Consider the following 115,343-nt stretch of genomic DNA (forward strand, 5'->3'; position numbering starts at 1 on the left):
TCTCTTTCAATTTGACCGGCGCTTGCGCGGCGGTTCTTTTCTCATACCCTTTTTTCGCCTTCTCCTGTGCCTGCAAATTTTTCTCATTTTCCTATTGATTTTTTATTTGCAGACTTTTCAAACACTTGATGGGTGTTCAGGCTTGCTTTATGCTTGTGACAATCAGCTTGACCCCTTCGATCCGCAGGACCCGCACAGGGGTACCTTCGGGGATGGGCTCTTCCGAATCGGAACGTGCGGTCCATATGGCGCCGCTCACCGTGACCTGACCTTTGGCGGCCCGGTTATCGATGGCCTGGGTGACCACACCTTCGGCGCCCACCGCCCGGTCGGCGTTGGTGGCCACCTGCTTGGGGGTCACATAGCGCTGGGCCAGGGGACGGATCACCAATAGGGTGACCAGAGAGACCACCAGGAATACCGCAAATTGAATCCAAATGTTATCCACAAAAAAGGACGTGATCAGTGCGGCCAGTGCGCCCAGCGCGAACCACAGGGAGACCAGGGTCACAGTCACTCCCTCCAGAACGGCCAGAACCACCAGCGCCACCAGCCAGCAAATACTGGGTATTGGCATAGACGGACCTCCTTTCTTACGCTTATCCTAGCATAGTTCCATAAAAAAGGGAAGTGACATTCCGTTACAGTTTGCCAAGCGGAGCGAAATAGGGTATACTGGACCAAACGATTGCTGTGACAAGGAGCCTGACATGAAAGAACTGGAATTGCTGATCCCCACATTGTTTGGTCTGGAGGGCCTGTGTGCCGAGGAGCTGCGCCGGCTGGGTCTGCCGGAGGTGAAGGCAGAGAACGGCCGGGTGGGCTGCAAGGCCCGGCCGGCGGACATCCCCCGGGTGAATCTGAACCTGCGTACCGGCGAGCGGGTGCTGCTGGTGGTGGGGCGGTATCATGCTGCCGACTTTGAGGCCCTGTTTGAAGGGGCAAAAGCCCTGCCTTGGGAGGAGTTTATCCCCCGGGAGGGAGCCTTCCCTGTAAAGGGATATTCCCTCAACTCCCAGCTCCATGCCCTGCCTGCCATCCAGTCTGTGCTGAAAAAGGCTCTGGCCGCCCGGCTGGGGCAGAAGTACGGCATGGATACCCTGCCGGAGACCGGCGCCCTCTATCAGGTCCAGTTCTCTCTGATGCACGATGAGGTCACCCTGATGCTGGATACCACCGGGGCTGGGCTCCACAAGCGGGGCTACCGTGCGGTGGGCGTGGTGGCGCCTCTGCGGGAGACCCTGGCCGCCGCCATGGTGCTCCTCTCCCGCTACCGGGGGAAAGATCCCTTCTGCGATCCCTTCTGCGGCTCGGGCACCATCGCCATTGAGGCCGCTCTCATCGCCAAGAACCGGGCCCCCGGACTGAACCGGGCCTTCTCCGCCCAGCGTTGGAAGTGGCTGGACAGCGGGCTGTGGCTCCAGGCCGCCGACGAGGCCATGGACAAGGAGTTCCACGGCGGTTACGACATCTGGGGCGGGGACATCGATCCCAAGGCGGTAGCCATTGCCCGGGACAACGCGGTAAAGGCAGATGTGGAAGATGTGGTCCGCTTTGAGGTGGCCGACGCGGTAAAATTCCACCGGGACGCCCCCGTGGGCCGGGTGGTCACCAATCCCCCCTACGGCGAGCGCATTCTGGAGAAGCGGGAGGCGGAGGACCTGTACCGGGCCTTCGGTAAGGCAGTGCGCACCCTGCCGGAGGGGTGGAAGGTGAGCGTACTCTCCTCCCATACCGAGTTTGAGCGGACCTTTGGCCGGACGGCGGACAAGAAGCGGAAGCTGTATAACGGTATGCTGAAATGCGACCTGTTCCAGTATGGCCTTGACAGACGGAGGTAGGATATGAAAAAGAAGAGGACGCTGCGATTGCCCTGTTTGCTGCTGGCCCTCTGCCTTCTGCTGGGGGGGCAGGCTTTGGCCGCACCCGAGGGAGCTACAGTGTGGGGCTACAGCGAGGGACTGGCCCAGTGTGAGTATAACGGCAAGTGGGGCTTTGTGGACGCTCAGAAGCGGGTAGTCATCCCCCTGAAATACAACAGTGTGGTATCCTTCTCCATGGGCCTGGCCGCCGTCAATCTGGATGGAAAGCTGGGTGTGATCCGGCCGGACGGCACCTACCTGATCCAGCCGGAGTACGGCACGTTGCTGCCCCTGGACTGCGGCCTCTATGTGGTGCAGAAGGGCACCCGCTGGGGTGTGGCCAGTATTCTGCCTTTCTCCGACGGACAGGGGGGAACCACCAATCTGCTGTACGACCTGATCTATGACAGTGCCACCATCACGGAGCAGGGAGGGACCCGGGTCCTTACCTTGACCAAGGATGGAGAGGTCACCAAGATCCCGGTGTTTGAGCTGCCCCGCATCCTGGTGGAGAAGGGAGTGCCCTCCGCCCGGTTTTCTCTGACCCGGGGCAAGCTGCCCGATTTCAGTGATGTGTCTCCCAGGGACTGGTTTGCGGTATGGGTGGATATCGCCTACAATGTGGGGCTGACCTCCGGTGTGGGCGGCAACCGGTATGCGCCGGAGCAGACCTTGACGGTGGCTGAGGTGCTCAAGCTGGCCGCCACCATGGAAAGCCGCTATAAAGATGACAGCTTCCATACCAGCAGTTCCACCGGACCCTACTGGTACTCCGGCGCGGTGAACTACTGTCTGGCCAGCGGCATCATTCAGAGCGGCACCTTCAGCCAAAAGGACTACCTGCGCCCGGCTACCCGGCGGGAGATCGCCCAGATCTTTGCGGCTACCAGCCAGGCCAAGCACATGAAGAACATCAACGATCTGTCCAGGATCAAGGTCTCCGTGCCCGACGTCAAGCCGGGCGATCCTGGCGCGGACGCCATTTACAGCCTGTATGCCAAGGGCGTACTCACCGGTGTGGACAGCAAGCTGACCTTCAACCCCAAAGGAACGGTGACCCGGGCGGAGGCGGCGGCCATTGTGGCCCGTATGGCAAGGGCGGAGCAGCGGCTGACCCTCTGGAGGACATTTAATCCCAATATCCTTGCCGCATGAGTTGGAGCAGATTGAAAGAGAGAGAGAGGAGGGTGCCTGTGCGGCACCTGTTCGTGATGAACCCCCATGCGGGGAAGTTTGACCGCAGCCAGGAGATGCTGGAGAAGATACGCCACATTATGGCTGGCCGCCGGTCGGAGTGGTCGGCGGTGCGGACGGAGGGAAGCGGCCACGCCACCCGTTTGGTGCAGGAGGCCGCCCAACAGGGAGACCCGCTGCGGGTATATGCCTGCGGCGGAGATGGTACCCTCAATGAGGTGGTCAACGGAGCCGCGGGACAGGCCCATGTGGCGGTGACCCACTGCCCCATGGGTTCGGGCAATGACTTTCTGCGCATATTCGGCCAGGATGCCGCCCGGTTCTGGCAGCTGGAGCAGCTGCTGGATGGGCCGCAGACCGCCATGGACCTGATTGAATGCAACGGGCGATACTCCCTGAATGTGTGTTCGGTGGGCTTTGACGCCCGCATCGGTTTTGGAGCGGCTGACTTCAAGAAGCTGCCTCTGGTCAGCGGCACGGCGGCCTATCAGATGTCCGCCCTGCGTACCATTATCCGGGGTATCCACCTGCCCTATCGGGTGGAGATCGACGGCGAGTTTATGCCCGGCGACCGGTTCACCCTGTTGTGTGCCTGCAATGGCCGGTACTACGGCGGCGGTTTCAATCCAAGTCCCACGGCTATGCCCGACGACGGGATGCTGGACTTCATCGTGATCCCGGCAGTGTCCCGTTTTACGGTCCTGGCACTGATCAAAAAATTTGCCCGGGGGGAGATCGGGGACATCCCGCAGGCCATTCTGCGCCGGGGCCGGGCCATGAATGTGCGGTGCGACCGGCTCACCGCGGTCAATGTGGACGGCGAACTGGTGGAGGGAACCGACCTGTCCATCCGCCTGTCCGATCAGAAGGTGCAGTTTTTCTATCCCGCCGGGGCCACATGGCAGGGGGCGCGAGCTTGTAAAGAGAAAGCGTGTATGGTAAAATAGAGATGTACAAATATAGGCCTATCCGTTCAAAAGGAGGATATTATGTACAGAATCGTCAAGTGGACCATGATTATTTTGAGCGCCCTCTATCTTCCCTGCGTCCTTCTGGTCCCATTTTTGACTGCCCTGCGTACGAGTCTGCTGGCGTGGCTGCTCTATGCGGTTTTTGTGGCGGTCACTGTCTTTGTGTGCGCCATCAACAGCAAAGCCTGCCGCACGGTGGGTCAGGGCATGGACCTGGACGAAAAGAATAAGGAGATCAGGATTACCCAGGAATTGGAGCGTTCCAAGCATTACTGGAGCCAGATGTGAGAGCATGGATTAGCACTCCTGCTGTGAGTTTGTGAACAAAACTTGAATTTTTCCAAAACTGACCCCCTTTTTTCAAAAAAGGGGGTTGATTTTTTGTGCGGAGAGAGGTATTATCATACACGTGGTTAGCACTCCGGTAAAATGAGTGCTAACAGATTGGATTGGTTAATAAGAAAATGAATCATATAAGGAGGAACCCATTATGAAACTCAAGCCTCTCGCCGACCGTGTGGTCATCAAGCTGGTTGAGGCCGAAGAAAAGACCAAGAGCGGCATCATCCTGACTGGTTCTGCCAAGGAGAAGCCCGAAGTGGCTCAGGTCATCGAGGTGGGCCCCGGCGGCCTGGTGGACGGCAAGGAAGTCACCATGACCGTGAAGGTGGGCGACAAGGTCATCACCAGCAAGTATGCCGGTACTGAGGTGAAGATCGACGGCGAGGAGTACACCATCGTTCGTCAGTCCGATATCCTGGCTATCGTCGAGTAAAGAACGTCCAAGGGGATTGCGTCCCCCTGGATACGAAACCGCCGCGCCGCAGGCGGCACAGCGGTTCCGGTACCCCCCTCGCCTTTGTACACAAAGGCGGTTGCCCGCCGGTGGCGGAGCAAGCATAGGTGTCCTGCGCAGGCGCGTGTCCTGCTCCGGACAAATTTTGATTTTAATTCCGCTCAGGCGGAATTTGCATGGAGGTAATTCATTATGGCTAAGATCATTTGCTACGGTGAGGAAGCCCGTCACGCTCTGGAGCGCGGCGTCAATCAGCTGGCCGATACCGTTAAGATCACCATGGGCCCCAAGGGCCGCAACGTGGTGCTGGACAAGAAGTTCGGTGCTCCCCTGATCACCAACGACGGCGTGACCATCGCTAAGGAGATCGAGCTGGACGATCCTTTTGAGAACATGGGCGCTCAGCTGGTGAAGGAAGTTTCCACCAAGACCAACGACGTGGCTGGCGACGGTACCACCACCGCCACCCTGCTGGCCCAGGCCATCATCCGCGAGGGCCTGAAGAACTTGGCTGCCGGCGCGAACCCCATGGTCATGAAGAAGGGCATTGCCAAGGCTACCGCCACCGCCGTGGAGGCCATCAAGGCCAACTCCAAGAAGGTCAACGGCTCCGACGATATCGCCCGCGTGGGCACCGTGTCCTCCGGCGACGAGACCGTGGGCAAGCTGATTGCTGAGGCCATGGAGAAGGTTTCCAACGACGGCGTTATCACCGTTGAGGAGTCCAAGACCGCTGAGACCTACAGCGAGGTCGTGGAAGGTATGCAGTTCGACCGCGGCTATATCACCCCCTATATGGTCACCGACACCGAGAAGATGGAGGCCGTTCTGGACGACGCCCTCATCCTCATCACCGATAAGAAGATCTCCAACATCCAGGAGCTGCTGCCTATCCTGGAGCAGGTGGTGCAGTCCGGCAAGAAGCTGCTGGTTATCGCCGAGGACGTGGAGGGCGAGGCTCTGTCCACCCTCATCGTCAACAAGCTGCGCGGCACCCTGAACGTGGTGTGCGTCAAGGCCCCCGGCTTCGGTGACCGCCGCAAGGAGATGCTGGAGGATATCGCCGTTCTGACTGGCGGTACCGTCATCACTGCCGACATGGGCTATGAGCTGAAGGAAGCCACCATGGATATGCTGGGCAAGGCCCGCCAGGTGAAGGTCTCCAAGGAGAACACCATCATCGTGGACGGCGCCGGCAGCTCCGAGGCCATCAAGAACCGTACCAACCAGATCCGCAGCCAGATCGAGACCACCACTTCCGACTATGACCGCGAGAAGCTCCAGGAGCGTCTGGCCAAGATGGCCGGCGGCGTGGCCATCATCCGCGTGGGCGCTGCCACCGAGGTGGAGATGAAGGAGAAGAAGCTCCGCATCGAGGACGCTCTGAACGCCACCCGCGCCGCTGTTGAGGAAGGCATTGTGGCCGGCGGCGGCACCGCCTATGTGAACGCTGTCTCCGCTGTGGAGAAGCTGCTGGACGAGACCGAGGGCGACGAGAAGACCGGTGTCCGCATCATCGCCAAGGCTCTGACCGAGCCCATGCGCCAGATTGCCACCAACGCCGGCATCGACGGCTCCGTGGTGCTGGAGAACGTGAAGAAGGCCGACAAGACCGGCTATGGCTTCGATGCCTACAACGAGACCTATGTGGACATGATCTCCGCCGGTATTGTGGATCCCACCAAGGTGACCCGTTCCGCTCTGGAGAACGCCGCTTCTATCGCTGCCACTCTGCTGACCACTGAGTCTCTGGTGGCCGACAAGAAGGAGCCCGCTCCCGCTGCTCCCGCTGCCCCCGACATGGGCGGTATGTACTAATCCAACGCCAAACATTGGGGCCCCCGGAACATTGTTCCGGGGGCCTTTTCTTGTCGGATTTGCAGGGAACAGCATCAGTCGGACTGATCCGGCCCTCCACTGGTGATGGCCGCCCAGGTTCTGCCGCCGTCGCCGGTGACAAAGACACAGGACAGCGTGTCCTCCTGACCGCCATCATAATACATACTGACTGTAAGTAGAGTCCCTACGTCCAGAGCAGCACCACTGGGTATGGCAGCCTGTTGTGCAAGGTCTGCCGCAGCAGGTGGGAGAGTGGTCTGTGCCTGGGACAGCTGAGGTACTTGGGCTGATCCCTGCCCAAGTACGGTTGCCATCCCTTGCTCCGCCGAGGCAGGAACGAAGTTTTGCAGGGAAAAGGCGCTCTCCACGCTGCCTGGAATCAGCAGCCGGGCGGCAGGCAGCAGCCACAGGGCGTAGAGGATCACAGGGGAGATGCGCCTGCGAAAGAGTGTGCGCAGGAGCAGCAGCACGGCGATGAGTAAAGTCCCCTGTACGGTCATTTGCAGCAGCTGTGTCATGAGCTTTCCCTGCCTTTCCGCAAAAGCGTGATCAGCTCTTCTACCTCTGCGCTGTCCAGCGCCTCCGAGCTCACCAGGGACTGGGCCAGCAGGGCCACGTCCCCACCGTATACCCGGTCCAAAATCTGCCGGGTCTCCTCCTGTACCGCTGCTTCCTTCTGAATCAGTGGCCGGTAGAGCTTTACCGGCTTGGCCTCTTCACAGGAGATGGCCTCCTTCTTCTCCATACGCTTCAGGAAGGCGGCTACCGCCGGCTTGCTCCAGTTCTGGGCCGCAACACCGTCACAGATCTCCCGAAAGGTAGCAGTCCCTCGTTTCCAGATTTCCTGCATGATGAGCCACTCGCTGTGAGAAAGAGATACACTGCGTTCCATACCACACCTCCATTAACTATTTGTCTAATAAGACTATAGCGCATCTCGAACGGGAAGTCAAGAAGATATTAACTAAATAGTTAATGGAGCCAGCGGCTGGGGAAAGCAGGGGGAGGTGCCCTTTCCTTCACGAGCTGAAAATTCTTTCAGGTGCCCCTTGCATTTTGGACCAGAATATGATAGGTTGATAGTAATAGAAAATACTTTTATAAAAGAAGGGGTGGCGTATGCAAAAAGCGTTAACGTCTGCGGCCCTGAAACAAACCAATCGGCGAAGAATCTATCAATATATTTATCAAAACGGGGAGCCGGTGACCAAGCAGGAGATTGCCGGGGCCCTGGGGCTAAGTTTGCCTACGGTATCCGGTAATCTGAACGATTTTCTGGAGGAGGGCCTGTTGTCCTATTCCGGTACCCAGGCCTCCACAGGCGGGCGGAAGCCCAGGACCATCTCCCTGGTGGCGGACGCGCGGTTTTCTGTGGGCATCTCCATTATGGATGACGCGGTGCGGCTGGTGGCCATCAACATCCGGGCTCAGGAATTGGGATACCAAAAAGTGTGTAAGAAGTTCAGCCACAGCCCCCATTATTATCAGGAAGTGGCCCAGTTGTTGGAGCACTTCCTGGACGCGCTGGGGCTGGATCGAAAAAGGCTGCTGGGCGTGGGGATCACCGTTCCGGGCATTGTGGATGCGGAGCGGGAGCGGCTGGTGTTTGCCCCCACGCTGGAACTGCGGGATATCCCTCTGGCTGAAATCACAGGGGCCTTTTCCTACGCAGTTCGCGTAGAAAACGACGCCAATGCCAGTGGATATGCGGAGAGCTGGGCAAGAAGCGAGAGCAGAAATTTGATTTATCTCTCTCTGGAGCGCGGCGTGGGCGGCGCCATCCTGATGGGGAACAAGCCCTATGTCGGGGACAACGGCCGCAGCGGCGAATTCGGCCATATCTGCATTGTACCAGACGGCAGACCCTGCCGGTGCGGCAAGCGGGGCTGCCTGGAAGCCTACTGCTCAACCTCCCGGCTCAGCGATGATCTGGGCATTACCCTGGAGGAGTTTTTCTCCATGCTGAAGTGCGGCAACTACCAGATTGCCCTGACCTGGGAGCAATATCGCCATCACCTGACCGACGGCCTAGCCATCATTCGGATGGGCATGGACTGTGATATTGTGTTGGGCGGAATGCTGGCGGCCTATCTGGAGGACCAGCTGGATCTGATCCGGCAGGAGGTATGCCAAAAGACCCTCTTTGACGAGGATGGCGCATTTCTGACTTTGGACCGGTTCAAATCTCACAGCGCCTGTGTGGGCACGGCCCTGCACGATGTGAACCGCTTCTTGGATTCCTTTTAATGAAATAAGAAAAAGGGGACGCCCGGCAGCAGTGCTGCCGGGCGTCCCTTTTTGGCAAATGGCACATAGCACTTTATACAATCTTTTCGGCAATTGGGAGAAATGTCAAAAAGGGGATTGACTTTTCATATTTGAGAGTGTAATCTAATGGCAAGAACTTTAGTAAATCTATTTTATAAAATTGATTTACGATAGCGCAACGGTGATAAGGAAAAGGAGGAACCAGCTATGGGCAAGCGACCTGTTACTCTGTGTACCTGTCAGTGGGCGGACCTGCCTCTGGACGAATTGTGTGCGCTGGCGGAGAAGATGGGCTATGATGGCCTGGAGATCGCCTGCTGGGGCAGCAATCTGGATCTGGACCGGGCCCTGGAAGACGAGAGCTACATCCCCTGGGTGCAGGAGATCCTGAAGAAGCACAACCTGATCTGCAAGGCCCTGGCTACCCACATCATCGGCCAGTGCGTGGGCGATGCGCCCGATCCCCGGCTGAATAACTTTGCGCCCGCCGCTCTGGCCGATCAGCCCGACGCCATCCGCCAGTGGGGCGTCGATACCATGAAGAAGGCCGCCGTGGTGGCCAACAAGATGGGCGTCAAGATCATCACCGGCTTTACCGGCTCCCCCATCTGGCGCTACCACGGCTCTGAACACTGAGGAGATCGAACATCTCTTCGGCATCGTGCGCCGGCTGAAGGGGGAGGGGAAGTCCTTTATCTTTATCTCCCACAAGATGCCGGAAATTTTTGAGATCGCCGACCGCTATACCATCCTGCGCAATGGCTCTTTCATCTCCTCAGGCCGCATCGCCGACATCACGCCGGAGGAAGTGACCCGGCAGATGGTGGGTGAGGGCTATGTGAACCAGGAGGTTTATGAGGCCCGCAAGCTGGGTGAACCCATCCTGGAGCTGGAGGGACTGACCGGCAAGGGCTTCCACGATGTGACCCTGTCCGTCCACAAAGGCGAAGTGCTTGGCTTTACCGGCCTGAAAGGCGCCGGCAGCAGCGAATTGATGCAGGCCGTCTTTGGGGCCATTCCCTTTACCGCCGGCAGACTGAAGATATGGGGCAAGCCGGTAGCCTCCGGTACCATCCATAAGGCCATGAAGGACAAGGTGGCCATGCTGGCCGCCAATCGGAAGGAAAACTCCGTCATTCCTGATATGACGCTTCTAGAGAATACATATTGCGCTGAGCACACCCTCAGCGGCCGCCATCCCCATATCCATGTGAAGCGGGAGGCGGCCAAGTACAACAAGCTCAAGCAGATGCTCAACATCAAGGCGGAGAGCCATGAGGACCTGATCGTCAGCCTCTCCGGCGGCAATCAGCAGAAGGTGATCCTGGCCCGGTGGCTCAACACCGAGGCGGAGATCCTGCTGCTGGACAATCCTACCCAGGGCATCGATGTGGGCGCCAAGACCGAGATCTACAAGCTGATCCAGGAGCTGGCCAAGGCGGGCAAAACCGTCATCGTCAATACCCTGGAGATCCCGGAGATCCAAAAGGTGGCCGACCGCTGCGTGGTGTTCTACCACGGCGGTGTCCAGGCCGTGCTGGAGCGCAGCGAGATCACCGAGGAGCGGGTCATGCTCCTGGCTACCAACGCATCCGCCATCCGCGCGGAGCAGGGACAAGAGGTGTGAGACCATGAAAGAGAAGAACAACGCGGCCGCTCTGGTCAAAAGTATCTGGCACAAATATAACTTTATCCTGATCTTCCTGGCCATCCTGGTGGTGTTCCTCATCATCAACCACGGCGCCACCACCATGACCACCCTGATGAACATTCCACGTCACTCCACCGTCATCGGCATCATTGCCCTGGGTATGGGCCTGATCATCCTGACCGGCGACATCGATCTGTCGGTGGGCTCCCAGCTGGCGCTGGTGGGCGGTCTCACCGTCATGGTGTTCAACAACACCAACAACATCGCCCTTTCCTTCCTGTTTGCCGTCTTCATGGGTGTGATTCTGGGCCTTATCAACGGTGTGCTCATCGGCCTGGTGAAAATGCCGGCCTTCATTGTTACGCTGGCCACCATGCTGATGTACCGCTCCATCGCTCAGACCGTGATGAACAGCAACAACTGGACCATCTATCAGCTGGACGCCGGCCTGTCCCAGTGGCAGCCTCTGTGGGTCATCGGCAACCAGTCGGTGATCCAGATCCCCATTCTGGTGCTCATCCTGGTGGTGGTAGTGGCCATTATGACCTACCTGTCCACCAGTACCAAGTTCGGCAAGCGGGTGTATGCTCTGGGCAGCAACGAGCGGGCCGCTCAGCTCTCCGGTATCAATGTAAGCATGACCCGGGTGTTGGTCTTTGTCATCGCCGGCGTGCTGATGGGCATCGCATCCTTCCTCTATGTGGCTAACGTGGGCTCCGTGGACCCGGCCACCAGCGGCAAGAACTATGAGCTGTACTCCATTGCCGGCGTGGTCATCGGTGGCATCAGTATGTCGGGCGGTAAGGGCCGCATCCTGGGTGTGGTGTTCGGTTCCATGTCCTTTACCATTATCGACAAGATCATCACCGCTCTGGGTCTCAACCCGCTGATCAACGACACCATTAAAGGCGCCATCCTGCTGCTGGCTATCGCCGTGCAGATGCTGCCTGCCATCACTCAGAAACTGCGCAAGGCGCGTACAGCATAATTCTGAAATGCAAAAGGGAGGGTATCGCTATGAAAACCTATGAGGAAATCGACAAAATTGTCTATGAGGGGCCGAACAGCAACGAGCCCTTCGCCTTCAAATACTACAACCCCGATGAGGTGTTGGCGGGCAAGCCTATGCGGGAGCACCTGAAGTTCGCCATGAGTTACTGGCATACCATCTGTGCCGAGGGTGTGGATATGTTCGGCAGCGGCACCATGGACAAGAGCTTCGGCCAGAGCGATCCTATGGCCAAGTTCCGGGCCAAAGCAGACTTTGCCTTCGGTCTGATGGATAAGCTGGACCTGGATTACTACTGCTTCCACGATGTGGACATTGCCCCCGAGGGCGCCACTGTGAAGGAGAGCATTGAGAACTTCAAGGTCATGGTGGGCTACCTGAAAGAGCTCCAGGAGAAGCACAACAAGAAGTGCCTGTGGGTCACCGCCAACAACTTCGGTGACAAGAAGTTCATGGCTGGCGCCGCCACTTCCTGCAGCGCCGACGTGTATGCCGTAGCCGCCGCCAAGGTGAAGGCCTGCATGGATGCCGCCATTGAGCTGGGGGCCACCGGCTATGTGTTCTGGGGCGGCCGTGAAGGCTATGAGACCCTGTTGAACACCGACATGGGGCTGGAGCTGGACAATCTGGCCCGCTTCCTCACCATGGCCCGTGACTATGGCCGTGCCCACGGCTTCAAGGGTGACTTCTACATTGAGCCCAAGCCCAAGGAGCCCACCAAGCATCAGTATGACTTTGACGTGGCCACCTGCATGAACTTCCTGCGGAAGTACGGCCTCACCGGCGACTTCAAGATGAACATTGAAGCCAACCACGCCACCCTGGCGGGCCACACCTTCCAGCATGAGCTGCGCACCGCCATTGTCAACGATTCCTTTGGCTCCATCGACGCAAACCAGGGCGACCTGTTCCTGGGCTGGGATACCGATCAGTTCCCCACCGACGTGTACAACACCACCTACTGCATGATGGAGGTGCTGAAGGCGGGTGGCTTTACCAACGGCGGCCTGAACTTCGACGCCAAGACCCGCCGTCCCTCCAACACCCTGGAGGACATCCTGCTGGCCTACATCGCCGGTATGGACTCCTTCGCCCTGGGCCTGCGGAAGGCTCTGGCCCTCCAGGCCGACGGCCGGCTGGACCAGTTCGTGGAGGACCGGTATGCCAGCTACCGCAGCGGCGTGGGCAAGACCATCGTGGACGGCACCGCCACTCTGGAGTCCCTGTCCGATTACGCCATGGGCCTGGAGAAGATCGACGTGCCCAGCGGCCGGCAGGAGTACCTGGAAACCATCGTCAACAACGTCATGTTCCGCTGAGCGCTTGTGCGCGGAGGGGCGCGCCGGACCCGGCGCGCCCCTTTTACATTGGAAAGGAGAAGGGCTATGGCATATCTGATGGGTGTGGATCTGGGCACCTCCGGTACTAAGACCGCCCTGTTTGACGAGACAGGCCGCACCGTGGCCTCCTGCACCGCCACCTATCCGCTGGACCAGCCACACAACGGCTGGGCGGAGCAGGACCCGGAAGCCTGGTGGAAGGCGGCCTGTGAGACCATCCGGGGTGTGCTGGACCAGAGCGGCGTCTCACCCGGTGAGGTGAAGGGCGTGGGCCTGTCCGGCCAGATGCACGGTCTGGTCATGCTGGACGGGGAGGGACGGGTGCTCCGCCCCTCCATCCTGTGGTGCGACGGCCGCACCGGGCGGGAGTGCCAGGAGATTACGGAACTGGTAGGGAAGGAGCGGCTTATTCAGCTCACCGCTAACCCGGCCCTCACCGGCTTTACCGCCGGTAAGATCCTGTGGGTGCGCCGCCATGAGCCAGAGTTGTATGCGAAATGCCGCCATATTCTGCTGCCCAAGGACTACCTGCGCTATAAGCTGACGGGAGAGTTTGCCACCGAGGTATCCGACGCCTCCGGCATGAACCTGCTGGACGTGGCCCACCGCTGCTGGAGCCGGGAGGTGCTGGACAAGCTGGACATTGACCCGGCCTTGCTGGGTAAGCTGTATGAATCTGTTGATCTGACCGGCACGGTGACGGCGGCTGCCTCTGCTGCTACCGGCCTGGCCCCCGGCACATCGGTGGCGGGCGGCGCGGGAGACAACGCCGCGGCCGCGGTGGGCACCGGCGTGGTGCGGTCGGGGCGCGCCTTTGTCACGCTGGGCACCTCCGGCGTGGTATTTGCCCACGCCGATCAGGTGAGTATCGATTCCGGCGGACGGGTCCATACCTTCTGCGCCGCCGTGCCCGGAGCGTGGACAGTGATGAGCTGTACCCTGGCCGCCGGTCTGTCCCTCCAGTGGTTCCGCAACCAGTTCTGCGCCGAAGAGCGGCAGCAGGCGGCGGAGGAGGGGGTGGACCCTTACGATATCATGACCCGGGAGGCAGCACAGTCTCCCATCGGGGCCAACCGGCTGCTCTACCTGCCCTACCTGATGGGCGAGCGGTCCCCATTGCTGGACGAGAAGGCCAGAGGCGCTTTTATCGGCCTGTCCGCCATGCACGGCCGGGGAGATTTGATCCGGGCGGTGATGGAGGGCGTGTCCTACTCCCAGCGCCAGTGTCTGGACATTTTAAGGGAGATGGGAGTGGCCCCCGACCACATCATGGCCTGTGGCGGCGGCGGACGGTCTCCCTTCTGGCGGCAGATGCTTGCCGATGTGCTGGGCTGCACCGTCCAGACCGCCAAGGCGGCTCAGGAGGGGCCCGCCCTGGGCGCTGCCATCCTGGCGGGCGTGTGCGCCGGGGTGTATCCCGACGTGCCCGCTGCCTGCGACGCCATTGTCCATCCCGATCAGTCCTGTGCCCCCAACAGCGGGGACAGCGCCCGGTATGAGCCCTTCTACCGGCTGTATACGGAACTCTATCCCGCCCTCAGAGACAGCTTCTCACAGCTGTACGACCTGTAACAAACGCGGCGCTGCCCACCGGCAGCGCCGCGTTTTTGCGGTGCAGCTTGAGAAACACGGCCAGAAGAACACCGGCCAAGAGGATGGGGTTTGTCATGGGAAATACAACTAGATAAAGAAAAATATCCCAGCAACAAAGGGGCTGTTACATAGATTACACAAAAATTTTTCAGAAATAATACAGTATAAAGTCTGATATTACTTAAAAAAGCTTGTGCGCAAAGGAATGTTTTGTTAAAATAACACTGTATCAAACGGAGCGGTTCAGCCGCTGCGGACCGGGGAGAGATGGTGCTGCCCGGAAGAAAGGAAGGAAAGGGCCAGGAAACAGAAGGGAAAGCCGGACGGACCGTCCGGCTTTGTTGGCCAAATCTGCGGTGTGGAGGTGAGAGCATCCGGTATATTGGAAGGAAGAAATGGCCGCGCAGGCGGCCTCAGCGAGGAAGGATGGATGATCGTAGTATGAGACATAAGCTGAAACCCCTGCTATCCACGTTATTAACCATCGCTATGATCCTGTCCCTGCTGCCCACCGCGGCCTTCGCCGCCGGGGAGACGGGGACCTTTACCAAGATCACCACACAGGATGAATTGACGGACGGAAAATACGTTATCGTAGTCGATTCCGGATATGCCATGGGTGCGCTGGACGGCACATGGCTTACTGCCACACAGGTTACAGAGGAAGGCGGCAGCCTCACCGATCCCGACGCCAGCCTGGTGTGGGAGATCGCCGTAACCGACAGCGGCGTTACCCTCACTGACGCCAACGGCACCCAAGTGGCGCCCAAGGGCGGCAACAACAACGGCATTCAGGCCGGCGACTACACCTGGGCCACCTCCTTTGAAAACGGAGCCTTCCGTTTTCTGGGTACCGGGGAGGATACTGTGACCCTGGCCAGCAACAAGAATTCGGAAAACAAATTCCGGGCCTATAAAAACGCGACCATCAACGCCGGTTACCCCTGTGATTTTACACTCTATCAGTATGTGGAGGGTACCGGCACACCTGATCCTGGACCGGGTCCCGATGAGCCGACCGTTATCTCCATCTCCGATGCCCTGGCCGCTGCCGACGGCACCGAAAAGCTGACGGTCAAGGGCGTGGTCACCCTCCTGGATGGGCAGAATGTCTACCTCCAGGACGGCACCGGCGGTATTTGCGCCCGCATGAGCGGCCAGTTTGATGATATCGCCCTGGGTGATACCGTCATTGCCACCGGCAAGCGGGATACTTATAACGGTCTGCCCCAGCTGGGCAGTGCGACCTATGAAAAATCCTCCGGTGTGACCCTGACCCCCGCGGTCAAGACCATCGGGGAGCTGACCGACGCCGATATCTGCACCTATGTGACCATCGAAGATGTAACGGTCACGGAGATTTTCGACAATAACGGTCAGTATGCCAATCCCAACATCACGGTAAAGGACGCCGCAGGCAACACCATCCAGCTCTACAAAGCCGTGGTGGACAAGACCGCCGTGGCCGTTGACGATGTGATCACCATCACCGCTGCGGTGAGCGTATTCAACGGTACCTTCCAGCTGCGCAACACCAGCGCCGATGAGATCCAGACTGCCGGCGCCTCCACCGGTCCCATCTATGACGGGGAACAGGTGGTCATCTACAACCCCGCCTATGGCAAGGCTCTGTCCGGCACCTATAACGGCTTCTACAACAACGGTACCGATGTGGCCCTGGAGGATGGCACCCTGTCCGGCTTCACCGCTGCCGATGTGTGGACCGTGGCCGACAACGGCGACGGCACCTGGTCCTTCTCCTACGATGGCCAGAACATCGGTATGGGTGATTCTTTCTCCAGTATGCCCCTGGGCGAGAAGAACGACAAGTGGGTGCTGGAGGACGCGGGCAACGGCCTCTACTACATCAAGAACACCGTCCGCGGCGCCTATATGGAGTGGTACGCCGAGAAAAACAACTGGAGTTCCTACGGCAAGATTTCCGCCGGCAGCGAGGGTATGTTTGCCCTGACCTTCTATGAGGTCACCGATCTCCCCGAGCCCCCCAGCGGCGATCTGCCTGAGGCCGGCGCGCAGGTGGTACTCTACAACGAGGGCGCCAAGGGCGTTCTGGCCGGTTCTGACGGCAATGAGACCAGCCCCTCCGTCAACAACGCCGAGGCCACCGTGGCCGACGGCGTGGCCACCCCTGCCAACGGCGCACGGGTGTTCACCGTGGAGAAAAACGGCGAGTATTTCCGCTTCAAGACAGAACATGACGGCTACCTCTGCTCCAACGGTACCGGCAACAACGCTTTTTATGCTGCCGAGGCTACCGAGGACGCCGACTGGAAGCTGACCCCCTTCAACGGCGGCTTTAACCTGGAGAGCCGTACCGCCAAATTCAACGGCAAGTACTCCCAGTACCTGGAATACTATGCCGGTTCCTACAAGACCTACAGCCTGTACAATGACAGCGATAAGGACATCTACACCTTTAACTTCTACCCTGTGGCTGAGGACGTTACCGTCACCGATGGCGTGGTCAATATGCCCGCTGTCACCTTTGGGCTCCTGCCCGACGCTTATGTGGGTCAGGAGTACTCCGTCAGCTTCACCGTGGATTCCGTCTTTGGCGTGAAGGACATTTCCGCTAAGTACGGCGACACCGCTGCCCAGCTGACCAATGATAACGGCACCTATACCTTCACCATTCCCAGCTCTGCCATGGGTGCCGGTGATCTGGTGATCACCATTGAGGGAACGGACAACAAGGACGTGGCCTTTACCGGCACCACCACCCTTGCTGTCAAGGATGAGCCCTATATCCTCGAGGTGTTCCCCGCCGCCAATGCCCAGACCGGCGACGAGAAGCAGCCCGAAATCGGCTTCACCTTCGGCAACGCCGGGGAGAATCCCACCGTCACCCTGAAGGTGAACGACCAGGATGTTATTCCCACCGTGGAGAACGGCAAGGCCTCTTACACCCCCGCCGAGGCCATGGCCGACGGCAAGGTCTCCGTCACCGCCACCGTCACCCGGGCGGATGAAAAGACCGTCTCCCGCACCTGGACCTTTACCATCGGCACGGCCCAGTATCAGCTCTACTTTGGACAGCTCCACTCCCACACCGCCGAATACTCCGACGGTGCGGGCACCCTCCAGGAGGGCCTGAACTATGTGGCCAACCTGCCCGAGAGCGCCAACGTGGACTTTGTGGCCTTCACTGACCACTCCAACTACTTTGACACCTCCGGCGCTGCCAACCCCGAGGCTGCGCTCTATGATGCCAGCCAGATGACAGAGGCCAGCGCGGAGAAGTGGAACACCTATACCGGCACCATCGAAAGATTCAATACCGAACACGCCGGCAAGCTGGTGGCCCTGGCGGGCTTCGAGATGACCTGGTCCGGCGGACCCGGCCACATCAACACTTTTAACACCCCCGGCATCGTCTCCCGCAACAACACCACGCTGAACAACAAGACTGCTGACGCGGGCATGAAGGCCTACTATGCCCTGCTGAGCAACAAGAACCTGGTTAATTCCATCAGTCAGTTCAACCACCCCGGCACCACCTTCGGCAACTTCAGCGACTTCGGTTACTATGACCCCATTATTGACACCCGGATACAGCTGGTAGAGGTGGGCAACGGCGAGGGCGCCATCGGCGCCGGCGGCTACTACCCCAGCTATGAGCAGTACATCATGGCCCTGGACAAGGGCTGGCACGTGGCTCCCACCAACAATCAGGACAACCACAAGGGCAAGTGGGGCAACGCCAACGACGCCCGCGACGTTATCCTGACCGATGACTTCTCCCAGGAGGGCATCTACCAGGCCATCCGCGACCGGCGGGTCTACGCCACCGAGGACAAGAACCTGGAGATCAACTACACCCTCAACGGCCAGCTGCTGGGCTCCATTATCTCCGAGGTCCCCGAGAATGTCAGCATCAACGTCAGCGTGTATGACCCCGACGCCTCCGACTCCATCTCCAAGGTGGAAGTGGTGGTCAACTCCGGCGCCGTGGCCTACACCTGGGATGACCCCACTGAGCTGGCCGCCGGCGAGCTGGAGTGCGCCATCCCCGCCGACTACAGCTACTACTTTATCCGCGTCACCCAGGGCGACGGCGACCTGGCCGTCACCGCTCCCGTTTGGGTGGGCGAAGTGGTGAAGCTGGGCGTCTCCTCCGTGGAGTGCGGCACCGCCACCCCCGTTACCGGCGAGGCCCTCACCCTCACCACCACCCTCTTCAACAGCGAGTCTGAGCCCGCCACCGTCAAGTCCATCACCTACTCCAGCGGCGGCGAGGTCCTGGGCGCCGACACCAAGGGCTATGAGCTCCCCGCCTCCGGCACGATGACCGTGGACTGGAGCTATATCCCCGATATGGCCCGGGTGATGACTGTCACCGTCACCGCGGTTCTGGAGCAGGGCGACATCGAGTACACCTACTCCAAGGACGTGACCCTGGATATCCTGGACGCCAGCCAGCTGGTTTACATCGGTATCGACGCCTCCCACTACAATGAGTATGTGAACGGCAACTACAAGGACTCCATGGGCAACTTCGGCAATCTGGCTGCCGGCTACTCGGTGCGCACGGTTCAGCTGAACACCAGCGACGACCTGATCGCCGCCTGTGAGAACAAGGACAACAAGTATAAGGCCATCATCCTCACCGCGCCCTCCCGCCGGGATGGTACCGCACTGAGAGATCCCTACGCCTGCTACTCCGATGCGGAGATCGAGGCCCTGAAGGCCTTCAACGCCGACGGCGGCACCCTGGTCGTGGCTGGCTGGTCGGACTACTACGAAAGCTATGCCGCCTTTGATGCTGCCGACCATATGGCTGCCCAGCAGAACAAGGTTCTGGAGGCTCTGGGCTCTTCCCTGCGTATTGGTGACGACGCCACCAACGATGACAAGCTCAACGGCGGACAGACCCAGCGTCTCTATCTCTCCACCTATAATTGGGACCATTTCCTGATGAACGGCGTGGAGTTTGATCCCGAGAATCCCAACAACAACCTGTACTCTCAGCTCTTCAGTCAGTACGGCGGCGCTTCCATCTATGTGGTGGACGATGCGGGCAACCCCACCACCGAGATACCTGCCACCGTCTCTCCCGTGGTCTACGGCCACGCCACCACCTACTCTGCGGACAGCGATAACGACGGCCTGGGCGGCGATTCCATGCCCAAGTACGCTGTGGCCGAGGGCGATAAACGCCTGATGGTGCTGGCCACCGAGGACCTGGGCGACAACAAGGGCCTCATCATTGTCTCCGGCGCAGCCTTCATGTCCAACTTTGAGGTGCAGGCCGAGGTAGGCGACTCCGGTGCTGAGAAGAACTATTCCAACTACAACATCTGCGAGAATCTGGTTAACTATTTGAACCCCGTGACTGTTACTCCCATCGAACAGGTGCAGGCTCAGGAACTGGAAGGTGTGAAGTACACCATCGAAGGTGTGGTTACCTCCAATGCCTCCGGCTACGACAAGGATACCGCCTTCTTCGACTGCATCTATGTCCAGGACGACACCGCCGGTATCAACGCCTTCCCCGTGGCCGGCAATTACAAGACCGGCGACAAGGTGCGTATCACCGGCACTACCTCTTCCTATCAGGGCGAGCGTCAGATCGCCGTGACCTCCATTGAAAAGATCGGCGAGACGGAGGCTCCTGCCCCCATGGAGATCACCGCTGACCAGCTGAACAACGGTTCCGTCCTGGGCAGCCTGGTCACCCTGAAGGGCACCGTTGTCTCCTTCCAGGAAGAGAATGGCTCCATTCAGACCATTATGGTCCGTGACAGCGAAGGTAATATCGGCCGCGTGTTTATCGACGGTTATATCACCAGCGACAAGAAGATCGACGGTCTGGAGGTGGGCTGCGACATCACCGCCACCGGTCTTGCCTCCTACGACAATACCTTCAACGCCCCCGACGGCCCCTTCCCCCGCATCCGAGTTCGTGACAGAGCGGATATCGTATGTACTGTAGCCTCCACCAGCGGCTCCACCACCTACGCCATCACTGTGGAGGGCAGCGACAACGGTACCGTGACTGCCAGCCGCACCCGCGCCTCCAAGGGCCTGACCATCACCCTGACTGTGAAGGCTGACGAAGGCTACGAGCTGAATGTACTGACCGTTACCGACAAGAACGGCAACGAGATCAAGCTCACCGACAAGGGGGACGGCAAGTACACCTTTGCCATGCCCGCCTCCGCTGTCACTGTGGAAGCCTCCTTTGCCGCCAAGAGTGTGGAGAACGAACTGCCCTTCACGGATGTGGATGTGGACGACTGGTTCTACAGTGCCGTAAAATATGTCTATGACAACGACCTCATGAACGGCACCTCTGCCACCCAGTTCTCCCCCTTCATGACCACCAGCCGGGCCATGATCCTTACCATCCTGGCCCGCTACAATGGCGTGGATACCTCCACCGGCGCTACCTGGTATGAGGCCGGTGTGGCCTGGGCGGTGGAGAACGGCGTGTCCGACGGTACCAATCTGGAGGCTGCCGTGTCCCGTGAGCAGCTGGTCACCATGCTGTGGCGTCTTGTGGGCAGCCCCGTCATTGAGTGCGACCTGACCGCCTATCCTGACAGCGGTTCTGTCAGCGACTGGGCCGCCCAGGCTATGGCTTGGGCTGTGGATACCGGTATCATTATCGGTACTGGCGCCGGCACCCTTAATCCTCAGGGGAACGCGACCCGTGCGGAAGTGGCTGCCGTGCTGGCCCGCTTTGCAGAAAACGACTGATTCCATACTTGCGTATGCGGGGCGCCGCCTGCCTCGGTGGGCGGCGCCCCGCCTTATATCTTGAGAGGAGAGCGCCATGGGACAAAAGAAACAAAAGCAGCCTGTTCTGCTGGAAAAGCAGCCCCTATGGCCTCCCAGCAAGGGCCGGATTGCAGGGCTGATTGTGGGGCTGTGCCTGCTGCTCATTCTGGTGGTGGGGGGTGTGCTGCTCCAACCGGAGAATGGGGAGCTGACTGCGGCCCAGAAGAGAAACTTTGCTTCTGCCCGCGTTACCGATATCCTGGCCGATGATGCCCAGCCGGATGAATGGACCGAGGGCCTGCGGGTGGGCAGCCAGTATTTGGAACTTGAGATTCTCAGCGGTCCCTACAAGGGGGCCGTTCTGGAGGCCATCAATTACCTCACCGCCTATGCCAATGTGGACTGTTCCCTGGGTACCCGGGTCATTGTGCGGCTGGATGTGGATGACAATGGGGACCCATATGTGGTCTCCATTCCCAACTACGACCGGGGTATTGTTCTGGTGGGGATGCTGGTGGTTTTTGCTCTACTGCTGATCCTCATTGGCGGCAAAAAGGGAGTCATGGCTCTGCTGGGATTGGCCTACACCCTGGCCGGTATCTGGTTTTTGCTCATTCCCATGGTACTGAAGGGAGCGCCATCCATTCCGTCGGCTATCTTTATTGCGGCGCTGACGGCGGCGGCGTCCCTGCTGATGCTGACCGGTTTTTCCCGCAAAACCCTGTGCGCCGGACTGGGCTGCGTATGCGGTGTAGCGGCGGCAGGCCTGTTTGCCTGGATCGTGGGGATCATCACCCCGATTGGCGGGTTCAATATGTCGGAGGCGGAGGAACTGGTGCTGCGGGCCTATGACAGCCCCCTGGAGATCCGGGGCCTGCTGGTCAGCGGCATCCTCATCGCCGCCCTGGGGGCGGTGATGGATGTGGCCATGTCCATCTCCTCTGCCTGCCACGAACTGCGGACGGTGGACCCGGAGATTACCTCCGGCCGCCTGTTCCGCTCGGGGATGAACATTGGCCGGGACGCCATGGGCACCATGGCCAATACGCTGATCCTGGCCTTTGCGGGCGCCTCCTTCAATATGCTGCTGCTCTTCCAGGTCTATCATTACCCTCTGATTCAGATCATCAACAGCGATACCATGGCCATTGAGCTGATCCAGAGTGTGGCCGGCTCGGTGGGCATTATCTTGACCGTGCCGCTGGTTTCCCTGTTTGCCTCCCTGCTGCTGGGGAAGAAAAAGAAGCGGGCTGGATAAGCGGACAAATCAAAAAAGAAAAAAGCCACTGGAAATTCTAGCGAATTTCCAGTGGCTTTTTTCTATGCAGAAGATGATTGGAACCTTAAGGAGTGAGCGGAGCAAAGGACTCTTTTGCCAGTTTGATAAATGCCTTTCCGATGGGGGAGATATTATCCCAGGCGGTGTAAGCGATGCCGATATCCCGGTAGGGGGCCTCTGTAAGATCCCGGACTTCAAATTGAAAGTTCAGGTAGTCCCGATAGGACATCTCCGGCAGGATGGTCACACCAAGTCCCCGGGAAACCATGGAGATGGTGATGTCATCGTCACTGATGCAATATTTAACGTTCAGGTTGAGGTTGTAGTTCTTAATCAGTTCACCTACCTGATGCCGCGGTCCTTCTCCCGGCATGATAAAAGACTCCGGTTCCAGATCTTTCAGGGAAAGACGTTCCTTTTCTGCCAAAGGGTGGCCTGGGGGCAGGATAACAGCCAGCTTTTCCCGATAGAGGGTCACAAAGGGAAACGGGGTTTGGGAGGAGACAGAGAGAAAACCAAACTCCACGGTGCCGCTGGCCAAAAGACGTTCCACGTCGCTGTAGTTGCCATGGAGCAGTTGAATTTGAATATTGGGGTAGCGGTCATTGAAGCGCTTGACCATATCCGGAAAGGTATGGATGGCCAGGCTGGGGATGGAGGCAATGCAGAGCTTACCGGCGCCTACACCCAGGTAGAAGGAGGCCCATTGATCCAGCGTGGTCTGACTGTTTACGATCTTGACGATAAACGGCATAGCTTCCTGGCCTGCGCTGGTCAATCTGGTTTTTCGTCCTTCCCGAGTCAGCAGGCGAAAGCCCAGGGCCTGCTCCAGACTATAGATACAGTGGGAGACAGCAGACTGGGTATAGCCCAGTTCTGCAGCGGCACGGGAGAAACTTTCGCACTCAACGACCTTTAAAAATACTTTGTATTTGTCGGTTTCCACAGCTTGCGCCTCCTGACGTGCTCATACGGTAAAGTATGAAAATCTTTGATGGGAACCATCGGAAATGTTCGCTAGATTTTGGGCAAACTCTGTGCTAATATTTGTGACAAAGAAACAAAGGTTTTATAACTTGATTGTTAAGGTGATTGTTAATAAGCCTGTCTATTTAATAATAAGACAAAAAGAAAAACGTGTCAATATTTATTGAAGATTTGAGAAAAAAGAAATATTTGGCGGTTTCAAATACGGAAAAAATAACAGCGTAAAATGACTTTTTTGAGGCGAGGCAAATAAGAGCGAAAAGGGGGGCTGCGCATGGAAACCGGAAGGATTTTTAACATTCAGAAGTGCTCCATTCGTGATGGACGGGGGATGCGTACATCGGTCTTTTTCAAGGGCTGCGGCCTGCACTGCCTCTGGTGTGCCAACCCGGAAGGAATTTCCTTTGAACCGGAAATCACGCTGAATCCTCAGAACTGCATCGCCTGCAACGGGTGTATGCGAAATTGCCCCACGGGTGCTTCCCGGCTGGATGAGAATGGGGTGCCGGTGTACCAGCGGGACCAGTGCACCAGCTGCGGACGGTGCGCGGACCTGTGCCCCACCGAAGCCAGAAAGCTGAACGGACAAGACTATACGGTGGAGCAGCTGTTCAAACAGATCTATCAGGATCGGTTTTACTTTCAGCATTCCGGCGGCGGCGTGACCTTTACCGGCGGAGAGGCGCTGATGCAGCCGGAGTTCCTGTTGGCGATCAGCAAAAAGTGCAGGGAATATGGCGTCAACGTGGCCATTGAGACCTGTGGCTGCGGCGACTATGAGAAATTTGCCCCCTGCCTGGATTACATCGATTTTATCTACTTTGATCTGAAGCATATGGACAGTGAGCAGCACCAGAAATGGACGGGGCAGCGCAACGAGCGTATTCTGGAAAATCTCCGCCGGATCAGCCAACACGGCAATGAGATCATCGTCCGCACGCCGGTGATTCCGGGTATCAACGATTCAGAAGAGAATATCCGGGAGACCGCCCGGTTCATCCTGCCCCTGGCGTCGGTCCAGAAGTACGAGCTGCTGGCTTACCATAAACTGGGCGTCAACAAATACAAATTGCTGGGCAAGCCCTATCTGCTGGAGGAGATTCAGGAGCCGACGGCAGAGCATATGTTCCATCTGGTGGACGTGGCCAACGAGGTGCTGGCTCCGGCAGGGAAGAAATGCTTTTATAACCTGAACAACGACTACGATGAGTAAGTCTGGCAATGGGATAGCTGGATCGCTCCGGTGATCCTTCAAGATAAAACTGCTTTTCAAGGAGGAATCTGTTATGGCATCTGAACGAGTGGAATTTTTAAAGGCGCGTCTGCGCAACACAAATCCGTCCATTTCGGTGGAACGGGCCAGACTTGTGACCCAGTTCTACCGCATTCCCTCCATCGAATCTCCCATTACCAGAAAGGCCCGTATGCTGGAGTACCTGCTCCAGAATATGACCATCTTCATCAATCCCCAGTCCATTTTTGTAGGTGACCATGGCGAGCGCTACCGCTCGGTTCCGGCTTATCCGGAGTGGGGCTCCAACTGGATTCTGGAGGACATCGATACCTTTGACACCCGCAGCACCGATACCCTTTACTGGGACAAGCCGGAGGACAAGCAGGAGCTGATCGACATTTGCACCGAGTGGAGGAGCAGAGGCTTCCGGGAAGTGATCGACAGCCACCTCAGCGAGGAGCAGAAGCAGGCCTCCCTGGACGGCCTGATCACCATTGGCTCCCGCATCGTGTCCACCGCCAGCCATATGCCGGAGTACGGTGTGATCTTTGAGAAGGGCTTTGCCAAAATGATCGATGAGATCCAGGCGAAGCTGGACGGCATCGAGCACTATGATTACATCACCCAGGAGCAGAAGGATACCTGGGAGGGCATGATCATCACCCTGAAGGCTGCCATCCAGTTTGCCCACCGGTATGTGAAGCTGGCCCGGGAGATGGCGGAGACCGAGGAAGATCCCAAGCGCAAGGCCGATCTGCTGCGGATCGCGGAGACCTGCGAGCGGGTGCCCGAGCTGCCTCCCAGAACCTTCTACGAGGCCATGCAGTTCTTCTGGTTCATCCATCTGATCTATCAGATCGAAAACGCCGGTCACAACCACTCCATCGGCCGGTTTGACCAGTTTATGTATCCCTATTTCATCCATGATATCGAAAACGGTGTGGCCACCGAAGATGATATCGTGGAAATGATCCAGTGTATGCTCATCAAGTGGACGGAGATCTTTGAGCTGCGGGATCACATCGAGGCGGAAGCTTATGCCGGTTTCCCCATGTGGACCAACGTGACCATCGGCGGCATTGACTCCAACGGCCATGACGCCTGCAACCGGCTGACCTATCTGTTCCTGGAGGCTGCCGACGGCGCGGAGACCACCCAGCCCGCCATCTCCTTCCGCTTCAACAAGAAGATCGACGAGACCATCTTCCGCCGGGCCCTCAAGCTGACCCAGAAGGGCCTGGGACAGCCTGCCTTCTTCAACGATGAGATCAACATCCCCCGGGTGCTGGCCAACGGCTGCAACGACATCCGGGAGGCCCGGGACTACGCCATTGAGGGCTGCGTGGAGGCCCAGGTGCCCGGCAAGACCGACTTCCGCCCGGTGGCCGGCTTCATCAACATCCTAAAGGTGCTGGAACTGGCCATGCATGACGGTGTAGACCCCAAGACCGGCCGTCAGTTTGGTCCCAATACGGGCACCATGGAGGAAATGGACTCCATGGAGAAGTTCATGAAGGCCTACGAGGCACAGCTGGCCTATATCATCGACTACCACCTCCAGGCCTACGGCATCTGCTCCGCCCTCCATTCCCAGATCTGCCCCACCGTCTTTGCCTCCTGCATGGTGGACGGCTGCATCGAGAAGGGCCGCATCCTCCAGAAGGACGGCGCCCGCTACAGCTCCACCGGTACCTTCATCAGCGGTGTGGCCAATGCCGCCGACTCCCTGGCCGCCATCGATCAGGTGGTGTTCCAGAAGAAGCTGATGACCCTGGCTGAGCTGACCCAGATCCTGGACAGCAACTACGTCGGCCGGGAGGACGTACATCAGATGCTGCTGAACAAGGTGGTACACTTCGGCAACGACGAGGACCTGGTGGATGAATACTGCCGCCGTGTGGTGACCTTCTGCGCCCTGGAGAACCAGGCCCATAAGGATTCCCGCTTCGGCCAGTACGAGCTCATCCTGCTCAACCAGACCTACAACATCTGGCAGGGCCGTTGCGTGGGCGCCACCCCCGACGGACGTATGGACGGTGAGCCGCTGGCCAACAACGCATCTCCCTCCAATGGTATGGACCGCAACGGTCCCACCGCCGTGGGCAACTCCATTGGAAAGATGGATACCCTGATGGTGCCCAAGGGTGTGCTGGTCAACCATAAGTTTGATCCCGCCGTGGCCAAGGGTGAAAAGGGCCTGGAGATGCTGGAGACCTTTGTCAGAGGCTATTGCGAGGCCGGCGGTCAGCACGTGCAGATCAACGTGGTGGATACCGCCACTCTGCGGGACGCCCAGAAGCACCCGGAGAACTACAAGCACCTGATGGTGCGCGTAGCGGGCTACTCCGCCTTCTTCGTGGAACTGGATCCTCGTGTCCAGGAGAACATCATCGGCCGCACCGAACACGGCAGCTGCTGCGGATGACGGGTATCTCCGGGGACGCAGGGGCTGCGTCCCCGGAGCAAAAATAAAAACAGAAAGGGAGCGAGATTTATGGGGACTAAGAAAATGTCAGTCGGTCAAGTGATTCTGCTCAGCGGCGCGCTGCTTGCCTACCTGGTGGGTTCAGGTTGGGCCAGCGGTCAGGAGACGGTACAGTACTTCACTTCCAGCGGTATGTGGTGTTTTGTTCCGGGCATTTTGAACATCATCATGCTGTACTTCGGCTATGTGGCCTACGGCTATGCCGGCCGCACCCGCGGCATCGACAGCCTGGCTGGTGTGTTTGAATTCTATGTGGGCAAGTACATCGGCAAGCTCTTCGTCCTGTTTGCATGGCTGTTCACCTTCTGTGCCTATGTGTTCATGATCGCCGGCTTCGGCGCTACGCTGGAGCAGCAGGTTGGCATCCCAACCGCAGTGGGATCCGCGCTGGGTTCCGTCCTGGCGATTGTTACCGCCCTGTTCGGCCTGAACGGTATCGTAAATGTCATCGGTAAAATCGGCCCGTTTATCGTTGCCATCATCACCTTCATCGGTGTTGTCTCCATTTTCATGTTCGCCCCCTATATCACCCAGGGTGCGGCCCTGCTGGCCAGCGGTGAGATCACCGTGCCTGTGGCCGGCGGCGGCCATCCCCTGACGGCCGGTCTGTCCTTCGGCGGCTGCTCCCTGCTGCTCTGCTCCGCCTATGTGGCCCGTCAGGCCCACGATCTGCGGGAATACAAGTGGAGCAACTTCAAGCTGATCGTGCTCATCGGCGCGGTGGTGGACTCCGTGGTTCCCATCATGATCGGCTATGCCCACCTGGGCAACATCCAGAACTCTGCCAATGCGGAGATCCCCAACCTGATCCTGGCCAACCACATCTTCCCCGGCCTGGGTATCATCCTCTCCATCGTAATCCTGCTGGCCATCTACAGCACCATCTGCCCCCTGATGTGGTCCACCATCAGCACCTTCTTCAAGGATGAAAAGTCCGCCAAATACAAGATCGCCTGCTGTGTCTTTGCGGTGGCGGTGTATATCGTGACGCTGTTCGTCCCCTACTCCACGCTGCTCAACTACATCATGACCTACTGCGGCTATTCCGGTGCCATCGTCTTTGCTGCCTGCGTGATTCGTTACTTTATGATCCGCAGCGCCGACAAGAAGAGCGGCAAGGTGACCGAGGCTGTGGTTGCCATTGAGGAGTCGTAAGCATACCTGATTCAGGTACCCTAAAAGGCCAGCCCCGGAAGTCCCATGAACCGGGCTTCCGGGGCTGGCCTCTCTTTGTGTCAAACTTTATTCTATCAGGGAGGGAAAACCATGTTTCGACCTGTTGCGCAGATCCCGCTGGACTACAGCGTGTTTAAAGACAAGAACTCTGTGTTTGCCTGGGCGCCATCCGGCGCCATTCTGTTCGGCAACGGCTGTGTGGCCCGCACCGGCCAGGAACTGAAACGCCTGGGCGTGAGCCGCGTGGTGGTGGTAAGCGATCAGGGCCTGGTCAAAGCCGGTATCGTTCAGAAGGTGCTGGACGCGCTGGAACAGGCGGGCGTGACATACCAGCTGTACGATCAGTGCGAAGCCGACCCCAGTGTGGAGACGGTAGAGGCCATTGCCGCGCTGGCCAAGGACGCCGACCTTCTGGTTGGTGTGGGCGGCGGCAGCTCCATTGATCCCGCCAAAGCAGCCGCCATTCTGGTCACCAACGGCGGCAGCATCCGGGATTATCAGGGCTGCGACAAGTTTTCCAAGGCGCCCCTGCCCCTTGTGGCCATCCCCACCGCCGCCGGAACCGGAACGGAGACCACCCCCTTTGCCGTTATCACGGACCGGCAGAGGGCGTGGAAAATGCCCATCGGCGGAACCGGGATCATGCCGGCTCTGGTCATAGCCGATCCGGAGCTGACCTACTCCCTGCCGCCCCATATCACTGCCGCCACCGGCATGGATGCCCTGACCCACGCCATTGAGGCCTATACTTCCCGCTGCACCGAGCCCATTTCCGACGCCCTGGCCATCCAGGCCATCAAGCTGCTGGCCAAAGCCATCCGGCCCGCTGTTTTCCGGGGCGATATCGACCGGGATGCCCGCTACGATATGATGATGGGCAGTATGCTGGCTGGCTATGCCTTTACTTCGGCCAGCCTGGGTATTTCCCACTGTATGGCTCACCCTCTGGGTGCTATGTATCATGTGCCCCACGGCGTGGGCAACGCCATCTGCCTGCCGGTAGTGATGGAGTTCAATATGGGCGCCTGGCCTGAGCGCTACGCGGACATTGCCCCCTTCTTCGGTGAGGATGTGTCTGGCCTGTCCGTGCTGGACGGGGCCCGCAAAGGCGTGGAGTGTGTCTACCGCTTGGTGGAGGACCTGCCCATTCAGCCCCTGGAGCATTGGGGGGTCACTCTCCAGTCGCTTGATCAGCTGGCCGATGAGGCCATGAAGGGCGGCGACCGGCCCAATAACGCCCGTATGACCACCAAAGAGGACTTTATCCGCCTGTATACCAAGGCCCTTACTCTGAAGAAGCAGGGGTGAGAACCATGGCCAACAAGTTTCGCAAACTGGTGGCGGTGGAACCCATCCGGTTTGACCGGCAGGCGGTGCAGAAGCTTTCTCAGGTGGCAGATGAGGTGATCTGTTACCAGGACAGCCCGGCCAGTCAGGAGGAAATGCTTCGCCGGATCGGCGATGCGGATGGGGTGCTGGTCTTTTACACCAGCACCATCGGGGCCTGGGTGATGGAACGCTGCCCCAACCTGCGCTACATCGGAATGTGCTGCAGTTTGTACACACCGGAGAGCGCCAATGTGGATATTCAGGCGGCCCATGCCAGAGACATCACGGTTACAGGGATCCGTCGCTATGGGGATCAGGGCGTACCGGAATTTATCATCAGCGAGCTGGTTCGCCTGTTCCACGGATTTGGCGGCGTGCAGTTCCGGCCGGAGCCCATGGAGCTTGCCGGGGCGCGGGTAGGCGTGATCGGCATGGGCGATGTGGGAAGCCTGGTAGCGGATGCCCTGCGCTTCTTCCACGCAGATGTCTGCTACTTCAGCCGTACCCGAAAACCGGAGGCAGAGGCCAGAGGAATCTGCTATCTTCCGCTGCCTGACTTGCTGGAACGCTGTGACGTGGTGACCACCCACCTGCATAAGCACACGGTGCTGATGGATGAGCAGGCACTGGCCAGACTGGGCAACGGCAAGGTGCTGATCAATACCACCTTTACACCGCCCTATCCGCTGGAGGCGTTGGAGCATTGGCTAAAGCAGCCGGGGAACTTCTACATCGGAGATACCGCCGGCGCCATAGGCGGAGTGGACGGCCCCATTTTCTCCCTGCCAAATGTGATCTGCCCCGACCGGATCGCCGGCGAGTCGGTGCAGTCCGGGCAGCTGCTGCGGGAAAAAGTACTTGATAACCTGAGACGCTATCTGGAAGAAACTTGACGGTCCAGATTCAAACCAGCTCGATTGAGATTGAAAGGTGTATCTGACCCATGAAATATAATTTTGATGAGATCATTGACCGGCGGAATACCAACGCCATGAATCTGGAAGGGTTCCGGGAGTATATTTTCCACGCCGATCAAAGCCTGAAGTTCCCCTTCCCGGACGACCAGTTTATCCGGATGTGGATCGCCGATATGGAGTTTGCCACCCCCCAGGTCATTATTGACGCCGTCAAAGATCGCCTGGACAAGCGGATCTTCGGCTACACCAAGGTGTTTGACCCGGAATATTATGAGGCCTTTGCGGGTTGGACCCAAAAGATGTACGGCTGGTCCTGCAAAAAGGAGCATCTGTTTACCGCCGCCGGTGTGGTCCCGGCTCTGTATGAGCTGGCGGAGTATGTCTGCAAGCCGGGGGAGAAGATTCTCACCCTCACCCCGGCCTACAGCTATTTCAAGCACGCGGCGGACTATCACGGCATTGAACTGGTGTGCAGCAACCTGATCAATCGGGATAACTACTACACCATAGATTTTGAGGATCTGGAGGCCAAGGCGGCAGACCCTGCGGTGAAGCTCCTTTTCTTCTGTAACCCCCACAATCCCTCCGGCCGTATCTGGACGGAGGAGGAGCTGAGACGGGTGGCGGAGATCTGCTTTGACCACGGCGTGCTCATCGTCTCCGATGAGATCCACTGCGATCTGATCCGCACAGGGCTGAAGCACACGCCGCTGGCCAAGCTGTATCCCGACAGTGATCAGATTATCACCTGTATGGCCCCCAGCAAGACCTTCAATATGGCGGGCTTTATGCTGGCCAACATCGTTATTCCCAATCTGAAGGTGATGAAAGTCTGGAAGGAGCGGCACTACGACTGGCAGAATCCTCTGAGTGTGGAGGCGGTCAAGGCAGCTTATCAGTACGGCGAGGACTGGCTGACCCAGCTGAAGCTCTATCTGGATGAGAACTTCCGGTTTGTGGGCCAATACCTAGCCCAGAATCTGCCGCTAGCCAAGTACCGGATCTCCGAGGCCACCTATCTGGGCTGGGTGGATGTGTCCGCCTATGTGTCGCCTGAGGATGACCTGCCCATGTTGTTTGCCCGGGAGGCAGGTGTGCTGCTGGAAGGCGGCGATATGTTTGTGACCAATTCCGACGGCTTTATTCGCCTGAATCTGGCCTGTCCCAAATCTGTACTGGAGGAAGGACTGCGCCGGATCTGTAAACTGCTGGCTGAGCGGGCCGCGGCATAAAAAACCATCCGGGCCGGTGGGGGTATCCCACCGGCCCGGATGGTTTTTCAGGGCAGAAATACATAGTGTGCCAGTCGGTCGAAGGCCTCCTGAACGCGGGAGAAGGGAAGGGCCAGATTCATACGGATATGACAGGGACCATGGAACATCCGGCCATCCTGAAGCGCCACCCCCACATCCCAACAGGCGTGGAGCACATCGTCAAGGGTTTTTCCATGGGCCTCACACCACTGGGAGCAATCGATGAAAAGCATATGGGTGCCCTCCGGCATGGTAATGTCCAGACCGGGGAATCGATTGTGAATAAAGGACACCGCGTAATGCATATTTTGTGAGAGTACCTGGCACAGCTCATCCACCCAGACGTAGCCCTCGGGCTGATAGGCCCCGATCAATCCGTGCATGGACAGTACGTTCATCTCGTTATAGTGGGAGAGGGAGGACTCTTTCAGAACGCGGTCATGGAGCCAGGGATCGTAGATGATGTGGTAGCCTCCCACCAGACCGGCCAGATTGAAGGTTTTGGAGGGGGCGTAAAAGGCGGCGGTGTGGAGCCGGGCATAGTCGTTGACGGACTGGGTGGGGATATGTCTGTGTCCGTCCAGCAGCAGGTCGGACCAGATTTCGTCGGCAATGACATAGACATGATGCTTTTCAAAGATGGCCATGGCACGTTCCAGCTCCCAGCGCTCCCACACCCGGCCGCAGGGGTTGTGGGGACTGCACAGGATCATGGCGTGAATTTGGTTCTCTATAATTTTGCGCTCCATATCCTGAAAGTCCATGCGCCATACCCTGTTTTCATCTTTCACCAGGTGAGAGTGGACAATATGGTAGCCGTTGTTCTCCAGGCACATGGTAAAGCCAATGTAGGTGGGGGCGTGGACCAGAACATGATCCCCTTTGGAGCACAGTACGTTCAGAGCACTGATGACCCCGCCCAGTACACCGTTTTCGTAGCCGATGTGCTCTGCCTTCAGCCCGGAAACCCCATTGCGGCGCTGGTGCCACTGGATGATCTCATCAAAGTAGGCCTGTCTGGGTACAAAGTAGCCGAAGGCGGGGTGTTTGACCCGCTCCATCAGGGCATTTACAATGGAGGGACAGGCGGGAAAATTCATGTCCGCGATCCACATGGGAATGGCGTCGAAGCCTTCCTTGGGCAGCGAAGGCTCCATGCCGTAGTAATCATCCCCGATGCAGTCCACCGCGCTTGCGTCCAGGTTATGCCGGTCCATAATGGATGTAAAGTCATATGTCATAGAGAGACACCTTCCCTATATATTATAAAGCTGCTTAATGTTTAAGTCCATTATAAACCAATGCTGGTAATATTCAATGGGGCATCCATATTTTTATGACATAATAAAACAGGACCGGATCATTATTTGATCCGGTCCTGCCCTATTGCAGCTATAAAGTCCCGGCTTGCCGTGCAGCAAGGAGTATTTAGAATATGGCGATTAAAGAAAGAGGTCAATCCTCCTCTTTCCGGTAGACAAAGAAATTTTCCCGACTGCGCTGGATATCACCCTGGTATGCCTCATTCAGTTTCTTCTGGACGGCAATGTGGTGTTCCAGTTCCTCTTCTGTAAAATCAGACAGCAGGTCAAAGGTGATCTTCTGGCTGGTGCGGTTGAACTTCTGATGGGCTTTGCTGAGCTCCTCTCCCTCGGCGGTGAGGAACAGGTTGTAAAGCCGCTTGTTGGCGGAATTGCGCCGCTGTTCCACCAGACCCTTATCGCACAGCTTGCGTACGCTCTGGGAGCAGGCGCTGGTGGTCTTTTTCAGAATATTGGAAAGATCTGTGACCGTAATGCCGGGATAGGCGGCAATTAGACTGATGATGTCGCCCTCCGCCTGAAAAAGGATGTAGTTGCCGTAGTGGTGGGGAAGGGAATCATATTCCTCCATCAAGGCATAGGCCTTGTCCTGCTCTGCCCAGAGCTGCTTCAGCAATCTTTGCCTTCTTTTTTCCATAAAATACAGCCTCTCTCTCTATCTTGATATGGAGCGGCATCGCGCAAGCAATCTGAAGTAACAATATGGGATAAAATGATTTGATACGAAGGATTTCTTCTATAGTCCCATTTTATATAAAGTTTACCCAATGTGCAATATGCAAGATTGTTAAAAAAGAATAGAACAGGGAAAAGAGATGACAAAAATCCTGTAACCTTATGGGTTACAGGATTTTTGTCAAAGCAAAATAGAGAGGGATATCTCAGCGTCTGGTTTTTAGGCGGGCCATGGCCCGGGCCAGGGCGGCTTTGGAATGGTAATACTCGTGGACGCTCTGCTTCTGGCGTAGGCGCTCCTCGGCACGCAGCTTGGCGGCCTCGGCCCGCTTCCGGTCGATCTCCTCGGGATGTTCGGCGAAACCCACCAGCAGGATCACATAGTCCGGCTTGATCTCGGCAAAGCCGGCTCCCACAGCGGCGGGTTCCCACTTGTTCTCCACCTTGTAGCGCAGCTCCCCCGGCTCCACGGCGGTGACCACCGGTTCGTGGCCGGGGTAGATGCCCATCTGGCCGTCCACAGTGGGAAGAACCAGGGCTTCGGCGGGGCCGATGTAGAACTGGCGCTCGGGGGTAATGATCTCCAGGGTAAAGGTACCGGTTTGGGCCATTTATACCGCCCCCATCTTCTTGGCCTTGGCAATGACCTCGTCCACGTTGCCCACGTTGCTGAAGGCGGCTTCGGGGTATTTGTCCAGCTCGCCGCCCAGGATGGTCTCAAAGGAGCGGAGGGTATCCTCCAGCTTTACATAACGGCCCTCCAGGCCGGTGAACTGCTCGGCCACAGAGAAGGGCTGGGAGAAGAACTGCTGGATGCGGCGGGCCCGCTCCACGGTGCGCCGGTCGTCCTCGCTCAGCTCCTCCATGCCCAGGATGGCGATGATGTCCTGAAGCTCCCGGTAGCGCTGGAGCAGCTCCTGGGTGCCGCGGGCGATCTTATAGTGCCGCTGGCCCACCACGTCGGGCTCCAGAATACGGGAGGTGGACTCCAGGGGGTCCACCGCGGGATAGATGCCCTGCTCCACGATCTTACGGGAGAGAACGGTGGTGGCGTCCAGGTGGGCAAAGGTGGTGGCAGGGGCGGGGTCGGTCAGGTCGTCGGCGGGGACGTAGACGGCCTGCACCGAGGTGATGGAACCGTCCTTGGTGGAGGTGATGCGCTCCTGGAGAGCGCCCATCTCGTTGGCCAGGGTGGGCTGGTAGCCCACGGCGGAGGGCATCCGGCCCATCAGGGCGGACACCTCGGAGCCAGCCTGAACGTAACGGAAAATGTTGTCGATGAAGAGCAGCACGTTCTGCTTCTCCTGATCCCGGAAGTACTCGGCCATGGTCAGGCCGGTAAGGGCCACCCGCATACGGGCTCCGGGGGGCTCGTTCATCTGGCCGAAGACCAGGGCAGTCTTTTCAATGACGCCGGACTCAGTCATCTCCCGCCACAGGTCGTTGCCCTCGCGGGTACGCTCGCCCACGCCGGTAAAGATGGAGTAGCCGCCGTGCTCGGTGGCGATGTTGTGGATCAGCTCCTGAATGAGCACGGTCTTACCCACGCCGGCGCCGCCGAACAGGCCGATCTTGCCGCCCTTGGCGTAGGGGGCCAGCAGATCGATGACTTTGATGCCCGTCTCAAAAATGTCCACCACCGGGCGCTGGTTTTCAAAGGCGGGGGGCTGGCGATGGATGGACCATTTTTCCTTGGCATTCACCGGCCCCTTCTCATCAATGGCGTCACCCAGGACGTTGAACATCCGGCCCAGCACGCCTTCGCCCACGGGGATGGAGATGGGAGCGCCGGTAGCGATGACCTCCATGCCGCGGCCCAGGCCCTCGCTGGGGGAGAGCATGATGCAGCGGACGGTGTCGCCCCCCATATGCTGCGCCACTTCCATGACCTGGCGCTGACCGTTCAGTTGGACCTCCAGGGCCTCCTTGATCTCGGGCAGGCTGCCCTGGTCAAAGGCAACGTCCACAACAGGTCCCATGACCTGTACAATGGTTCCCTTGTTTTCCTTCATATCGTAATCTCCCTTGGACTTTTTACAGTGCGGCCTGGGCGCCGCCCACCACCTCGGTGATCTCCTGAGTGATGGCGGCCTGACGGGCCCGGTTATAAGACAGATTCAAATTTTGCAGCATAGCCCGGGCGTTGTCGCTGGAGGATTTCATGGCGGTCATGCGGGCGTTCTGCTCCGAGCAGTAGGATTCCACCAGAGCGCCGAAGATGTCGCCCTTCACATAGCCGGGCACAAGGCGGTCCATAACCGCCTTGACAGAGGGGACGTATACCACGTCCCGATTGTAGGTGTCCCGGTTTTTCTCATAGTCGGGAAAGACGTCCGGGTCCAGAGGCAGCAGCTTGTGGACGGTGGGCTCCATGCGGAAGGTATTCACCATGCGGGTGAAGAGGATATAGACCTCGTCCAGCTGTTCCTCCAGATAGAGGTCGATCATCAGCTCGGCCATATCCCGGGCCCGGCCCATGTTGGGGTCCTGGGCGGTATAGAGAAACTCCACATCGATGGGGATGCCGTGTTCCTGGAAATAGGAGCGGCCCACCTGACCCACCACGAAGAGACTGGTATGGGGATGCTGGCTCATCTTCTGCTCGACCAGCTTCAGAATGTTGTGGTTGTAGGCGCCTGCCAGGCCCTTGTCGCCGGTGATGACGATATAGCCGATCTTGCGGTCCTCCGGCTGAACGCTGGGACGCTTGTCAAAGAAAATGTGACTGATCTCCGGAGAGTGGTGGAGAATGTCGGAGATGGTGGTCTCGATCTTCTGAAAGTAGGGCTCCACATCGGTGAGCTGTTTCCGGGCCTTCTGAAGATTGGAGGAGGAGATGAGATACATGGCGTTGGTGATCTTCAGGGTCTGCTCCACGCTTTTGATGTGGGTGCGGATCTCTTTTATGCTTGCCATGTGGCGCTCACCCGTTTCTTGGCGTTGTCCAGCACCGAGCGGATGGTCTCAATGGCCGGGCCGCTCAGGTTGCCGGTGGACTGGATCTCGTCCACCACGCCGGCGTGTTCCTGCTCCATCTCCTGGGCAAAGTCCAGCACGAAGGAGCGTACCTTGTCCAGAGGCACGTCGTCCAGCAGTCCGTTGGTGGCGGTATAGAGGATAATGGCCTGACGGCTTACCGACATGGGGTTGTACAGAGGCTGCTTCAGCAGCTCCAGCAGGCGGCGGCCGTGGTCCAGAGCCTGCTGGGTGGCGGGGTCCAGATCGGAGGCAAACTGAGTAAAGACCTCCAGCTCACGGAACCGGGCCAGGTCGATACGCAGGGTACCGGCGGTCTTTTTGATGGCCCGGGTCTGGGCGGAGCCGCCTACACGGGATACCGACAGGCCTACGTTGACGGCGGGCCGCTGGCCGGCAAAGAACAGGTCGCTCTCCAGATAGATCTGGCCGTCGGTGATGGAAATGACATTGGTGGGGATATAGGCCGACACATCACCGGCCTGGGTCTCGATGATAGGCAGGGCAGTCATAGAGCCGCCGCCGTATTCCTTGGTAAGGCGGCAGGCCCGCTCCAGCAGACGGGAGTGGAGGTAGAACACGTCGCCGGGATAGGCCTCACGGCCGGGGGACCGCTTGAGCAGCAGGGAGAGGGTACGGTAGGCCACCGCGTGCTTGCTCAGATCGTCGTAGACGATGAGCACGTCCTTGCCTTTGCTCATGAAGTACTCGCCCATGGCCGCGCCGGAATAGGGGGCGATGTACTGGAGGGGGGCGGACTCACTGGCGGTGGAGGAGACGATGATGGAGTAGTCCATGGCGCCGTGCTTCTTCAGGGTATCCTGAATACGGGCCACGGTGGAGGCCTTCTGGCCGATGGCCACATAGATGCAGATCACATCCTGACCCTTCTGGTTCAGAATGGTGTCTACGGCGATGGCGGTCTTGCCGGTCTGCCGGTCGCCGATGATGAGCTCACGCTGGCCCCGGCCGATGGGTACCATGGCGTCGATGGCCAGGATACCGGTCTGAAGGGGAACGTTCACCGGCTCACGGCTGACCACGCCGCTGGCCTCATGCTCAATGGGGCGGGTTTCGGTGGCCTCAATGGGGCCCAGACCGTCGATGGGCTGGCCCAGCACGTCCACGACGCGGCCGATCAGGCCGTCGCCCACGGGCACGTCGGCAGGGTGGCCGGTGCGGCGTACCACGGTGCCCTCCCGGACACCGGCGTCGCTGCCCAGCAGCACCACGCCCACGCTGTCCCGGGCCAGGTTCATGACCATGCCCTTTACGCCGGTGTCCAGCTCTACCAGTTCGCCGTATACCGCCTTGTCCAGGCCGTAGACGGTGGCAATGCCGTCGCCTACTTCCAGCACGGTGCCGGTCTCATCCCGCCGTACGCGGGTATCATACCCTTGAATCTCCTCCCGCAGGATGGAGACGATTTCTTCGGGATTGGTTTTCATGCCATTCGCCTCTCTTCCAGTTGCCGGCTCAGACCGGCCAGCGCGCCCCGGACGCTCTTGTCATAGGTTACGCCCTCCAGCTCCAGCGTGAATCCGCCCAGCAGAGACGGATCCATGCGGATCTCAAAGACCACATCAGCCTTGTGGTGGAGCCGGCACAGGGCCTGTTTCAGCTTTTCCTGCTCCGCTTCATCGGGGACACGGACGCAGGTCAGGCGGCAGCGGACCGCCCCCCGCTGAGCTAGGGCCTTGTCATGGAAGGCTTCCAGAATGTCGGGCAGCAGAGTCATACGGCCCTTTTCCGCCAGCAGGCGGTAAAAACGCATCAGCAGACCGTGGCCGTCCAGAATGGGCAGCCGGTCCAGAACACGCTCCTTTTCCCAGGCCTGGACGGCGGGGGAGCACAGGGCCTCCCACAGAGGGGCGTCCGCCATCATGGCCTGAGCGGTGGCTTGCAGGGTCTCCTCATCGGGGGAGACGGCATAGAGTGCCTCTGCATAGCGGCGGGCCAACTCATTCATGCCTGCTCACCCACTTCCGACAGGAATGTATCCACAAAGGCCTTGTCGTCGTCGCCGTCCATAGACCGCTGGGCCACTTTGGCAGCGGCCAGCAGGGCCAGGGAGGCCACCTCGTTCCGGGCGCCCCGCAGCATGGCGTCCCGCTGCTCGGCGATCTGGGCCTCAGCCTCGCTGCGCAGACGCTTGGCGTCGGTCTCCGCTTCGGCCATCTTGCCCTCATAGACCCGCTGGGCCCGGTTCTGGGCGTCGGCCACGATCTTGGCGGCCTCATGCCGGGCATCGGTCAGCTTGCCCTCGTACTGGGCCTTCAGCGCTTCGGCCTGACGGTTATTTTCCTCCGCGGAGGAGATCTCGCCCTTCACCAGAGCGGCCCGCTGTTCCAGCACGGCGTTGACCCGGCCGAAGAGGAACTTCTTCAGCAGGAAGAAGAGCACCAGCAGGTTGATAATGGTGAAGAGAATGGTGGAAAGATGGAACTCCAGCATTGGGGGCGCCCCCTTTAACCGACGAAGATGATGAGCAGAGCGGTGATGAAGCCGAAGATGGCGGTACCTTCTGCCAGGGCGCAGCCCAGCAGCAGAGCGCTGTTGATCTTGCCGGAGGCCTCGGGCTGACGGGCAATGGCCTCGCTGGCCTTGCCGGTGGCGAAGCCGATGCCGATACCGGCGCCGATGCCGGTGAAGACTGCGATTGCGGCAGCAATGATAGCCATAGACATGATAATTTCCTCCTGTAAATCAAATGTTTCTTGGATGAATGTGCCTTACTCTTCCTCTTTGATGCCCTCGCCGGTGAACAGTGTGGTCAGGAACACAAAGACGACCATTTGGATCAACCCGTCAAACAGGTCGAAGTAGATGCTGAATACCGCCGGCAGAAATACCGGGACCACAAATTTGAGCATCTCCATGATGATGAATGCGCCCAATACGTTGCCGAACAGACGCATACACAGCGCCAGGGGCCGGATGATGACCTCCATCAGATTGATGGGGAGCAGCAGCGGCATGGGCGCGGCGAACTTCTTCAGTCCGCCCAGCAGACCGTTGTACCGGAACTGGGAGCCATAGATGAGCAGCATACTCATCAGGGCCAGGGCGGTGGTCACGCTGATGTCCTTCGTAGGCGGCGTCAGACCAAAGATGCCAATGATATTGGCAAAACCGATATACAGCGCCACCGTGCCCAGATAGGGGGCAAAAGGCCGCCAGTGACTGCCGATGTTGGTCTTGACGAAGCCGTTGAGGAACTGCACCGCGCTCTCCAGGGCGATCTGGACCTTGCCGGGATTGCGTACGCTCAGGTTCCGGGTCAGCAGCAGCGCCGCGATCACCAGCACAGCCATGACGATCCAGGTCACCACCACCGACTCCGCCACCGGAATGCCTCCGAACAGCGGGATGGTGAAAGCGGTGTGGTTTCCCAACTCCTCCACCAGGGATTCCTTGAATGCATCCAAACACATCACCTCGTTTTCGCAGGCCTTATCTTACTACCTGGTCCAAATTTCCGTAACCCTTTTGAAAGTAAAAAAAGTAATGAAAATACACGGAAAATAAGCTTTTAACGAGAGTTACCAAAAGGAAAGTGCGAAAGAATGGAAAAAGATGCTATGGTTCCACAGAAGGCGCTGTCAGGGCTTATCCGCATCATTTGCGCTTTGGCGCAAAAGTATGCCTGGGACGGCTGCCGGCTTTTGTTTGACAGGCTTCGCGGTTTTTCCTATACTGGTAACAAAGGAGGCGGGTGTCTATGTCCACACAGGCCAGATCCTCCATCCGTGCCCGGTTGATGCGGATGAACCTGGTGATTGTCATCGTATCCATTGCTCTTTCCATAGGCGGTACCCTCTATTTTACCCTGCGCAGTGAACAGACGGCTCTTGACAACAATCTGCTCAATTCCGCGTCCATTCTGTCCCGGGTACCTATGATCCAGGAGGCCCTGCAGGGGGAGCGTACTATAGAGGAGCTGTCCGATTATCTGGACGAAACCACCAGCCGTACTTCCGATATTGACTTGATCCTGGTGGGGGACACCCAGTCCAAATTGCTCTATGTGCCGGACAGCACCCTGATCGGCACCTCCTATGTGGGGACGGCCCAGCAGGCGGCGCTGGCCGGTGAGGCCCCCTACACCTCCAATGAGACCGGGCCCATGGGCTCGGACCACTCCGCCTATGCCCCTGTGCGGGACGAGGCGGGGGAAGTGATCGGCTTCGTCATTGTAGGAGTCTACTTCCGCAGCATGGCTCTGGTGGGTCTGCACACGGTGCTTCGCCTGCTGGCGGTGGGTGTGGTGGCCGCAGTGCTGGGTTCTCTGCTGGCCATGCGCCTGTCCCGCAGCATCAAGCAGTCCCTGATGGGTTATGAGCCGGACGCCTTTGCCCGCCGGTTCCACCAGCGGGAGGATATTCTGGACGCGCTTGAGGAGGGCATCCTGGCCATCGATGCAGAGCAGAAGGTGATTTTTCTCAACAAGGCGGCGGCGGAGATGCTCTCCATTGACCGGCAGACTGCCGTAGGCCGGTCCCTCCATGAGGTCTATCCCCGTTCCACGCTGGACCGCATCCTCCGCACCGGCCAGTCGGAGTACAACGTGAGTATGAGCTCCCTGAAGGAGATCCGGGTGCTGGCTGACCGGATGCCGCTGTATGAGAATGGAACGCTAGCCGGTGCGGTGAGCATCTTCCGCAACCGCACCGAGCTGACCCGTATGGCGGATGATCTGACGGGCGTGCAGCATATGGTGGAGGCTATGCGGGCCTATACCCATGAATTTATGAATAAGCTCCATGTGATCCTAGGCCTGCTCCAGATCGGAGAGCCGGAAAAGGCCCAGGAGTACATTATGGATACCACCCGGACCCAGCGGGTGGCGGTGAGCCGCATTATGAACCAGATCCGCCAGCCCTCGGTGGGGGCGCTGCTGGTAGGTAAGACCAGCCGGGCCAACGAACTGGGTATCCATCTGCGGTTGGACCGGGAGAGCACCCTCAGTGAGGAGAGCCTCTGGCTGCCGCCGGAGGCCTATGTGACCATTCTGGGCAATCTGATCGAAAACGCCATCGAGGTGCTCAACCAGTCCCGCCGCGCCATCAAAGAGGTGTCGGTGAGCATCCGGGAGAGCGAGGACAGCCTGCTGCTGTGCGTGGAGGATACCGGGCCCGGCATCTCCCCGGCCCTGCGTCAGACCATGTTTCAGCGGGGGGTATCCACCAAGGGCCGCAGCCGGGGCACCGGCCTGGCATTGGTCCAGGAGGTGGTGGAGGCCTATCACGGGCAGATCCGGGTGGAATCGGAGCCGGGAGTGGGCACATCGTTTTTTGTGAGCTTTTGCCGGGAGGAGGTCCCGGAGGACGGAGAGTGAGTTTGGATGTATCGCGTTGTGATTGTGGAAGATGATCCCATGGTTTCGCTGCTGGACCGGACCTTTACAGAGAAAGACCCACGGTTTCGGGTGATCCAGACCTTTCAGGACGGACGGGCCGCCCTGGAGTGGTTGGCTCAGAATCCGGCGGATCTGGTGGTGCTGGATGTCTATATGCCGCTGTTTACCGGGGTGGAGCTCCTTCACGCCCTCCGGGAGAGGGCCATCCCTGTAGACGCTATCATGGTCACTGCCGCCAACGATGCCGCCACCGTGGACCAGCTGCTTAAAATGGGAGTGGTGGACTATCTGGTCAAGCCCTTTACATACGAGAGATTCCAGCAGGCGCTGGATACCTTTTGCCGCCACCGGGAGGCGGTCATGGGGGAGGAAGTGACCCAGGGAGAGCTGGATAAACTGTTTGCCCCGCCGGAGTCCGGGGAGCACAGCGCCCCCAAGGGCCTCCAGGAGAGCACCCTGCAGCTCATCCGATCCTGTCTCCGGGCCGCGCCGCCCCAGGGCCTGCCCAGCGAGGCCCTCTCCAAACAGACCAATTTGTCGGTGGTGACGGTGCGCCGTTATGCCAACTACCTGGTGGAGCGTGGAGAGGCCTTTAGCACCATCAATTACGATACAGGCGGCCGCCCCTGCCGCCTGTATTGGGCAAAAGAGTGAGGGGCACGGTTACCACGTAACGCGGCGATCCCCCCAGCGCGGCTGTTTGCAGACGCGCTGGGGGGATCGTTTTGGAGAGAAGGGCTGGATATGGATTATGAAGGCTGTTGGGAATGAGATTCCTGCCAGAGCGCATCGGCTACCGGTTTCCACCGTTGGGCATAAGGAATCGTCTTTTCGCACAGATGCTCCGGGCTTTCCGGACTTTGGTAGCCTTGCGGAAGGCATCCCGCTGAGGCCGGTACCAGTCGGACGGGGTATATTTGTCAAACAGCTCCATGAGCTTGGGGATGTTTTCCTCCGGATTGCCGTCCAGATAACGAAGGACCTGATTGATGGCAAACCGCTGCATGGCGTCTTTTACGGGATTGCTCATATAATTCATCCTTTCCGTACTGCATCACAGTTTTCTGCCATTATAACGGGAACCGGCAGAGACTGTCATGAGACAAAATCGGGATATGTCAAAAATTTTGACATATCCCGATTTTGTTGCAGTTTCTCTATAAACATTACAAGTCAAAAGATTCGGCGGGAAATGAGGAACGCTGTTCCGCGAAGCGAATCACGGCGCCCAGCTGCTTTACGTTCCGGGTGAATTCTTCGGGTAGCATAGTTTCTACAGCGGTGCAAGAATGGGGAACGGCACAGGAGGGGCAACCTTTAGGATTGTTAAGACGGCCTTCAGAAAACCTTTCTGTATCCCTGCCTGCCATCTGATATACTGCTTACATCAGAATTGCAGGATGGAGGAGGGCTGTTATGGAGTTTGTATGCAGCACCCGATATTCCCAAAAGACCCTGACCGCCATGGCCAGAGCACTGCGAAAAACCGTCCGGGCCAGGACCAATCTGTGGCTCAAGGTGGTCTGTGCCGTCCTGATTGGTATTTGCCTGCTGTCCATCTATGCGTCCTGGGACGATCCCTGGTATGTGGGTACCAACGGAGTGGTGATCGTTTTTCTGCTGGCAGTACAGTGGAAGCAGGATTGGCTGAACGGCTATATTGCCCGGCGGCGGGCGCTGCCCGGCACGGAGTTCAGCAGTACCACGTTTCATCAGGATTGCTTTGAGACCAAAATCGCCGGAGCTGTGACACAGTGGAAGTATGATAAGGTCACTGTGCTGGCAGAGAGCGGAGCATACATCTTTTTTATTATGGGGAAAAACCATGCCAGTGCCTTTGAAAAAGAGGGGCTGGAGGGTGGAAGTGTGGCGGAGTTCCGCCGGTTTTTGGAGGAACGGACCGGAAAGCAGATTAAATTCGTTGGGGGATAAATACGACGATGAATAAGCTGAAAACAGCGGCAGGACTTGGCATTTTGGGCGCCTGCGTGGCAGGCGCGGTTTGTCGCCGGCGGAGGAGACGCATTCCGCTGGAAGAATATACCCGATACGCGCTCTATATGGCGGTGATGGACGACGAGATCTGCCGCAATGAGTTGGAGGGCAACTGGATCAATGGTGAAGAGATCCGGTTTCCGCCCAAGATGGAATCCCTTCAGCAGCGCTACCATATGTTCCTGCGCTGGAACCGCAGAAAAAGCCGGGAGGACATCCAGGCGGAAGTAGCCAGGATGGAGGAGCGGCTGGAGGAATCCAGACAGTACTTGGAGCAGCCCAAAGAGGAACTGACGGTCTCTTTTCAGGGGGCGGACTGAGCCCCTTGGACGGAGATCCAAAAACGTATAAGTGAGAACGAGGCCCTGCCCGGTATTTCGCCGGGCAGGGCCTCGTTTCTCTTTTTGAGTTTGTCCGCCTCTGGGATGGATAGTGGTCAAAGTGGTCGCCTGCAGTTGTGTCAGGTCGCTTTGAAAACTGATCTGCTATGCGTTTTCAGGTTCCGGCAGGTGCAGGGTATCCTCCAGCAGATGAAGGAAGGTGCGAAGGGCCTGATTCCGACCACCGCTGGGCCAGACGGCTCCGTAGGACAGGGGAGAAAACTCCTTCAGAGGGAGGTAGCGCAGCCCGGGGCGCCGCAGTTGGGGAAAGACAGCCATGACCGCAAAAGCATAGCCGGTTTCCACCATGGTAAGAAGGGTCTCCTGGGTATCGCAGAAGATGACCTGGTCCGGATCGTTGGCGGTGACAATCTGTCCCTGGATGGCGAACAGGGAGGAGGGGCAGGCGGGAGGGTGAATGGCAGCGATCCGTCCGGCCTGTTTCAGATGCTCCAGGGTGAGCTCCTCCTGCTGGGCCAGCGGGTGATCTTCCCGACATACACATACCACCGGACAGCGCACCAGTTCCCGGTAGACGCTGTTTTTGGGGGCGTTTTCCTGAAAGGCAAACAGCAGCTGAATTTCGCCATCCGCCATCAGGTTATCCAGCGCGCTGAAGGGGTAGAGGCGAAGCAGGGGAAGGATGTCCGGGGCCTCCTGCCGCAGGCGATCCAGAGCGGGACGTATCAGCTGGAGATCGGCGGCGCTGCGGCAGCCGATCTCCAGCCGTGTGGGCTGGGCAGCCTGGCAGCGTTTGACCTGGACCTGAGAGATCCGGGCCAGCTTGAGCATTTGGCCTGCATACTGCAAAAACATATGTCCTGCCTGGGTCAGCCGAACGGATTTGCTGGTGCGGCTGAAGAGCTGGACCCCAAGTTCGTCCTCCAGTGTTTTGACCTGGTGACTGACTGCGGGCTGGGTGATTCGCAGATGTTCCGCCGCCCGGGAGAAGTTCAAAAAGTCCGCCACCGCCATGAAACATTCTAATTGTGTTGTATTCAACCAAATCACCCCGTACCTTAATTCTGTCTCTGTACAATGCGCAAAAACGATAAAACTTTTTTATTGATAATAACAGATTTGTATTTCACATTCAAGAGTTGTGGTGCTATAAATAGTAAGGTATCTAACAATTAGCCTGAGATATAAAAGGAGGGATACAGCTATGGCAGTGGATCGGAGCCGGTTGGCCCGGGACAACAGACAAATCTGCATTCAGATGGAGCGAATGGCAAATTATTATTTGGCTGCGTCTGATGTGACCGGCGTACAGGCCCAGATGCTGCTGTATATTTTGCGGCATTCGAAGACTGGAGTGTCGGTGACAGATCTGCATCAGATCAGCGGTTATTCCAAGGCCACCATATCCAATCTGGTCAAGCGGCTGCGGGAGAAAGGATATATAAGGGTGGAAGCCTGTGAGGAGGATGACCGGCGCAGGCTGCTGTTCAGCACGGAGAAAGGACGGCGCATACAAGCGCTTTTGGCTGCATCCATCCGGGAGGTGGAGAATTCCCTCTATCGGGGATTGTCCGCGGAAGAACTGTCCACCCTGGATCAGCTGCAGAAACGTATGCTGCAGAATTTAATGATGTTCCAGACACAAAGCCACAAGGAGGCATCGGCAACGTGAAAAAAGTATTGCAGCAGCTGGGGAGGTACCGCAAAGATACCATCCTGTGCATTATCATGGCGGCGCTGGAGATCCTGCTGGAGATCCTGATGCCCTTTATCACAGCTCTGATCATCGGTCAGGGACTGGAGGCCGCCAATCTGAACCTGGTGTACCGCTACGGCATACTGATGGTGGTCATGGCACTGCTCAGCTTGGTGTTTGGCTCCCTGGCGGGAAAATGCGCCGCCAGCGCTTCCGCCGGGCTGTCGGCCAATCTGTGCCAGGCCATTTACAACAACATTCAGACCTTTTCCTTTTCCAACATCGATAAGTTCAGTGTCCCCGGTCTGGTGACCCGGATGACCACCGATATCACCAACGTACAAAACGCCTTTATGATGGTGATCCGTATTGCGGTGCGGGCTCCCCTAATGCTGATATTCAGCTACATCATGTGTCTGATCATCAGTCCCAGAATGAGCCTGATGTTCCTGATTGCGGTGGCATTCCTCATTGTGGTGCTGGGGGCCATTATGGTGGTCACCCTGAAGATCTTTGGTCAGGTGTTCCGCAAGTACGACGATCTAAACGCCAGTGTCCAGGAGAATGTATCTGCCATCCGGGCGGTAAAGGCCTTCGTGCGGGAGGACTATGAGAACCGGAAGTTCTCCAAAGCCTCCGCCAATCTGTACAAGCTGTTTGTCAAGGCTGAGGGACTACTGGCCTTCAACAACCCGGCCATGATGCTGGCGTTTTACTTCTGCATCATCTCCGCCTCCTGGCTGGGCGCCCAGTTTATCGTGGACGGCACCCTGTCCACCGGCGATCTGACGAGCCTCTTTAGTTACATCATGTCTCTGCTGATGAGCCTGATGATGCTCTCTATGATGGTGGTCATGATCTCCATGTCCATGGCCAGCGTCCGCCGGATCAGCGAAGTCCTCAGCGAGACCCCCGACCTGAAGGAGCCGGCCGACCCTGTCACCCAAGTGGCCGACGGCTCCATTGACTTCGATCATGTCAGCTTTTCCTACAAGCACGGCAGCGGAAAGAACGCCCTCTCTGACATCGACCTGCACATCGCCTCCGGCGAGACCATCGGAGTCATCGGGGGTACCGGTTCAGGCAAGAGCAGTCTGGTAAATCTGATCTGCCGCCTGTACGACGTCAGCGAGGGGAGCGTCAAAGTGGGCGGTCTGGACGTGCGGCAGTACGATATGGAGGCCCTGCGGAATCAGGTGTCGGTGGTGCTCCAGAAGAACACCCTGTTTTCCGGCACCATTTTGGACAACCTGCGCTGGGGCAATCCGGATGCCACTGAGGAGGAGTGTATCCAGGCCTGTCGAGCGGCCTGCGCCGATGAGTTTATTGAGCGCTTCCCAGATAGCTATCAGACCCGCATCGAACGGGGCGGGGCCAATGTGTCCGGCGGTCAGAAACAGCGGCTGTGTATTGCCCGGGCATTGCTCAAGCATCCCAAGGTGCTTATCCTGGACGACTCCACCAGCGCGGTGGATACCGCTACCGACGCCAAGATCCGGGCGGCTTTCGCCCGCCAGATTCCCGGCACCACCAAGATCATCATTGCCCAGCGGGTATCCAGTGTGGAGCACGCCGACCGCATCCTGGTGCTGGACGAGGGCCGTATCAATGGCTTTGACACCCACGAAAATCTGCTCAAGAACAACGCCATTTACCGGGAGATTTATGAATCCCAGGTCAATGGCGGCGGCGACTTTGACCAGCCGGCGTAAAGGAGGCCTGCTTTCATGAATCAAACCAAAACCAAAACCGGCAAGGTGCTGGGCCGGGTGCTCCGCTATATGCTCCGCTCCTACGGCCCCCTGTTCCTGCTGGTCTTAGTGTGCATCCTGATCTCCGCAGTGGCCACTGTAGTGGCCGCCACCTTCCCCCAGACTCTGGTGGACGACTACATCGTACCTATGCTGAACAGCGGCTCCCGGGATTTCAGCGGCCTGGCCGCCGATATTGTGCAGCTGGCCTGCCTGATGGGTGCGGGCGTTGTGGCAGCCTTTGCCTACAACCGGATTATGGTCAACATCAGCCAGGGTACCATGCGGCGGCTGCGCAATGATCTGTTCCGCAACATGGAATCCCTGCCCATTCAGTATTTCGATACCCACGCTCACGGGGATATTATGTCGGTATATACCAACGACATCGACACCCTGCGGCAGCTGCTCAGCCAGAGTATTCCCCAGATCATCAACTCGGTGATCACCATGGCGGCTACGCTGGTGACCATGCTGTTGATCAACCCCACCCTTACCATCATCTCGGTGATTACGGCGCTCATCATGCTGGTGATCACCAGGAGTTTCTCCCACCTGTCCGGCAAATACTATATCCAGCAGCAGAGGGATCTGGGCGCTGTGGACGGCTTTATCGAAGAGATGCTGGACGGCCAGAAGGTGGTCAAGGTATTCTGCCATGAGGAGGCCGCCAAGGCGGATTTTGCCAGGGTCAACGAGGCCCTGCATCAGAGCGCTGACAAGGCCAACCGGTACGCCAACCTGCTGATGCCCATCAATAACAACATCGGCTGGCTGAGCTATGTGGTGGTGGCCATTGTGGGTGCGGTGCTGGGTATCAACGGCCTGGCGGGAGTGACTCTGGGTACGGTAGTTACCTTCGTGGGCCTGAACAAAAGCTTTACCCAGCCCATTACCCAGGTCAGCCAGCAGGTCAACTTTGTGGTTACCGCCGCTGCCGGTGCCCAGCGAGTCTTTGAACTGATGGACCAGCAGCCTGAGTCCGACGAGGGCTATGTGGAGCTGGTCAATGCCCGGGAGAGGGCGAACGGCCAGCTCACCGAGGCCCGGGAGCGGACCAACGTATGGGCCTGGCGGCATCCCCACAAGGCGGACGGAACGGTGACCTATACAAAGCTGGAAGGCGGCGTGGTGCTGGATCATGTGGACTTCGGCTATGAACCCCATAAGCTGGTCCTCCATGATATCAGTCTGTACGCCCATCCGGGCCAGAAGATCGCCTTTGTAGGGGCCACCGGCGCGGGCAAAACCACCATCACCAACCTGATCAATCGGTTTTACGACATCGCCGACGGCAAGATCCGCTATGGCGGCATCAACATCAACAAGATCAGGAAAGCGGATCTCCGCCGTTCCCTGGGTATCGTGCTTCAGGATACCCACCTGTTTACCGGCACCGTTATGGATAATATCCGCTACGGCAATCTGGAGGCCACCGACGAGGCCTGTATGGCTGCCGCCCGGCTGGCCAACGCCGACGGCTTCATCCGCCGCCTGCCCAACGGGTATGATACCATGCTCACCGGTGACGGCGCCAACCTGAGCCAGGGACAGCGGCAGCTGCTGGCCATTGCCCGGGCGGCGGTGGCCGATCCCCCTGCCCTGATCCTGGATGAGGCCACCTCCTCCATTGATACCCGGACCGAAAAGCTGGTGCAGGACGGCATGGACGCCCTGATGACCGGTCGGACCACCTTTGTGATCGCCCACCGGCTGTCCACGGTGCGCAACGCCGACTGCATTATGGTTATGGATCAGGGCCGCATCATCGAGCGGGGAACCCATGATGAGCTCATCGAAAAGAAAGGAAAATACTATCAGCTTTATACCGGAAATCTGGCTGAAGAAGCGAGTTAACCGGATTTGGACAAAAAAGGCGGTGAATGTCGAGCGACATTCACCGCCTCTGTTTATTGAGCCAGGGAGGGCAGCTTTTTCTACAGGCTCCAGGATCGGTCACTGATACAGCGCGCCGTTGATCTCCACCGCCGTGACGCTGTGGGTGTCCACAATGCGGTTAAAGGTATAGGTGATCAGCGTCCCGTCACTCAGGGCATAGGTGTGGTTGGACACAAAGGAATCTTCGTCCTCCACCACATACTCGGAGCCGTCGGCGTAGCGGAGTACGATCCGGTCCGGGTCGTTGTCGGTGGGTAGCCCAAGGGTTTCCCGGTCCAGTTGGATGCTAATGGGAGAGACCGTCACGGCCCCGCCGGCCAGAGTCAGATCGGCCAGGCTGCTGGTGGGCAGGTCAAGGGTGATGTCGTTGACCTGGATGCGATCCGCGCCGGGGCCAATGCCAATATTGACGCTGTCCGCAGTGTCGCCGGTAATGAAGTAGCTGCACAGATAGAGTTTGGTCTGGGTGGTCATGGCGGTGTCGATGTAGCAGCAGTCGGGACCCTGGAGCCGGGTAAATACCGGGGACTGGGCCGGCCACCACAGCGCTCCGTCCACAAAGACCTCATAGCCATCCACCCCGTTGGGGTTCTCCACCGTGTAATAGATCAGACCCGCGCCGGTCCCGGCGTCATAGAGGACGGCCTCCACACACAGGGTATAGTCCTCCCAGACGGCGGTCTCGTTCACCTCAAAGATGTAGGGGGCGATGAGTTTCTCCGCCAGGGTTTCGTCCACAGGTACCCGCTCCCAGGCGGGCAGGTTGGTGATGAGGCGGCCTTGCTCGTCATATTCCACCACACCCTGGCCGGAGCTGACATTCTCACCGAAGAAGGCGCGGATCATGGCGGTGGGATCCTGGTAGCGCACCAGGCCGTAGGCGGCGGCCGCAGCCATACAGAACAGCACGGTCAGGGCCGCGGCCAGGGGGATGATGCGGGATAGGCGGCGGTGCTTTTTGTGCTTATAAGTCATGCTTTTTACCTCCGTCAGAATCTCTTCGGAGGCGTGGAGCTGGGAAATGGTCTCCTGGTACAGCTTTTTATCAAACATAGTCGCCAGCCTCCTGAAGATAGGTTTTAAGAAGGGCGCGCCCGCGGCGCAGATGGGTGCGTACCGTGGCGCAGGGGATGCTGAGCAGCTGAGCCACTTCCTCACAGGAGTAATTTTCATAATAGTGCAGGAAAATGGGGACACGATACTTTTTGGGCAGCTCCATCACGGCGTAAAACAGAGCGCTGTGTTCTTCGCTGGGAAAGGCCAGGGTAGCCGCGTAGTCCTCAATGGGCGCTACCTTGTGCCATGGGGACTGGAACAGGCGCTTACACTCATTGATGGTGACGCGGATCAGCCAATACTTGGCGTGCTCATCGCTCTCAAACGCCTTGTCGGTACGGTAGAGCTTGAGCAGCACTTCCTGGGTGATGTCGTCAGCCTCCACCGGGCTCTTTGTGTAGTGGAAGGCCAGGCGGAATATCGTGTCCATATACAGCTTTGCCAGCCGGTTGAACGGTTCTTCCAACATATGGCTCTCTCCTTGAAAAGCTTTTCACCTATAATATCATGCCGGAGGGCCAAATGTTTCATCAACGCTTGGGATTTACAAAAGACGGCGGGGTGTAATTGAGTAGAAAAAATAAAAAGAACCGCAATCCATTGGATTGCGGTTCTTTTTCTGTGTCTAGACGTCAGCCATGATAAAAAATCATAGTGGTGCATTACTCTCTACACTATCTACACGATTAGATGGCATATCCGCTTCCCCTCCTAATCATGCTTGTTATTACACGGTGATACACGGTGTGTTACCTGATTCTCGCTGATTTCAACTATGCTACAACCTCTTTACCATAGTAGACATTCGGGATATCGGCACTGTCCAATTTTATATTGCTTTTCCGCTATCCTTTTGCTGTTTCACAAATGTACTCCAGACAAAATCGACAAATGTAATACTGCTTCCTACAGCAAGCTTCGCATGTCGTTCTTCTAACCCTTGGAAAGACGCACTCTTGCCATGTCCGCTCCCAAATGGATTTCTCAGTTCGGCTAACTTTGTCGGGATCGCTCTTAGATTTCCTAAGACGGCTTTTATAGCATCTGCTCCTTGATCGGTTGCTTGGACATTTGCAGGCAACAAATTGAGTGCATTCATGGTTTTGTTTGTAAGTTGAGGAACATCATCATTTTTATCCCACGCAATACCCAACTCGTCTAAAATAGTTTTACAGCAACTCTCGATTAATTCTTTCGCTAATCCAATGGCATTTGTAGGACTCGTTGACTGCATAGAAACCATGAGCTCAATCTGTTGAGACATATACTCACTGGAGAACTTATCTTTTAGCTCATCCGCCGTTTTTACGATAGCGGAAGAGTTACCTTCCAGCCTATCCATGATGGCCTTACATTTTCTGTATAATTTTGCATACCGCTCATCATATCGAGAGGAGCTACTGCCCCAATACGAATCGTCTTCGTAGTCAAGATTATATTCGTATTCCATATTTTCTTCGTAATAATGGAATAGATCAGAAATGAGCTTGAGCCTGTTTTTGTCAGATGCACTATTCAGATAGGCGACAAGTGATTTTCCTTTAGAGAGATTATACTTTGCGCATAACGCCTCTCCTATGCTGTTCATTGTAAACACATCGAAATCATTGGTTGAAAAGTTTAAGACATACCCGTCTCTATTGAATAGCATCAAGAAAGTGCCTTCTTCTGCCTTTGTAAATATCGTATTTGGCATAATGGGATTTATCTCCTTGTTTATTATTAATCATCTTCATAGAATTTTCACCCAGCAATACAAACGCCTGTTTATTGACGATGTCTAGGATTTAAAACGGGAAATCATCATCTTCTTCTATTTCTACTGTCGAACTAACCGGGCCATCAACAATATACTTTGCCCGCTCAAACAACTCATCGTAAGTAATGATTTCTGGTGAACGTAATTCTTGACGGAATCGCTCAAATGAATTTCGTTTGTCTCTACAGTTAAGTTCATGTGTATTGCCGATGACGACGATTCCCTTGGGTGAGATAGTATAAATACCACATAGTTCCTCTTGATTTTGCTCTGTTCGAGAGTCAGATATCTCCCATTGAGCGCAGTTTACCTGAACTTGGGAAATTGCTCCGGAAAGTTCCTTGCTGATACCCCACGCGCCATTTCTATACTGTGAATTCCTTAAAAGCGGAGTATTAGGCGTTTTAATTTCAACTAGACAGGTAAATTTTGTTTCTGCTTCGGTAGCGGCCAGAAAATCTCCTCTTTGTCCCCCTATCCCAGAAACAGTAGCGCCGCCGTAATTAGGTTGGGCCTGTATCACGCGCAGAATCTGATATCGAAGGCCGTACCCAAAAATCCATGTATTCTCTTCAAAAAAGTTTTGCCAATCATTCTCCGTCAACTCTTCATCAGATAACATCTGCTCGAAAGTACGCAAGGAAACAAGTCTATCTTCATGAAGCTTGGCACTGGCCAATCTGGTTGCTATATCAGGGTTGCTTTGAGCAAGTTGATCCCACACCTCCTCTCCTAAATTGGCTGCTAATAGCTTTCGAATAATAGTAGCCTTGTTTCTGCTATTGATTACAAGTGCTGAAGGATCTGCAATAGTGAAATCATGTGTCCCATAACGGATCCCGCGCTTTTCAAGTATTAATTCCAATTCCTTGAGCTTTTCATAGAGAATTCGTATGGCTTCGGTTGGCAAAGTTATTTTTATGCCGTCATCCGGATGAAGTGAATTGAAATTAACGGGAATAAGTTCCTCACATGTTCCGTCAGGATTTTTTCGATAACGTATTATATCTCCACGGATGCCACCCGAATGCATTGCCGCTTTGAATACGGTTCTAGTCCTTTCTGTCTCATCAAGGATAAATTCCTCTTTAACTTCAACAAAGTTACTTGCCCTACTTTGCGTTGTTATGGTATCCATAGCGGCCTCCTTTCGTAATCTGGCAATGTTACTCCGCATATTGCTTGTAGTTCTCTACCTGCTTCATGATCTCATCGTAGGCGACATCGATGGTCTTCGGCGGGTATCCGTTCTTCTTCAGCAGCTTGGCAACATCGGCATAGAGCTCATCCTTAACATCCTGGCGATTCGTCCAGTCGGTGTACTTGGATTTGTTGCCAACAAGTTTCTGGATCTCTTTAGCCAAGAAGATATAGGTATCCTCCGAGAGCTGCTCTTTAAAGCCATACTTCTCGGCCACAGCAATGAGGATGTCATAGAAGGCTTTTTCCTCAAAGGTAATGCCGAGATCCTCAAACGACTGCTTTTCTTGCTTCAGGTCGTTAAAAATCTTCTCCAGTTCCTCGCTCAGATTATTTACCACGTCGTCGATGATATCTTCCACGTCGCTGATGGTATTCCTGGAATTGTAGCGATCAACAACATTCTTGAGCTTTTTAGAAAATTCAATCGCTTTCAAACGGTTGGTCTTCCCAAACTCTTTGATCGCCCGCTTCAACAGCTTTACCAACGCTTGATACTTGGTGTTCGGGTAAGGAATCTTTTTCAGCTTATCGATAAACTCATCGCTGAACAGCATTTGAATATCATCGGTGGGCTGCTCATCAAAATTGAATTCCTTCCCGCTGTAGGTAGAGCTGATCGCGCGGTTTACGAGCTCAGTAATGTGCTTATTCATCAAAGTGGCATCCGGCGTATCTCCAGCAGTCATCTTAAAGATAACCGAACGCACACACAGGAAGAAGTGGAGTTGCTCCACCTCCTGATCCGTAATCTGTTCATGGCCAATACAGACGTCAAAGGCTTTCTTGCAGCGCAGAGTAAAGCCCATAAAGTTATCTTTTCGGGCTTTCTCCGAGAGTACATATTCGACGCCTTTCTGAATGATCGTCAACCGTTCCAGCGGTGAAATACTTTCTGTGAAGAAGGCACTGTAATCATAGCCATGCATCAGCTGAATCGTCCGGTCTAAGAAATCCTTGAATACCACGAGCGAGGTGTCGATGCCGTTTACCGGCGTTATATCGCCATTATAGAGCTTCATGGCAGTAAGGATTGCGCCTTCCAATCCGATGTAATCGACGATCAAGCCCTCTTGCTTTCCCTTGAACACGCGGTTCACACGGGAAATGGTCTGGATTAAATTATGTGTTTCAACCGGCTTGTCCAAATACATGGTATCCATGGACGGCACATCAAAGCCAGTAATCCACATGTCTACCACGATGGCGATCTTCAGATTGGACTTGTCGTCTTTAAAGGCTCTGGCGTAGGCTTTACGGGTTTTGGCGTCACCGATCACAGCGGTCATCTCTGCCGGATCGTTTTTCCCGTTGGTGCAGACCAAGGCGATTTTCTCAATCTCAATGGCATCTCGATCAAGATGCGTACCCTCATATTCTGGGGCGCATTTACGCTTTACAAACCACTCGGGCCGCAGAGCCTTGACCTTGTTATATACTGTCCACGCAATCTCTCTGTCGTAGCATACGAACATGGCCTTTCCGTTTACTGTGGCATGCTCCTCGCAACGCTTCTCATAGTGCCAGATAAAATGTTTGACCACAATATCAAGCCGATCCGGGTTTCCGAGGATCACCTTTAGATTGGTCATGTCCTTTTTGGATTTTTCAATCTGATACTCATTTGCCCCAGCCTCCGCCTGCAGGCGATAATACTCATCGCAAGCCTGGGCCATTTTCTCATCCAGCTGCACCTCACGGGGACCGGGAAGCCTGGCAATCCCCACGGTGGAACCGTCATCAAGGGACTGTTTCATGGTATACTGAACCACAACCTCACCGAAGACACGCAAAGTGGCATCAATCGGCGTGCCAGTAAACCCTACATACGTGGCATTAGGAAAGGAGTCCCGCAAATATTTGGCAAAGCCATACGTTTTCTTAGCGTCGCTTTTCGAGATGACATACTTTGCCTCGGTGTTGGTCTGTGTCCGATGCGCTTCGTCTGAGATGCAGATGATATTTTTCCGGCGGCTCAAAAGGCTGATATCTTCGGAGAATTTTTGAATGGTCATCAGATAGATGCCGCCACTCTCAATATTGCCCAACTTTTCGAGGAGCTTCTTCCGATTAGCGATACTGACTGAGTTTTCGTCTATCAGATATTCTTTGGCATTCTCGAAGTCATCGGAGAGCTGCTCATCCAGATCGTTCCTGTCGGTAAGCAGAATGATGGTAGGCTTATGTAGCTCCAGCGATGTTGTCAGCCGCTTGGAGAGAAACAGCATGGTATAGGATTTACCGCAGCCGGTTGCGCCCCAATAAGTGCCGCCTTTTCCGCTTCCAGCCTCGTATGCCCCCAAAATATGTGCATACATCTTTTCCGCACCGTAGTATTGGTAATACTTCGGCAGGATCATCAGATTGTTGCCGCTGTTGTCCGGGAAGTAGATGTAGTTGCTCAGAATATTCAGTAAAGTCCTGTGTGCAAAAAGGCCGCGAATCAGGACATGGATCGACTCGATTCCGTCTGCGTTGCTGTAATCCTCGCCATTGGTAGAGTTCCATTTGAAATAGAACTCATAGCTGCTGAACAGTGATCCATAGCGAGTATTCGCACCATCGCTGATAACATTGATAAAGTCGAATTTCATAAGCGAGGGGATGTCCTGTGCATAGCGGATGTGGGTTTGAGCATAGGCATCCGCAATGGAGACGGTTTCATCCGCCGGGTTCTTGAGTTCAAAGACAGACACCGGAATGCCGTTGATGAATAGAACGATATCAGGACGGCGGTTATGATACTCTTCAAATTCAAACTGGTTAACCGTGCGAAACACATTGACCGTTTCTGCATCTTTGCCGAAATCAAAGAAGTCGATAAACTGGTCTGTCCCATCATCCCGACGCAGCGTGTAGCCTCGAGTCAGGAGCTTATAGGTTTCCTTCACGGAGCGATATAGTGACTGGTTGGAATAACTGGTTATATAGGAAATCAGGGTGTGCAGCTCATCCTCGGAAAAATAGCCATACTTCCGGCTGAGATATTCCTGAAAGTCATCCAGCAGGATAATATCGTCCTTTTCTCGATGGATGTCATAGCCGCACCGATACTCCCAGCCGCAACTTTCTAGCAATTCCAGTACAGCCAGTTCATAATCGTTTTCGTAGTATTTGAAGTGTGCCATCTCAGCGGCCTCCTTCTTCAATCGCTCCTTTTATTAACACAGGGCAAATGCTCTTAATATCCTCAGAACCATTGTGATTTGCGAGAAGAGCTTTGAATACTGCCACATATTTTCTCTGCACTTCAATTGGTGGCAGGCTGATTTTTATCTTACACATATCATTCCAGGAAAAAGTTTCTCTCGCAGATCCCCAGGAATGGAATCGAGCATAACGATCAAATTCAGGCCGACAGAAATAAAGAAACAAATATTCTGAAAGAAGTTCATTTGCCTTTTCCGCCTTGATTCCAAATACAATGGATATAGATGAAACCAAATATGTATCATCGCTATCATTGTATCCAAGGGATATCTTATCTCCGCGACGAGAGGTGTCAGGAACATATGCAAATTGAGAGGGAGACACCACCTTATAGTTGCTTAACAAAACTCCGTGAAGATTTGCTTTTGTCTCAATAAATGCCTTACTTGTTGCAATTCCCTTAACATCATTTGCGCCGTAAATATTATTGGCATTACGCATATCGGATTGGAAGATATAATCTCCAAGGGTAATACTATTCAATGTCATAGCCGATTTCCTCCATAGCACTTTCCAACATAGATAATGCTTGCTTCTGCTGCTTGACAGACTCTCTTAGCCTAAAATGTAGTTTTTCCATCTCCGCTGCAAAATCTATATCTGAATCTCGATCAATAAATTCAATATAATCGGACGGATAAAGGCTGTAGTCATTTAATCTTATCTCGTCCATTGTGGCAGAGTAACAAAATTCCGGTACATCGTGATAAAGGCTCTTCCAGTCCGGGGATTGCCACGCAAAAAGAGTCGAGGCGATTTTTTGTTTGTCGGCTTCGGTCAACTGGACATATCCGTCCTCGTTTGCGCCGCCGTCACCAAGGGTTCTGGCATCAATAAAGAGAATCTCATTCTCCCGATCTCGCAGCACTACCTCTTGACCCTCACGCTTTACCTTCTTGCTCTTTTTGTGGTTACCCACGATCCAGAGGGTAACGGAGATGTCCGTTGCGTAGAACATCTCTCTGGGCAGCACGATGATGGCTTCAATTTTTTGGTTCTCGATCAGCTGCTTACGGATCTTATATTCTTCGGCATCAGCGCCCAGAGCGCCGTTGGCCAGAAGAAACGCCGCAGTGCCGTTGTAGGAGAGCCGGGCCAGCATGTGCAGAATCCAAGCATAGTTGGCATTGCTGACGGGAGGAACTTCGTAGCCATCCCACCTGCGATCATTTTTCAGTTCGTTTTCTGTGCGCCAGTTTTTCAGGTTGAACGGGGGATTTGCCAAAATGAAGTCGGCCCGCAGATTCGGATGTTTGTCCGAAGAAAAGGTGGAGGCATCCATATCGCCGAGATCGCAGTTCAGGCCACGGATGGCCAGATTCATGCGGGCCAGCTTGTAGGTCTTGTCATTGGACTCTTGGCCATAAATAGTGATGTCTTTCTTATTACCCTGATGCCGTTTAATGAACTCTGCACTCTGCACGAACATACCGCCGGAACCGCAGCATGGATCATACACAGAACCGGAGTAGGGCTGAATGAGCAGAGTCATCAACTCAACGATGTTGGCCGGAGTATAGAACTCACCTTTTTCGGATTTGGCGGCAATACAGAACTTCTTCAGAAAATACTCGTACACGCGACCAATGACATCATCAGCCTCACCTTGGGAGTATTGAATCCGGTCAATCTCGTCAATCAGGGAAGAAAACTTAGATGGCTCAATGTGCAGTGTAATATAAAAACCGATGGGGAGCGCACCCTTTAAAGAGGGGTTGTTCTTCTCAATATTGCGGAACGCATCATCGATGTAGGTGAAAATCTTGTTGGATTTAGAGTTATCCTTGATATAGCTCCATCGATCCTTTTCCTCCAGGAAGAAAACATTGTCCTTGGAATAAAAACGCGGGTTCTCCACAAAATCTGCGGTGTCCTCGTCTGCCAGGAGCTTTTCGCGCTGTGCGTTGAACTTATCATAAGCAAACCGCAAGAACAGCAGCCCGAGCACCACATTCACATAATCGGTTGCAGATACACTGCCTCTCAATTTATTACATGCGTTCTACAGGCCAGCTTCCAGCGAGACCTGATTTTTAGCTTTTGCCATTGTCATAACACCTCTTGAACCACGAGTCCTATTTTTCTTATTGTATCATCTGATGGAATTTGCTCAAAGCATACTATTTACTCATCCACAAACTCCATAATATCATCTAACGAGCAGCCCAGAGCCTTACAGATCCGCCCCAGTACATCGGTAGTGACGTTATCCCCATGGGTGAGTTTGTTCATTGTATAATGGCTCACCTGCGCCATCTCTTCGAGATCTTTCTTTTTTAAGTCCCGGTCAATGAGCAACTTCCATAGCTTCTTGTAGCTTACTGCCATAATTGCGACCTCACTATCATCCTGATCTTTCGGGTTGATGTATATGGGCATTATATCATGAGATGTCTGAAAAATCAAATATATGTTAGCGTTCAAAAACTTAATGAAAGATTATATTACTTGCGCGCCTAGTTTGGTATTTTTCGACCATCTGTCGGCCATAGCTCCACTAGAGACAAAGAAAGCCGGGAGAGGTCTCCCGGCTTTCCTATGCTTACAATCTAATTGCTTGAAACTTTTATCTTAGCGCCAATGCAAACAAATAATAATGTTATTAAAAATGGTCTATAAGGGACTATCATTTTAGCGCCAGTCAATCAATGTGGTACAGATCCCACCAGATGCAGGGTATTGGACAAAATTAGGACTATTTATGCTGTGCGAATCAGAAAAAGATAAAGTTGTTTCTACCCTGATTGGATCGCCACCAGATAGCGGAGTGATATAGAGCGCAGGGGAATCAGTTCCTTGCTTGGGAGAAGAAAGAAATGCCACAGATGAACCGTCCGGGCTAAGTACGCCATTCCAGTTATACCGTGATGTCCCCGGAATAAACTCCGTCACTTCTCCAGTCGTAATATCAAAAATCACACTGTTAGTCTTCCGGTTATACTGTTTGACATATTGATCAACTAGGCACTGCGTTTCATTGACCCAGTCAGACAGATTATATCCAGAATCGCTATCAGCTGGGAGTGTGGGGAGTGCGGAGTTAATAATATCGCCTTCCTGTACAGCATCAAGCGTAATGTTTGTTAACGGCACATAGAAATAGTTCCGGCCATCATATGAAGTGTTATTGGCGTAGTAGACAAAACAGTCATCTGTAAAGCCACCAGCAAAATAACAGGCAGGATCATCAAAATCACTTTGCGCCTGTAGGCCAAGCGCTTCTGTTACATCATAAAATTCTCCAAACTCATTAAACCAACCCGCATGGTATTCGCCAGTGCCACTTATGTATTTAGTAGCCGCAATTTTAGAGAAATCTGAAGATACCCACTCACTGGCCGATGCCGAATAGACCGTCATGGTTGGTGGCAGATAGTAGATGTCTTTGCCGACATTACTGGTATATGTAACATCGAGTAAGGTCCGCTGCTCCCCAGTACTCGGGTCAATACAGACAATATTAAATGTACAGTCGCCAGAAATTTCCGATGTCATCGCAATAATTCCCGAAACTTCTTCCGGCTCGTTGGTCTCCACCGGATCTTCTGGCTCAGAAACCAATTCGCCGCTTTCCTCTGGCGGAATCTCATTTTCCACTTGTGACGATGTGGTTCCAGTAGGCGATTCTGTTGGGTTACTAGTTACCCCAACTTCCGATGCGCAGCCACCCAGCAGCAACATCCCAGCGCACAGCGCCAGTGCGAGTATTCTCTTTCTCATGTGTTTTATCCCCCTTAACCTCTTTTTTGATGGAAAGGTAATTTCTATTACTGGCATTGTAGATAGATCAAAAAAGATAATTTTGTAACAAAAATACCGCCTTTACAGCTGGATGTAACAAAATAATTCTTGTGTTACATTTTTCTGAAGGGAACCCCGTATCGCTACCTGCTCTTGGTCGCAACAGGGATGAATCTTTAGGAAAAACTTACCGCAACGGGGTGATTTCCCGTTGCAACTTGGCCTATTTAATGGTAAAATGGTATCTGTAGAATTAAAGTGATACATAGCCCCCTTGCCAAAGGATACGCTATACTGGAACGTATCTTTGACAAGGGGGCTTAATTTATAATTATGGCAGCTACGGAACCAATTAGAGACAAGAAACAGTTAAAGGCGCTGGCCGACTACTTTTTGAAGCGCGGCCAGCTTCGGAACTATACGCTGATCGTCATGGGAACAAGCACGGCGCTGAGGATCAGCGACCTACTCCGGCTCAGGTGGTCGGACGTATATGACGAACTACATAATACCTTCCGCACCCACATCACCATCATTGAGAAGAAAACCAAGAAAACCAAGACCATTGCCCTAAACAAACAGGTTCTCCAAGCGCTGCGCCTGTACCTTCCACACAGGCGTGGCGATTTTATTTTTGTCAGCAACCGCAAGGAAGGCAAGGCCATCAGTCGGGTACAGGCTTGGCGGATCATCCATGCGGCAGTAGTAGCAGTAGGCGTAGAAGGCAAAATCTCCTGTCATAGCCTAAGAAAAACTTGGGGCTACCATGCTTGGACGAGCAAGGAGATCTCGCCAGTAGTCATCATGCATATCTACAATCACAGTAATTATGAGGTAACCCGACGATACTTGGGAGTGGCACAGGACGATCTGGATCGAGCGTATCTGAGGATGGAGTTGTTCTAACGGAAGGGCTGCTATCTCGTCCCTGCGTCCTGTGGAAAACTCCAGCCCAAAACGTTTCGATTTTTCTGGAACATGCAAAATCTATGCTATAATGGTAGTGTTCAATCTACGATTCACGCATTATATGCGACGCTAATAAACGGCACCGCATATACATGTAGGGCGTTGCTCTTATGTGAATTGTGGATTGAACACCCATTGCGGTGTCGTTTTTTTACTATCAGCACCGCAGCACTAAGAAATAGGAGGTAGCGGTGTTAAGGATACACGGAACAAAGTTAAGTCAAAGTAAGTTCAGCTGGATGTCGTGGCTGGGATTGGCAGGAGCAGTCAGCTGCTGTGCCTTGGTATTAGTATTTGGCTTGATGTTGTTCCCATCACTGCCACAAGTGACATACGCAGCGATCCCTGAAGTTACTCCAAGTACGGGTACCTCTGTCGGCATTAACCTCCCTGCTTCAATCGATTTTGAAAGTGTCACTCCGACTCCTGACGGAGCAACTACCACCGCTACTGCTGACCTGACTGTCACCACTACCAATAGCGCCAGCTACAGCCTTTATCTATATTCCTCTGATGGCGACAACAGCCTCAGACCCAAAATCTCTGCCAACACCTCCTCAATTATCGCTACCGCAGGGGGTGTTGGCCTAACCTTAAGTAGCCTCGAGCCTAACACTTGGGGCTACAACCTTGGTACAGAAGCACCAACTGACAGCACTACTTACTCCGCCGTTCCCACCGATAACTCCACACCCATCCAGACCAAGGACACCTCCGACACCAACTCCGCCAACGATACCTACACCCTTTCCTTTGGAGCAAAGGTGGATACGACTGCGGCTTCTGGTGCCTATTCTAATACGCTGACGATTGCGGTAGTGGCGGAACCAGCAATGGTGACGGTAGCTTTTAACGGCAATGGTGCCACTAGTGGCAGTATGTCCTCTATCAAGATTCCGGCGGGTGAATCGCAGACACTCCCCGGCAATACCTTTATTCGCAGCGGCTACGTATTTAACGGCTGGAATACCGCTTCCAACGGTAGCGGTACATCCTACGCTGATGGTGCGAACTATACAGCCTCTACCAGCTATGCTGGTCAGACTGTTACGCTTTATGCACAATGGAGAACGCCCATTAACCAGCTTGACGATGTGACCTATATGCAAGATTTAACTGCCTCTCACTGCACAAATAGTGATAATGGAGCAACGGCAACTTTGCGAGATAGAAGGGATAACAACAGTTATACAATTGCTAAAATTAATGGCTACTGCTGGATGACGCAAAATCTCCGTCTGTCTAGAGGCAAAACTCTAACTCCGTCAGATTCAAACGTAGCCTCTAACTGGTATTTCCCAACAAATGATTTAACGCTAGGGGCTTCACTAAGTGAGGCACGATCTCACCCCGGAGATGCCACCACTGGTTATTGGTACAACTATTGTGCCACTTCTGCTGGTACCGTATGCTCTGAAATGTCGGTAAATGCGACTTACGATATCTGTCCTAAGGGCTGGAGATTACCAACAATGCGTGAACAGAGAAGTGTTGCTGGCGATTCAGATGAGACAGGATTCTCTGCCGTCACTGGTGGGTATTATGATGATGGCTCAATAGTTGGAGCTTCTTACTCAGGGATGTGGTGGTCAGCTACTGCACATAGCGGAAATCAGGGTCAGCATTACTATTCTCAGCTTTCTTCTGGCTATGTATTCTACGGTGGCTTTGGCGGAAGTGAACGCTACGGACTCTATGTGCGTTGTATCAAGTCTAATTAGCCTAGAGCTGAGACCATACCTATCTTAAAAGATACAAAGCCTTCGCCACTGAGTGTACGGAGGCTTTGATGCATCATCTGATTAACGCGTACTTATGAGTCCTGTGCCGCTTTCGTCAGAATTGTATAAACAACATATCCTGAGTACAGCTTCTGATCACCCAGAATAACGCCATTCAGGGCATCCAGCCCTAAGAATGTCCCATCGCTAGAAAAGAGTTTAATAGAAAGCACAGAGCCATTTGCCTTCCAATCATTGTAGATTTTCGCAGAACCAGTGACGTAGTGCAGGGTCATATCTTCTTTCGCTATAATATACGCCCTAGCCCACACAGCTTCCGGATCCGTGTTGTCCGCCCGTATTATTGCGCTGACATGCTTTCGTTCTCCTGCGGTTAGCTTAGTAGGAAAATTAGCGATTAAGCGCACATTGCGCGCCACACCCTTATATTTATGCTCCGCGCGATTTAGCTCCCACGCTGCATTGTTATGGTAATAGATATATACTTCATACTGTTTTCCGGCTTCCAGTGTGATGTTACCGCTATACGCTCGTCCAGAACTTTTTTCTTCAATCCGTACAAAGAAGCGCTCATCACCCAAAACCGGATTATCTGTTACCGAGTTAAACACTGCATGGTCTGCTGGCTGGTCAAACTTGTAGGTTGGGCGCTCTGGCCCCCAGCCGTATTTTACCGTGACCTCTGTGTGCTTATGTAAAACTTTGTCACCAACTGCAACCTTGCTCTGGTTCACCAGTTTCTCCGAGCCATCAGTCAGACCAGTATCTTTAGCTTCCGCCGTAAATTGCACACGTGCATCCTCGCCAGAATGGTAGCTTCCGATATTGAGCCCGCCCTCAACCAAAGCATCATTTTCTACGACGACACCGGTTCTGTTCCCAGAATTGATGAGAACAGTAGAGCCGGAAACGTACTGCATATTGGCGGGAATCTCATCACTGACAGTAACATTGGCATGGCTTGCCTCGCTGATATTCTTGTAGATAATTTGGTATTCAACTTGATCTCCAGCCCGTATATTGACCGTATCTTTCCAAGTCCGGTCTGGGTCGCCCTTGATACGCACTTTGGTCACCACTGTGTAGCCGCAAGCTTCTGTGGCTTTCTCAGTGGTTCTGGGGATTTTGCGCGGAGATCCCTCAACAATGAACGCTCCTCCCAGATAGCTGGGCTGCGGCATGGGATATTTGGCAGGAAGCCGCTCCGGGAAACGCTCAAGCAGATCAATGTAGACATTAGCGGCAAGACCCAGCGGTTCACCACTAGTTTGGCCGATAGCAGCAAGCAATCGTTCTACCAGCTTTTTGATAATCCTATCTTCAATTTTCTGTAGACTGCTGGATGGGTCTGCCCAATCGGAAGAAATCTGTTTGTTAGTATTTACAGCCTTATCCGCATATAACACGCGTCGTTCGTTGACGCTCCCGATATCTTCGTAACCCTGCAAAAGGCCAAAGGCAGCCAGCAAGATTTCTATATTGTCCCGTCCAGACACAAAACGGCTGAGCAGTTTTATGATGTAAGCCTCACAGAAAACCTGATACTGCTCCAAATCTTCATGATAGAGCGTTTTGTATCGATCAACAGAAACACTGCCTTCGAGTTCCCAAACCAAATCTTGGGCTGCATCTCTGCTTTTACGGAGATCTTTCAAAGTATCAAGTAACCTAGTTTCAAGTGACATTGGCACCGCAGACACCCCCTCTGCGCTTATAGATATTTTATTATACCATAATTTCTACCCTACAGAAAGCCATAGATGCCCAATGTAAGCCCAGTATGAGAAAAAAGCGCCGCCGGTTTCCCTCTGTGGGGTAGGCATTGTGAATAGAACTGTCAATAATAGCGCCCATAGGTTAGCTTATACTAACTTATGGGCGCTGTCTGTTTCAAGAAATATCTTCTTTTACTATTGGATTGAGCGGCACCAAAAAACTTTACCGAGGTAAGGTTCTTTTTTCTTCCGATGGCTTCTTTTGCGTTCGGAAAACCCATAGCAGACTCTGGGTGCGCTAAACTTCAATCAAACAAGGGCGCAGGATAAAGCCCTGAGAGTTGGAGGTACGCGCTATGCAGGAGAACAACATCATCGACATCCGCAACGAAGACGGGAAGCTGGTCGGGCGCTTTTGCTTTGAGACCGCCACCCTGACCATCAAACTCAAGGATTGCGTTACAGATATCCGCTACCAGTACGGCGGAGAACTGGAGGTGATCAATCGCAAGACCGCATAACCGCTACGCCAACTTTATCCTCACGGGGAAAGAGCACTAAATATGCAGATTTCCACACTTCGGACTTGCTTTCTGAGGCAATCTGAGTGATAGATGGTGTGCGATACAAAAAACCAAGGAAAGGAGTAAGACCTATGCGTATCAATTACAACGTGACTGGAGCAGACCGGAAAGCCCTCGTCCGGGCGATGGTGGAGCTTCTGGGCGAGCCGCCAGTTTACCAAGGCGCACCCAGCTTTGCCTATGCTGTCGGCAGCTACATAGTAGACAAGGACGGCGTGGTAAGCGTCCCGGATGATGCCAGCCCGGAAGATCTCCGCAAGCTGGTGGACGCACTGCGGGAGAAAGGCTTCCATCCAGCAGAACCGGCAGAGCAGCCCACAGCCGCTGCGGATACTGGGGAGTCCGATCCTGCACAGGCTGATGATGAGGATTTACGTTTCCTGATCATCAAAGTGCCACGGGATGGGTTTACCCCGGAAACAGAGGAAAACCTGCGGAGGATCATCGCCAGCAAAGCACCGCTGCTCAAAAAGGCATTGGAGACAGACTCGTTGGAAATCGTCTTCACTGAGGATGCTCTCTGCTTCCAGTGGTTTACCCTGCATGGAATCGACGGTGAGTCCGACACCTACAACCGTCTGGTCACCGCAATGTGCAAGATGGCCAAGGAACAAAAACGGGTGGTTGCCAAGGAATGTGCCACTGACAATGAGAAGTTTGCCATGCGGCTGTTCCTGATCCGCTTAGGATTTATTGGCGATGAATACAAAACCGCCCGGAGGATCCTGCTGAGGAACCTGACCGGAAACAGCAGCTGGCGCTCCGGCCGCCGCCCGGAACGGGCAGAACCTGCCCCGGCGGAAGGCGTGGAACCGGCACCGGCTGACACTGCGGCGGAGACATCCGCCGATGAGAAAGGGGGCGCACCTTATGAACAGTAACGGATTCCCAAGCCGCGAGGCCGTGGAGCGGGTACGGAAGATGTACCCCATCGGCTGCCGGGTAGAGCTCATCTCGATGGATGACCCCTACTCCAGCCTCACACCCGGCACAAAAGGCACTGTGCGCTCGGTGGACGACACCGGCACCGTCTTTGTGCGCTGGGACAATGGCTCCGGCCTCGGCGTCGTATATGGCGTTGACCGGATCCGTAAGCTGTAAGCTCACTGGGGATTCTCACACGAGAATCCCCCTTCACTATAACCGCAAAGAACAAAAATATGGAACGGAGGGATATTATGAAACGGATCATCAAATTGGAAGGCACGACAATCAGGACATTTATCCGCAAACGGGTAGCGGCCTATGCCCGCGTTTCGTCGGATAAGGACGCCCAGCTGCACTCCCTGTCGGCGCAGGTCAGCTACTACAACAGCTACATCGGCAGCCGGGAGGATTGGGAGTTTGCTGGCGTTTATGCGGACGAAGCGCTGACCGGCACCAAGGACAACCGCCCGGAGTTCCAGCGTATGCTGGCAGACTGTAGGGACGGAAAAATCGATATGATCATCACCAAATCCATCACCCGGTTTGCCCGCAACACTGTGACGCTCCTTGCCACCATCCGGGAGCTGAGAGATTTAGGGATTGATGTGTACTTTGAGAAGGAGAACATCCACACCCTCAGCGCGGACGGAGAGCTGATGATTACCCTGCTTGCCGCCTACGCACAGGAGGAAAGCTACAATGTCAGCGAGAACCAGAAGTGGCGCATCCGCAGGATGTTTGAGCAGGGACGCCCTAATACCGGGCGTATGTTGGGCTACCGCCTCAAAGATGGTGTCTTGCAGATCGTCCCGGAGGAAGCCGAGATCGTCAAAATGATCTTCGACGATTACCTCTCCGGCATGGGCAGGAACCTCATCGTGAAGAAGCTCATCCGCATGGGTGTCCCAACGCTGTCCGGCGGACAGTGGCGGGAAAGCACCGTTCTGGGAATCCTCACCAATGAGAAGTACACCGGAGATATGCTGTTACAGAAGACCTATTCTGTTGACCACCTCACCAAAAAGCAGATGATTAATCACGGGGAGCGGCGCAGGTACTATATCGAGAACAGCCACGAGCCTATCATCGATAAAGAGACCTTCACCAAGGTACAGCAGGAACTGGCGCGGCGGGCAGAAAAGTTTCCTAATACAGCACAAAAAACGAAGGAATACCCATTTACTGGGCTGATTCGGTGCGGCTTTTGCGGGAAGTATTTCCGCAGAAAAATTACCGCTTCAGGTACAAAGTATGCCAAGCCGGTCTGGATTTGCCCAACGTTCAACACCTACGGTAAAGACATCTGCTCAGCCCAGCAGATCCCGGAAAAAATCCTCATAGAGAAAACCTCCGAGGTTTTGGGTACGGCGGACTGGGATTGTGAGACCCTGCTGTCGTATGTCTCCGAGATATGGGTACCGGAGCATAATCTCCTGATATATGTGTTCCGCGACGGCCACACCGAAGAGGTCGCCTGGCAGAACCCGTCCCGCCGGGAGAGCTGGTCGGATGAGATGAAGCAATCTGCGCGGGAACGCCAGCGTCAGAGGGTGTTAGAACGGAGGGATCAAGATGGCCATACCGACTAAAAAGGTTCATATTATTGAGAAGACCGCGAGTCTGCCCTTTGCCGTGTTCAGCAATGAGCAGAGGAAAAAGCGCGTTGCGGCCTATGCCCGTGTCTCTACCGAGCAGGACGAACAGCAGTCCAGCTATGAGGCGCAGGTGGATTTCTACACCCGGCACATCAAAAACAACCCGGAGTGGGAGTTTGTAGAGGTCTATACGGACGAAGGCATCTCCGGCACCAGCACCAAAAAACGGGAGGGCTTCAACCGTATGATCGCCGATGCGCTGGATGGTAAGATTGACCTGATCCTCACCAAATCCATCAGCCGCTTCGCCCGCAACACCGTGGATTCCTTGACCGCTATCCGTAAGCTCAAGGAAAAAGGTGTGGAGGTCTACTTCGAGAAGGAGAATATCCACACTATGGACGCCAAAGGCGAGCTGATGATTACTATCATGAGCAGTCTGGCGCAGGAAGAAAGCCGCTCTATCAGCGAGAATGTCCGCTGGGGCAAGCGTAAGAGCATGGCCGATGGAAAGTTCTCTCTGGCCTACAGCCGCTTTCTGGGCTACGAGAAGGGCGAGGACGGCACCCTGCAAATCGTGGAGGAGGAAGCGGAAATCATCCGCAAAATCTACTCTCTCTATCTGGGCGGCCAGACCGTCCGCACGATTGCAGACTATCTGACCGCACAGGGCATCCCTACGCCTTCCGGTAAAAAACATTGGAGCGTTTCCACCATTATGAGCATCCTCCAGAATGAGAAATATAAAGGAGACGCTTTGCTCCAAAAGACCTACACCGCCGATTTTCTGACCAAGAAGGTTAAGAAGAACCACGGGGAAATCCAGCAATACTATGTGGAGAACTCGCACCCGGCCATTATTGACCCAGATACCTTTGCGCTGGTACAGAACGAGATCGTGGAAAGACGCCGCTCACGCCGCCAAATGCACCGGAGCAGTCTGTTTACCGCTAAACTCATCTGCGGGGACTGCGGCGGCAGCTACGGCAGGAAGGTGCTGCAATCCAACACCCAGTACCGGCACCATGTCTGGCGGTGCAATCAGAAGTACAAAGGCGATACCGTCTGTGCCACCCCCAGTTTGCGGGAGGATGAGATAAAGGAGTGCTTTGTCGCAGCCTTCAACCAGCTGCTTGGGGACAAGGAACAGTACATCGCCCGGTTTGAGGAGCTCCTGCCCATCATCACCGATACCGCTGAGCTGGAGCAGCACTTGGAAGAGTTCCAAGCCGACCATGATGCCAAAATGCAGCTGCTGAAGGGCTGCATTGAGAAAAACAAGCATCAGGTGCAGGATCAGGCGGAGTATACTGAGCGGTATAACGCCCTGCATGACGAGTGCCAGCAGCTGGAGGCGCAGATCGCCCGGCTGGAATCCAAAATCCATGCCCGACAGAGTAAAAAGGAAGAAATCCGCCGCTGGCTGGACAAGCTGCGGCAGTGCGGGGACATCCTGACAGAGTTTGATCCAGACCTTTGGAACTCTACTGTAGAAACAGTCACGGTGGGCAAAGAGAAGCTCCTGACCTTCCGGTTTAAGGATGGGACGGAGATTCCGGTGCCGATACCGGACAAAAAGTAACGCAGAACCATCTGCGAGCACCTTACAAGCCTACGGAGAAATCCGTGGGCTTTTTCTATCTTTAAGAAGTGAGTCATACTCAGCTTTGGCTGCGCTTTTTTGAGGGGGTGCAGAATGGGGAAAATTTTAAGGCATAAGCGGGACGGGTGCAAATCGCAAACTATCACCGGCGCGGGTGCATCGGGTGCAAAACGGGATATTCCGTGTAGAGGCAAGGCGTAAAGCTATATACGGGAACCGGCTCACATGCGCTCCCAGCGCCGGAAAATGGGCATAAAAAAGGGGAAAACCCCTGTAAACAGGGATTTTCCCCTCGCCACTTTTTTATCAAAAGTGACGTCTTAATATGGAGTGTAAGACCAATTGAGATATTTGCGGAAATCCATGATTTTCAAGGCTTTGCGGGTTTTCACCCATTATTTTTTTGCCGTTTTCGCTGCGATGGCTGCGGATTTTCCACCCGAGGGTCAATTTTAGTGTTCGACCAAAAAAGATGTCCGCTTTATCCATGCCGAAAGATTGACTGAGAGAAGCGCCTGCTTCATCGGGCACATCATCCAAGGAGTTCGTCCAGCAGGTAGTTGTATTCCGGCAGCTGATCCGTGTACTCTTTCATCCATTCCCGCATAGCTCGCTTTTCCAGATTGGTTGCTTCCGTGTAATCCTCGCTGTGCCCTTCCTGCTCCATAAAGTCGTATGCGAGATTCTGATAGATCTCTTTCACCAATGTTTCGGGATCTTCCAATCGTGTTACATTGGAGTCATCAATGGAATCCGCCGCAGGCAGGCCAAGCAGAACATACCCGAACTTTTTCGAATAGACCACATCGAGCAATTCAGAGACTTCAATGTAGTTCTGGAATACCCCAAGGACCCTCTCAAGCTCACTTTTCTTTTCCTCTAATGAACTCATGGCAACATCTCCTTCCTGCCGGAATGAGCAACTTTCCCGGTCTGGTGTATGTGGTTCCTTTATTATACCGCATTTTCTTTGGCCGTGGAAGAGAGGTGGGACGGGAACTTTTCCCAATCACATGGTCTGTTCCATCGTTGCCACCCGGAAATAACCATGAGAATATGCGGGGGCCAGATCAATTTCGCCATCTGGGCAATAGACCCGAACTCCTGCTGCGGTCAACTTTTCTCCAATCGCCGCCAAACCTTCGGCGTCACGAGCCAGACGGTCGCCGTTCATCACCAGCACCCGGTCATAGACTCCATGTCGTGCATCACGGATCAGCGTTCGAATGCTCTGTCGGTTTGCGTCCAAGCCGCTCTCATATTGGAGCATCTCTGCGGAAATCGAAAAGCCAAGCTGGCCGGCGAGGCTTCGGAGTGCGGTGAGCTGCTGGTTTATGGCGAGACAGTTGCTTTCCGTAGACGCTCCATCTACCCGGCAGTATAGGCAGCACTTAGACATCTGATTTGACCTCCTTGAACGAATTTGGGGAGACGCTAACATTCAGCCCTGACATTCATCCCGGATGAAATCATACAGGGATTCCGGTTCCTTCAGGCACCACTTAGTTTTTTCATCATCGGTCCAGACTTCATAGTCCGGGGCGGCATCGTAAAGCCACCAGCTGATATAGTCGTACTGGTCGTTGACCGCTTCCTTCAGTACATCCAGCAAGGCGGCAAGAAGCGGCGCTCCGCCCTCAAATACGAAATGTCCGTCTCCCATCAGGGTGAGTACCTTACTGAACTGTTCGTCTCGATTCTTTTGCGCTTGGATTTTTCGCAGGGCTTCACAGAAGGTTTCTTTGGACAGCATTAAATCCCCCTCCCAGATTCTCCCCCTCCGCTTCCTGTTCGGCTTTCCATTTCAGAAGCAAGGAGATGGCCATCTCCTGAGTAGCGGGATCGACGCAGAACTCGAAGAACTTCACAGCCAACATTTCTGGCGTCAGCCCCATCGGGGCGATTACCGCTTTCAGTTGCTCCAGAAGTTCCGCATCTACTTGGATTTCCATGAGCTCATATCGCTTTTCATCCATGGTGCGTTTCCTCGCCTTCCGGAGATTCCTTCCGCAACTCGTCCAGCCGCTGCCGGAACAGCTCCTGGAGCTCCTTCCAGACCTGCGGCTGCTTGAGGGGCGCTATCGGCTGGTTCAGTTCCCGCTCCAGATCGGCGACAGCCACCGACAGCGTCTTTTCATCGAACAACTGGTAGTGGCGACGAAGATACTGGACGACCGCCGCACTCTCCTCATCTTCGCTGCGCATGGCATAGCGGAGGGCGCTGTTGATGACACAGAAAAAGTCATCCACATAGTCAAGGTTGAACCAGGAGGCTGGGCAGAGAACCAGGTCATCTTTGCCTTCCTCGGTGATCACCAGCCCAATGTCCTCGCGGCTTATCCTTTCCAGCACGGTGTCCAGGTCATCTGCCAGTACTTGGCGTGAGATGCGTTCCATGCTTTCCAGAGGTTGTAAAATCGGCATCCTTTCCTTCCTCCTATCGTCTTCTTTGATTTTGCCAGATGTGAGCACCCGACTCAAGCTGTGCCACAATCGAGGATATGGCTCCTGTTCTCCATATCGGTTTAAATGTGCGCGGATCTCTGCCACAGCGGTGGAACGGGTAGCTTCGTCCAGACGGCTCAGGTTCCGGCAGGTGAATTCTGCAGCTATGCCGGGCATATAGGTGTGCCGCCCCAGACTGTACTGGATCGCTGCCAGAACGATATGCCGCAGCCCTCCATTCAAAATGGGAGCGAGGATTCTCACGGAGAACAGCAGCCCGGTGCTTCCTTTTTGGGACTGGAGAGAGAGGCTGTTTCGCTCGGCTCGTTCCATCATGTGCGTCCAGTCCTGCTGTGCGATGAAACCGGCTACAGGAGCCACCTCATAAAAGCCTCTTTTATGTCTCACGGCTGCACCTCAAGCCCGGATTTTGACTGACCTTTATACAGAAAATTGTTGGCCTCCATCTCCTCAAAGGTGACCGGCTCGAAGTGATTGACATCCACTCCGGCATTCAGCATTCTCTCGTTTGCCTGGATGAGCGGCCAGTAATCCGCGTCGGTATTGCCGTGGATGTGGCCAAAGACCATGTAGCAGCGCATGATGTGAGGCCAAGACATCATGGGGTAGTGACAGAGTGTGTACTGCCGCTTCCCGTCTGCGACATACAATAGGTTATTGACACTTTCAAAGAACTGTTCCGTCTGACAACTCCTGATCCATCCCCTGTCATGATTCCCAAGGATGAGATGTTTCTTCCCCTGCAGCCGCCGCAGGTATTCCTCCGGCGGCTTTTGGCTGCGGTAGATCAGGTCGCCGAGGATATAGACAGTATCCTTCCCTGTGACCTTATGGTTCCAGTTTTCGATGAGAGTTTCGTCCATCTCCTCGATACTGGAAAAGGGCCGATTGCAAAGGCGGATGCAGTTTTCGTGACCGAGATGTAGGTCAGAGGTAAAGAAGATCATGGGGTTTCACCCTCCTTCTTCATCCTGGGAACTGGGATTGGCTGCCATCGGCAGTATTTTGCAAGTTCATCCTGACGCTCCCGAGGCAGGTTCATAAAATCGACAATGCTCTCTCCCGGAAACCTGGCGTGGCAGTAGGCGGGAAAGACTCCCTCCGGCACGATGCCGATGGACTCCGCTCCGGTCAGGCGGGCCTTCAGTTCCTCTGCGTTTCGGATACATGCGGGAACGCCTGCCCGATGAAGCGCCAGAAAGAAGCGGACCGCCTCAATCGTCCGGGTCTCCGCAAGACCGGCCACCACCAGATAGTAGCCATGTGCATCCCGGTGTACGATGCAGTCAATGTGGGTGCTGTTGCCGCCCCGGCATACCTCCCAGGGGTGGCCGGTGCGGGGACGCTCTTTCAGCCACCGGGCAAAGGCTTCGGGGGAATCTCCGTCCAGCTTGGACAGTCCCTCGTCCCGCCCATCGGCGTGGAGAGCGTACTGCTCTTTTTCCGATTTCTCCGTTCCGGTGTAACCCATAGCCCGATAGCCCAGAGCACAGAAGTGATAGAATTCGTTTGCGGTCACGGATGGGAGCCGCTTGTTATTTCCCAAAGGATACCCCGCCGCCGAGGTGAGAAACTCCTCCACCTCCTGCTGGGAGAAGTCCTGGAAGAACTCCTCCTTCCACTGTGGGAATACCCTCCACAGATCCCGGCGCAGGATGGTTCCGGTTCGATGCCAGATGGGCAGCTCCCGTTCCACCAGTTCCTGATAAGAACCGGTTTCCACCATCTGAACGGCGTCCCGTACCGCCTCCTCCAGCCAAGCGGTGAATTTGGAGATATCGTTGGGGAAGGAACGTTCTCTGCGGCCATCCACTTCCAGCACATGCCGATGCCCCAAGAATATTGCCCGATACCCGATCTCTTGATCCTCGCCGGCGGCAAAGTGGAACCACGCTGCCTCCTCCGGGAACTCGGAATGCCACCAGGTTTCAAACTCCTCAAAGCTCTCCACCTGGCCGTCCGCCCGCAGCTCCTCAAAGCTACCGAAGTCTTCGATGGTACCTCGCTCCGCACGGAGCCATAGTTCCCAGCTTGTGTTCTCCGGGCCTGGCTCCAGCCGGTGGAGAAGGCGGAAGATCCGGTCGATGGCCGCATAGGATGTCTCGTCATAGGTGAAGGAGCAGTTGATGTTTCGGTATTCCACCCGACCCAGCCAGTTGATGTAGTGCTTGATCTCCGGTGCTTTCATGTTTTCACCTCCTCAGTATCCGTGTCCCCATCCTCCGTTTCCTCAAACTGGAGCCGGAAGAGGGCAGTGTGCTCTCCCACAAGAGCGGGGTATTTGTAATAGACATGGCGGCAGAGGGTTTTGTACAGTTCAAGGAGCCTCGGATCATCTCCGAAGTCCACAAGCCCGTCCATGATTCGCTCGATCTCCCGCTCCTCGGTGATCCTGCCGTTCAACACCTGTTCTACCAAACGGCTGTATTGCTGATACGCGGCGTCCATTAGGCGGGAAATCTCCTGGATGATCTCACGGATTGCGGCAAAGCACGCCTCCCGCTCCTTGGCCTCCGGTCTTTCTTCCTCCGTCATAATGCGCCCCCTCCCGTCAAGAGCTGCGGCGCAGCCTCCACGCTGTGGAAGAGGAAGTGCATCCGGTCGATATGCTTGTCAATATGCCAGTGCCCACAGAACCAGTGGTCGTATTTGAGTTTCCGCTCGATCTCTTCCAGCCATTTCTCGGTAGAGTCGTCCACGGTACTCTGGTCGATCATCGGAAGAAAGGCCTCGCGAGGCTCATACGGATAGGGACAGGTGTGGGAGAGGACGGTATCTACCTGCCACCCGCAGGCGTCCAGCGTCTGGATAACCTTGTCCTTGATCTCCTGGGAGGGCTGCTCATCCGGCCACCAGCCGTAACCTCTGGCCAGCCGGTAGAATTTGTCCACGCTGTAAGCTCCGCCGATGACCAAGTGTCGGAGCCCTTCCAGATCAAAGATCTCACCATCCATAGCAAACAGCAGGCGGGGAAAGGCTTCCTCTACCCAGACTGTCCCGCCGTTCCACTGCTTCGTCCGATAGGAAGGGATGCTGGTCGGCCGGATCTCATGGTTGCCGTGGATGCAGAGCATCGTCGGCTTTACGGCGGTAAGAACTTTCTTCATCTCTGTGTCTCGCCGGTTTCGGTAGTAGTTCGCTCCTACATCCCCAAGCAGAACCAGAGTATCCTGCTCTGTCAGCTTCTTGCTGTCGCAAAACTGTATGACCTCATAGGGGTCTCCGTGGATATCACCCGTGTAATAGATCATTGGTCATTCCACCTTTCTTTTCTCATTATACCAACTCGGAAGGCCCATATCCGGGACTTTCCAAAAACATATCCACTGTTCCAAAAATATATCCACCTTTACTGGCATAGATCGACCGGCAGTCAATGCTCGTGACTTCCGGTTGATTGCTTTCTCAGGTTCAGACGGTAAAATCAAAGTTATCTGGTTTACCGTATCTGCCTTGATGCTCTTTCAAGGAAGCTTTCAGCGATTTTATAACATCCAGGAGAATCAGCATCTCATAGGTGCTGCAATCCGAAAGGAGTAGAGCGATTTCTTCGCTGGCGCACCGTTCAGTGCTGATGATTTGCTCCATCAAAAGCCGGTCGGGAGATACGCCCAAGGCATTGGCGATAAGCACAAAGGTGTCAAGGCTCATGCTCTTGATCCCGCTCTCTATGTAGCTGATGTAAGATGGCGTTTTATCCACCAGTTCAGAGAGCATCGCTTGCGAAAGGTGGTTGCGCTGGCGGACTTCACGGATGTGTTTTCCAATGACTTTGTAGTTCAGGCTCATAATAAGACCTCCAAAAAAATTTTGCAGTCTTATTATAGTGTTTAGATTATATCATCAACTCGGCCTTATATCAATTTCACCTCAAGTTGATATACTCTTAGAAATAGATAATCTGGAGAATATATTTGAGGGGGGAAGCCGATGACGGAACATGATTTGACCGAGAGCCAGCTGATCGGCTCCCGTATTCGAGATGCGCGGATCAATCGCCGGATGAGCCAGGCCGATCTTGCTGCGAAGGCCAATATCTCGCTGCCGCATATCAGCAATATCGAAAAAGGCAAGACGAGCATGAAGTTGGAAACCTTTATCCGAATCATCGAAGCCTTGCAAGTGTCTGCTGATTCCCTTCTTCGGCCTGATGTGCCGGAGGTAAGAAGCCTATACCAGAGCGAGTTTGACGAGCTGCTGGCCGACTGCTCTCCCAAGGAGCTGGATTCCATCCTGAAGATCGTTCGTGAGTTGAAATCCACTATGGCCAGACGGGATGACAATACCTGAAAAATTGCGAGCTGGAATTGTCGGCTCGCTTCTTTTTTTCTCATCTATCGACCAGAAGTCAAGGTGTTGACTTCTGGTCGATTTTGTTATTAGTCTGCAGATTATATAATGGCCTGGAAGAGAAATAACACAGGGGGAGCAAATATGTCAGATCTGGCCGTTCAAAATAGAGAGTCAGAGCAGGAAGTTATGCCCTCATTTGATTTCCTGCTGGAGAGGGAGACGGAACGAAACACCCTTTTAGCGGAACATCGTGCCTGGTTAAAGGAAATCAAGCGGGAACGCCCGCTTCCCAAAACACATTACCGTGTGGCGGTATACATCCGCTACTTTAACCAGACCCGCTATGAGGACTATCTCTCAGCTCATAAAAAGCAATTTCTTGATACACTGGCTCTCTGCCCAAACTGGAAGTTTGCCGGTTTCTATGTGGACGAGGGCAGCACTGCGCCCAATATGGAGAGCGCCCCGGAGTGGTCAAGGCTCCTTCAAGACTGCTACGAGGAAAAGGTCGATCTGATCATTACCCAGAAAGCAAGCAATATCTCGAAGAAGCTCTCCGAGCTCTCTTTCTGTACGCGCCTCTTGGCAGCACTCCCAAAGCCAGTGGGCGTTTACTTCGTTTCGGAGGATATTTATACGCTGGCTTCCTATTACCAGGAGGATCTACACGACCCGTACTTTTTGCCAGATCCCGGTTGGAAGATACTCCCTGATGACGAACCCCGGAGGGAAATGCTACATGATTGACAAGTCCACACGCAAACAGCTTGCGGAACGGAAAGAACGGGTCCGCCGGCGTATCAACACAAAAGTTGACCCGGAGAACTATGAATTCATTCCGGCCAAAAAGCCCATCGACTATTACGACAACGATATAAGGCAGCGGGTCGCCGTGTATGCCCGTGTTTCCACAGACAATGTCCAGCAGACTTCCTCCTATGAGCTGCAAAAGAAATACTATGAGGATTTTGTTGTGCATCATCCCAACTGGACATTGGTCAAAATCTATGCGGATGAGGGGATCAGTGGGACTTCTCTGGCTCATCGGGACGAGTTCAACAGCATGATCGCCGATTGCCGCAGCGGAAAAATCGATATGATCATCACCAAAAGCGTGTCTCGCTTTGCCCGGAATGTGGTGGACTGTATCAGCGTGGTTCGTATGCTTGCGGAGCTGCCCAGTCCCGTCGGGGTGTTCTTTGAGAGCGAATGTATCTTCTCCCTCAAAGACGATTCCCAGATGGCGCTTTCGTTTCAGGCCACCATGGCTCAGGAGGAGTCCCACATCCGCAGCCGGAGCATGGAAACCTCCTTGCGGATGCGGCTGGACGGAGGTCTGCCATTGACGCCCAAACTGCTGGGGTATTCTCACGACGCAGATGGAAACCTGGTCGTCAACCCGGATGAAGCCCCCACGGTAAAACTCATCTTCTATATGTATCTGTACGGATATTCCACCTCCGACATTGCGGTGGCGCTCACCGAGTTGGGCAGGAAGACTTATCTGGGGAATGTCAAGTGGACATCCAACTCCATTGTCCAGGTCCTTCGCAATGAGCGGCATTGCGGGGATGTACTGACCCGGAAGACCTTCACCCCTAACTATCTGAACCACAAGGCCAGAAAGAATCGGGGGGACAGACCCCAGAGCCTTTACCGGAACCACCACGAGGGTATTGTTTCCAGAGATGATTTTATTGCGGTTCAGCATCTTCTGAACAACTCCAAGTATGGCAACCGCTCCATCCTCCCGGAGCTGCGGGTGATCGACAGCGGCCTGCTCAGAGGGTTCGTGACCATCAATCCCCGCTGGGCTGGATTTAAGCCGGCGGATTATTACCAAGCGTCCGCCAGTATCCATCCGCCCGATGAGCAGCAGGCGGATGCATCCCTGCCCTCGAGCATCACATTGGTTCCGGGAGATTTTGATATGAGAGGCTTTGAAATCGCCCGCAGTGAATTCTTTGATAATTATCACCGTCCCTACGTACTGTTTCAAGATAAGAGGATCAAGTTCAGCACCACATGTGTTCGGTCTTTTGGGAAAGACAACCATGTGGAGCTGCTGGTCAACCCTGTGGAGATGAAGTTCGCCGTCCGTACAGCGGCGAAGAGCAGCCGCAACGCAGTCGTGTTTTCCAAGCTGTCAGACGGAAAGTATCAGCCCAGGGATATCGCCGGTGCGGCCTATGTAGAAACGCTTTTTCAGTTATTCGGCTGGAGTCCGGATTTAAAATACCGGATCGCCGGAGCGCTGTTTCAAACCGAAACTGAATCTGCGTATATTTTTGATGTCAATGATGCGGAAGCGTTTATTAAATCGTACCTGCTTTCCGGTTCAAAAAGCACGGAACAGGCGAAGGAGCCTGTACAGCCCCTTTCTGTCTCCGGCAAACGGGTGCGGGCAGTCCCGGAGGAGTGGATCGGCTCTTTTGGCAAGCAATATTACCTCCACCAACAGTCTTTCCCGCCCGTCTGCGATCAGAGTGAGGAAGACTGGAAAATCCGCATGGAGGGCCAGTTGTATGAAACCGGACAGAAACTCCGCGTGACAGGATTTGACGTGCTGCGTGACTATATCTGTCAGGAACTCGGTCAGCGCGGGAAGGAGGAATCCTAAATGTTTGAAGAAAGTCGGGAAAATACCGGCGGCGTAATCGCCGGAATGCTTCGTTCCCTGGAGGACGGGCATTTGGATATTGTTCCGTCTGCTGAATTAGAAAAAGCGGAACCGGCAGTTTCTCCCGCAAACAGCAGTAGTGATGAGGTTCTGGAGATGGCCGGTGACTTTAACTACGATGGCTACCAAGTGGTACGCCGTGAGTTCTTCGCCCATATTAATGAGCCGTCTGTAACGTTCAACAATTACAAATTTTATGTAAATACCGCCTGCCTGAACCGCTTCCCACAAGTTGATTATGTGCAGGTATTGGTCAATCAGGAGAGCAGGATCTTGGCGATCCGTCCCTGTCGGGCGGAAGATCGGGATGCCTGCGCCTGGTGCACCAACGGCTCCGGCAGACGCAAACCGAAACAGATCACCTGCAAGATTTTTTTCGCCAAAGTGTTTTCACTGATGGGCTGGAATCTGGACTATCGATATAAGCTCCTCGGGCGGATAATCCATGCCAGGGATGAGTGGCTCATCGCATTTGATCTCACAGCGACCGAAGTGTATCAGCGGGTGCAAAAAGACGGCCAGAAGCCCAAGTCTTCTCGAACTCCCGTGTTTCCGGAGGGCTGGAAGACGCAGTTTGGACTCCCGTTCCGGGAACATCAGAAATCTATGCAGGTAGACATTTTTGAAGGATATGCTGTATATGGGTTGCGCGATAACATCGCTCCTGCTGCATCAGAGCAGTCAGACGAGGCTGCCTCTGATACTGGTAGTAAGTCCGTTTTGGGAGGACAAGGACATGAATCATGAAAATCAATTGCAGGCTTACTTAACGCTGGACCCTGCGCGAAACCGGATTCGAATCCACCGGCAAACGATTCGTCTCTTGAAGAATCCTGCGTATGTGCAATTCCTGGTAAACCCTGAAGAACTGTATATCGCCGTTCTCGGATCGGACAAACCTATTTCAGGCGGGACCGCAAACAAGGTTCGGATGTCAAGTACATCCCAGCAGTCTATAGAATTCTATAGTACGATCCTTATCAAAAACTTTTCCGAACTGCTGGGTGGCTTTGACCTGAGATTTAATTACCAGCTGACCGGTGAGATCGATCAAGTCAACCGGGTCGCATATTTTTCCCTCAAAACCGTCAAACAGCTGGAACGCAGGAGGCTACATGACAGAGAAAGCATTTAGGCAGCTTAACATCGATCCGGAATTCAAAAACTTGATTCGTCCACTTCGCCGGGAGGAATACCGGCAGCTGGAGCTGAATCTGGTCGTGGAAGGATGCCGGGAAGATATCATCGCATGGAATGATACCATCATCGACGGTCATAATCGCTATGAAATATGCAATAAAATGCGCATTCCTTATGGAGTCAAGGAGCTGGATTTTCCAAGCAGAGATGCTGCCATCGCCTGGATCTGTGCGAACCAACTCGGACGACGCAACATCTCAGAAGAAACCAGGAAATATCTGATTGGGAAACAATATGAAGTGGAAAAGAAAGTACAGCGAAATAGGAATGGCTATAATCAGTACCGTCCGAACCCCAACATTGCTGTGGGGAGAGGCCGCCCAATAGATGAAGAGAGCGGCCGGCGAACAGCAGCCCGGCTGGGAAGGAAGTATCATGTGTCCGGCGCAACCGTACAGAAATATGCGAAATACAGTGCAGCATTAGATACCATTGAACAAAATGCTCCTGAGCTTGTTCCGCACATTCTTTCCGGGGCATATAAGATTTCTTTCGAAAATATCGTTGCTCTATCAGAAATGGAACCCGAAGAATTGAGAGCACTTAGTAAAAAAATCGGAAAAAATCCCTATGCTTTCGCTCGTTACAGTGAATCGAGACGATGCCTTTATTCCGACGCTTCTGCCAAGCCCGGCACAGCGGCGGCAGAGCAGCCGGCAATCAAGACGATGCCCGCCTATGACCCGGATGCGGAAGTTGCTGGACTTACTCTTACGATCCCCTCCTGGATGAGCTCCATCGACCGGACAAAGTCCATGGCACATTTGGAAGCAATCTCACCTGCTGCCAGACAAAACCTCTTGGCGGCGTTGACTGAATTAGAAGGAAAAATCCAGGAAATGCTCAATGCAATTGAGGGGGAATCCTAATGGAAGATTATAGTATGTTTGTTCCCAATGTTCACTTCGAACAGATTCCCATCAAGAACCTCGTATCCAATCAGGAGTACCAGAGGAATATTTCCGAACAGCATGTGCTGAATGCTGCGGCACACTTTGATCTGTATCAGATCAACCCTGTGAAGGTGAGCCGTCGAAATGGGGTCAACTATGTCTTCAATGGCCAGCACACGGTGGAGATCGTCGCCCTGGCCTCTGGCTCTCGTGAAACGCCAGTCTGGTGCATGATATACGATGATCTGAACTACGAGCACGAGGCAGATATCTTCGCCAACCAGATGAAGTTTGTCAAACCGCTCCGTCCCTATGAAGTGTTTATGGCAAATGTGGAAGCCGGGAATCAGGAGCAGCTTATGATCAAAGATCTGGTAGAGTCTTATTCTCTTTCCATTGGCCAGGTCAGAAACTATGGCGTTGTCTGTGCTGTCTCTACGCTTGAAAATATATATGAGCGGTTCGGTTACCACGTACTTGATCGAACACTCAGACTCTGCGTAGGCACATGGGAGGGCGATATGAATTCGCTGTCCGCCAATATGCTCAACGGAATCGCCAGATTGGTCTACACATTCGGCGATGCCCTGAAAGATGAGACCTTCAAGGAAAAAGTAGGGGAAATGTCGGTCAAGCTGCTTTCGAGAACAGCCAAGGAACGACGCCCCGGTTCTATGGGCTATGCTGAGGCGATGCTTCTGGCCTATAACCGCAAATGCAAATATCCGCTCAAATGGACCAAGCTCTACGAGAAGAATGTGGGGAACAATGAAGGACTGGACATTGATACGGATATGGACGAGGATGAGGGCGGGGACTCTTTTGAGGGAGCCGCCAAAGAATAAGCAAACGGACGGTTCCACCAGGAATCGTCCGTTTGTGATCTTATCATGGAAGGGAAAAGGCGGGGCGCATATACTCTATCGCTCCCCGGCTGAGACCATACTGTCCGGCCAGCCGTTCCCAGTGTCCGGATACTGTTTTGCAGACCTCCTCTGCAGCCTGTTCCGCTTCCTGCGGGGCAAGGCCGAAATAATCGGCTACTTCCAGAGCCAGTTCCAAGTCAATGGTGTTATCATACTCACTCACATTGAGGGAAAGCCGGTCCCCCGAGGGGACTGGGTTCACATCATAGAGAGGGGCCAGCCGCCAGCCGGTGGGTGTCAGAAGGAAACCATGGTTGCGCAGGTGGTCGTCAGTATTGGATACCGCCATGCTGAACACGATCCGCTTCCACAGCTCGGCCAGATCCTGCCGGGGTGATGCCCCGTTGGCCCGGATGAACGCCGCCAGATCCAGATAGCTGCTTCCGTCCGCTGCCGAGGCTCCATCGGTCTTGCCCAGCAGGGTCATGGCGGAGGCGAAGTGGATGCGACGGCTGCCGTTTCGGTCAAATCGCTTGACAAGAAAGGTGCTGCCGGTCTTGGAGAATGTCTCCAATTTGGATTCCGGAACATCCAGCCCGCAGAGCCGTGCCAGGTCATGGACGACCTTCTCCCATGCGCCGCTGTTATATTCATCATGCTTGGAAGGGAACTTGGCGATCCACAAGGCGCCATCCGTGGCCTGCACCGTCGCTTTGGGTCTTGCGCCTCCCAAGGAGGAGCCGGGGGCCAGAAGTTCACGCAGCCATTTTTCATTCAGGCCGCTCTCATCGCTCTCGAAAGCGATAGAGGCGTTTTCCAGCGTCCGAAGGTTTACCCATGGAGGCGTCGCAAACGCTTTATCGTTCGAAAGAAATTCGCCCCCTTCTTCCAAGCTGAACCGCAGCGCACCCATACGGGATTCATCGTAGACCCCCAACAGGAAGTCGCTCTCGGTGAGCTTACGGGGCTTGCGGTCCTCTTTGCGAGCGTCGATGGCCTCCTTGCGCTTCATCAGCAGACGCCCCCAGCGATCCGGACAGGAGTCGGAAAACAGGCCAAAGAGCTGCTTGTTCAGCGGCACATACTGCCGCCCGCGGTAAAGAGCCAGATCCGGGTCCAGAGAGAAGGAACTCTCGGCGGATGACAGCCAGGCTGGATCATACTCAAAGGAAAAGGTTTCCTGTCCGCGGACGAAGCCGCAGCGCAGCCGCCCCAGCAGAGTGGGTGCCTCTCCACGCCAATTTTCATATACATAGATGGTCTTTTCGTACTGCGCCATGGGCTACTCTCCTTTCTTGGGTGCCCGCCGTCTGGTGGGCAGCGCCAGATCTTGTAGCTTCCTGCCGAATTCATCATCTTTTGCAATAAGCAGCAGGTCGCTGTCCATATTGTTTAATGCGTGCAGCACAGCGGCATAGGAGCCGATGGATACCGTAGGGGTGCCTTTCTCAATGGATATCAGAGTGGCTCGGCTGATCCCGGCACGCTCTGCTACCAATTCCAGGCTCAACTTCCTGCGCAGGCGGGCCAGGCGGATCTGCTCACCCATCTGTGCCAGGATCTCCCGTGTTTGCGGCATGATGACCGCAGCTTTTTTTGCCATGCACAATCGCCTCCTAACATAAATTATACTATATTATTTCGGCGATTATGTCAATTATATTTGAAGTTATCAACTTTCTTTTTCCGGGCGTTCTTCGATAAGGTACCCTCCTCCGAAGATAATGTCCAGTCTCCCGTCGGGATACACCTTCACACACTCAATCATTTGGTGGACGATGGTATCGTCGTACTCCATCTTTTTGGATGCTCGGTCGGCGATGATCTGCTGTAGTTTAAGGATTCGGCTGTCATTCACCTGATCGGAAGCAAGTGCTTCTTCGAGTTTCTGAATCCGTCCTTGCAGGAGTTCAATGGTATCGGAAAGTTCTTTGAATTCAGCTTCGTGACTCTCGATACCCTCTCCGCTTTCCACGCTCTCATTGATAAGAGATACCATTTTCCGATTCAGCCCATCTATTTTCCGCCGGAGCAGGTCGATCTCATCTGTGCCTCCGGTTAGACCGATTGCTTCACCAATGGTTGCCCGCATGAGTGCCATATAAGTGGACTCGTCTTCCTCGTTGAATCGGTTGATTGCCCGAACAATAGCGGCGTGGAGGGCGGTCTCATCTACCGTGAGCGAGGTTTTGCAGTAGCGCTTTCCATAGTCTAAGCGGCTGATGCAGCGCCAGACAACTCGCTTTTTTCCTCGGGATGTCCAGGTCACGCGCTTATATCGACTTCCGCATTCGGCGCAGATCATCACATTGGATAGTGCGTACCGGGAGTATTTTCCGGTGGCTGTGGTAGCCGTTTTGGTGGAATTTGGCTCCCGGCTCATCCGCCTGGCGAGTTCTTCCTGCGTTTTGTGAAAGAGCTCTCGGCTGATGATACCAACATGGCTATTCTGTACATAGTACATGGGTGCCTCACCCGTGTTTTTGCGGCGAACCTTGCCAATACAGTCAATTGTGACCGTCTTTTGAAGGATGCTGTCCCCGCAGTATCGTTCATTCCGGAGAATACCCTTAATCATACTCGCAGAGAAGGAAAATCGTTTTCCTGGTATCTGGAGATTTTCTTCTCTGAGTTTGGTTGAGATCCGGTTGATGGTTTCACCTGACAGGTACATATTGAAGATCCTCTCCACGATGGATGCCTCCTCCGGGACGATCTCCGGTTCTCCGTCTGCACCCTTGCGGTATCCCAGGAGGCACTTATAGTTGAATATGGGCTTGCCCTCCTGAAATCGCTTACGAAAAGTCCAGGTGACATTCTTGCTGATGCTTTCGGATTCGGACTGTGCGAACCCTGCGTAGATGACCAGATAGAGTTCGCTGTCGATTTGCAGTGTGTCTATATTTTGCTCCTCGAAGTAGATGCCAATCCCTCTTGCCCTGAGCATTCGGACATGGTCCAGGCAGTCCACTGTATTACGGGCGAAGCGGGAAACGGATTTCGTGATGATATAGTCGATTTTCCCAGACAAGCAGTCGTTGATCATCTTCTGGAACTGGGGGCGCTTATCTGCACGTGTCCCGGAGATGCCCTCATCTGCGTAGAGTCCGGCGAACTCCCATTCGGGCTTAGCGGCAATCATCTCGGTATATACCTTTTTCTGGTTGGTATAGGATGTGAGCTGCTCCTCGCTGTCGGTGGATACCCGGCAGTAGGCAGCAACCCGCCGCTGATGATACTGCTCCCTGTTGACGATCAGAGAGCGTTTTGGCTCAATAACCGATATTGTTTTCTTGGGTATCTTGGTTACATTCATTTTCCTCATCTCCGATCTCGACATCGGTCTTGGTATGTAGGATCACCTTTCCTCCGCTGCCAAGCGTCAGGTAGGCGGCGATGTCACAAAAGTAAGCCGGGCTGAATTCCTCCTGGGGAGTCATCAGACTTACCCGCTTTCGGGCGATGGATGCGGCGATCTGCAGATGGGTATCGCTCTCAGCATAGAGCCGCTCTGCCATTTCGATTGTTTTGACGATAATCAGTGCATCGCTGGGGTCATCCCGCTCCAGCTCGGCATCAATTTCCCGGTTGATCCGCTGGGCTTCCGCCGACAGCTCTTTTCGCTTTTTGGGGCGGGGGATGAGCAGATAGCTATTGGCGATGATGCGGTTCATCAGGATTGTCACCTTTTCCAATAGGTGTGTATCGGAGATCCGGATGCGCTGACCGCAATCAGGATCGGTGCAATCCCAACTCTCGCGAATCCGGTGCTTGCTGCTCACCCTTCGCCGCATAGGAGCGCCGCACTCCGCACATCGGACCAAATCCCGAAGCAGGTCGAGCCCCTCCAGATTTTTTTCGAAGGTGTTCCGCTGGCGGGCTGTTTTCACGGCAGCCGCTTCCTCATACTGCTCTTCCTCAATGATCGGGTCATATTCCCCATCGCCAATGTATTTGGCGTTTCCGATGATTCGTGCGATACGAGCTTTATCCCACACATCCGTTCTCTCACTGTAGGGGATCTTCCTCTCAGTCAGCAGCTCGGCAATACTTTGGAGGGATGCGCCGTTGATGTAGGCGCTGAATATCTCACGGATGACCGCAGCTTCATCCTGTGCGATGACTGTCCTCCCATTTCTCATGGTGTAACCGTATGGGATATAGCGTATCTTTTTCATGGCGAGGTTCCTCTCTGTCAGAGCATTTCAGTGAATCTCAGCCCGCCGATGAGGGTGACTGTCATTTCATCTCGGTGGCTGATACTGATGGCCTGAACGATCTCAGTAAACAGCTTCTCATCGAAGCGGTCCAGTGGTTCCTCGAGCTCTTCCAGCAGCTTTTTCAGCCGCGTCAGTTCCTCTATCATATGGGTAATGCCCGAGGAGAATTCACATTGGCGCTCCCGCTTGAGCTGGCGCAGTTGGTCGTTAATCTCCCGCACCTGAGCTTTGTGGACCTCATCTTTGAGGTATCCCTTTGCATGGAGCTGCTCCACCATCACCAACTTGGCGTTCAGATCTGCAATGTTCCGGCTGAGCTCCCTTGCGGCCGTGTTTTTCTGCTTTCGCTTCAGCTCGGCGGATTCCAGACGGAGTAGCGTCTGACCCATGATGTCGTATTCAGAAAACCGAAGCTTATTGACCATGGCGACGAAGGCATCGTAGATTCTCTCCTCGCTGTAGTAGTTTGAGCTGCACTGGGTACGATCCTGAATGTGTTTGGAGCATCCCCACTTTACTGCCCCGGAAACCTGCCTCCTGCGAAAATACGAGCCGCACTCAGAACACTGAATGCGGCTCGTAAGAGGGTAGATATTTTGCGTTGTGGATTTCCCAAAGATATCCTGACGCTTTTTCAAGAGGAGCTGGACCTTGTCAAAGGTATCTCGGTCAATAAGAGGAGCGTGGGTCATGGAGGCGTAGAACATATCCTCCTGACCTCGATTTCGGAACTGTTTGAAGGGGACTGTGGTGTCGCGGTAGGTTTTCTGATATTTGCAATCGCCGCAATACCGCTCATTTCCAAGGATGTATGCCACCTTGGTGGAGCGCCAGGTGGATTTCCCGGTTTTGGTTTTGATGCCGCGGCTGTTGAGATCCCGGGCGATCTCCGATGTAGACTGGCCGCTCAGGTAGTTTTCGAACATCATGCGGACGATGGCCGCCTCCGGTTCATAGACCACCAGCGCCTTATCCACCAGCCGGAAGCCGTAAGGAGCGTTGCTGTCCACATATTCCCCAGACTGCATCCGCTTCACGATGGAAAGCCGCTGGTTCTGGGAAATTGCCTTAGACTCCTCCTGTGCGATGGCAGAGAAGGTATTGAGCAGCATCTCATCTCCGAGGGCCAGAGTGTAGATTCCCTCTTTCTCAAACTGCACCCCCACGCCGAGCAATTTCAGCTTCCGGACATATTCCAGAGACTCCTTGGCGTTTCGGGCGAAGCGGGAGACGGATTTGGTGACGATCAGGTCAATTTGGTGCTGTTCGCACATCTTGATCATTCGCTGGAATTCGGTGCGGTTCTGTGCGTTCATGCCAGAGAGCCCTTCGTCAGCGAATATTTCCACCAGTTCCCACTCTTTTTTCCTCTGAATGAGGCTGGTATAGACCCGGATCTGGTTGGCGTAGGAGTTCTGCTGATCAGCCGAATTGGAAGATACCCGGCAATAGGCGGCGACTCGAACTTTGCGGATTCCCTGCCTGGTGATGGGCGAGATGAGTTTGACCTGCGGCATCAGCAGAATCCCCTTTCTGGCTGAATTTTGGATTGTACTACATTTTGGTACAATCCACTTTTCCGGTTCAAGCAACATTATATTCAACGACAAGACAAAGTCTATTGAAAGAACCGTTGGAATGTCAAAATCTACATAGTCAACATGACACGATGCCTTGTTTGCATCATTTTGGGCGGTTTGACTCTAACCTCTTAATCTGCGATGACGAGATCGGAGCCGGTGAGTTTCTGGTAGTAGCGCTTTGCTCGCTCGTACTCGGCCAGAGTAATCACGCCACCTTCTCGCATCGACTTCAGCACGGCTACGATAAACAGATAATTGGCACTCTTGGTCTGCGACATAGTGATCATGGTGCGATCCCTCCCAATGATGAATATGAATTGATACCACAAAAATAGGGGTCACCCGCTTTGGTTGTGGAAGCCTCGGCTTTCCTACTACATGATGGGCGACCCCCATTGCTTCTGATATCAAGACAATTGAATGTCTTTATTTTGCCTGTATTCGACACTACTTCCCCAGGCCAGGGCGGACATCTAAACTGCGGCGGGCGCCGCACTCCGGGAATCGAACCCCTCCGAGGATCTCTCCGAGCTGCCCCCATTGCTTGAGACTGTGGCTGGGCAGGGGTACCATTGTAGGCGGATGAGGTCTTGACGAAACAGACTGCCACGCCTGCTTTTGGATCGGTGGACCCGCTGGGCACCTTATTGGCCGTCATTGATAGAAGAGAAAGAGGGCTTTGCCCCTTTCTCCCCTACAGGTGGTCATCGCGCACCGTCCGCATCGCTCGCTCATCCGCTGATGTTATTTAGCTGCCGGATATTCAGTTGAAAAGGTTCAATGAAGGCGTCCGAAGAACCCCTTCACTTTACAACGGACATTTTTTCAGCAAATCACAACCATCACCCAAAAATATTTTTCGCTTTTTTCTGAATGAGTCGGATTGCATTCTGGACGCTCTGATAACTGACTCCCATTTGATCCGCATAAGCCTTGTAACTGATCCCATTCAGAATGCAAGCCTGGTAAATTCCATATTGGGTAGGAGTCAGGCTCTCTCGCAGTCTTTGTTCCAGCAGCTTCGTGGAGATTTCTTCTGTGTAATCGACCGTATCAGCCAACCAGTTGGAGTCTGTCACATCTTCAGGGAGCACATCCAGCGATAGAATCGTTGGTTTGGATATGCCGTCTCTATCCGCTTCCTGATCCAGTGACATTGCTCGACGGAACCGCTTTTCCTCCGAACGCAACACCTGCATCACAGTGCGCTCCACCTCTGTTACCTCGCCAGTAGCCTTGATCCGCACCATGCACTTGCCGTCCTCCGTTGTCCAGAGGTCATAGTCGAACTCGACTGGGGTTTTCGGGATTCCTTTCATTGCTTCGTCCTTTCCGCTGGTGCGAAGCAGCGGAATGACGAGGCAACAAAAAGAGCCGCATGACGGTGAGCGTGTAATTCCATACCGATAAATCAGGTGTTTCCATTTTGGAAACATCTGATCATGCGGCATTAGGAAGACTCACCAGTCAGCGGCTCCACAGCACAGCTATCAATATTTATTTGTTAATCTCTGCCCTTATCGGTCTTGATAAAAGCGAAGTTTTAACCGTCTCATACTGAGGACATTAAAGACGGTCTCCTGTCCACAGCGTTTGCACTTTGCTTGGACATGGCCTCTGGTGTCCTCAAATACAGCGATTGAATTGTGTCCACAGAAGGGACATTTCACCATCCTTGTTTTTTGGTTTGCGATGGCATGACGCGCTTTTCGGATCTTCTCCATCATTTCCTCAGACGGCTCAGAGATGCGGATATTCTTTTTCATGCCCACACCTCCAAGGGATCTGAATATTCCCGGTACGGACGATCCTCAATGTAACCGAGATGTCTCAGCCGGATTACAGCCGCCGACTTCGACACGGCAAACTGCCTACACAAAAGAGACAGTGATAACTTGTCACGATATGCGAACACCCCCTCGTAATTGATTAACTTCTTGCCACCGGCAAAATACCACATGGCAAGATCAATTTCTTTTTGCGGCATAAGGATGGCCGCGCCAAGGACATTAGCCTGCCATTCATTCCAGTCCTCGCGAGTCTTTAAGTCGCGGAGCGAATACACTGTCCGTGCCGAGTATTTCTTTGCATAGGCTGACTGCGCAGTTTCACTTTCCATCTGGAACAAAATCTGATGTGCGCACTCATGGGCAAGGGTAAAGCGTCTCTTGCCGCAGAGCTTTTGGACTTGTCCGGGTTGAATAAAGCTGGTGTCCATCAGAATTTGATTTTTCCTGAGTGGGATGGTTCGCTTCACGCCCATCTCTTCCGTGATATACTCGGTATCCGCATAGGCGGTCAGACCACAGATGCTTCCATCCGGGGAAAGATGGGCAAACGACACTTCCAAGCCAAGGTATTCCTTGGCGAACTGGTCAATCGGTGTCCCTCGTGCCATTCGTCGGATGTCCTTGGTTTCGCTGCCGAAAAAGAACTCATTGAAATCCTTGGTTACGGCTACTGCAATTTCTTCGATTTTCTTCTGGGATAAGATCATCGTTAGGTCTCCTTTGCTTCAACAAACCACTTGCTGCCCTCCTGAAACAGATAGGATTCTCTGCCACGGATCAGCACCGTATAGCGAATGCCGCCGCCACCCACCTTTTTGGAAGAGGCACGGCACTTATAGAGTACCTGATCGATCTGAAAAATTAGGCCGTTTTTCCACCGGATGAAGCGCGGATGGAATACGCCCTCCTGATCCACATCCAGATTGACCGAGACATAGGCTTTCCTGCAGTGTGCACTCATGTTTCTCACTCCTTGCTACACATAACGGGCACCGGCAACTTTCTCGTTGCCCGGTGTCCGTTACCAATTTCAGTCCAAACGAAAACGAACATCACATTTTGGTCTGCGCACTCTTGACGGGACACGCAAACCGATATACAATAAATGCGTAAAGCGATTGCGTATTATCATTATATGTAAACGGATTGCTTGTGTCAAGCACTTTTAGGCGGAAAACGCAAATAGATTGCATATTATCACGCTTACAGGTAGGAGGATATACTATGAGGTTCGGAGAAAAGCTCCGCGTACTGCGCAAGGAAAAGGGACTTACTCAGGCGGAACTTGCGAAACTGGCGGGAGTAGGACTCAAGACGATCACCAACTATGAAAAGGGCAGCACATACCCCCAGAACCGCGAGGTGTATGGCATTCTTGCCCGGATTCTCGGCTGCGATGCAGACTATCTGCACAACGAGGGCGACGATTTCATCGCAATGGCGGGGCAGCAATATGGCTATCGGGGCAAGAAGGGCGCCGAGCGACTGCTAAAAGAAGTAAGGGTAGCCTTTTCCGGAGGCGAGATGGCAGAAGAAGATATGGATGAGATGATGCTTGCCATTCAGGAAGCCTATATCGATGCGAAGAAGCGAAACAAGAAATACACGCCCCAAAAGTATCTGAAACAGCAGGAAGGAACGAAGTAAGCCCGCTCTATGGGACTTTTCATCTGTTATATTGAAACAGTACCATTCTGCCCGGAAGGGGTGATACCACTATGCTGATTCGAGCGGAGGAAGCCATTCAAAAAGCCAACCGTATTGTGCGGCAATGCGGCACGAGAAATGCTGACCGGATCGCAAGGGAGCTGGGGCTGATCGTCATGTCTCGTGATTTCTCCCGTCAAAAAGGCGCATACATGGTCATTGAACGAAACCGCTATATCTTTATCAATAAACATCTCGACCCCGTGATGCACGACATTGTTCTGCTCCATGAGATCGGCCATGACCGCCTCCACCGTAAAGATGCAATCCGTGCCGGCGGACTGCAGGAATTCAATATCTTTGACATGAGAGACAAGCGCATGGAATACGAGGCAAATATGTTTGCCGCACAGATCGCCCTTCCAGACGAGGAAATTCTGGAATACATATACGGCGGCTACGATGTGGGCCAGATTGCGCGGGCAATGTCTTCGGACATCAATTTGGTGGCGCTCAAGGTCTCAGAGCTGAACACGAGGGGGTATCGCTTCCGTGAACAGGAACACCGAAGCGATTTCTTAAAATGAACGAGATGGTTTTGCCGGGACAAGCGAAAAGGAGAAAATCAAGATGAAATATTTGCTGTATCGTTCCTTCGGGAATCTGGACAAGGATGTGAAGAAGCACGAGCTGGTGGCTGTGGAGTATGGAAAAGACATCTACGATGTGACCGACGCACTCATCAAGGCAGCTGCGGATGACCTTGCCGGTCTGTCGGAATACGAAAAGTATGAGACCGCCGCCTTCGCTCCGGAGCGGACAAAGGATTTCCGTAAGACCAAGCGGTACGCCTACGAGATGACCGGCATTGTCTATCCTACCCATGCTGACAAGAATATTCTCATTGACTTTGGAATCGTGGAGGAAGCGGAATGAGCAGAGAGGAACCCTATTATATCCCGATGCCGGAGATATACGGGCGAAGAAAACTGAACGCCCTCTATCGGGAGATCCCGCTGAAGGACGCCACTTCCCGGCTCCTGCGGAAGTATTTTAATGCCGCCGCCAATCTGTACGGCATTATCCCCCTGCACAAGCTCTATGGGATCATCGCCTCCCAGAATAAATCCCTTGTAACCAGGGAGGAGTTTCTGGCCTTTGCCGAAATCGCGCGGCATGAGTGTGAGGACTACTACATCCTCGGCAAGTCTGAACTCTATTACGACGGCCCCGAAACGGAGCTGATGGAATATGAGGTCATCGACGTGCAGCTGATCGACGAGGATCTTGATCCCTATCACGAGGTCTTACGGGGCCATCAGGGAAAACCCTACTATGTGCCGGACAAAAAGGAGCTTCTGGCCTACGACAATCCCTTCTACTGGGAGAACACCCCAGAAGCGGAAGCATTCCGCACCTTCCTCCTGACCAAAACCACCGTGCCGGAGGACAAGATGGAAGCGGTTTTCGTAGACATCTACTATGGCCTCCACTGCATGAACGCCGGATTGGAGGATGTGCTGAACCGGTTGGATGAGATTGGCGTGGAGTTCCGCCGCAAAGTGGATGTAGGCGATTTTGCCGAGGTCTATACCCCCTTTCACAACCATGTGCGGATGCAATGCAACCGAGGGCATACTCCTGATGAACTTTTTGCCTTACTTCCCCCGGAAGAACGCATCCCCAAATCCCTTTCCTTTGGTCCGAACATCCGTCAGGCCATTGCGGACGGAACCATGAATCCCGAAGAGTTGCGGCAGGGGATCTTGACGATGGATATGCCAAGTGAAGAACTGCGTATGAGTTTATTGAAAGAGATTGCAGCGGCTCAAACTGCTGCTAAGCCGAAGAAGGTGGGGCGGAATGATCCCTGTCCCTGCGGCAGCGGTAAGAAGTTCAAAAAGTGCTGCGGACGGTGAGCATATGAAAATCAAGCTGCAAACAGTCATAGACGCAATCGAACAGGCCAGCGATGCCTACACGATGCTCTACGACACCAAAACCAACGAAACGGTTTATCTGCCCGATGCGTGGGTCACTGGTGAGACCGACGAGGCGCTTGCCGCTCTGGTTGAGAACGAACCGAAGCGGTTCCTGCATTTTCCGACAAAATATGATATCCACGAATACAGCATCATGGACTCCTTTGTGGACTACCTCCCGCCGGGAAGGATGAAAAACGAACTCGGCGCAGCGATCCGGGGCAGGGGTGCATTCCGGCGCTTCAAGCAGACCATCCGCTTCCACGGCATCGAGCAGCTGTGGTACGACTATCAGGCGGATGCCTACCGGGAGCTGGCAGAGCGCTGGTGCCGGGACAACGATGTGGAGTACGAATAAATTGGAAGCTGTATCAAGAGCAGAAAAGAGGTTCCGGATGAAAAACATTCTCATTATCCAAGGGGGCGGCAGACCCAACGGAAATACTGCCCAGTTGGTGGAACACTTTGCCCGTGGTGCGAAAGAAGCGGGGCATACCGTAGAAGTTATTTCACTGAGAAAACAGGAAGTAAAGGGCTGCATGGGATGCAACGCCTGTCGGTATGGAAAGCCTTGCGTACAGAAGGACAGCTTCAACGAGCTTGTTCCCAAAATTAAGGATGCAGACTGCATTGTCTTTGCCTCACCCTTACTGTTCTGGACGATTTCCGCTCAGCTAAAGGCGCTGATCGAGCGCTTTTATTGCATCGCAGAGGAAGATCCCAACCCGCCGTTGGGACGGTATGAGAAATACCCCTCCAAAGACTGCGCCTTGCTGATGACCTCCGCTGACAATTTCTTCTGGACATTTGAGCAAGCGGTTTCTTACTATCAGTTTACCCTTGTCAACTACATCGGATTCCATGACAGAGGGATGCTATTGGCCGGAGGCTGCGGCGACACCAACGGCAAGCCACAGATTGACAAGACCGACCATCTGCAAGAGGCATATGAATTTGGAAAACACATCTATTGAGCAATGCAGCGGGAGGTTTGCAGAATGAATCGGGGACAGTTCAAGCAATATATTCTTGAAACCTATCCCTGTGAGGCAAACCACCCGTGGATAAAATACCCCAACAACGAGGTTTTCCGGCATCCGGGCAACCGCAAATGGTTTGCCCTTGTGATGGATGTTCCCAAAAACAAGCTGGGTCTGGCAGGCTCGGATGTTATTGATGTGGTAAACCTCAAATGCGACCCGATCCTCATCGGCTCACTGCGGAAAGAACCCGGCATCTTTCCGGCTTACCACATGAACAAGGCAAACTGGATCTCGGTTGCCTTAGACGGCAGTGTGCCGGACGAACTGATCAAAATGCTGCTGGATATGAGCTATGGCGCAACAGCGCCCAAGAGGAAAAAGAAAGCCAAGAAAAGCTGATGCCGCTGAAAGGAGGCGTACCGAAGCATGAAGCAGCGCACTTACATCGCAATCGACCTCAATAATGCCGAGGAAAAAGAAATGCCGATATCATTTGGAAGTACCTGAAACAAATGAGGAATTCAAATAAATATCGGCATTTTAAATCACATTAGACCGTAAAGCTGCCGAATCACATCTTCATTGTCAGCATATTTAAACTTTTCGTCGCTCTTAAATACAGAGTTTTCTTTTGCGGAGATTTTATCAACGGCTTTACGTTTCATGTCGGTAGTGGCCCTGGCATAAATCAAAGATGTCTCCAGCTGAGAATGGCCGAGCCATTGGGAAACAAGCTCCAGCGGCATACCTGCCATATACAGGTGCATAGCGCGGGTGTGCCTAAATAAATGGGGGTGTACATGGGGAATGGTCGAGTTGAGTTTCTGTGCCATGATTCCATATTTTTTAATAAAAGTCTGCGCAGTATCACAGGACATTTGCGAGCAGACCCCTCTTCGCTTTGTATAGAACAAGTAATCATCATAGGTGCTGCTTTTATGATAGTGTCTGCAATACCGTTCAAACTTCGGAATCAACTCTTCCGAGATTGGAGTTATCCGAAATTTATTCCCCTTGCCAATGATGTGCAGTTCAGCTGTCCCATTCTGTACGAAAAAGTCTTTAAGTTTTAAGCTCAGAATTTCCTGAATTCTGCAGCCGCTGTCATAAAGCAGGTACATAAAAAGACTGTCCCTGATTCCAATCGCTTTACTCGTATCCGGTTGCGAAAGAATAAGCTTCGTCTCTTGAATGGTTAAAAATTTGATTGTGTCTTCGGAAGCGTTGGGGATTTCCGCTATTTTTTGAATGGCCGACAGTTCGGATATCATCAGAATATTTTCATCCATAAGAAACCGGCAAAACCGTTTTATGTGTCTCAGCCGCAAGTTTGCTGTAGACGCTTTATTTCCACGCTCCTCTATCAGCCAGTCCAAAAAGAAAAGAATGTTTTTCTGGCTAAAGTCCTCTACTGTAACGTTATACAGCGATTTTGAGTGCTTTTTGCATAAAAACACCAAGTAAATATTTAGTGTATAGCGATACGCTTCAACGGTGTTGGGACTCTTTTTCCTTAGGACAGGCATATCCTCTGTTAAAAACTTACGAATCTTTTCAAACAGAACCGGATCTTTAATCTTCTTCATCAGATCCCTCCTCTGTCTGGTATATATCGTTCAGCATCTTCCAATCGATTCCGGGCGAGGATTTTAATCTTTCCGGCAAAAGGTGTATATAGTATAGGGTTTCTTCTAAGCTGACATGTCCCATATAAGTGCTGAGATATGGCATGAGCGCCATAACATCCCGGCCTTCATCGATCCAGCGCATCAGCGTTCGAGTGGCAAAGTTGTGCCGCAGGTCATATGGTCTGGGATTATTTCCTCTGGAGAAAAGAGTGCTCTTCCTCCATGCTTTGGAAAAATGCCATTGTGCCCAGCGCGTTGGAATTTGTCCGCCGTCCGGATACTGAAAAAACCATTCACGCTTGCCCGTAAGACCGTTATAAACAGTACACAGATCTCGCATATCATCAGACACAATAATATGGCGATCTTTGCCCCGCTTACTCTTTCGGATAAAAATATCGCCTGTTTTCAGATCAATATCCTCTGTTTTAAGGTTGAACGGCTCGCCGGGTCGCATACCACAGCATAGTTCTAATCTGAACACGACCGGAAGAATCAGTTCCGGGTGATATTCTTGGCGGTCTATTCTGTTCGTTAAAGAGTCAATCGAATCAAAAAGCTGTACCAACTCTTCATCGGTAAAAATGTATGGCAGATACCGCTGTGCCTTGACATTGTACTCTGAAGGCGGTATATATGCCTTTTTCCCAATCGCGTTCAAAAATCGGGCAAAGTGCCTGATATTGATAATTGCAATCCGGCGGGTACTATCAGCGTTAAAGTTCTTCGTCAGCAGCCAATGGTCAAGCATCTCCTTTGTAATTTCCGTAGCATCAGGATAGGAATCTGCACAAAATTCGATGAAAGGCAAGATATGGGACATGTAGGTCCTTTGTTTATATCCTAACGATACCTTGATATCGAGCATTTCATGATATGCGGCAGTTAATTCCTGTTTAAAGCTCACTCCTGATCACCGCCTTTTCCTGCTTCGCGGCGAACACCCGGAAAATGAGAGGCATATACACCCTTTGTAATTGGTACTCCTGAGAAATCGGAGGAACATAGAGATGTTTGTGTTTTATTGAAACTGAGGTACGCTTTGTCGGCACTCATGTCGCTGTGGCCAAGCATCTGAGAGATGGATGTCACCGGGACTTCGGCCATGGCGAGCTCAGTGCCGAATGCTCGCCGCAGGCTGTGAAATGACCGATAGTCTATCTTCTCAACAGATGCCAGGCGGCAATATTTATCTATCATATAGTCCAAGGGGCTGGTGCTTTTTATTGCCGTATACGGTGGGTATGCCCGCAGAAAAACATGGACATCTTCGCACTTTGGCCGTTCTTCCAAAATATATTCCGCAATGGCATTGAGAGTTCTTCCGTTTAGCGGAGCAGAAATCGGCGTCCCAGTTTTCTTTTGCACAATACGCAATTCCTGTTTTTTTCAGTCGATATTATGCAGCTTCAAATTCCTGATATCAACACAGCGAAGCCCGGAATTAAATGCAAGCAGAATGATTGCCGCGTCCCGTTTCGGCGTTTTAGAATGAGATCCTATCACATCCATCACGGCGGCGATATCGTCTTGTGTGAATGGAGCAATCATGCGGTTTGGAGGAGACTGAGGCCTGAAAATGCTGAGGTCAACACTTATCTCGGCCAGCTGATGATCATTCAGATACTGTGTAATATACCGTAACGCACGCATCGTACAGGTCATATTATTAGGATTCTTTTTCGCAGCCTCTGGGATAAAATCAAGAAAATCCCGGTCTGTTGCTTGTTCGATACTGGAATGGCGTTTCTCGAAAAAGCAAAAGAATTGACGCATAATGATTGCAAGCTTATATTGAGAGCCCTCTGTCAATCCACTTGCTTTCAAAATGGAATCAACGAGTTCTTGATATTCTTTGCCGGGCTTGTAATACTTTGTGTCTTTTACTATGGAAAAATCGACTTTCCCAGTATCCACATAAGAGCGGATGCGAAAAGCTGCTGTTACAAATGCCCTGTAAAATTTCCTGCTTATTTCTCCGTGTTCATATCGGATTCGTTGTAGTTCACACAGGCTACTCAAAAGCTCATAAGAGCAGATGTCTGTGTCATGCGTGTGGTGCCAAACGACAATGCGACGGTAGACACTCCAACGTATACATTTTAGACTGTATTCGCTGACTCCCCGCTGGCGCATAGCCTCCAGCACTCCGTTTACTGCATCTTCTATCCTTTGCAAAGCATACACCCCCTATTATATTTGGTGTTCCAAGTATAACAGGTAATGCCGATATTTACTTGAATTCCTCTTGTATTTCAACCTTTTCTAAATTATATCGGCATTTCTTTTTCCTCGGCATTATTGAGAAAAAGCCGAATTCGGCTTTTTTTGAAGAGTTTCTACGCTTCGGTGGAATGCCGGGAGCGCGGGCTTGACCCCATGGACACCAATCTTGTTGTGGCGGATGAAAGCCGCACTGACAAGACCATCTGCCTTGCCGTCACCCCAAGCCTCAAAAGCTATGGCATTTCCGGCCGGGGGCGGCTCTTTGAGGTCAGGCAGCGGGTCAGGGAGGCCAACGCCGGACGGCGGCACGACGCTCCGGGCAGAGTGCTGGAGGGCAAGTCACACTTCATCTCTGAGCTGCAACAAAACCCGAAGCTGGAAATCGACTTCATCATCGCCCCGCCCCGCATGGCCTACTACATGGAATACAGCACAAAGATCTACGAGGTCTACCTGAAATACATCGCCCCGGAGGACATCGTGGTCTACTCCATCGACGAGGTATTCATGGATGTGACCGACTACCTGAATACCTACAAGCTGTCTGCCCATGACCTTGCCATGAAGATCATACTGGATGTCATTGAGACAACAGGCATCACGGCCACGGCGGGGATCGGCACCAACCTCTTTCTCTGTAAGGTGGCCATGGATATTGTGGCGAAGCATATCCCAGCGGATGAAAACGGGGTACGCATCGCCCAGCTGGACGAGATGACCTACCGGCAGACCATGTGGTCGCATCAGCCTCTCACCGACTTCTGGCGGGTAGGCCGTGGCTATGCAAAGAAGCTGGAAGAGCATGGGATGTTCACCATGGGCGATGTGGCGCGGATGTCCGAGCGCAACGAGGACCTACTGTATCAACTCTTTGGGAAAAATGCGGAGTTGCTCATCGACCATGCGTGGGGCTGGGAGCCGGCCACCATTGAGGCGATCAAGGCATACAGGCCAAGCTCCAACAGCTTAGGCTCCGGGCAGGTGCTTCACTGTCCCTACAATGCGGAGAAGGCACGGCTTGTCCTGCGGGAGATGGCCGATATGCTCTCGCTGGATCTGGTGGACAAGGGGCTTGTCACCGATCAGCTGGTGGTGACGGTGGGCTATGACATCGAAAACCTCACCGACCCGGCCAGAAAAGCAAAGTACCACGGTGCGGTTGTGAAGGATCATTACGGACGCCAGATCCCCAAACACGCCCATGGCACCATCAATCTGGACGGACACACATCATCTACACGCAAAATAATGTGCGCTGCGGCAGAGTTGTTTGATTGCATTGTAGGCAAAAACCTTCTCATCCGAAGGCTGAATGTGGTGGCGAACCATGTCCTTCCGAAAGAGTCTGCGCCGGTGAAAAACGGGGGCTTTGAACAGCTCGACCTGTTTACCGACTATGCCGCACAACAGGCGCAGCAGGAACGGGAAAAGCAGGAATTGGAGCGGGAGCAGAAAATGCAGACGGCTATGCTGACCATCAAGAAGAAGTTCGGCAAGAATGCGATCCTCCGGGGAATGAATTTGGAAGAAGGGGCAACGGCCAAGGACAGGAACGGGCAGATTGGAGGGCATAGGGCGTGAAAATTGCCACATGGAATGTGGAGCGGCTCAGGCACAAAAAACAGCTCGACCAGATACAAGGCTTATGTGATGGCATCCATGCCGACATCCTTGTGCTGACCGAGACAGACAAGCGGCTGCATCCCGATTATGCCTTCTGCTGCGAGACCACATCATTGATGGGAGATAAGACCATTCCCTATGCCGTCACAGAAAATCGCGTCTCGCTTTACACCAACTATCCCGTTGTTCGGCTGCATCAAACCTATGATTCGCGTACCGCCCTCTGTGCTGAGCTAAAGACGGAAAAAGGGAATCTGCTGGTGTATGGGACAATCATAGGTACGCTGGGCAATCGTCATTCTTCCTTCATGGAACAACTGCACCGGCAGTGTGATGACATTCGCCGCCTGTCCGAATTGGGCGATGGGATATGTGTCTGCGGAGATTTTAACTGCTCCTTCTCGGATAACTACTGTTTCACACAGGCCGCAAGGACAACGCTTCTGGATTTGTTTCGTGATACAGGATTGACCCTTTTGACCGAAAGACAGACAGAGTGCATTGACCACATTGCCGTGTCAAGCAGTATGGTTACCACCAAACGGCCAGTTCTGGAAGAATGGAATGTGGACAAGCGTTTATCCGACCACAAGGGAATTGTGGTCACCTTTTGAGGGGGGCAAAAATCATGAAAACACAGTATGATGACATCATCCATCTGCCCCATCATGTCTCCAAAACAAGGCCGCAGATGTCCATGCTGGACAGAGCGGCACAGTTTTCCCCCTTCGCCGCTCTCACCGGCTACGAGGATGCCATCCAGGAAACCGGACGGCTGACAGATACAAAAGTGGAGATTGGGGAGGAAGTGCGGGAGGAGCTGGACCGGAAACAGCAGTACCTTCAGGACATCATAGCAGACCGACCGGAGATCACCATTACCTACTTCGTCCCGGATGAGAGGAAGGCCGGAGGCTCCTATACATCCCACACCGGCAGTCTGAAACGGATTGACTATTATGAGCGAGTATTTGTTCTGACCGATGGGACGAAAATCCCACTGGATGAGATCGCCGATATCGAGAGTGAATGCTTTCGAGGAATTTTGTGATTACTGCTTTCCCTGCGACCAAACCGAAGAAGAGTCCTCCTATATGGCTGGGAATTTCTGTTCTTTGGCACCAGTATCGATGCGGTGGAGACTACAAGGCATTCGGGCATCGGGGCGGATCGTGTTGTAAACTATTACTGCGGCAGCGCCAGGACAGCTCGACCATGAGGTCTTGCGTGAAGCCATCTGCACTGTTCGAGTCAGTGCGCCGCTGGATGCAGATTGAAAAAAACGATTGATTGGTGCGTGCTATCAAAAGCGCAGTCAATCAATACTGCCTTACCTGATACTCGATTTTTCTATCTTTGCTGAAAGTTATCCGCGTAAACAGTTCTTTAGAATTATACCTCGTTCTTTGGATTCTGTATGAATCAGGCCATCACCACTATACTATTCTTTAGAACAAAAGCGAGTTCTAAAGGAGGCGGTGGCAGGATGGATGCAAGAGCAGTTGGACAAAGAATCAAGGCTGCAAGGGAGAAAAAGAACATGACACAAGAAGATCTTGCCGCCTGCATTGACATTAGCCCGACCCATGTGAGCGTGATTGAACGCGGAACCAAGATTCCGAGGATGGACACTTTCGTAGCGATTGCAAATGTGCTTGGCGTATCTGCGGATGACCTTCTGGTGGATGTGGTGGATCGAGCGACTGCCGGAGTTGCTTCGGAGCTTTCTGCCGCCATCGAGGCGCTCCCTCACGAAGAAAGGATGCGGGTCTTAAAAGTAGTGTCTGTATTGGTAGATAGATGAGTGTGGAAGAGCTTTCGGCTCTTCCACGCTTTTTCTTTTTCCTCTGTCAAAATGTGAGTGATTTCGACATTCTTATGATGTTATACTTGCGCCAAAGAACAAGAGAAAAGTCTAAAGACGGAGGAATATCCATGAAAAACTTTGAAGAGATTATTGCGAAAATTGCCAGGGAGAACGGAACCACGCCAGAAAATGTACTCCGTGAAATGCAGTTGGCTATTGATCATGCTTACGATCACCATGACAAGGAGGCGCAAAAGTTATGGGATATGATGTCATTCAAAAGCGACAGACCGACACCGGAAGAGTTCATCTTTCAGGTGGCAATGATGCTGGATAAAAACGGATCATTACATTAAATTGGATGCTCTGACCATGTTGTAGCGGGTTTCCCTCTGCTATCTTCTCGGTGGCTTTATAGCCTTAGTCATTGAACAAGGCATCGTATTCCTTAATTCGATCTATCCAATCCAGTTCCCTTTGCCGCTTTGCATTATCATCTATGACAATCGCCTCGGGATAAACCTTCAGGATTGCCTCCTTCATCTTGCGCTGTTCCGCCTTTGTGGTAGGAATCCGTTTCTTGCCGCCATACCAGGTTTTCTTCAGCTTTTGCGTCACATCGAAGGCCGGCGCAGGAGCCTTTTTCTTTTTTCCAAACATCAATGCACCTCATCAATCCATGCTGCCATCGCCTTTGTTACCTCCAAACTCGCAGCCGTATTGATGACCGTGGCCATAGTACCATCGTCCATAGCGATACCCATAGTGGGGAGGGCAGTTGGCGCAGTCCCCGTTACAATGTCCGTTATGCTGGTGTCGTTCGCTGTGCCGGGAAACTGCATTGATTCCGGCAATCGCAGCGAATAGCGTTCCCCAAAAGCCCAATCGAGGTGCTGCGGATTCCTGATAAGATATGTCCTCGTAGATGGGCTCATTGTGAAGTTCCAGATGATGCTTTTTCGCAATCTTCAAATATGTATCGTCTGGGAGTACATCATACAACTCCTCAGCTTGATTGGCATCAAATGTCCCTTGGGCGGTCAGCGACATTTTTTCAATGAGGGATTCCGAAATTCCAAAATCGAGCCACTCCATGATTTGCTGCGGAGCGAACCGCACCTTGCCCTGTAACGATTTCTCAATCAGAGTCTCGATAGTTGCCTGGTCAAGATAATCCCTCAAAATATCAAGCTGCTCAGCGTCAAAGCATCCCGTGACTTTCATTACCATCGTTTTGAAGGTCTCTTCATCTGCGCAGTCAACCAACTCCATAATCGTTGCCGGTGCATATTGGTCGCTCGTAGCCTTTTTCAGAAGTGTCTGGAATACTTCATCATCCATGCAGCCGGTGAGGGTATCCAACGCTTCATCGGAAAGTGTTCCTTGGACGGAGGAAACGACACGCTTCATCGTCGCTGTATCCACGCAGCAATTCAAATCCTCAATATTCTCGACTTGAAAGGTGACACCGGCATCCAAGGCTCTGTTTATCAGCCGACTTGCGGCCTTTTCATCACACAATTCCATAGCTACTTCGGTGACTTCAGCCGGGGAGCCATAGGAGGTGAGGGCGGAAAGCCGTCGAATCTGTGTACTCGTCGCCCAGTCATAGAACTTTTCGTAATATTCATCCCAAGTCATTTCCGCACCTCACATTCTGATTATCGAATCTCCCAGACGAAAGTGGCTGTGTCGCTTACATCAATGTCATCCGGTTCGATGTCCATATCGGCCATGGCTCCCATCGGCATCGCCAAGCACTTTTCATCAAGCATATATTCAGTGCGTGAGACAACATTGAGTTCGCCCCAATTATAGTCGATGGCGAGCAGATCTCCCAGCGCCACATTCGAGGCTTCGCAAAGAATTTCCGCTTTTTCCCGTGCGTTGATCGTTGCGGATTTCAAAAGCTTCTTGTTGACCGCAGACGGGTCTTTTACTGTGAAGGCGATGGACAGCTCTGGTTTGGCAAGACATTTTGAGATTGCGGAAAGGGACTGCGCCAGCCGCCTTGTGTCGAAATCAAATTCAACTTTGAGCCGGTGATTGCAGATATATCCGTTGAATACGCTTTTATAGTTGCCGTTTCTGTCTTTTACTCGTTCATAGTCTGTGCGAACATTGAAATTCACGGTTTTTACAGACTTCTTCTTAAATCCGACAGATTCCAGCGCCTTGTTTAGATAGTCAATCTGGAGTGCGGCCTGTTCCATCGCTTTTTCGTAGTTCGTATCCTGCGCTTCAAGGCTCATGGAGATGACGATGTAATCCGGCGGAGTGGAGACTCTGCCAACTCCTTTTACGGTTATCGTCCTTGACATCATCACACCTCTTTTCTGTTTTCCTTGTCACGCTCTGCTTTCCACCGTTCAAATTTCTCAACATTCTTGGGGTCGGAATAGAACTCCCTGCAAGATTGCAGCAGTGTACGGCAGAGGGCTTTCATTTCATATTCTGGGATTTGGCTAAAATCAATCAGGGGTTGTTCTTCGCTCATCATGACACCACCTTACAGGGACTTCATCACATCCAGCAAGTGCTGATGATTGTTATCGTATTCAATAGAAGCTCTACTTCAAAATTCGCAAAAGTGCATCAACGATTTCGTCGATATCGCCTTCTGTATTGTTCTTTCCTAACGACAATCGTATTGTTCCCTTTGCCAGTTCTGGCTCCAGTTTAATCGCCTGCAACACATGGGATATTTGTGTTTCTCTGCTATTGCAGGCTGAACCAGTAGAGACACAGATTCCCATCAAATCCAATCGGTGCAAGAGGGCTTCACCACTGTAGCCGGGGAAAGAGAGACTGATGTTCCCGGGGATATGTGCTGCGCTCCCATTTCTGGAAAATCGTACATTCGCATCTGACAAGCCCATGATTAGTTTGGTTTCCAGCCGAGTTAAATGCTCCGCTGTATCTTTCAGTCCATCTACACATTTTTTTAATGCAGCCGCCATACCTACAATAGATGCGATATTCTCTGTGCCCGCCCTCATGTGGTTTTCCTGACTGCCGCCACTTGCGTATGGAGCCAGCGGCGTCCCTTTTCGGACATACAGGAAGCCGATACCTTTGGGACCATGGAATTTGTGGGCGGAAGCAGAAAGCATATCTACACCAAGATCGTTCACATCTATTTTGATATGTCCAACCGCCTGAACAGCATCGGTATGAAACATTGCGCCAACGGAATGAGCAATGGCAGCTAACGCTGGAATGTCCTGAATGGAGCCTATCTCGTTGTTGGCGGCCATAATAGAAACCAGCCGAGTATCCGGTGCAATGTGTTCTGACAGCGTTGCGGTATTTACTTTGCCGGTAGAATCTACCGGCAGATAAAAAACGGGATAGCCCATTCTTTCAATATCAGCGCACGGACGCAAAATCGCATGGTGCTCAATGGCTGATGTTATAAATCCGTGTTTTTCCGGGTCGAGAAATGCAGTTCCCTTTATTGCCCAGTTGTTGCTTTCCGTACCACCTGAAGTGAAAAATATTTCGTCAGGTTGAGCGCCAATACACTGGGCAATGATTTCCCTCGATTCCCGCAGAGCTTTTTTGGGCGCTCTCGCAAATGAATAGGGCTGCGAAGCGTTTCCGTATTCTTCTAAAAGATATGGTTGCATCGCCTCAAACGCATCAATATCCAGTTGTGTTGTGGCTGCATTATCCGCATAGATAAAACGCTTCACAATCCCACCTCATTCAAATAATTTACAGCCTTCCTCTTTGAACTCCTCGATTTTATCAAGCAATTCCTCAACAGTACACCCAAGATATTCGGCAAGGCAATCCATACAGTAGAAATTCTCCATGTCTTCGCCCAATAGTTTTTTGTTAATACCGATGGTGTTCTTGTTAAGATTATTTTTACCGCAGATGATACAATCAATTTTCATAAGGAATCTCCTTCAGCGAGAAAGAAGGCACATCCTTACCCTTGAACTCCACATCGAGAATCCCAAGCTGCCGTTTGATGATTTTACGCATACGGACAGCAGGACGAAGGCAATATTGCTGGAATCCCTTTGGATTGATGTCCCGTGCGCTCCGCACATTCGGGAACAACAGCTTCAAATATGCTGTTGCAATGCGCTTTACGGCCTCCGTGTCACGGGTATCTGCCCTATCAGGAACATCAATAATTTGATCAACAATCGCTCTATAACTCACATCATTGCGAAGCTCGTGCAAAATGGTGCAGAAGTATTCTGAATTTAACGCCCAGCCGGACAGCTTCAAATCATCATTCATTCTTGGTATATCCCAACCCTTGATGAAACCATGGATTCGGTCTACCAATGCACTTTCTTGAAATAGTGAGGGCAGCTCGGAGAACATATTCTGCCACTCATCCATATTATCCTGTGCGATGTTACCCAGGAAGATGATGCCTGCATCAGATTTCCCCTCGTAGCCACCGATGTTAAACTGTCCATACTCCATATATCCCTGCATGATAGAGCGCATTTCGTTCACATCGCCAAACTGCACCAACTTTACCTCATCTATTGCGATAAAGTCGTGGCCGGTAACAAAGCCGGGAGTCTTCCGAGCGGTATCATAAAACATTTTTGCCCGAGTTACCTTTCCGCCATCTGTTAGAAGACCATATTTACTCACATGGCCAAATACATAGGACTTGCCAGTTCCTTTGGGTGCAAGCTCTATCAGATTGAGGCGTTTCTCCACAAAGGGAAGAATGCGTGTCAGCATGGAAAGCTTTTGTTCCTCACTTTCATACCCGCCCGCATTGTAATCTATGGCCCCTAACAGCACATCAATCCACTCGGAAGTTGTAAATTCATTCCGAACATCCTTGTAATAATCAAGGTCAATAGTATAAGGGCAGAAATTTGTAAATCCAGTAAGGCGAATTTTCCCTGGAATTTTAGGCTTCGCAGTGTCATCCGGGGGTCGATAGCCGAGCTCGACCACACCCCAGACCTCCTGCCCACTGATAAGCTCTCCACGATACTGATCCCATGTAGACACATCAATCATGGTTTCTTTATTTGTCAAACCGAAGTCGGGCAATGAAAAGGTGATTTCTCCGGTTTTTATGCTTATATCGACAGAAATCTTGGTCAGGAGTTTGACACGCTCGTTATCGTTAATGATTCTATCTTTGATTCTGACCCATTCTTCTTTATTCGGAAGATAGGTGCGGATAAAATCCGTAAGTTCGTCTATGTCCAGATTACCTTCATCATCAGCAAACTTTTTGAGCAGCCAGTCTCTCAAAAACGATGGCAGACCTAACGCAGAAAAGAAGTTGCTTTTCTTCAAATCCTTGTAGACGACCATTTCATCGAAACAATCCCGAAGTTTTTCGGTCACGAGTATCCCTCCTTACAGAATGTTCTTTTCGCTGCCGCTTTCTTTTTTCACTCGAAGTGGCAGGCCAGTGGCAACAGGCATTCCACCGGCAAATACATCTACGCTGTATGTCTTGGCACGACGAATTTCAGTCATTTCCTCAACAACATAGAAATTATCAGCAGTCGGTTTTGCTTCGTAGGTATGACCGTCTATTACGACGCTGACATCCACCAACTTTTCCGTAGAAAATACTTTAATGGCAGCTTTCTTGCGGAAACTAACGAAAATTTCGGGGATACCCGTAAATGTTGCAGTTGAATCAATCGGCATTATTTTAACTTCAACGGCATCGTTAAGATACGAAATCTCGATAATCGGTACGGTAACTTCCTCCAATGTTGCGCCGCCATGAACCTCAACATTCGCTTTCCGGCTTCCCTTAAAACGGTCATAATTGGCAAGCGCCCAGAAATCTTCCGCATCCGTGGCACTGTCCGGCCTCTCATCGACCTCACTTTTCGGACAACATCTCCCAGAGTGCTTCCCGCTTGATTGCATTTCCCATAGATTTTCGGTTCCGTGAATTACAGCAAGCCGACTGGCACCATGGTCTGCAATTAAGATGGCCTTTTGATAGTCGCCGTTTGTGAGGTTTGTTTTGATTTTCTTCAGGAGTTCATCAATCAGCTCCAGTTCACGAATCAAATGAATCGGGAGCTTACGATCCTCTCGACTATAATCATAGCCTTCCTCACCGTGATGCTTGATTTTATCTATCTTATCAACAGAGATGATGGGGAATCGATCTGTGGATAGGACATCCCAAAATTCCTTGTTCCGACTGGTGATGGATGGAAGCTCACATCTGCACACAGTAACTTTCGCCATGAGTTTAAGTGCATGACATCTGGACATGATATAGCCAAGATACTCCACGCCCATTGCATCTGTAAAATAAGTCTGGGTATCCGTTACATCAATTCCTTCTATCACAGAACTGCGTGGCGGGAGAATTCTGTTATAATCCCGATCGACTGCTTGCTTTTCGACAAGTGTCATGAAGTCCGGGAAAATCTTATTGACAACCTTCTGATATTTGTACTCCTGGAAATAGTTATCAAGCAGTTCACTTTTGAAATGGTACGCTGTCAGATACGCCCGAAGATCAGGATAAATTCGCTCCAATATATCAAGAAGTTCTGCTCTCCCGAAGTCCTCACTGTATCTATCCAACAGCTTGAAAATAAGCTCCTTTTCCTGAAGGGTATTGTCTGTCAGGTAGCAGAGCGCATATTTCCCCTTGCTTTGGACTATCTTGCAAAATCCACTGACCTCATCAAGTGGGTTTTCAATGGAATTCAAAAGGTCTTTTCTTTGTCTATATTGGGAAATAAAGTCTTTGTCGGTCGGATCTTCCTCTAAGATAGTACGATACAAGCTGTGAATCAGCCCGGATGGGGAAGTAGCCGTTTCTATTGCCTTGTTGAAGTAGGAGTTGTTTCCCGCATGGAACAGTTTGAGCCCGATAAAGTACAACCAAAGCCATTTCTTGTTAGAAGCTTTTTGTTTGTAAGTAGAGATAACAATATCCAAATTGTTGACGCTCCCTATTTGGGCGGAAATCAACTGTTGCCAAGAAGAATATTTCCGAAACTCTGTCAAAGCATACTGCCAGTTCTCTTCATCTCCGTAACTTTCTGGCAGTACAGATGTCATTGCGTCCAAATGACACAATACTTCATAAGGATTCTTCAAATCTGAGATCGTATAGAGCGAAAACGGATACTGATCCTTGCTTTTTGCAGTCTCGATGTATAGAATCTCTGCTGCGGCTGATTCCACCGCCTTGGCCATGCCTCGAAGCCCTTTTACCAGCGCACTTGCGTCCGTAGGTTGAATGCCCTCTGCGGTAAAAATCAGCTTAGGACGAGCGGATGGTATCCCCTCTAAAACGCAAATTCTGCTATCAAGGCGCCTGTCATTTTTAATAAGGGTATGCAAGTATTCCACACATTGAAAGGTGAGGATAACTGCATGGCCCTCAGTGCTCATAGATAGAAGTTCTTTTAATTCTTGCACCAAGGCCTTTTCGCCTTTTAACTTGAGGAAGCTCGTGATCTCACTGACAAAAAAGTTGGTATTCTCATGAGCAAGGCGTTCAAGAATGTTGGGGATGACAGGGAATTCATCAGGTTTGCAAAACGCCGCATCAGAGGCACAAAGAAAGACATTTTGGGGCAATTGATAGTGGAGCATGATGGCTTCCAAATCTGCCTTGTTTTGAACATCTACGATAAGAGGCTCGACATTATCTTTCTTCAGATAGCGGTCAATTTTTTTAATGACTTCTTGGATGGTCATTTTGCACCTCCTCAGTTCCCTTTGATAATCTCCATGCCAACAACCATGTTATCCCGAATGAGGTCCTTTAGATACTTCTTCACATCAGCAATATCCATCTCATCGATCTTGGCGAGGGCACGTTCACAACCACCCTGGTTATATTTCGCCTCTGCCATTTGACGAAGCTTCTTTTCAATTTCGGGAAGGCCGAACCACTCAAACGGCTCTGCTGTGATGTGAGAGTCAAGGTAATCTTTCACTTCCTGAATATTTAGAAGCATAACCGCATAGTTTCCGATGATACTGTCTCTAAACGCTTTGTCCAAAGCGGCACTATCATCCAGAAGGTCAAAGAATTTTGCAGACGCAAAATATTCCATGGCACGGTCGATTGCCTGTTCATCCGCTTTGGCACGGTTGACAGCTCCAAATGCAGCTTTTGCTTTTGCAACCTCGTTGTCAGGGATAAGACACAGAATAGGCATCTTGTGTTTTTTCGACCAGTCACGAGGAGAGTCAGTCCCAGTTTTCTCTCTCCACAGTTTCTTTAACTGTGTGTTTTTCTGGCCTTCCTTATAGGCCCCAACCTTCGCTTCAACCTGATTCAGATAGTCTGCTTTTTCGTAGGTGAATGAGCCAGCAGGCATCGTGTCAAACACATCCTTGATTTCGTCTTCTGAAAGCCCATCAAGATAGTATCCGCACACACGGTTGAACAGATCAACCTGGTTGTTGTAGAAGTTGCGGAATGCGCTTCCGTTTGCCTGAACAAGTTCCAGGAAAGACTGCTTCTGGGAATCCAGCAGCGTTCCTGCTTTTTTCAGGTTATAGAGCATTCCGAGGAATGGCCCAAGTTCATCAAGATAATTTTTTGCAGCTGCATAGGAGATGCGAATATATCCGCACTTGTCACACCACTCCCGTATGGTCGCATCATAGGAGATGCTTTTGGAGATAATCTTATTGCTTTCTACAATGATTTGATACTCCAGAATAACCTCACGGATTTTCTGCTGTGCGGTTTCGACATTCCAAACCCAATTCGCCGCATCCGCATCAAACTTCCTGCGGAGAACATTGAGGTATTGACCGCCATCGCCAACTGTTTTAGCAAGAGAGACAAGCGTACCATTTTCAAAGGTTTCAAGGTAGGCAGCCATACCCTGGGTACACTTTTCCTTGGTCAAAATCGTTTGCAAATCTTTTGCGGCATCTGGATTGGAAAGGGCAAGATTTCCGATTGCCATGGCAATATCGCTATCGCTCTTCGCTGTACCCATGTTATTGCTGTTGGCAATTCCACAAAAAGAATCAATGATTTCGGACAACACGGAGGTTTCCGTCTGAAGCGATTCTTTGTCCAGAATATACTTCAAAGTCCAAATCGGGAAGGAGAATTCCTTCATCTTGTTGCGGATGCGTTCTCTGGTGTTTGGAACCGAAGTACACATATTAAGCGGAATCCCAAATGCCACAGAAGTAATTTCGTTAAAAGCCTTCTCTGCGGGGGTCATCGCAACGATATATTTATCCTTATAGCGAGGATTCGGCGTGATTTCAAGGCGAATAACTTCGTCAATCATTTCCTTGAGTTTGCCAACATTCAAAATGTCGTTGGTAAGCCCATCGCTCCAGCTATATGTCCCAGAGGCGTATTCCTTCAGCACAAAGCCCATAATAAATGCAGACAGATTACAGGGCATAAAACCATAAGGTGCCGCCTTCAAAACGTCATAGATTTGCTTGATAGATACACGGCCACCACCGTTCTGGAAGCCATCGTTTACAATTTCATCAACACACAGCTTGATTTTGGAAATCAAGAGATGAGGCTTGGAAAGCCAGTATTCGGGAACCTTCCATGCGCCGTCAAGAGCGATTTCCAACTTTGTGGCGGGACTGCCGGACAGGAAGGTACCAGCTGTTTTCTCATTGAATGCGCACTCAACACCTTGCTTCAAGCTGCTCGGTGTATACATATTGGCAATGACATTGTAAGAGCCCTCAAGGCAGGACACGAACTTTTTCTTGTTGATTTCTGCAAGAAGGCCGTACAGAGCGTCCAGCGTAGTAGCACGTTCCCCATCCGGCTTATCTGCGGTGTGAACCATAAACTCACCGCCTGCAATGCGGGTTTTCCATTTCTTCAGAGAATCTTTTGCATTGTTGGCATATTGAGTAACTAATGCAGGGTCTTTTCCTTGCTGGGACATAGATAACGCCATATCGTGACGATACACGCCATAGCCATCCGCACCAAACGGAGTACGGCTGGCATCAATGAAAATCATGTTGTAGGTGCCAGCAGCAAGGGCGTCATGTATTTTCTTGCCCAGAACCACACTTTCTGCATCATCTTTCGCAAAGCATACAACAGCAACGATCTTATTTGCATACTTTTCTTCCGTGTTGCGAAGCTGCTTGATTGTAGAATCAAAGTCGGAAGACGAAACATAGCGCAGTTCATAGCGAAGCTTCAAAGCTCCACCAAGGCTGATTGCATCCACGATACGAGTTCTGTCAGCAAGTTCCTCTGTGATAAAAGCCGAGGTGCTCTTGCGGTCGATCTGTTCCTCAAAAGGTGTTACATCAATTTCGTTTTCATGGTTGTAAGCAGCATACTGGAATTTTCCACCGCCAAGGGACTTGGAGAACAACACCTTTTCTCGAACAAGCTGATCCGCACATCTCGCTGCGGAGCCTTCCATATCAGTCCCTTCAAAAGCGTTGTCAAGGTTCTTTTCGTTGGGAATAAACAGCTCAACAGAGTCGCCGGCATATTGAGAAATTGCCTGCAACAGAAGAACCGTTTTGAGTACACGTTTTTGGTCAGAATCAAGGCGCTGATTCCCAGCACGATTGTAATAGTCCAGAATAGAGCGAATATCATGCGATAGATATTCTTTTCCCTTATCATAGAAGAATTCCCAAAGCATATCGACGGAAAGCAGCGGGTTGTCGTCCTCTGGCCCGAAATTGTCAATAAACCACTGGAACCCCTTGATTTCATCGCCACGGTCATTTTTAATAAAGTCAAACATACTGCGCTGGTTGGAATCAAACGCAGAGGAAATATGCTTGAGAAGCAGGGCGGCATAGGGATGTATCGGGAGAATATCGATCATCTCTTTGTCGGTGATCCGAGCCACCGACTTCACCAGCTTACGGGATGCCTGTGTTCTATCAGTCAGGTCGCCAAGGGCTACCTCCCAATCTGCCAAAACAACTTCGTCCTTATTCTTCTCCATGGCTGCACCCATGAGTTGGAATGCAATATTTTCAGGCAGGCTGATTAAACTGTGCGGACTGACAAAGCGTCCGTTCAGCTTGATGAAGTCCTGGTCGCGCTCATGGAACAGGCCCTGGGTCACATGGGTCACCAGCACAAAATAGAAGGGATCGGTTTCGCTGATTTCACAAAGCTCCTGAAATCCGGTGAGATTGCGGGCGTTGTTGTAGAAATATTCGGTAAACTCGTCCCACATAAAGACAATCGCCTTCAAACTGTTTGCCCGGATGACCTCACGAATCCAGTTGCCCAAATCGGTCACGCTCAGCGACAGAGCTTTTACCTGACGCTCATCGGCTACCTTGAAGATATTGTCCATAATCCTTGCCAGCGCCTCGCCGGAGAAGGTGCGCAACTTCTCAATCACCGTATCGGCGTCATCTCCGCCAAAGAGGTCAGAGTAAGTGCCAGTGATCAGTCCGTTGAAGTAGTTTTTGTTATCCTTGTCAGAGAGCCATGCAATGGTAGCATCCTTCAGCGCATTCCCGCCCTTGTTTTCAATTCCGGCATCAACAAGCGCCTTTTCAATGCTTTCCTGGATGGCAAAGACAAGATTATGGTCGCTGCGGATAGAAGCGGAACCATAGCGGTGAACGGTCAAGATACGACCGCTGGACTTCACGGCCTGGAAGCGGTTGTACAGGTCGTTGTCCATTTTATGTCTCTGGAAGTATTCACGGGTTTCTTCTTCGCTGGAATCCAGCAGCTTTTTGAGCGTGTGAACGGCATGGGATTTACCGGTTCCGTAGGCACCTTCCACCCATAGACAGAGCTTCTGCTTGCGCTCCAGGACGCTGACCGTGTTCTTCAGAAGTTTCACGAAGGTCTCGTGGGGGAAGAATTTTTTCCACACTTCCGGGTTCTTCGTGATGACCGCCTCGTTCACGGCGGGGAAATAATCCGGATCAATATTGAAATAATGACGGTATTTTTCCAACATCGGCATAGCATCTTCCTCCTTAGAACAGATTCAGCACATCCTGAGATGTCTTTTCGCTGTTGAGAGTGATATTATCCAGGTCCAGTGTAAAGCTGGCGTTGAGGAAATCTGGATAGTTGATAGTCAAACCATTCAAAATCTTTTCCATCTGATTGCGGTCAAGACCAAAAATCTCAGTAGGACTAACACCGTCACTTTCGAGGTCATGGTTTAAGAGGCGGGACAATGTAAACTGGTGGTAATCCCCGCAAGCCTCTGCAAATTTATATAAGCTGTAAAGAATGACAAGCGGATTCGGATTTTCCCAGGGGATGCGAACCACGCTATTCCAAAAACGCTTTCCGTTTTTTAGCGTGTAGTCACAGACACCCAGGCCGATTTCATTGCTTAATTGAGGAATAGAAATCAGGATGTTTTTATATGCGGAGACAATGTGTGAACGAGAATTTTTACTCATTGAGTCATCCAGCATTGCATAAATGGTATCAGGGGTGTGCGTTGTGGAAAAATCAATGTTTTTGACCCACCAATTAAACTCCGATGTGTATGTCAAATTGCAAAGAATCAATGCCCAAGCGTCGGAATTCTCTATTCCAATATTATCAATAACTTTACCAAAGGGTGCAAATTTAGATTTAGCAGTAACTTCGGCATCGTTCAAGAAGCTCTTGAGATTTTTAACCATGTTGGTTCCAAGGCTGTGAGGAGAAGTCCAAAATTCATCCTTTAATTTGAAATACGATCTAACCCAATCGAGTTCAATGCCCATATTTCCATACCTGTCAATGCTCCCCATTTTCTTTTCTCCTTTCGGCAATCGCAACGAGTTGGCTACTAAGCAACCATGGAATACATCGTGACATTTTTTGCATTTTACGCATCGGTCATCGATTGTTACATGGCCATCCTTCATAGAAATAAACCCATGCGGACAATTCGCCTCGCATACTCTACAGCCAATGCAATATGCGGTTTTTCTGAACACAGTCTTCAATTCTGACATAAAATAAATGTCTTTCTGGGTATTTTTCCCTATCACAACTGTAGCAGTTAGTCCGTTGGTATTTTCGGCAATCTCAATGTGATACAACTTATCTCTGCAAAGCACTTCGACATTACCATTCTCCAGAAAGGTTACATTGCCAATTGTTTTAATCCACTGCTTCCAATCAGTTTCTATACGGGATACTTGAATTGTAAGTACACCTTGTTCAAATGATTCATTTGTATAACTTTTGGCGAATGATAATTCTTTTCCACTTCTTCGTGCTTTCCATCCACCAATGTCCATAAACTCCTTGACGGCGCTCGGATTAGACAACTCTTTGGAGGTTGTTTCCAGAATAATGTTATTGAATGTTGTGGTTGTCCGATATCCCTCATCACTAAAGCTGTATGCTTGTTCCTTAAAATACATATTTTTCGATGTGGCTAACGGGCACACAAGACATCCTGCACGGCTATTTCCTTTTTTATAGGCATCATTTATCAAGAGTTGTCTCTCATAGATATAGGAAAAC

114 protein-coding genes and 1 pseudogene (1 of these 115 running past the window's edge) are annotated in these 115,343 nt (G+C 53.1%); 53 read left to right on the forward strand and 62 right to left on the reverse strand.

Features of this window, described 5'->3' with window-relative positions:
- Window positions 1-136: 136 nt before the first annotated feature.
- Window positions 137-577, reverse strand: coding sequence for an NfeD family protein (locus B5F94_RS02025; RefSeq protein ID WP_087327232.1), 441 nt, complete (start codon window positions 575-577; stop codon window positions 137-139).
- 133 nt (window positions 578-710) lie between these two features.
- Here B5F94_RS02025 and B5F94_RS02030 point away from each other — a divergent pair, with 133 nt between their 5' ends.
- The 6 genes from B5F94_RS02030 (at window position 711) to groL (ending at window position 6,641) form a co-directional block, all read left to right on the forward strand.
- Complete coding sequence (locus B5F94_RS02030) at window positions 711-1,841, forward strand: THUMP domain-containing class I SAM-dependent RNA methyltransferase (RefSeq protein WP_087327236.1); 1,131 nt, start codon at window positions 711-713, stop codon at window positions 1,839-1,841.
- A 3-nt stretch (window positions 1,842-1,844) separates the two neighbouring features.
- Entirely contained in the window at window positions 1,845-3,017 is a 1,173-nt protein-coding gene (locus tag B5F94_RS02035) for an S-layer homology domain-containing protein (RefSeq protein ID WP_087327239.1), read from the forward strand.
- 38 nt (window positions 3,018-3,055) lie between these two features.
- Window positions 3,056-4,003, forward strand: coding sequence for a diacylglycerol/lipid kinase family protein (locus tag B5F94_RS02040; RefSeq protein ID WP_242965543.1), 948 nt, complete (start codon window positions 3,056-3,058; stop codon window positions 4,001-4,003).
- Between the two features lie 42 nt (window positions 4,004-4,045).
- Window positions 4,046-4,315, forward strand: a complete 270-nt coding sequence (locus B5F94_RS02045) for a hypothetical protein (protein ID WP_087327245.1) — start codon at window positions 4,046-4,048, stop codon at window positions 4,313-4,315.
- 202 nt (window positions 4,316-4,517) lie between these two features.
- Window positions 4,518-4,802 carry a co-chaperone GroES gene (locus B5F94_RS02050; protein WP_087188593.1) on the forward strand — a complete coding sequence of 95 codons (285 nt, stop codon included), beginning with the start codon at window positions 4,518-4,520 and terminating at the stop codon, window positions 4,800-4,802.
- A gap of 213 nt (window positions 4,803-5,015) precedes the next feature.
- Entirely contained in the window at window positions 5,016-6,641 is a 1,626-nt protein-coding gene (gene groL / locus B5F94_RS02055; protein ID WP_087327248.1) for a chaperonin GroEL, read from the forward strand.
- Between the two features lie 74 nt (window positions 6,642-6,715).
- Here the strand turns inward: groL and B5F94_RS02060 are convergent, their stop codons facing one another.
- On the reverse strand, window positions 6,716-7,180 hold the full coding sequence (locus B5F94_RS02060) for a M56 family metallopeptidase (RefSeq protein WP_087327251.1): 465 nt from the start codon (window positions 7,178-7,180) through the stop codon (window positions 6,716-6,718).
- Window positions 7,177-7,554: a BlaI/MecI/CopY family transcriptional regulator gene (locus B5F94_RS02065; RefSeq protein ID WP_087327254.1), complete on the reverse strand. Its 378-nt coding sequence runs from the start codon at window positions 7,552-7,554 to the stop codon at window positions 7,177-7,179. The genes B5F94_RS02060 and B5F94_RS02065 overlap by 4 nt, the downstream gene beginning before the upstream one ends.
- A 227-nt stretch (window positions 7,555-7,781) precedes the next feature.
- Here B5F94_RS02065 and B5F94_RS02070 point away from each other — a divergent pair, with 227 nt between their 5' ends.
- The 8 genes from B5F94_RS02070 (at window position 7,782) to B5F94_RS02105 (ending at window position 22,522) form a co-directional block, all read left to right on the forward strand.
- Window positions 7,782-8,909, forward strand: a complete 1,128-nt coding sequence (locus B5F94_RS02070) for an ROK family transcriptional regulator (protein ID WP_087268095.1) — start codon at window positions 7,782-7,784, stop codon at window positions 8,907-8,909.
- Window positions 8,910-9,137: 228 nt separating this feature from the next.
- Window positions 9,138-9,566: a sugar phosphate isomerase/epimerase family protein gene (locus B5F94_RS02075; protein ID WP_087327257.1), complete on the forward strand. Its 429-nt coding sequence runs from the start codon at window positions 9,138-9,140 to the stop codon at window positions 9,564-9,566.
- A gap of 25 nt (window positions 9,567-9,591) precedes the next feature.
- A complete protein-coding gene (locus B5F94_RS02080; protein WP_242965545.1) occupies window positions 9,592-10,557 on the forward strand; it encodes an ATP-binding cassette domain-containing protein in 966 nt (321 codons plus the stop codon).
- A gap of 4 nt (window positions 10,558-10,561) precedes the next feature.
- Window positions 10,562-11,569 carry an ABC transporter permease gene (locus B5F94_RS02085; RefSeq protein ID WP_087327263.1) on the forward strand — a complete coding sequence of 336 codons (1,008 nt, stop codon included), beginning with the start codon at window positions 10,562-10,564 and terminating at the stop codon, window positions 11,567-11,569.
- A gap of 29 nt (window positions 11,570-11,598) precedes the next feature.
- Window positions 11,599-12,909 carry a xylose isomerase gene (xylA, locus tag B5F94_RS02090; RefSeq protein WP_087327266.1) on the forward strand — a complete coding sequence of 437 codons (1,311 nt, stop codon included), beginning with the start codon at window positions 11,599-11,601 and terminating at the stop codon, window positions 12,907-12,909.
- Between the two features lie 66 nt (window positions 12,910-12,975).
- Entirely contained in the window at window positions 12,976-14,502 is a 1,527-nt protein-coding gene (gene xylB, locus B5F94_RS02095; protein WP_087327269.1) for a xylulokinase, read from the forward strand.
- A gap of 462 nt (window positions 14,503-14,964) precedes the next feature.
- A complete protein-coding gene (locus B5F94_RS02100) occupies window positions 14,965-21,243 on the forward strand; it encodes an S-layer homology domain-containing protein (RefSeq protein WP_143383227.1) in 6,279 nt (2,092 codons plus the stop codon).
- Window positions 21,244-21,319: 76 nt separating this feature from the next.
- On the forward strand, window positions 21,320-22,522 hold the full coding sequence (locus B5F94_RS02105; protein ID WP_087327274.1) for a YibE/F family protein: 1,203 nt from the start codon (window positions 21,320-21,322) through the stop codon (window positions 22,520-22,522).
- 85 nt (window positions 22,523-22,607) lie between these two features.
- Here B5F94_RS02105 and B5F94_RS02110 read toward each other — a convergent pair whose 3' ends face one another.
- Window positions 22,608-23,489, reverse strand: coding sequence for a LysR family transcriptional regulator (locus B5F94_RS02110; protein ID WP_087327277.1), 882 nt, complete (start codon window positions 23,487-23,489; stop codon window positions 22,608-22,610).
- A 315-nt stretch (window positions 23,490-23,804) separates the two neighbouring features.
- Here B5F94_RS02110 and B5F94_RS02115 point away from each other — a divergent pair, with 315 nt between their 5' ends.
- From B5F94_RS02115 to B5F94_RS02140, 6 genes are all read left to right on the forward strand, one after another.
- Window positions 23,805-24,743 carry a glycyl-radical enzyme activating protein gene (locus B5F94_RS02115; RefSeq protein ID WP_087327279.1) on the forward strand — a complete coding sequence of 313 codons (939 nt, stop codon included), beginning with the start codon at window positions 23,805-23,807 and terminating at the stop codon, window positions 24,741-24,743.
- 73 nt (window positions 24,744-24,816) lie between these two features.
- The gene (locus B5F94_RS02120) at window positions 24,817-27,189 is read left to right on the forward strand and encodes a glycyl radical protein (protein ID WP_087327283.1); all 2,373 of its coding nucleotides are present in this window, start codon (window positions 24,817-24,819) and stop codon (window positions 27,187-27,189) included.
- Between the two features lie 69 nt (window positions 27,190-27,258).
- Complete coding sequence (locus tag B5F94_RS02125; protein WP_143383228.1) at window positions 27,259-28,404, forward strand: YkvI family membrane protein; 1,146 nt, start codon at window positions 27,259-27,261, stop codon at window positions 28,402-28,404.
- Between the two features lie 111 nt (window positions 28,405-28,515).
- Window positions 28,516-29,733: an iron-containing alcohol dehydrogenase gene (locus B5F94_RS02130; RefSeq protein ID WP_158100240.1), complete on the forward strand. Its 1,218-nt coding sequence runs from the start codon at window positions 28,516-28,518 to the stop codon at window positions 29,731-29,733.
- Window positions 29,734-29,738: 5 nt separating this feature from the next.
- Window positions 29,739-30,647 (forward strand): NAD(P)-dependent oxidoreductase, encoded by a 909-nt coding sequence (locus B5F94_RS02135; RefSeq protein ID WP_087327294.1) that lies wholly within the window; start codon window positions 29,739-29,741, stop codon window positions 30,645-30,647.
- Window positions 30,648-30,697: 50 nt separating this feature from the next.
- Complete coding sequence (locus B5F94_RS02140) at window positions 30,698-31,903, forward strand: MalY/PatB family protein (protein WP_087327297.1); 1,206 nt, start codon at window positions 30,698-30,700, stop codon at window positions 31,901-31,903.
- 47 nt (window positions 31,904-31,950) lie between these two features.
- Here B5F94_RS02140 and B5F94_RS02145 read toward each other — a convergent pair whose 3' ends face one another.
- The 10 genes from B5F94_RS02145 to B5F94_RS02190 form a co-directional block, all read right to left on the reverse strand.
- Window positions 31,951-33,165 (reverse strand): MalY/PatB family protein, encoded by a 1,215-nt coding sequence (locus B5F94_RS02145; RefSeq protein WP_087327300.1) that lies wholly within the window; start codon window positions 33,163-33,165, stop codon window positions 31,951-31,953.
- Window positions 33,166-33,379: 214 nt separating this feature from the next.
- Complete coding sequence (locus tag B5F94_RS02150; RefSeq protein ID WP_087188613.1) at window positions 33,380-33,883, reverse strand: MarR family winged helix-turn-helix transcriptional regulator; 504 nt, start codon at window positions 33,881-33,883, stop codon at window positions 33,380-33,382.
- Between the two features lie 244 nt (window positions 33,884-34,127).
- Complete coding sequence (gene atpC / locus B5F94_RS02155; RefSeq protein WP_087327302.1) at window positions 34,128-34,532, reverse strand: ATP synthase F1 subunit epsilon; 405 nt, start codon at window positions 34,530-34,532, stop codon at window positions 34,128-34,130.
- Entirely contained in the window at window positions 34,533-35,933 is a 1,401-nt protein-coding gene (atpD, locus tag B5F94_RS02160; protein WP_087327305.1) for a F0F1 ATP synthase subunit beta, read from the reverse strand.
- Window positions 35,934-35,955: 22 nt separating this feature from the next.
- On the reverse strand, window positions 35,956-36,837 hold the full coding sequence (gene atpG, locus B5F94_RS02165; RefSeq protein ID WP_087327309.1) for an ATP synthase F1 subunit gamma: 882 nt from the start codon (window positions 36,835-36,837) through the stop codon (window positions 35,956-35,958).
- Complete coding sequence (gene atpA / locus B5F94_RS02170) at window positions 36,825-38,345, reverse strand: F0F1 ATP synthase subunit alpha (protein ID WP_087327312.1); 1,521 nt, start codon at window positions 38,343-38,345, stop codon at window positions 36,825-36,827. Before atpA ends, atpG begins: the two co-directional genes overlap by 13 nt.
- Window positions 38,342-38,866, reverse strand: coding sequence for an ATP synthase F1 subunit delta (atpH, locus tag B5F94_RS02175; RefSeq protein WP_087188618.1), 525 nt, complete (start codon window positions 38,864-38,866; stop codon window positions 38,342-38,344). Before atpH ends, atpA begins: the two co-directional genes overlap by 4 nt.
- Window positions 38,863-39,351: a F0F1 ATP synthase subunit B gene (atpF, locus tag B5F94_RS02180; RefSeq protein WP_087327315.1), complete on the reverse strand. Its 489-nt coding sequence runs from the start codon at window positions 39,349-39,351 to the stop codon at window positions 38,863-38,865. The genes atpH and atpF overlap by 4 nt, the downstream gene beginning before the upstream one ends.
- Window positions 39,352-39,365: 14 nt before the next feature.
- Complete coding sequence (gene atpE, locus B5F94_RS02185; protein ID WP_207752835.1) at window positions 39,366-39,584, reverse strand: ATP synthase F0 subunit C; 219 nt, start codon at window positions 39,582-39,584, stop codon at window positions 39,366-39,368.
- A gap of 45 nt (window positions 39,585-39,629) precedes the next feature.
- Entirely contained in the window at window positions 39,630-40,331 is a 702-nt protein-coding gene (locus B5F94_RS02190; protein ID WP_191434088.1) for a F0F1 ATP synthase subunit A, read from the reverse strand.
- Window positions 40,332-40,618: 287 nt separating this feature from the next.
- On the opposite strand from B5F94_RS02190, the gene B5F94_RS02195 reads away from it, so the two are divergent.
- The gene (locus B5F94_RS02195) at window positions 40,619-42,235 is read left to right on the forward strand and encodes an ATP-binding protein (RefSeq protein ID WP_087327318.1); all 1,617 of its coding nucleotides are present in this window, start codon (window positions 40,619-40,621) and stop codon (window positions 42,233-42,235) included.
- 6 nt (window positions 42,236-42,241) lie between these two features.
- Window positions 42,242-42,910 carry a response regulator gene (locus tag B5F94_RS02200; RefSeq protein ID WP_087327321.1) on the forward strand — a complete coding sequence of 223 codons (669 nt, stop codon included), beginning with the start codon at window positions 42,242-42,244 and terminating at the stop codon, window positions 42,908-42,910.
- Between the two features lie 139 nt (window positions 42,911-43,049).
- Here the strand turns inward: B5F94_RS02200 and B5F94_RS02205 are convergent, their stop codons facing one another.
- Window positions 43,050-43,286, reverse strand: a complete 237-nt coding sequence (locus B5F94_RS02205) for a hypothetical protein (protein WP_087327324.1) — start codon at window positions 43,284-43,286, stop codon at window positions 43,050-43,052.
- Window positions 43,287-43,672: 386 nt separating this feature from the next.
- Here B5F94_RS02205 and B5F94_RS02210 point away from each other — a divergent pair, with 386 nt between their 5' ends.
- Together B5F94_RS02210 and B5F94_RS02215 are read left to right on the forward strand one after the other, a co-directional pair.
- The gene (locus B5F94_RS02210; protein WP_087327327.1) at window positions 43,673-44,188 is read left to right on the forward strand and encodes a YcxB family protein; all 516 of its coding nucleotides are present in this window, start codon (window positions 43,673-43,675) and stop codon (window positions 44,186-44,188) included.
- 8 nt (window positions 44,189-44,196) lie between these two features.
- Window positions 44,197-44,571 carry a hypothetical protein gene (locus B5F94_RS02215; protein ID WP_143383229.1) on the forward strand — a complete coding sequence of 125 codons (375 nt, stop codon included), beginning with the start codon at window positions 44,197-44,199 and terminating at the stop codon, window positions 44,569-44,571.
- A gap of 165 nt (window positions 44,572-44,736) precedes the next feature.
- On the opposite strand, the gene B5F94_RS02220 is transcribed toward B5F94_RS02215, so the two are convergent.
- A complete protein-coding gene (locus B5F94_RS02220) occupies window positions 44,737-45,633 on the reverse strand; it encodes a LysR family transcriptional regulator (RefSeq protein ID WP_087327333.1) in 897 nt (298 codons plus the stop codon).
- 163 nt (window positions 45,634-45,796) lie between these two features.
- Here B5F94_RS02220 and B5F94_RS02225 point away from each other — a divergent pair, with 163 nt between their 5' ends.
- Genes B5F94_RS02225 through B5F94_RS02235 form a run of 3 tightly spaced genes read left to right on the forward strand, consistent with a single transcriptional unit; the run spans window position 45,797 to window position 49,896 of the window.
- Complete coding sequence (locus tag B5F94_RS02225) at window positions 45,797-46,264, forward strand: MarR family winged helix-turn-helix transcriptional regulator (protein WP_087327336.1); 468 nt, start codon at window positions 45,797-45,799, stop codon at window positions 46,262-46,264.
- Window positions 46,261-48,000, forward strand: a complete 1,740-nt coding sequence (locus B5F94_RS02230) for an ABC transporter ATP-binding protein (RefSeq protein WP_087327339.1) — start codon at window positions 46,261-46,263, stop codon at window positions 47,998-48,000. The genes B5F94_RS02225 and B5F94_RS02230 overlap by 4 nt, the downstream gene beginning before the upstream one ends.
- 15 nt (window positions 48,001-48,015) lie before the next feature.
- Window positions 48,016-49,896 (forward strand): ABC transporter ATP-binding protein, encoded by a 1,881-nt coding sequence (locus tag B5F94_RS02235; protein ID WP_087327342.1) that lies wholly within the window; start codon window positions 48,016-48,018, stop codon window positions 49,894-49,896.
- A 99-nt stretch (window positions 49,897-49,995) separates the two neighbouring features.
- On the opposite strand, the gene B5F94_RS02240 is transcribed toward B5F94_RS02235, so the two are convergent.
- The 10 genes and pseudogenes from B5F94_RS02240 to B5F94_RS16110 form a co-directional block, all read right to left on the reverse strand.
- A complete protein-coding gene (locus tag B5F94_RS02240; RefSeq protein WP_087327345.1) occupies window positions 49,996-50,991 on the reverse strand; it encodes a hypothetical protein in 996 nt (331 codons plus the stop codon).
- Complete coding sequence (locus B5F94_RS02245; RefSeq protein ID WP_087327348.1) at window positions 50,984-51,463, reverse strand: RNA polymerase sigma factor; 480 nt, start codon at window positions 51,461-51,463, stop codon at window positions 50,984-50,986. Before B5F94_RS02245 ends, B5F94_RS02240 begins: the two co-directional genes overlap by 8 nt.
- A gap of 360 nt (window positions 51,464-51,823) precedes the next feature.
- Window positions 51,824-52,690 carry an abortive infection family protein gene (locus B5F94_RS02250; RefSeq protein WP_087327350.1) on the reverse strand — a complete coding sequence of 289 codons (867 nt, stop codon included), beginning with the start codon at window positions 52,688-52,690 and terminating at the stop codon, window positions 51,824-51,826.
- A gap of 91 nt (window positions 52,691-52,781) precedes the next feature.
- Window positions 52,782-53,891, reverse strand: a complete 1,110-nt coding sequence (locus tag B5F94_RS02255; RefSeq protein WP_158100241.1) for a Shedu immune nuclease family protein — start codon at window positions 53,889-53,891, stop codon at window positions 52,782-52,784.
- 28 nt (window positions 53,892-53,919) lie between these two features.
- Complete coding sequence (locus B5F94_RS02260) at window positions 53,920-57,081, reverse strand: type I restriction endonuclease subunit R (RefSeq protein ID WP_087327356.1); 3,162 nt, start codon at window positions 57,079-57,081, stop codon at window positions 53,920-53,922.
- A 1-nt stretch (window position 57,082) separates the two neighbouring features.
- Window positions 57,083-57,652 carry a restriction endonuclease subunit S gene (locus tag B5F94_RS02265; protein ID WP_087327359.1) on the reverse strand — a complete coding sequence of 190 codons (570 nt, stop codon included), beginning with the start codon at window positions 57,650-57,652 and terminating at the stop codon, window positions 57,083-57,085.
- A complete protein-coding gene (locus B5F94_RS02270) occupies window positions 57,639-58,835 on the reverse strand; it encodes an N-6 DNA methylase (protein ID WP_343212780.1) in 1,197 nt (398 codons plus the stop codon). Before B5F94_RS02270 ends, B5F94_RS02265 begins: the two co-directional genes overlap by 14 nt.
- Window positions 58,809-59,153, reverse strand: a pseudogene (locus tag B5F94_RS17105) (type I restriction-modification system subunit M N-terminal domain-containing protein); the annotation flags it as partial. The pseudogene B5F94_RS17105 and the gene B5F94_RS02270, both read right to left, overlap by 27 nt.
- Window positions 59,154-59,287: 134 nt before the next feature.
- Window positions 59,288-59,491 carry a helix-turn-helix domain-containing protein gene (locus B5F94_RS02275; RefSeq protein WP_087327362.1) on the reverse strand — a complete coding sequence of 68 codons (204 nt, stop codon included), beginning with the start codon at window positions 59,489-59,491 and terminating at the stop codon, window positions 59,288-59,290.
- 303 nt (window positions 59,492-59,794) lie between these two features.
- Window positions 59,795-60,883 carry a hypothetical protein gene (locus tag B5F94_RS16110; RefSeq protein ID WP_143383230.1) on the reverse strand — a complete coding sequence of 363 codons (1,089 nt, stop codon included), beginning with the start codon at window positions 60,881-60,883 and terminating at the stop codon, window positions 59,795-59,797.
- Window positions 60,884-61,237: 354 nt separating this feature from the next.
- On the opposite strand from B5F94_RS16110, the gene B5F94_RS02280 reads away from it, so the two are divergent.
- Together B5F94_RS02280 and B5F94_RS02285 are read left to right on the forward strand one after the other, a co-directional pair.
- A complete protein-coding gene (locus tag B5F94_RS02280; RefSeq protein WP_087327365.1) occupies window positions 61,238-61,810 on the forward strand; it encodes a tyrosine-type recombinase/integrase in 573 nt (190 codons plus the stop codon).
- A 254-nt stretch (window positions 61,811-62,064) separates the two neighbouring features.
- A complete protein-coding gene (locus B5F94_RS02285; protein WP_087327368.1) occupies window positions 62,065-63,594 on the forward strand; it encodes an InlB B-repeat-containing protein in 1,530 nt (509 codons plus the stop codon).
- A 92-nt stretch (window positions 63,595-63,686) separates the two neighbouring features.
- On the opposite strand, the gene B5F94_RS02290 is transcribed toward B5F94_RS02285, so the two are convergent.
- The gene (locus B5F94_RS02290; RefSeq protein ID WP_087327373.1) at window positions 63,687-65,300 is read right to left on the reverse strand and encodes a DUF11 domain-containing protein; all 1,614 of its coding nucleotides are present in this window, start codon (window positions 65,298-65,300) and stop codon (window positions 63,687-63,689) included.
- A 386-nt stretch (window positions 65,301-65,686) separates the two neighbouring features.
- On the opposite strand from B5F94_RS02290, the gene B5F94_RS16385 reads away from it, so the two are divergent.
- The 5 genes from B5F94_RS16385 (at window position 65,687) to B5F94_RS02310 (ending at window position 70,018) form a co-directional block, all read left to right on the forward strand.
- Window positions 65,687-65,851 (forward strand): hypothetical protein, encoded by a 165-nt coding sequence (locus B5F94_RS16385; RefSeq protein WP_158100242.1) that lies wholly within the window; start codon window positions 65,687-65,689, stop codon window positions 65,849-65,851.
- 134 nt (window positions 65,852-65,985) lie between these two features.
- The gene (locus tag B5F94_RS02295) at window positions 65,986-66,795 is read left to right on the forward strand and encodes a hypothetical protein (RefSeq protein ID WP_204247460.1); all 810 of its coding nucleotides are present in this window, start codon (window positions 65,986-65,988) and stop codon (window positions 66,793-66,795) included.
- Window positions 66,785-67,015 (forward strand): DUF4314 domain-containing protein, encoded by a 231-nt coding sequence (locus B5F94_RS02300; protein WP_087327376.1) that lies wholly within the window; start codon window positions 66,785-66,787, stop codon window positions 67,013-67,015. The genes B5F94_RS02295 and B5F94_RS02300 overlap by 11 nt, the downstream gene beginning before the upstream one ends.
- Before the next feature lie 77 nt (window positions 67,016-67,092).
- Window positions 67,093-68,430, forward strand: coding sequence for a recombinase family protein (locus B5F94_RS02305; RefSeq protein WP_087327379.1), 1,338 nt, complete (start codon window positions 67,093-67,095; stop codon window positions 68,428-68,430).
- Window positions 68,414-70,018: a recombinase family protein gene (locus B5F94_RS02310; protein ID WP_087327382.1), complete on the forward strand. Its 1,605-nt coding sequence runs from the start codon at window positions 68,414-68,416 to the stop codon at window positions 70,016-70,018. The genes B5F94_RS02305 and B5F94_RS02310 overlap by 17 nt, the downstream gene beginning before the upstream one ends.
- A 327-nt stretch (window positions 70,019-70,345) precedes the next feature.
- On the opposite strand, the gene B5F94_RS16115 is transcribed toward B5F94_RS02310, so the two are convergent.
- From B5F94_RS16115 to B5F94_RS02360, 11 genes are all read right to left on the reverse strand, one after another.
- Window positions 70,346-70,579 (reverse strand): hypothetical protein, encoded by a 234-nt coding sequence (locus tag B5F94_RS16115; protein WP_143383231.1) that lies wholly within the window; start codon window positions 70,577-70,579, stop codon window positions 70,346-70,348.
- A complete protein-coding gene (locus B5F94_RS02315) occupies window positions 70,572-70,931 on the reverse strand; it encodes a hypothetical protein (protein WP_071430638.1) in 360 nt (119 codons plus the stop codon). Before B5F94_RS02315 ends, B5F94_RS16115 begins: the two co-directional genes overlap by 8 nt.
- A 117-nt stretch (window positions 70,932-71,048) precedes the next feature.
- On the reverse strand, window positions 71,049-71,438 hold the full coding sequence (locus B5F94_RS02320; RefSeq protein WP_071430640.1) for a recombinase family protein: 390 nt from the start codon (window positions 71,436-71,438) through the stop codon (window positions 71,049-71,051).
- Between the two features lie 42 nt (window positions 71,439-71,480).
- Entirely contained in the window at window positions 71,481-71,792 is a 312-nt protein-coding gene (locus B5F94_RS02325) for a hypothetical protein (RefSeq protein WP_087327387.1), read from the reverse strand.
- A complete protein-coding gene (locus B5F94_RS02330) occupies window positions 71,767-72,015 on the reverse strand; it encodes a hypothetical protein (RefSeq protein ID WP_087327391.1) in 249 nt (82 codons plus the stop codon). Before B5F94_RS02330 ends, B5F94_RS02325 begins: the two co-directional genes overlap by 26 nt.
- Entirely contained in the window at window positions 72,008-72,892 is an 885-nt protein-coding gene (locus B5F94_RS16390; RefSeq protein ID WP_158100243.1) for a hypothetical protein, read from the reverse strand. Before B5F94_RS16390 ends, B5F94_RS02330 begins: the two co-directional genes overlap by 8 nt.
- Window positions 72,889-73,452 carry a metallophosphoesterase gene (locus B5F94_RS02340; protein WP_087327397.1) on the reverse strand — a complete coding sequence of 188 codons (564 nt, stop codon included), beginning with the start codon at window positions 73,450-73,452 and terminating at the stop codon, window positions 72,889-72,891. The genes B5F94_RS16390 and B5F94_RS02340 overlap by 4 nt, the downstream gene beginning before the upstream one ends.
- Complete coding sequence (locus tag B5F94_RS02345; RefSeq protein WP_087327401.1) at window positions 73,449-74,693, reverse strand: hypothetical protein; 1,245 nt, start codon at window positions 74,691-74,693, stop codon at window positions 73,449-73,451. The genes B5F94_RS02340 and B5F94_RS02345 overlap by 4 nt, the downstream gene beginning before the upstream one ends.
- The gene (locus B5F94_RS02350; protein ID WP_087327403.1) at window positions 74,690-75,040 is read right to left on the reverse strand and encodes a hypothetical protein; all 351 of its coding nucleotides are present in this window, start codon (window positions 75,038-75,040) and stop codon (window positions 74,690-74,692) included. Before B5F94_RS02350 ends, B5F94_RS02345 begins: the two co-directional genes overlap by 4 nt.
- Window positions 75,037-75,756: a metallophosphoesterase gene (locus B5F94_RS02355; protein ID WP_071430654.1), complete on the reverse strand. Its 720-nt coding sequence runs from the start codon at window positions 75,754-75,756 to the stop codon at window positions 75,037-75,039. The genes B5F94_RS02350 and B5F94_RS02355 overlap by 4 nt, the downstream gene beginning before the upstream one ends.
- A 160-nt stretch (window positions 75,757-75,916) precedes the next feature.
- Window positions 75,917-76,294 carry a helix-turn-helix domain-containing protein gene (locus tag B5F94_RS02360; protein ID WP_071430656.1) on the reverse strand — a complete coding sequence of 126 codons (378 nt, stop codon included), beginning with the start codon at window positions 76,292-76,294 and terminating at the stop codon, window positions 75,917-75,919.
- A 141-nt stretch (window positions 76,295-76,435) separates the two neighbouring features.
- Here B5F94_RS02360 and B5F94_RS02365 point away from each other — a divergent pair, with 141 nt between their 5' ends.
- The 7 genes from B5F94_RS02365 (at window position 76,436) to B5F94_RS02395 (ending at window position 82,416) form a co-directional block, all read left to right on the forward strand.
- Entirely contained in the window at window positions 76,436-76,795 is a 360-nt protein-coding gene (locus B5F94_RS02365) for a helix-turn-helix domain-containing protein (protein ID WP_071430658.1), read from the forward strand.
- A 144-nt stretch (window positions 76,796-76,939) separates the two neighbouring features.
- On the forward strand, window positions 76,940-77,545 hold the full coding sequence (locus B5F94_RS02370) for a recombinase family protein (protein WP_087327405.1): 606 nt from the start codon (window positions 76,940-76,942) through the stop codon (window positions 77,543-77,545).
- Window positions 77,538-79,418 (forward strand): recombinase family protein, encoded by a 1,881-nt coding sequence (locus B5F94_RS02375; protein ID WP_071430662.1) that lies wholly within the window; start codon window positions 77,538-77,540, stop codon window positions 79,416-79,418. Before B5F94_RS02370 ends, B5F94_RS02375 begins: the two co-directional genes overlap by 8 nt.
- On the forward strand, window positions 79,419-80,225 hold the full coding sequence (locus B5F94_RS02380; RefSeq protein ID WP_204247461.1) for a hypothetical protein: 807 nt from the start codon (window positions 79,419-79,421) through the stop codon (window positions 80,223-80,225). It abuts the gene before it with no gap.
- The gene (locus B5F94_RS02385; RefSeq protein WP_071430665.1) at window positions 80,215-80,613 is read left to right on the forward strand and encodes a hypothetical protein; all 399 of its coding nucleotides are present in this window, start codon (window positions 80,215-80,217) and stop codon (window positions 80,611-80,613) included. Before B5F94_RS02380 ends, B5F94_RS02385 begins: the two co-directional genes overlap by 11 nt.
- Window positions 80,594-81,547 carry a hypothetical protein gene (locus B5F94_RS02390; RefSeq protein WP_071430667.1) on the forward strand — a complete coding sequence of 318 codons (954 nt, stop codon included), beginning with the start codon at window positions 80,594-80,596 and terminating at the stop codon, window positions 81,545-81,547. Before B5F94_RS02385 ends, B5F94_RS02390 begins: the two co-directional genes overlap by 20 nt.
- Entirely contained in the window at window positions 81,547-82,416 is an 870-nt protein-coding gene (locus B5F94_RS02395) for a DUF6551 family protein (RefSeq protein WP_071430670.1), read from the forward strand. Before B5F94_RS02390 ends, B5F94_RS02395 begins: the two co-directional genes overlap by 1 nt.
- Before the next feature lie 43 nt (window positions 82,417-82,459).
- On the opposite strand, the gene B5F94_RS02400 is transcribed toward B5F94_RS02395, so the two are convergent.
- The 10 genes from B5F94_RS02400 to B5F94_RS02440 form a co-directional block, all read right to left on the reverse strand.
- Window positions 82,460-83,716: a type II toxin-antitoxin system HipA family toxin gene (locus B5F94_RS02400; RefSeq protein WP_071430671.1), complete on the reverse strand. Its 1,257-nt coding sequence runs from the start codon at window positions 83,714-83,716 to the stop codon at window positions 82,460-82,462.
- Between the two features lie 3 nt (window positions 83,717-83,719).
- Window positions 83,720-84,040, reverse strand: coding sequence for a helix-turn-helix domain-containing protein (locus B5F94_RS02405; protein ID WP_071430674.1), 321 nt, complete (start codon window positions 84,038-84,040; stop codon window positions 83,720-83,722).
- A gap of 69 nt (window positions 84,041-84,109) precedes the next feature.
- The gene (locus tag B5F94_RS02410; protein WP_158100244.1) at window positions 84,110-85,753 is read right to left on the reverse strand and encodes a recombinase family protein; all 1,644 of its coding nucleotides are present in this window, start codon (window positions 85,751-85,753) and stop codon (window positions 84,110-84,112) included.
- Window positions 85,710-86,615, reverse strand: coding sequence for a recombinase family protein (locus tag B5F94_RS02415; RefSeq protein ID WP_071430678.1), 906 nt, complete (start codon window positions 86,613-86,615; stop codon window positions 85,710-85,712). Before B5F94_RS02415 ends, B5F94_RS02410 begins: the two co-directional genes overlap by 44 nt.
- 17 nt (window positions 86,616-86,632) lie before the next feature.
- Entirely contained in the window at window positions 86,633-88,174 is a 1,542-nt protein-coding gene (locus B5F94_RS02420; protein ID WP_071430680.1) for a recombinase family protein, read from the reverse strand.
- A 194-nt stretch (window positions 88,175-88,368) separates the two neighbouring features.
- Window positions 88,369-88,527, reverse strand: a complete 159-nt coding sequence (locus B5F94_RS16650; RefSeq protein ID WP_172592666.1) for a hypothetical protein — start codon at window positions 88,525-88,527, stop codon at window positions 88,369-88,371.
- A 555-nt stretch (window positions 88,528-89,082) separates the two neighbouring features.
- On the reverse strand, window positions 89,083-89,691 hold the full coding sequence (locus tag B5F94_RS02425; RefSeq protein ID WP_235396398.1) for a hypothetical protein: 609 nt from the start codon (window positions 89,689-89,691) through the stop codon (window positions 89,083-89,085).
- 66 nt (window positions 89,692-89,757) lie between these two features.
- Complete coding sequence (locus B5F94_RS02430) at window positions 89,758-90,006, reverse strand: hypothetical protein (RefSeq protein WP_071430685.1); 249 nt, start codon at window positions 90,004-90,006, stop codon at window positions 89,758-89,760.
- On the reverse strand, window positions 90,003-90,737 hold the full coding sequence (locus B5F94_RS02435; protein ID WP_071430687.1) for an ImmA/IrrE family metallo-endopeptidase: 735 nt from the start codon (window positions 90,735-90,737) through the stop codon (window positions 90,003-90,005). The genes B5F94_RS02430 and B5F94_RS02435 overlap by 4 nt, the downstream gene beginning before the upstream one ends.
- A 2-nt stretch (window positions 90,738-90,739) precedes the next feature.
- Window positions 90,740-90,991 carry a hypothetical protein gene (locus tag B5F94_RS02440; RefSeq protein ID WP_071430689.1) on the reverse strand — a complete coding sequence of 84 codons (252 nt, stop codon included), beginning with the start codon at window positions 90,989-90,991 and terminating at the stop codon, window positions 90,740-90,742.
- 263 nt (window positions 90,992-91,254) lie between these two features.
- Here B5F94_RS02440 and B5F94_RS02445 point away from each other — a divergent pair, with 263 nt between their 5' ends.
- The 7 genes from B5F94_RS02445 (at window position 91,255) to B5F94_RS02475 (ending at window position 95,041) form a co-directional block, all read left to right on the forward strand.
- Window positions 91,255-91,677 carry a helix-turn-helix domain-containing protein gene (locus B5F94_RS02445; protein WP_071430691.1) on the forward strand — a complete coding sequence of 141 codons (423 nt, stop codon included), beginning with the start codon at window positions 91,255-91,257 and terminating at the stop codon, window positions 91,675-91,677.
- Between the two features lie 71 nt (window positions 91,678-91,748).
- Complete coding sequence (locus B5F94_RS02450; protein ID WP_071430693.1) at window positions 91,749-92,264, forward strand: ImmA/IrrE family metallo-endopeptidase; 516 nt, start codon at window positions 91,749-91,751, stop codon at window positions 92,262-92,264.
- Between the two features lie 43 nt (window positions 92,265-92,307).
- The gene (locus tag B5F94_RS02455; RefSeq protein WP_071430695.1) at window positions 92,308-92,613 is read left to right on the forward strand and encodes a carboxylate--amine ligase; all 306 of its coding nucleotides are present in this window, start codon (window positions 92,308-92,310) and stop codon (window positions 92,611-92,613) included.
- The gene (locus tag B5F94_RS17015) at window positions 92,610-93,596 is read left to right on the forward strand and encodes an SEC-C metal-binding domain-containing protein (RefSeq protein ID WP_071430698.1); all 987 of its coding nucleotides are present in this window, start codon (window positions 92,610-92,612) and stop codon (window positions 93,594-93,596) included. The genes B5F94_RS02455 and B5F94_RS17015 overlap by 4 nt, the downstream gene beginning before the upstream one ends.
- 4 nt (window positions 93,597-93,600) lie before the next feature.
- Window positions 93,601-94,017, forward strand: a complete 417-nt coding sequence (locus B5F94_RS02465; RefSeq protein ID WP_071430700.1) for a UPF0158 family protein — start codon at window positions 93,601-93,603, stop codon at window positions 94,015-94,017.
- A 37-nt stretch (window positions 94,018-94,054) separates the two neighbouring features.
- Complete coding sequence (locus B5F94_RS02470) at window positions 94,055-94,633, forward strand: flavodoxin family protein (RefSeq protein WP_071430702.1); 579 nt, start codon at window positions 94,055-94,057, stop codon at window positions 94,631-94,633.
- A gap of 24 nt (window positions 94,634-94,657) precedes the next feature.
- Complete coding sequence (locus tag B5F94_RS02475; protein WP_071430704.1) at window positions 94,658-95,041, forward strand: MmcQ/YjbR family DNA-binding protein; 384 nt, start codon at window positions 94,658-94,660, stop codon at window positions 95,039-95,041.
- A gap of 146 nt (window positions 95,042-95,187) precedes the next feature.
- Here the strand turns inward: B5F94_RS02475 and B5F94_RS02480 are convergent, their stop codons facing one another.
- From B5F94_RS02480 to B5F94_RS02495, 4 genes are read right to left on the reverse strand one after another with little or no spacing between them, the layout of a single operon-like run.
- Window positions 95,188-96,228, reverse strand: a complete 1,041-nt coding sequence (locus B5F94_RS02480) for a tyrosine-type recombinase/integrase (RefSeq protein ID WP_087327408.1) — start codon at window positions 96,226-96,228, stop codon at window positions 95,188-95,190.
- Window positions 96,215-97,177: a tyrosine-type recombinase/integrase gene (locus tag B5F94_RS02485; protein WP_087327412.1), complete on the reverse strand. Its 963-nt coding sequence runs from the start codon at window positions 97,175-97,177 to the stop codon at window positions 96,215-96,217. Before B5F94_RS02485 ends, B5F94_RS02480 begins: the two co-directional genes overlap by 14 nt.
- Entirely contained in the window at window positions 97,174-97,647 is a 474-nt protein-coding gene (locus B5F94_RS02490; RefSeq protein WP_087327415.1) for a tyrosine-type recombinase/integrase, read from the reverse strand. Before B5F94_RS02490 ends, B5F94_RS02485 begins: the two co-directional genes overlap by 4 nt.
- Before the next feature lie 12 nt (window positions 97,648-97,659).
- Window positions 97,660-98,448 (reverse strand): hypothetical protein, encoded by a 789-nt coding sequence (locus B5F94_RS02495; protein WP_087327419.1) that lies wholly within the window; start codon window positions 98,446-98,448, stop codon window positions 97,660-97,662.
- A gap of 123 nt (window positions 98,449-98,571) precedes the next feature.
- Between B5F94_RS02495 and B5F94_RS02500 the strand changes: the two genes are divergently transcribed.
- The 5 genes from B5F94_RS02500 to B5F94_RS02525 all read left to right on the forward strand — a co-directional run bounded on the left by B5F94_RS02500 (window position 98,572) and on the right by B5F94_RS02525 (window position 102,282).
- Window positions 98,572-100,077, forward strand: coding sequence for a DNA methylase (locus B5F94_RS02500; protein ID WP_087327422.1), 1,506 nt, complete (start codon window positions 98,572-98,574; stop codon window positions 100,075-100,077).
- On the forward strand, window positions 100,074-100,733 hold the full coding sequence (locus tag B5F94_RS02505) for an endonuclease/exonuclease/phosphatase family protein (RefSeq protein ID WP_071430708.1): 660 nt from the start codon (window positions 100,074-100,076) through the stop codon (window positions 100,731-100,733). The genes B5F94_RS02500 and B5F94_RS02505 overlap by 4 nt, the downstream gene beginning before the upstream one ends.
- Before the next feature lie 14 nt (window positions 100,734-100,747).
- Complete coding sequence (locus B5F94_RS02510; protein ID WP_087233705.1) at window positions 100,748-101,170, forward strand: hypothetical protein; 423 nt, start codon at window positions 100,748-100,750, stop codon at window positions 101,168-101,170.
- Window positions 101,171-101,605: 435 nt separating this feature from the next.
- Window positions 101,606-101,923 carry a helix-turn-helix domain-containing protein gene (locus B5F94_RS02520; protein ID WP_071430711.1) on the forward strand — a complete coding sequence of 106 codons (318 nt, stop codon included), beginning with the start codon at window positions 101,606-101,608 and terminating at the stop codon, window positions 101,921-101,923.
- A 131-nt stretch (window positions 101,924-102,054) separates the two neighbouring features.
- The gene (locus B5F94_RS02525) at window positions 102,055-102,282 is read left to right on the forward strand and encodes a sporulation initiation factor Spo0A C-terminal domain-containing protein (RefSeq protein ID WP_071430713.1); all 228 of its coding nucleotides are present in this window, start codon (window positions 102,055-102,057) and stop codon (window positions 102,280-102,282) included.
- 64 nt (window positions 102,283-102,346) lie between these two features.
- Here B5F94_RS02525 and B5F94_RS02530 read toward each other — a convergent pair whose 3' ends face one another.
- From B5F94_RS02530 to B5F94_RS02570, 10 genes are all read right to left on the reverse strand, one after another.
- Window positions 102,347-102,586 (reverse strand): hypothetical protein, encoded by a 240-nt coding sequence (locus tag B5F94_RS02530; protein WP_071430715.1) that lies wholly within the window; start codon window positions 102,584-102,586, stop codon window positions 102,347-102,349.
- A gap of 12 nt (window positions 102,587-102,598) precedes the next feature.
- The gene (locus B5F94_RS02535) at window positions 102,599-103,567 is read right to left on the reverse strand and encodes a hypothetical protein (RefSeq protein ID WP_071430717.1); all 969 of its coding nucleotides are present in this window, start codon (window positions 103,565-103,567) and stop codon (window positions 102,599-102,601) included.
- 20 nt (window positions 103,568-103,587) lie between these two features.
- On the reverse strand, window positions 103,588-104,247 hold the full coding sequence (locus B5F94_RS02540; protein ID WP_083389885.1) for an SIMPL domain-containing protein: 660 nt from the start codon (window positions 104,245-104,247) through the stop codon (window positions 103,588-103,590).
- 2 nt (window positions 104,248-104,249) lie between these two features.
- Window positions 104,250-104,423 carry a hypothetical protein gene (locus B5F94_RS16395; protein ID WP_158100246.1) on the reverse strand — a complete coding sequence of 58 codons (174 nt, stop codon included), beginning with the start codon at window positions 104,421-104,423 and terminating at the stop codon, window positions 104,250-104,252.
- Window positions 104,424-104,496: 73 nt separating this feature from the next.
- Entirely contained in the window at window positions 104,497-105,621 is a 1,125-nt protein-coding gene (locus B5F94_RS02545; RefSeq protein WP_235821954.1) for a cysteine desulfurase family protein, read from the reverse strand.
- 9 nt (window positions 105,622-105,630) lie between these two features.
- Window positions 105,631-105,828 (reverse strand): hypothetical protein, encoded by a 198-nt coding sequence (locus B5F94_RS02550; RefSeq protein WP_071430723.1) that lies wholly within the window; start codon window positions 105,826-105,828, stop codon window positions 105,631-105,633.
- The gene (brxL, locus tag B5F94_RS02555) at window positions 105,818-107,269 is read right to left on the reverse strand and encodes a BREX system Lon protease-like protein BrxL (RefSeq protein WP_076944459.1); all 1,452 of its coding nucleotides are present in this window, start codon (window positions 107,267-107,269) and stop codon (window positions 105,818-105,820) included. Before brxL ends, B5F94_RS02550 begins: the two co-directional genes overlap by 11 nt.
- A 12-nt stretch (window positions 107,270-107,281) precedes the next feature.
- Window positions 107,282-109,612, reverse strand: coding sequence for a BREX-4 system phosphatase PglZ (gene pglZ / locus B5F94_RS02560; protein WP_071430725.1), 2,331 nt, complete (start codon window positions 109,610-109,612; stop codon window positions 107,282-107,284).
- A gap of 11 nt (window positions 109,613-109,623) precedes the next feature.
- Window positions 109,624-113,829 carry a hypothetical protein gene (locus B5F94_RS02565; protein WP_071430727.1) on the reverse strand — a complete coding sequence of 1,402 codons (4,206 nt, stop codon included), beginning with the start codon at window positions 113,827-113,829 and terminating at the stop codon, window positions 109,624-109,626.
- Window positions 113,830-113,842: 13 nt separating this feature from the next.
- Window positions 113,843-115,343 carry the 3' portion of a phosphoadenosine phosphosulfate reductase family protein gene (locus tag B5F94_RS02570; RefSeq protein ID WP_071430729.1) on the reverse strand. The gene runs 860 nt beyond the window's last position, so 1,501 of the gene's 2,361 nt are visible here — the last part of the coding sequence; its start codon lies beyond the right edge, outside the window — the gene reads right to left on this strand; the stop codon is at window positions 113,843-113,845.

This window comes from Flavonifractor sp. An4 (assembly GCF_002161755.1).
GTDB classification, from domain to species: Bacteria; Bacillota; Clostridia; order Oscillospirales; family Oscillospiraceae; genus Flavonifractor; species Flavonifractor avicola.

Bases quoted from the DNA above. Each gene is read 5' to 3' on its own strand.
- B5F94_RS02275 (WP_087327362.1), bottom strand. From the start codon at position 59,491: ATGGCAGTAAGCTACAAGAAGCTATGGAAGTTGCTCATTGACCGGGAC.
- B5F94_RS02310 (WP_087327382.1), top strand. From the start codon at position 68,414: ATGGCCATACCGACTAAAAAGGTTCATATTATTGAGAAGACCGCGAGT.
- atpF (WP_087327315.1), bottom strand. From the start codon at position 39,351: ATGCTGGAGTTCCATCTTTCCACCATTCTCTTCACCATTATCAACCTG.
- B5F94_RS02065 (WP_087327254.1), bottom strand. From the start codon at position 7,554: ATGGAACGCAGTGTATCTCTTTCTCACAGCGAGTGGCTCATCATGCAG.
- B5F94_RS02355 (WP_071430654.1), bottom strand. From the start codon at position 75,756: ATGATCTATTACACGGGTGATATCCACGGAGACCCCTATGAGGTCATA.
- B5F94_RS02340 (WP_087327397.1), bottom strand. From the start codon at position 73,452: ATGATCTTCTTTACCTCTGACCTACATCTCGGTCACGAAAACTGCATC.
- B5F94_RS02415 (WP_071430678.1), bottom strand. From the start codon at position 86,615: ATGAAAAAGATACGCTATATCCCATACGGTTACACCATGAGAAATGGG.
- B5F94_RS02130 (WP_158100240.1), top strand. From the start codon at position 28,516: ATGTTTCGACCTGTTGCGCAGATCCCGCTGGACTACAGCGTGTTTAAA.
- B5F94_RS02470 (WP_071430702.1), top strand. From the start codon at position 94,055: ATGAAAAACATTCTCATTATCCAAGGGGGCGGCAGACCCAACGGAAAT.
- B5F94_RS02420 (WP_071430680.1), bottom strand. From the start codon at position 88,174: ATGCCGCAGGTCAAACTCATCTCGCCCATCACCAGGCAGGGAATCCGC.
- B5F94_RS02330 (WP_087327391.1), bottom strand. From the start codon at position 72,015: ATGGATGAAAAGCGATATGAGCTCATGGAAATCCAAGTAGATGCGGAA.
- B5F94_RS02150 (WP_087188613.1), bottom strand. From the start codon at position 33,883: ATGGAAAAAAGAAGGCAAAGATTGCTGAAGCAGCTCTGGGCAGAGCAG.
- B5F94_RS02465 (WP_071430700.1), top strand. From the start codon at position 93,601: ATGAAAATCAAGCTGCAAACAGTCATAGACGCAATCGAACAGGCCAGC.
- B5F94_RS02400 (WP_071430671.1), bottom strand. From the start codon at position 83,716: ATGGCGCAGTACGAAAAGACCATCTATGTATATGAAAATTGGCGTGGA.
- B5F94_RS02280 (WP_087327365.1), top strand. From the start codon at position 61,238: ATGGCAGCTACGGAACCAATTAGAGACAAGAAACAGTTAAAGGCGCTG.
- B5F94_RS02525 (WP_071430713.1), top strand. From the start codon at position 102,055: ATGAAAAACTTTGAAGAGATTATTGCGAAAATTGCCAGGGAGAACGGA.
- B5F94_RS02240 (WP_087327345.1), bottom strand. From the start codon at position 50,991: ATGTTTGATAAAAAGCTGTACCAGGAGACCATTTCCCAGCTCCACGCC.
- B5F94_RS02345 (WP_087327401.1), bottom strand. From the start codon at position 74,693: ATGAAAGCACCGGAGATCAAGCACTACATCAACTGGCTGGGTCGGGTG.
- B5F94_RS02325 (WP_087327387.1), bottom strand. From the start codon at position 71,792: ATGCTGTCCAAAGAAACCTTCTGTGAAGCCCTGCGAAAAATCCAAGCG.
- B5F94_RS02565 (WP_071430727.1), bottom strand. From the start codon at position 113,829: ATGCCGATGTTGGAAAAATACCGTCATTATTTCAATATTGATCCGGAT.
- xylB (WP_087327269.1), top strand. From the start codon at position 12,976: ATGGCATATCTGATGGGTGTGGATCTGGGCACCTCCGGTACTAAGACC.
- B5F94_RS02290 (WP_087327373.1), bottom strand. From the start codon at position 65,300: ATGTCACTTGAAACTAGGTTACTTGATACTTTGAAAGATCTCCGTAAA.
- B5F94_RS02115 (WP_087327279.1), top strand. From the start codon at position 23,805: ATGGAAACCGGAAGGATTTTTAACATTCAGAAGTGCTCCATTCGTGAT.
- B5F94_RS17015 (WP_071430698.1), top strand. From the start codon at position 92,610: ATGAGCAGAGAGGAACCCTATTATATCCCGATGCCGGAGATATACGGG.
- B5F94_RS02135 (WP_087327294.1), top strand. From the start codon at position 29,739: ATGGCCAACAAGTTTCGCAAACTGGTGGCGGTGGAACCCATCCGGTTT.
- B5F94_RS02255 (WP_158100241.1), bottom strand. From the start codon at position 53,891: ATGGATACCATAACAACGCAAAGTAGGGCAAGTAACTTTGTTGAAGTT.
- atpD (WP_087327305.1), bottom strand. From the start codon at position 35,933: ATGAAGGAAAACAAGGGAACCATTGTACAGGTCATGGGACCTGTTGTG.
- B5F94_RS02105 (WP_087327274.1), top strand. From the start codon at position 21,320: ATGGGACAAAAGAAACAAAAGCAGCCTGTTCTGCTGGAAAAGCAGCCC.
- B5F94_RS02125 (WP_143383228.1), top strand. From the start codon at position 27,259: ATGGGGACTAAGAAAATGTCAGTCGGTCAAGTGATTCTGCTCAGCGGC.
- B5F94_RS02425 (WP_235396398.1), bottom strand. From the start codon at position 89,691: ATGCCGCATGATCAGATGTTTCCAAAATGGAAACACCTGATTTATCGG.
- B5F94_RS02360 (WP_071430656.1), bottom strand. From the start codon at position 76,294: ATGAGCCTGAACTACAAAGTCATTGGAAAACACATCCGTGAAGTCCGC.
- B5F94_RS02260 (WP_087327356.1), bottom strand. From the start codon at position 57,081: ATGGCACACTTCAAATACTACGAAAACGATTATGAACTGGCTGTACTG.
- atpH (WP_087188618.1), bottom strand. From the start codon at position 38,866: ATGAATGAGTTGGCCCGCCGCTATGCAGAGGCACTCTATGCCGTCTCC.
- atpA (WP_087327312.1), bottom strand. From the start codon at position 38,345: ATGAAAACCAATCCCGAAGAAATCGTCTCCATCCTGCGGGAGGAGATT.
- B5F94_RS02060 (WP_087327251.1), bottom strand. From the start codon at position 7,180: ATGACACAGCTGCTGCAAATGACCGTACAGGGGACTTTACTCATCGCC.
- B5F94_RS16110 (WP_143383230.1), bottom strand. From the start codon at position 60,883: ATGAGAAAGAGAATACTCGCACTGGCGCTGTGCGCTGGGATGTTGCTG.
- B5F94_RS02395 (WP_071430670.1), top strand. From the start codon at position 81,547: ATGGAAGATTATAGTATGTTTGTTCCCAATGTTCACTTCGAACAGATT.
- B5F94_RS02025 (WP_087327232.1), bottom strand. From the start codon at position 577: ATGCCAATACCCAGTATTTGCTGGCTGGTGGCGCTGGTGGTTCTGGCC.
- B5F94_RS02045 (WP_087327245.1), top strand. From the start codon at position 4,046: ATGTACAGAATCGTCAAGTGGACCATGATTATTTTGAGCGCCCTCTAT.
- B5F94_RS02035 (WP_087327239.1), top strand. From the start codon at position 1,845: ATGAAAAAGAAGAGGACGCTGCGATTGCCCTGTTTGCTGCTGGCCCTC.
- xylA (WP_087327266.1), top strand. From the start codon at position 11,599: ATGAAAACCTATGAGGAAATCGACAAAATTGTCTATGAGGGGCCGAAC.
- B5F94_RS02550 (WP_071430723.1), bottom strand. From the start codon at position 105,828: ATGAAAATTGATTGTATCATCTGCGGTAAAAATAATCTTAACAAGAAC.
- B5F94_RS02455 (WP_071430695.1), top strand. From the start codon at position 92,308: ATGAAATATTTGCTGTATCGTTCCTTCGGGAATCTGGACAAGGATGTG.
- B5F94_RS16650 (WP_172592666.1), bottom strand. From the start codon at position 88,527: ATGATCACTATGTCGCAGACCAAGAGTGCCAATTATCTGTTTATCGTA.
- B5F94_RS02530 (WP_071430715.1), bottom strand. From the start codon at position 102,586: ATGTTTGGAAAAAAGAAAAAGGCTCCTGCGCCGGCCTTCGATGTGACG.
- B5F94_RS02300 (WP_087327376.1), top strand. From the start codon at position 66,785: ATGAACAGTAACGGATTCCCAAGCCGCGAGGCCGTGGAGCGGGTACGG.
- B5F94_RS02030 (WP_087327236.1), top strand. From the start codon at position 711: ATGAAAGAACTGGAATTGCTGATCCCCACATTGTTTGGTCTGGAGGGC.
- B5F94_RS02245 (WP_087327348.1), bottom strand. From the start codon at position 51,463: ATGTTGGAAGAACCGTTCAACCGGCTGGCAAAGCTGTATATGGACACG.
- groL (WP_087327248.1), top strand. From the start codon at position 5,016: ATGGCTAAGATCATTTGCTACGGTGAGGAAGCCCGTCACGCTCTGGAG.
- B5F94_RS02070 (WP_087268095.1), top strand. From the start codon at position 7,782: ATGCAAAAAGCGTTAACGTCTGCGGCCCTGAAACAAACCAATCGGCGA.
- B5F94_RS16385 (WP_158100242.1), top strand. From the start codon at position 65,687: ATGCAGGAGAACAACATCATCGACATCCGCAACGAAGACGGGAAGCTG.
- B5F94_RS02100 (WP_143383227.1), top strand. From the start codon at position 14,965: ATGAGACATAAGCTGAAACCCCTGCTATCCACGTTATTAACCATCGCT.
- B5F94_RS02265 (WP_087327359.1), bottom strand. From the start codon at position 57,652: ATGACATTGAATAGTATTACCCTTGGAGATTATATCTTCCAATCCGAT.
- B5F94_RS02210 (WP_087327327.1), top strand. From the start codon at position 43,673: ATGGAGTTTGTATGCAGCACCCGATATTCCCAAAAGACCCTGACCGCC.
- B5F94_RS02480 (WP_087327408.1), bottom strand. From the start codon at position 96,228: ATGAAGAAGATTAAAGATCCGGTTCTGTTTGAAAAGATTCGTAAGTTT.
- B5F94_RS02370 (WP_087327405.1), top strand. From the start codon at position 76,940: ATGTCAGATCTGGCCGTTCAAAATAGAGAGTCAGAGCAGGAAGTTATG.
- B5F94_RS02510 (WP_087233705.1), top strand. From the start codon at position 100,748: ATGAAAACACAGTATGATGACATCATCCATCTGCCCCATCATGTCTCC.
- atpG (WP_087327309.1), bottom strand. From the start codon at position 36,837: ATGGCAAGCATAAAAGAGATCCGCACCCACATCAAAAGCGTGGAGCAG.
- B5F94_RS02385 (WP_071430665.1), top strand. From the start codon at position 80,215: ATGAATCATGAAAATCAATTGCAGGCTTACTTAACGCTGGACCCTGCG.
- B5F94_RS02450 (WP_071430693.1), top strand. From the start codon at position 91,749: ATGCTGATTCGAGCGGAGGAAGCCATTCAAAAAGCCAACCGTATTGTG.
- B5F94_RS02405 (WP_071430674.1), bottom strand. From the start codon at position 84,040: ATGGCAAAAAAAGCTGCGGTCATCATGCCGCAAACACGGGAGATCCTG.
- B5F94_RS02435 (WP_071430687.1), bottom strand. From the start codon at position 90,737: ATGATCTTATCCCAGAAGAAAATCGAAGAAATTGCAGTAGCCGTAACC.
- B5F94_RS02380 (WP_204247461.1), top strand. From the start codon at position 79,419: ATGTTTGAAGAAAGTCGGGAAAATACCGGCGGCGTAATCGCCGGAATG.
- B5F94_RS16395 (WP_158100246.1), bottom strand. From the start codon at position 104,423: ATGAGCGAAGAACAACCCCTGATTGATTTTAGCCAAATCCCAGAATAT.
- B5F94_RS02190 (WP_191434088.1), bottom strand. From the start codon at position 40,331: ATGTGTTTGGATGCATTCAAGGAATCCCTGGTGGAGGAGTTGGGAAAC.
- B5F94_RS02250 (WP_087327350.1), bottom strand. From the start codon at position 52,690: ATGCCAAATACGATATTTACAAAGGCAGAAGAAGGCACTTTCTTGATG.
- B5F94_RS02215 (WP_143383229.1), top strand. From the start codon at position 44,197: ATGAATAAGCTGAAAACAGCGGCAGGACTTGGCATTTTGGGCGCCTGC.
- B5F94_RS02235 (WP_087327342.1), top strand. From the start codon at position 48,016: ATGAATCAAACCAAAACCAAAACCGGCAAGGTGCTGGGCCGGGTGCTC.
- B5F94_RS02315 (WP_071430638.1), bottom strand. From the start codon at position 70,931: ATGAGTTCATTAGAGGAAAAGAAAAGTGAGCTTGAGAGGGTCCTTGGG.
- pglZ (WP_071430725.1), bottom strand. From the start codon at position 109,612: ATGACCATCCAAGAAGTCATTAAAAAAATTGACCGCTATCTGAAGAAA.
- B5F94_RS02445 (WP_071430691.1), top strand. From the start codon at position 91,255: ATGAGGTTCGGAGAAAAGCTCCGCGTACTGCGCAAGGAAAAGGGACTT.
- B5F94_RS02145 (WP_087327300.1), bottom strand. From the start codon at position 33,165: ATGACATATGACTTTACATCCATTATGGACCGGCATAACCTGGACGCA.
- B5F94_RS02540 (WP_083389885.1), bottom strand. From the start codon at position 104,247: ATGTCAAGGACGATAACCGTAAAAGGAGTTGGCAGAGTCTCCACTCCG.
- B5F94_RS02320 (WP_071430640.1), bottom strand. From the start codon at position 71,438: ATGTCTAAGTGCTGCCTATACTGCCGGGTAGATGGAGCGTCTACGGAA.
- B5F94_RS02075 (WP_087327257.1), top strand. From the start codon at position 9,138: ATGGGCAAGCGACCTGTTACTCTGTGTACCTGTCAGTGGGCGGACCTG.
- B5F94_RS02350 (WP_087327403.1), bottom strand. From the start codon at position 75,040: ATGACGGAGGAAGAAAGACCGGAGGCCAAGGAGCGGGAGGCGTGCTTT.
- B5F94_RS02410 (WP_158100244.1), bottom strand. From the start codon at position 85,753: ATGAATGTAACCAAGATACCCAAGAAAACAATATCGGTTATTGAGCCA.
- B5F94_RS02140 (WP_087327297.1), top strand. From the start codon at position 30,698: ATGAAATATAATTTTGATGAGATCATTGACCGGCGGAATACCAACGCC.
- B5F94_RS02365 (WP_071430658.1), top strand. From the start codon at position 76,436: ATGACGGAACATGATTTGACCGAGAGCCAGCTGATCGGCTCCCGTATT.
- atpE (WP_207752835.1), bottom strand. From the start codon at position 39,584: ATGTCTATGGCTATCATTGCTGCCGCAATCGCAGTCTTCACCGGCATC.
- B5F94_RS02050 (WP_087188593.1), top strand. From the start codon at position 4,518: ATGAAACTCAAGCCTCTCGCCGACCGTGTGGTCATCAAGCTGGTTGAG.
- B5F94_RS02430 (WP_071430685.1), bottom strand. From the start codon at position 90,006: ATGAAAAAGAATATCCGCATCTCTGAGCCGTCTGAGGAAATGATGGAG.
- B5F94_RS02390 (WP_071430667.1), top strand. From the start codon at position 80,594: ATGACAGAGAAAGCATTTAGGCAGCTTAACATCGATCCGGAATTCAAA.
- B5F94_RS02225 (WP_087327336.1), top strand. From the start codon at position 45,797: ATGGCAGTGGATCGGAGCCGGTTGGCCCGGGACAACAGACAAATCTGC.
- B5F94_RS02535 (WP_071430717.1), bottom strand. From the start codon at position 103,567: ATGACTTGGGATGAATATTACGAAAAGTTCTATGACTGGGCGACGAGT.
- B5F94_RS02200 (WP_087327321.1), top strand. From the start codon at position 42,242: ATGTATCGCGTTGTGATTGTGGAAGATGATCCCATGGTTTCGCTGCTG.
- B5F94_RS02305 (WP_087327379.1), top strand. From the start codon at position 67,093: ATGAAACGGATCATCAAATTGGAAGGCACGACAATCAGGACATTTATC.
- atpC (WP_087327302.1), bottom strand. From the start codon at position 34,532: ATGGCCCAAACCGGTACCTTTACCCTGGAGATCATTACCCCCGAGCGC.
- B5F94_RS02295 (WP_204247460.1), top strand. From the start codon at position 65,986: ATGCGTATCAATTACAACGTGACTGGAGCAGACCGGAAAGCCCTCGTC.
- B5F94_RS02475 (WP_071430704.1), top strand. From the start codon at position 94,658: ATGAATCGGGGACAGTTCAAGCAATATATTCTTGAAACCTATCCCTGT.
- B5F94_RS02440 (WP_071430689.1), bottom strand. From the start codon at position 90,991: ATGAGTGCACACTGCAGGAAAGCCTATGTCTCGGTCAATCTGGATGTG.
- B5F94_RS02375 (WP_071430662.1), top strand. From the start codon at position 77,538: ATGATTGACAAGTCCACACGCAAACAGCTTGCGGAACGGAAAGAACGG.
- B5F94_RS02205 (WP_087327324.1), bottom strand. From the start codon at position 43,286: ATGAGCAATCCCGTAAAAGACGCCATGCAGCGGTTTGCCATCAATCAG.
- B5F94_RS02520 (WP_071430711.1), top strand. From the start codon at position 101,606: ATGGATGCAAGAGCAGTTGGACAAAGAATCAAGGCTGCAAGGGAGAAA.
- B5F94_RS02120 (WP_087327283.1), top strand. From the start codon at position 24,817: ATGGCATCTGAACGAGTGGAATTTTTAAAGGCGCGTCTGCGCAACACA.
- B5F94_RS02195 (WP_087327318.1), top strand. From the start codon at position 40,619: ATGTCCACACAGGCCAGATCCTCCATCCGTGCCCGGTTGATGCGGATG.
- B5F94_RS02085 (WP_087327263.1), top strand. From the start codon at position 10,562: ATGAAAGAGAAGAACAACGCGGCCGCTCTGGTCAAAAGTATCTGGCAC.